General features: G+C 72.2%; 76 protein-coding genes (1 of these 76 running past the window's edge). 36 read left to right on the top strand and 40 right to left on the bottom strand.

Annotated elements, in window-relative coordinates:
* The 3 genes from K7C98_RS06500 to K7C98_RS06490 form a co-directional block, all read right to left on the bottom strand.
* Positions 1-81, bottom strand: partial view of a radical SAM/SPASM domain-containing protein gene (locus K7C98_RS06500; protein WP_224190682.1) — the 5' portion only. Its footprint begins 1,170 nt before the window's first position; 81 of the gene's 1,251 nt are visible here — the first part of the coding sequence; the start codon lies at positions 79-81; the stop codon falls past the left edge of the window.
* Positions 82-345: 264 nt separating this feature from the next.
* Positions 346-2,850 (bottom strand): SPFH domain-containing protein, encoded by a 2,505-nt coding sequence (locus K7C98_RS06495; protein ID WP_224190681.1) that lies wholly within the window; start codon positions 2,848-2,850, stop codon positions 346-348.
* Between the two features lie 102 nt (positions 2,851-2,952).
* On the bottom strand, positions 2,953-3,576 hold the full coding sequence (locus K7C98_RS06490; protein WP_224190680.1) for a hypothetical protein: 624 nt from the start codon (positions 3,574-3,576) through the stop codon (positions 2,953-2,955).
* Between the two features lie 55 nt (positions 3,577-3,631).
* On the opposite strand from K7C98_RS06490, the gene K7C98_RS06485 reads away from it, so the two are divergent.
* The 3 genes from K7C98_RS06485 to K7C98_RS06475 all read left to right on the top strand — a co-directional run bounded on the left by K7C98_RS06485 (position 3,632) and on the right by K7C98_RS06475 (position 8,827).
* Positions 3,632-4,657, top strand: coding sequence for a Glu/Leu/Phe/Val dehydrogenase dimerization domain-containing protein (locus K7C98_RS06485; RefSeq protein ID WP_224190679.1), 1,026 nt, complete (start codon positions 3,632-3,634; stop codon positions 4,655-4,657).
* 299 nt (positions 4,658-4,956) lie between these two features.
* A complete protein-coding gene (locus K7C98_RS06480) occupies positions 4,957-7,266 on the top strand; it encodes a hybrid sensor histidine kinase/response regulator (protein ID WP_224190678.1) in 2,310 nt (769 codons plus the stop codon).
* Positions 7,267-7,507: 241 nt separating this feature from the next.
* Entirely contained in the window at positions 7,508-8,827 is a 1,320-nt protein-coding gene (locus tag K7C98_RS06475) for an OmpA family protein (protein WP_224190677.1), read from the top strand.
* Between the two features lie 196 nt (positions 8,828-9,023).
* Here the strand turns inward: K7C98_RS06475 and K7C98_RS06470 are convergent, their stop codons facing one another.
* The 4 genes from K7C98_RS06470 to thrS all read right to left on the bottom strand — a co-directional run bounded on the left by K7C98_RS06470 (position 9,024) and on the right by thrS (position 14,546).
* Complete coding sequence (locus K7C98_RS06470) at positions 9,024-10,334, bottom strand: M16 family metallopeptidase (protein ID WP_224190676.1); 1,311 nt, start codon at positions 10,332-10,334, stop codon at positions 9,024-9,026.
* Positions 10,335-10,492: 158 nt separating this feature from the next.
* Positions 10,493-11,785 carry a M16 family metallopeptidase gene (locus tag K7C98_RS06465; RefSeq protein ID WP_224190675.1) on the bottom strand — a complete coding sequence of 431 codons (1,293 nt, stop codon included), beginning with the start codon at positions 11,783-11,785 and terminating at the stop codon, positions 10,493-10,495.
* Positions 11,786-11,858: 73 nt separating this feature from the next.
* Positions 11,859-12,929 (bottom strand): methyltransferase, encoded by a 1,071-nt coding sequence (locus K7C98_RS06460; protein ID WP_224190674.1) that lies wholly within the window; start codon positions 12,927-12,929, stop codon positions 11,859-11,861.
* A 396-nt stretch (positions 12,930-13,325) separates the two neighbouring features.
* Positions 13,326-14,546 carry a threonine--tRNA ligase gene (thrS, locus tag K7C98_RS06455; RefSeq protein ID WP_224190673.1) on the bottom strand — a complete coding sequence of 407 codons (1,221 nt, stop codon included), beginning with the start codon at positions 14,544-14,546 and terminating at the stop codon, positions 13,326-13,328.
* 467 nt (positions 14,547-15,013) lie between these two features.
* Here thrS and K7C98_RS06450 point away from each other — a divergent pair, with 467 nt between their 5' ends.
* Positions 15,014-16,351 carry an FAD-dependent oxidoreductase gene (locus K7C98_RS06450; protein WP_224190672.1) on the top strand — a complete coding sequence of 446 codons (1,338 nt, stop codon included), beginning with the start codon at positions 15,014-15,016 and terminating at the stop codon, positions 16,349-16,351.
* A 139-nt stretch (positions 16,352-16,490) separates the two neighbouring features.
* Here K7C98_RS06450 and K7C98_RS06445 read toward each other — a convergent pair whose 3' ends face one another.
* The 6 genes from K7C98_RS06445 to K7C98_RS06420 all read right to left on the bottom strand — a co-directional run bounded on the left by K7C98_RS06445 (position 16,491) and on the right by K7C98_RS06420 (position 25,744).
* On the bottom strand, positions 16,491-17,549 hold the full coding sequence (locus tag K7C98_RS06445) for a hypothetical protein (protein ID WP_224190671.1): 1,059 nt from the start codon (positions 17,547-17,549) through the stop codon (positions 16,491-16,493).
* A gap of 146 nt (positions 17,550-17,695) precedes the next feature.
* Positions 17,696-18,988, bottom strand: a complete 1,293-nt coding sequence (locus tag K7C98_RS06440; protein WP_224190670.1) for a chlorophyllase/cutinase-like alpha/beta fold protein — start codon at positions 18,986-18,988, stop codon at positions 17,696-17,698.
* Between the two features lie 9 nt (positions 18,989-18,997).
* Complete coding sequence (locus K7C98_RS06435) at positions 18,998-19,948, bottom strand: alpha/beta fold hydrolase (RefSeq protein ID WP_224190669.1); 951 nt, start codon at positions 19,946-19,948, stop codon at positions 18,998-19,000.
* A gap of 31 nt (positions 19,949-19,979) precedes the next feature.
* Positions 19,980-21,035 (bottom strand): glycine-rich protein, encoded by a 1,056-nt coding sequence (locus K7C98_RS06430; protein ID WP_224190668.1) that lies wholly within the window; start codon positions 21,033-21,035, stop codon positions 19,980-19,982.
* Between the two features lie 533 nt (positions 21,036-21,568).
* The gene (locus K7C98_RS06425; protein ID WP_224190667.1) at positions 21,569-22,417 is read right to left on the bottom strand and encodes a glycine-rich protein; all 849 of its coding nucleotides are present in this window, start codon (positions 22,415-22,417) and stop codon (positions 21,569-21,571) included.
* 501 nt (positions 22,418-22,918) lie between these two features.
* Entirely contained in the window at positions 22,919-25,744 is a 2,826-nt protein-coding gene (locus K7C98_RS06420) for a VWA domain-containing protein (protein WP_224190666.1), read from the bottom strand.
* 171 nt (positions 25,745-25,915) lie between these two features.
* Between K7C98_RS06420 and K7C98_RS06415 the strand changes: the two genes are divergently transcribed.
* From K7C98_RS06415 to K7C98_RS06400, 4 genes are all read left to right on the top strand, one after another.
* Positions 25,916-26,473: a hypothetical protein gene (locus K7C98_RS06415; RefSeq protein ID WP_224190665.1), complete on the top strand. Its 558-nt coding sequence runs from the start codon at positions 25,916-25,918 to the stop codon at positions 26,471-26,473.
* A gap of 22 nt (positions 26,474-26,495) precedes the next feature.
* On the top strand, positions 26,496-26,792 hold the full coding sequence (locus K7C98_RS06410; protein WP_224190664.1) for a tetratricopeptide repeat protein: 297 nt from the start codon (positions 26,496-26,498) through the stop codon (positions 26,790-26,792).
* Complete coding sequence (locus K7C98_RS06405; protein ID WP_224190663.1) at positions 26,789-27,709, top strand: hypothetical protein; 921 nt, start codon at positions 26,789-26,791, stop codon at positions 27,707-27,709. Before K7C98_RS06410 ends, K7C98_RS06405 begins: the two co-directional genes overlap by 4 nt.
* Positions 27,710-27,923: 214 nt before the next feature.
* Positions 27,924-28,283: a hypothetical protein gene (locus K7C98_RS06400; RefSeq protein WP_224190662.1), complete on the top strand. Its 360-nt coding sequence runs from the start codon at positions 27,924-27,926 to the stop codon at positions 28,281-28,283.
* Between the two features lie 99 nt (positions 28,284-28,382).
* Here the strand turns inward: K7C98_RS06400 and K7C98_RS06395 are convergent, their stop codons facing one another.
* The 10 genes from K7C98_RS06395 to K7C98_RS06350 all read right to left on the bottom strand — a co-directional run bounded on the left by K7C98_RS06395 (position 28,383) and on the right by K7C98_RS06350 (position 38,797).
* Positions 28,383-28,985 (bottom strand): DUF3261 domain-containing protein, encoded by a 603-nt coding sequence (locus K7C98_RS06395; protein ID WP_224190661.1) that lies wholly within the window; start codon positions 28,983-28,985, stop codon positions 28,383-28,385.
* 38 nt (positions 28,986-29,023) lie between these two features.
* Positions 29,024-31,381: an MMPL family transporter gene (locus K7C98_RS06390; protein WP_224190660.1), complete on the bottom strand. Its 2,358-nt coding sequence runs from the start codon at positions 31,379-31,381 to the stop codon at positions 29,024-29,026.
* Positions 31,382-31,484: 103 nt separating this feature from the next.
* Complete coding sequence (locus K7C98_RS06385) at positions 31,485-32,198, bottom strand: outer membrane lipoprotein carrier protein LolA (protein ID WP_224190659.1); 714 nt, start codon at positions 32,196-32,198, stop codon at positions 31,485-31,487.
* A 16-nt stretch (positions 32,199-32,214) separates the two neighbouring features.
* Complete coding sequence (locus K7C98_RS06380) at positions 32,215-32,619, bottom strand: acyl-CoA thioesterase (protein WP_224190658.1); 405 nt, start codon at positions 32,617-32,619, stop codon at positions 32,215-32,217.
* A complete protein-coding gene (locus K7C98_RS06375) occupies positions 32,616-34,145 on the bottom strand; it encodes an HAL/PAL/TAL family ammonia-lyase (RefSeq protein WP_224190657.1) in 1,530 nt (509 codons plus the stop codon). Before K7C98_RS06375 ends, K7C98_RS06380 begins: the two co-directional genes overlap by 4 nt.
* On the bottom strand, positions 34,142-35,167 hold the full coding sequence (locus tag K7C98_RS06370) for a hypothetical protein (protein WP_224190656.1): 1,026 nt from the start codon (positions 35,165-35,167) through the stop codon (positions 34,142-34,144). The genes K7C98_RS06375 and K7C98_RS06370 overlap by 4 nt, the downstream gene beginning before the upstream one ends.
* Before the next feature lie 24 nt (positions 35,168-35,191).
* Positions 35,192-36,016, bottom strand: a complete 825-nt coding sequence (locus K7C98_RS06365) for a glycosyltransferase family 2 protein (RefSeq protein WP_224190883.1) — start codon at positions 36,014-36,016, stop codon at positions 35,192-35,194.
* A 1-nt stretch (position 36,017) separates the two neighbouring features.
* On the bottom strand, positions 36,018-37,844 hold the full coding sequence (locus K7C98_RS06360; protein ID WP_224190655.1) for an AMP-binding protein: 1,827 nt from the start codon (positions 37,842-37,844) through the stop codon (positions 36,018-36,020).
* Positions 37,841-38,491 (bottom strand): hypothetical protein, encoded by a 651-nt coding sequence (locus K7C98_RS06355; RefSeq protein ID WP_224190654.1) that lies wholly within the window; start codon positions 38,489-38,491, stop codon positions 37,841-37,843. Before K7C98_RS06355 ends, K7C98_RS06360 begins: the two co-directional genes overlap by 4 nt.
* Before the next feature lie 15 nt (positions 38,492-38,506).
* A complete protein-coding gene (locus K7C98_RS06350; RefSeq protein WP_224190653.1) occupies positions 38,507-38,797 on the bottom strand; it encodes a phosphopantetheine-binding protein in 291 nt (96 codons plus the stop codon).
* Between the two features lie 173 nt (positions 38,798-38,970).
* Here K7C98_RS06350 and fabG point away from each other — a divergent pair, with 173 nt between their 5' ends.
* Positions 38,971-39,750, top strand: coding sequence for a 3-oxoacyl-ACP reductase FabG (gene fabG / locus K7C98_RS06345; protein ID WP_224190652.1), 780 nt, complete (start codon positions 38,971-38,973; stop codon positions 39,748-39,750).
* A gap of 180 nt (positions 39,751-39,930) precedes the next feature.
* Positions 39,931-41,700, top strand: coding sequence for a hypothetical protein (locus tag K7C98_RS06340; protein ID WP_224190651.1), 1,770 nt, complete (start codon positions 39,931-39,933; stop codon positions 41,698-41,700).
* A 569-nt stretch (positions 41,701-42,269) separates the two neighbouring features.
* Here K7C98_RS06340 and K7C98_RS06335 read toward each other — a convergent pair.
* Entirely contained in the window at positions 42,270-42,860 is a 591-nt protein-coding gene (locus K7C98_RS06335; protein ID WP_224190650.1) for a hypothetical protein, read from the bottom strand.
* A gap of 56 nt (positions 42,861-42,916) precedes the next feature.
* Here K7C98_RS06335 and K7C98_RS06330 point away from each other — a divergent pair, with 56 nt between their 5' ends.
* Complete coding sequence (locus K7C98_RS06330; protein WP_224190649.1) at positions 42,917-43,132, top strand: hypothetical protein; 216 nt, start codon at positions 42,917-42,919, stop codon at positions 43,130-43,132.
* 324 nt (positions 43,133-43,456) lie between these two features.
* Here the strand turns inward: K7C98_RS06330 and K7C98_RS06325 are convergent, their stop codons facing one another.
* Complete coding sequence (locus tag K7C98_RS06325) at positions 43,457-44,569, bottom strand: epoxide hydrolase family protein (protein ID WP_224190648.1); 1,113 nt, start codon at positions 44,567-44,569, stop codon at positions 43,457-43,459.
* A gap of 82 nt (positions 44,570-44,651) precedes the next feature.
* Here K7C98_RS06325 and K7C98_RS06320 point away from each other — a divergent pair, with 82 nt between their 5' ends.
* Complete coding sequence (locus tag K7C98_RS06320) at positions 44,652-45,578, top strand: LysR family transcriptional regulator (RefSeq protein ID WP_224190647.1); 927 nt, start codon at positions 44,652-44,654, stop codon at positions 45,576-45,578.
* A gap of 213 nt (positions 45,579-45,791) precedes the next feature.
* On the opposite strand, the gene K7C98_RS06315 is transcribed toward K7C98_RS06320, so the two are convergent.
* Positions 45,792-48,500 (bottom strand): M16 family metallopeptidase, encoded by a 2,709-nt coding sequence (locus tag K7C98_RS06315; RefSeq protein WP_224190646.1) that lies wholly within the window; start codon positions 48,498-48,500, stop codon positions 45,792-45,794.
* Positions 48,501-49,252: 752 nt separating this feature from the next.
* Here K7C98_RS06315 and K7C98_RS06310 point away from each other — a divergent pair.
* Positions 49,253-51,049 (top strand): hypothetical protein, encoded by a 1,797-nt coding sequence (locus K7C98_RS06310; RefSeq protein WP_224190645.1) that lies wholly within the window; start codon positions 49,253-49,255, stop codon positions 51,047-51,049.
* 193 nt (positions 51,050-51,242) lie between these two features.
* Here the strand turns inward: K7C98_RS06310 and K7C98_RS06305 are convergent, their stop codons facing one another.
* Positions 51,243-52,079: a hypothetical protein gene (locus tag K7C98_RS06305; RefSeq protein ID WP_224190644.1), complete on the bottom strand. Its 837-nt coding sequence runs from the start codon at positions 52,077-52,079 to the stop codon at positions 51,243-51,245.
* A gap of 14 nt (positions 52,080-52,093) precedes the next feature.
* Entirely contained in the window at positions 52,094-52,321 is a 228-nt protein-coding gene (locus K7C98_RS06300; protein WP_224190643.1) for a hypothetical protein, read from the bottom strand.
* A gap of 212 nt (positions 52,322-52,533) precedes the next feature.
* Here K7C98_RS06300 and K7C98_RS06295 point away from each other — a divergent pair, with 212 nt between their 5' ends.
* The 3 genes from K7C98_RS06295 to K7C98_RS06285 all read left to right on the top strand — a co-directional run bounded on the left by K7C98_RS06295 (position 52,534) and on the right by K7C98_RS06285 (position 72,962).
* The gene (locus K7C98_RS06295; RefSeq protein WP_224190642.1) at positions 52,534-54,483 is read left to right on the top strand and encodes a multicopper oxidase family protein; all 1,950 of its coding nucleotides are present in this window, start codon (positions 52,534-52,536) and stop codon (positions 54,481-54,483) included.
* A gap of 459 nt (positions 54,484-54,942) precedes the next feature.
* Positions 54,943-72,252, top strand: coding sequence for a non-ribosomal peptide synthase/polyketide synthase (locus K7C98_RS06290; protein ID WP_224190641.1), 17,310 nt, complete (start codon positions 54,943-54,945; stop codon positions 72,250-72,252).
* Positions 72,243-72,962, top strand: coding sequence for a DUF6875 domain-containing protein (locus tag K7C98_RS06285; RefSeq protein ID WP_224190640.1), 720 nt, complete (start codon positions 72,243-72,245; stop codon positions 72,960-72,962). The genes K7C98_RS06290 and K7C98_RS06285 overlap by 10 nt, the downstream gene beginning before the upstream one ends.
* A 35-nt stretch (positions 72,963-72,997) precedes the next feature.
* Here the strand turns inward: K7C98_RS06285 and K7C98_RS06280 are convergent, their stop codons facing one another.
* Together K7C98_RS06280 and K7C98_RS06275 are read right to left on the bottom strand one after the other, a co-directional pair.
* The gene (locus K7C98_RS06280) at positions 72,998-74,632 is read right to left on the bottom strand and encodes a cyclic peptide export ABC transporter (protein ID WP_224190639.1); all 1,635 of its coding nucleotides are present in this window, start codon (positions 74,630-74,632) and stop codon (positions 72,998-73,000) included.
* Between the two features lie 36 nt (positions 74,633-74,668).
* Positions 74,669-74,896 carry an MbtH family protein gene (locus K7C98_RS06275; protein ID WP_224190638.1) on the bottom strand — a complete coding sequence of 76 codons (228 nt, stop codon included), beginning with the start codon at positions 74,894-74,896 and terminating at the stop codon, positions 74,669-74,671.
* A gap of 520 nt (positions 74,897-75,416) precedes the next feature.
* On the opposite strand from K7C98_RS06275, the gene K7C98_RS06270 reads away from it, so the two are divergent.
* Genes K7C98_RS06270 through K7C98_RS06260 form a run of 3 tightly spaced genes read left to right on the top strand, consistent with a single transcriptional unit; the run spans position 75,417 to position 77,238 of the window.
* Complete coding sequence (locus tag K7C98_RS06270) at positions 75,417-76,022, top strand: YcjF family protein (RefSeq protein WP_224190637.1); 606 nt, start codon at positions 75,417-75,419, stop codon at positions 76,020-76,022.
* A 16-nt stretch (positions 76,023-76,038) separates the two neighbouring features.
* Entirely contained in the window at positions 76,039-76,227 is a 189-nt protein-coding gene (locus tag K7C98_RS06265; protein ID WP_224190636.1) for a hypothetical protein, read from the top strand.
* A gap of 6 nt (positions 76,228-76,233) precedes the next feature.
* On the top strand, positions 76,234-77,238 hold the full coding sequence (locus tag K7C98_RS06260) for a prohibitin family protein (protein ID WP_224190635.1): 1,005 nt from the start codon (positions 76,234-76,236) through the stop codon (positions 77,236-77,238).
* A 7-nt stretch (positions 77,239-77,245) separates the two neighbouring features.
* Here the strand turns inward: K7C98_RS06260 and K7C98_RS06255 are convergent, their stop codons facing one another.
* Positions 77,246-78,778 (bottom strand): substrate-binding domain-containing protein, encoded by a 1,533-nt coding sequence (locus K7C98_RS06255; protein WP_224190634.1) that lies wholly within the window; start codon positions 78,776-78,778, stop codon positions 77,246-77,248.
* Between the two features lie 869 nt (positions 78,779-79,647).
* On the opposite strand from K7C98_RS06255, the gene K7C98_RS06250 reads away from it, so the two are divergent.
* The 8 genes from K7C98_RS06250 to K7C98_RS06215 all read left to right on the top strand — a co-directional run bounded on the left by K7C98_RS06250 (position 79,648) and on the right by K7C98_RS06215 (position 88,787).
* Positions 79,648-79,941, top strand: a complete 294-nt coding sequence (locus K7C98_RS06250; protein ID WP_224190633.1) for a hypothetical protein — start codon at positions 79,648-79,650, stop codon at positions 79,939-79,941.
* Positions 79,942-80,007: 66 nt separating this feature from the next.
* Positions 80,008-81,963 carry a B12-binding domain-containing radical SAM protein gene (locus tag K7C98_RS06245; protein ID WP_224190632.1) on the top strand — a complete coding sequence of 652 codons (1,956 nt, stop codon included), beginning with the start codon at positions 80,008-80,010 and terminating at the stop codon, positions 81,961-81,963.
* The gene (locus K7C98_RS06240; protein ID WP_224190631.1) at positions 81,960-82,919 is read left to right on the top strand and encodes a multinuclear nonheme iron-dependent oxidase; all 960 of its coding nucleotides are present in this window, start codon (positions 81,960-81,962) and stop codon (positions 82,917-82,919) included. The genes K7C98_RS06245 and K7C98_RS06240 overlap by 4 nt, the downstream gene beginning before the upstream one ends.
* Positions 82,912-83,712 (top strand): hypothetical protein, encoded by an 801-nt coding sequence (locus K7C98_RS06235; protein WP_224190630.1) that lies wholly within the window; start codon positions 82,912-82,914, stop codon positions 83,710-83,712. The genes K7C98_RS06240 and K7C98_RS06235 overlap by 8 nt, the downstream gene beginning before the upstream one ends.
* Positions 83,709-84,947 (top strand): UPF0489 family protein, encoded by a 1,239-nt coding sequence (locus K7C98_RS06230; RefSeq protein WP_224190629.1) that lies wholly within the window; start codon positions 83,709-83,711, stop codon positions 84,945-84,947. Before K7C98_RS06235 ends, K7C98_RS06230 begins: the two co-directional genes overlap by 4 nt.
* Complete coding sequence (locus tag K7C98_RS06225; protein ID WP_224190628.1) at positions 84,944-87,073, top strand: aKG-HExxH-type peptide beta-hydroxylase; 2,130 nt, start codon at positions 84,944-84,946, stop codon at positions 87,071-87,073. The genes K7C98_RS06230 and K7C98_RS06225 overlap by 4 nt, the downstream gene beginning before the upstream one ends.
* A complete protein-coding gene (locus K7C98_RS06220) occupies positions 87,070-88,194 on the top strand; it encodes a metallopeptidase TldD-related protein (RefSeq protein ID WP_224190627.1) in 1,125 nt (374 codons plus the stop codon). The genes K7C98_RS06225 and K7C98_RS06220 overlap by 4 nt, the downstream gene beginning before the upstream one ends.
* Positions 88,195-88,226: 32 nt before the next feature.
* Complete coding sequence (locus tag K7C98_RS06215) at positions 88,227-88,787, top strand: GNAT family N-acetyltransferase (RefSeq protein WP_224190626.1); 561 nt, start codon at positions 88,227-88,229, stop codon at positions 88,785-88,787.
* A 121-nt stretch (positions 88,788-88,908) separates the two neighbouring features.
* Here the strand turns inward: K7C98_RS06215 and K7C98_RS06210 are convergent, their stop codons facing one another.
* Positions 88,909-90,045 (bottom strand): S41 family peptidase, encoded by a 1,137-nt coding sequence (locus K7C98_RS06210; RefSeq protein WP_224190625.1) that lies wholly within the window; start codon positions 90,043-90,045, stop codon positions 88,909-88,911.
* Between the two features lie 454 nt (positions 90,046-90,499).
* Between K7C98_RS06210 and K7C98_RS06205 the strand changes: the two genes are divergently transcribed.
* Positions 90,500-91,207, top strand: a complete 708-nt coding sequence (locus tag K7C98_RS06205) for a hypothetical protein (protein ID WP_224190624.1) — start codon at positions 90,500-90,502, stop codon at positions 91,205-91,207.
* Between the two features lie 30 nt (positions 91,208-91,237).
* Here the strand turns inward: K7C98_RS06205 and K7C98_RS06200 are convergent, their stop codons facing one another.
* Positions 91,238-91,507, bottom strand: coding sequence for a hypothetical protein (locus tag K7C98_RS06200; RefSeq protein WP_224190623.1), 270 nt, complete (start codon positions 91,505-91,507; stop codon positions 91,238-91,240).
* Between the two features lie 1,063 nt (positions 91,508-92,570).
* Positions 92,571-93,593, bottom strand: coding sequence for a hypothetical protein (locus K7C98_RS06195; RefSeq protein ID WP_224190622.1), 1,023 nt, complete (start codon positions 93,591-93,593; stop codon positions 92,571-92,573).
* Between the two features lie 122 nt (positions 93,594-93,715).
* On the opposite strand from K7C98_RS06195, the gene K7C98_RS06190 reads away from it, so the two are divergent.
* The gene (locus K7C98_RS06190) at positions 93,716-94,579 is read left to right on the top strand and encodes a hypothetical protein (protein WP_224190621.1); all 864 of its coding nucleotides are present in this window, start codon (positions 93,716-93,718) and stop codon (positions 94,577-94,579) included.
* Between the two features lie 60 nt (positions 94,580-94,639).
* On the top strand, positions 94,640-96,208 hold the full coding sequence (locus tag K7C98_RS06185) for a serine/threonine-protein kinase (RefSeq protein WP_224190620.1): 1,569 nt from the start codon (positions 94,640-94,642) through the stop codon (positions 96,206-96,208).
* Between the two features lie 69 nt (positions 96,209-96,277).
* Here the strand turns inward: K7C98_RS06185 and K7C98_RS06180 are convergent, their stop codons facing one another.
* The 3 genes from K7C98_RS06180 to K7C98_RS06170 form a co-directional block, all read right to left on the bottom strand.
* Positions 96,278-97,309, bottom strand: coding sequence for a serine/threonine-protein kinase (locus tag K7C98_RS06180; RefSeq protein WP_224190619.1), 1,032 nt, complete (start codon positions 97,307-97,309; stop codon positions 96,278-96,280).
* Positions 97,310-97,483: 174 nt separating this feature from the next.
* Positions 97,484-98,632: a hypothetical protein gene (locus K7C98_RS06175; protein ID WP_224190618.1), complete on the bottom strand. Its 1,149-nt coding sequence runs from the start codon at positions 98,630-98,632 to the stop codon at positions 97,484-97,486.
* Positions 98,633-99,017: 385 nt separating this feature from the next.
* Positions 99,018-100,742 carry a hypothetical protein gene (locus tag K7C98_RS06170; protein WP_224190617.1) on the bottom strand — a complete coding sequence of 575 codons (1,725 nt, stop codon included), beginning with the start codon at positions 100,740-100,742 and terminating at the stop codon, positions 99,018-99,020.
* Positions 100,743-100,745: 3 nt separating this feature from the next.
* On the opposite strand from K7C98_RS06170, the gene K7C98_RS06165 reads away from it, so the two are divergent.
* Positions 100,746-101,012: a hypothetical protein gene (locus K7C98_RS06165; protein WP_224190616.1), complete on the top strand. Its 267-nt coding sequence runs from the start codon at positions 100,746-100,748 to the stop codon at positions 101,010-101,012.
* 413 nt (positions 101,013-101,425) lie between these two features.
* Here the strand turns inward: K7C98_RS06165 and K7C98_RS06160 are convergent, their stop codons facing one another.
* Entirely contained in the window at positions 101,426-102,127 is a 702-nt protein-coding gene (locus tag K7C98_RS06160; protein ID WP_224190615.1) for a hypothetical protein, read from the bottom strand.
* Between the two features lie 597 nt (positions 102,128-102,724).
* Between K7C98_RS06160 and K7C98_RS06155 the strand changes: the two genes are divergently transcribed.
* On the top strand, positions 102,725-104,245 hold the full coding sequence (locus tag K7C98_RS06155; RefSeq protein ID WP_224190614.1) for a hypothetical protein: 1,521 nt from the start codon (positions 102,725-102,727) through the stop codon (positions 104,243-104,245).
* Between the two features lie 953 nt (positions 104,246-105,198).
* Positions 105,199-105,831: a hypothetical protein gene (locus K7C98_RS06150; protein ID WP_224190613.1), complete on the top strand. Its 633-nt coding sequence runs from the start codon at positions 105,199-105,201 to the stop codon at positions 105,829-105,831.
* Positions 105,832-106,345: 514 nt separating this feature from the next.
* On the opposite strand, the gene K7C98_RS06145 is transcribed toward K7C98_RS06150, so the two are convergent.
* Positions 106,346-106,615 (bottom strand): hypothetical protein, encoded by a 270-nt coding sequence (locus K7C98_RS06145; RefSeq protein ID WP_224190612.1) that lies wholly within the window; start codon positions 106,613-106,615, stop codon positions 106,346-106,348.
* 77 nt (positions 106,616-106,692) lie between these two features.
* Between K7C98_RS06145 and K7C98_RS06140 the strand changes: the two genes are divergently transcribed.
* Together K7C98_RS06140 and K7C98_RS06135 are read left to right on the top strand one after the other, a co-directional pair.
* Positions 106,693-107,826: a phosphatase PAP2 family protein gene (locus K7C98_RS06140; protein ID WP_224190611.1), complete on the top strand. Its 1,134-nt coding sequence runs from the start codon at positions 106,693-106,695 to the stop codon at positions 107,824-107,826.
* A 531-nt stretch (positions 107,827-108,357) separates the two neighbouring features.
* Complete coding sequence (locus K7C98_RS06135) at positions 108,358-110,031, top strand: protein kinase domain-containing protein (protein ID WP_224190610.1); 1,674 nt, start codon at positions 108,358-108,360, stop codon at positions 110,029-110,031.
* 904 nt (positions 110,032-110,935) lie between these two features.
* On the opposite strand, the gene K7C98_RS06130 is transcribed toward K7C98_RS06135, so the two are convergent.
* On the bottom strand, positions 110,936-111,793 hold the full coding sequence (locus tag K7C98_RS06130) for a DUF6602 domain-containing protein (RefSeq protein ID WP_346660268.1): 858 nt from the start codon (positions 111,791-111,793) through the stop codon (positions 110,936-110,938).
* A gap of 514 nt (positions 111,794-112,307) precedes the next feature.
* On the opposite strand from K7C98_RS06130, the gene K7C98_RS06125 reads away from it, so the two are divergent.
* Positions 112,308-115,343, top strand: a 3,036-nt coding sequence (locus K7C98_RS06125; protein ID WP_224190608.1) for a tetratricopeptide repeat protein, incomplete at its 3' end; no start/stop codon positions are given.

Below are 115,343 nucleotides of genomic sequence, written 5' to 3'. Positions count from 1 at the left end.
GCAGTGCTGGTCACACGCGAGGGTCAGCTCCCACACCGCCCAGCGCGGCCCCTTGGCCTCGCGTCGGGCAGGGTTCGTCATCCACCGGTTGTCGGGTGCGGGCAGCGAAGCCACGACAGGCAGACGACGACGCACATCACTCAAGCTCATGCGCGCAGCCTAACACGCCGATCCGGTCCGCGCCCGCACGCCCACCCCGGGGCGCGCGAACGCGAGGACGAAGCCTCACGACTTCGCTGTCCCGGTCCCGCCATCGGTGGCGGCGAGCCCCCACATCGCCGCCGGGCTCGCACTGTCACGATGGCCGGCGCGCCCGCGCCGACGCGGGCGCGCGCTGCCAGGGCCTCACGACTTCGCTGTCTCGGTCTTCGCCTCGCCGGCCGGCAGCAGGCGCGCCAGCGGAGTGCCGCGGAGCAGGCGGCCGAGCACCTCGGCCACGCTCTCCCCGCCGAGGATCGCCAGCGGCGCCATCGACTCCGCCATCTTCTCGGCCAGGGCCCGATCGCCGAACGCCTGCAGCGCGGCGATGAGGTCGGGCGAGACCGCCCGCGCCTTCTCGACCACCGCCGTGACCTCGGCCTGCAGCTCGCGCAGGCGCTGGTCGAGCTGCTGCTGCTGGATCGTCAGCTCGAGCTGGGCCGTGGCCTGGCGGCGGCCGAGGTCGGCCCCGTGGATCGCCCCCAGGCGCTCCTGCTCGGCCAGCAGCGCCTGCTGCTCGCGCTCGTGCAGGTCGAGCTTGGCCGCCAGCTCGGCCAGCTGATAGCGCTGCTGCTGCTCGCCCTCGCGGGTGCGCAGCGCGATCGCCTGCTGCAGCGTCGCCGACTTGGCCTCGGCGACCTGCTGCGTCACGCCCTCGGTCTGGCGCACCATCTCGAGCCGGCGCTGCTCCGCCGCCAGCGACAGCGTCTGCTGGACCGCGGCGTGCTGCGCCTGGACCAGCAGCTCGGCGATCGCCTCGTCGCCGATCGCGACCTCGAGGACCTCGACGTCGTACACGCGCATCCCGTTCTCCTCGAAGCGACGGCCGGGGCGCTTGCCGTCCTCGCCCGCCGTCCCGAGGATCACGTCGCGGAGGATCGCCACCGAGTCGGCGTAGAACTGCTCGATGCCGTGGCGCTTGACCGCCGCGCGGATCAGCGAGCGCAGGTGGTCGGTCAGGAACTTGACGTAATTCTCGACCTCGAACCACTTGTTCGGGTCGCCCTCGAAGTTGACGCGGTAGCTGAGCTGCAGCTGCACGCGCACGAGGTCGCGGGTCTCGACCTCGACCTGGTCGGACACCTTGTTGTTGAGCACCCGCAGGTACACCGTCTTGTACAGGTTCTGCTCGCTCTTCGGCGTGCCGGTCGACAGCTCGAGCACCTGCAGCGTCTCGTCGTACTCGAGCAGGTGCGTGTGCGGCCCGGCGACGACCTTGCGCTCGCCGGTCTTCGACACCACCAGCACCGCGTAGCCGGTCCACACGTCGATGGCGACCGCGCCGTCGTAGCGAGTGTCGAGCACGATCGTGCGCGGCCCCGTGAACGTCTGGCTGCGCGTGAAGTCGTCGCCGGCGAACTCCGACGACGGCGGCGGAGGCGGCGGCGCGGCCGGGCCGCCCGGGGCCGGCGCGGCCTTCGGCGCCGCCGAGGCCCGCGCCGACTGCACCGGCACCGACGCCACGGCCGCGAACTCGGCCGCGATCTGCGGCGCGTTCTGCTGGGCCAGGCGGCGGTTGTAGTCGTACGCCTCGCGGTTGCCGGGGAACCACAGCGACACGGTCTTCGGATCGAGGACGCGGCGGATGATCAGCTCCGTGCGCGGATCGGGGAGATAGATCGCCGGCCCGCGCTTGAGCGTGATCGTGCCCTTGTTGCGGTCGAGCACGTAGCGCGCCTCGCCGGCCGGGATCGCCACCGCGTAGTGGCGCTCCTGCTCGCCGTACTTGATGATCGCGTGCTCCGGCCGCGGCAGGTAGATCATCGTGTCCTTGCCGGTGATGAACAGCTCGTCGCCGACCTTGTAGCGGGCCCCGTTCTCCTCGTACGGCGCGATGACCTTGATGTAGAGGCCGGTGTTCTCGTTGAGCTCGAGCGCGCGGAACTTGCGGGCGCCGCGGATCGCCACGAAGGTCTCCGTCGGCTGCGGAAACACCACGTCGGGGCCCTGGATGTAGCGCTTGTTGCCGTTCTCGTCGAGCAGGATGCAGTACTCGAGCCGCTCGAGCGTGATCGCCTCGCGCACGTAGTTGCCCTCGACGTCGGGCACGACCTCGACGCCCGTCGGCGGGATGTAGAAAGCGACCTCGGTGCCGCGGATGATCAGCAGCGTGCCCATCGTCAGGTCGGGCGGCCGCTGCACCTTGGCCGCCGCCTCGGCCTCGTCGGGCGCCGCCTCGGGGCGCATGCGCAGGACCGCGTTCTTCCAGTTGGCCTTGGCGCCCTCCTCGTCGTACACGCGGACCAGCAGGTATTGATTGGAGCGCAGGTGGTGGCCCTGGATGACCCGGACCATCTGGCCGGGCCACAGCGCGAACGAGGCCGGCCCGGGGATGTTGACCTTGCGACCGGTGTCGAGCGACGGCAGGTTGTTGAGCGCGCCGGTCCGCGGGTGGCTCTTGTCGGTCGCCGGGTTCTTCAGGACCAGGTACCAGCCCTCGGGCGCGATCGACAGCGCCTGGATCGCGCCGTCGAGCTGGCGCCGCTCGAACCGCTTGCTGCCGGCGTCGAACACCACCGGCGCGTCGGTGTTGGCGAGGCTCGTCTTGTGCGGCCCGACGTAGACGTTGATGTTGCCCTTCGTCTCGTCCAGGATGAAGGCGAACTCGTTCGGTGCGAGGACAAGGTCTCGTTCACGGCCTCGGTCGTTCATGGGGCTCCTGTCGCGACGGCTGACGTCGCGGGCCCCGAGCATACGAGCCGACGCGCCGCGAAGGCAGCCCCGGGGCCGCGCGTCGCGATCGCGCAGGCGCGCTCACGCGCGCGCGACGAGCTCGAAGCCGAGGCGCACGCGCGCGACGTAGTCGTCCCAGAAGCCCCGCTCCTCGCGCGTGCCCGCGTCGGCGCGATCGAAGCGGGCGCGCCACTCGGCCACCCGCGCCGGCACGGGCCGCCACAGCCCGGCCTCGACCAGCTGGATGACGACGCCGAGCGCCGCGAAGTCGCCGGCGGCCTCGTACAGATCGACGTCGTCGGCGCGATCGAGGACCTTCGCCGCCCGCTCGCCGAGCGCGTCGATGCTCGCCTGCCCGCCGGGCAGGCGCACCAGCGCGTCGAACCGCGGGCCGTCGTTGTAGCCGCCGATCGCCGCCGACGCGGCCTCGCTGCGCGAGCGCTGCTGCAGCGCGCCCTCGAGATCGCGCGCCAGCGCCTCCAGCACCTCGCGCGCCGCGACCGGCAGCGCCTCGCCGTGCGCCAGCGCGGCCGCGACGTGGCCCGCCCCGCGCATCTGCAGGACCACCGGCTGCATCCACGCGACCAGGCCGACGCCCACCGCCAGCTCCGCCGGCGACGCATCGAGGGCCGGCAGGGTCACCAGCCCGGCCAGGAGGTCGAGCGCCGCGTCGTTGTCGTAGAGTCCGTGATCCCAGGTGCCCACGCGCGCGACGGTAGGCCGGCGCCCGCGCGCGCGCAAGCCGGGTAAAGTCGCGCCCATGTCCGCGACGATCCCCGAGCTCCTCGACCCCGCGGGCGCCGCCCGCTGCGTGCTGTGGCGCGACCCGCCCTCGGGCCTGAGCGCCGCGCTGGTGATCGATGACCTGTCCCTCGGGCCAGCTGCCGGCGGCGTGCGAACCGGGGCCTACCCCGACGCCGCGGCGATGATCGCCGAGGCCGCCGCGCTGGCGCGGGCGATGACCCGCAAGTGCGCGCTCGCGGGCCTCGACGCCGGCGGGGCCAAGGCCGTCGTCCTCGACCACCCCGGCCTCGACCGCCCGGCCGCGTTCCGCCGACTCGGCCGCTTCGTCGCCGAGCTCGGCGGGATCTTCCGCACCGCCGGCGACCTCGGCACCACCTCGGCCGACCTCGCGGCGATGGCCGAGACCTGTCCTTACGTTCATGCCGACGATCGCGGCCTGGCCGAGGCGGTCGCCCGCGGCATGGTCGCCTGCGTCCGCGCGGTCGCCCGCGCCCGCGGCCGCGGCCTCGGCGGCCTGCGGGTCGCCGTCCAGGGCTGCGGCGCGATCGGCTCGGCGGTCGCCCGCGCGCTCGCGGCCGAGGGCGCCTTCCTCCTGGTCGCCGACGTCGACCCGCGGCGCGCCCACGACCTGGCCGTTGCGACAGGTTCACACGTGCATGACCCCAAAGACATCTTGCTGGCGCCGGTCGACGTGCTGGCGCCGTGCGCCGTCGGCGGGGTGATCACGGCCGAGCTCGCGGCCGCGCTGCCGGCGTGGGCGGTGTGCGGCGCCGCCAACAACCTGCTCGCCGGGCCGGGGGTCGCCGAGGCGCTGCGCGCCCGCGGGATCCTGCACGTGCCGGACGTGGTCGCCTCGGCCGGGGCCGTGATCGAGGGCATCGGCCGCTCGGTCATGGGCCTCGCCGATCGCGGGCCGCTGATCGCCGCGCTCGGGGCCACCGCCGCCGAGCTGCTGGCCGAGAGCGCGGCCACCGGCGCCACCACCGAGGCCCTCGCCGACCGCCGCGCCGCCGCCCGGATCGCCGCGGCGCGGCAGCAGTGACGCTGTCTTCGAGGACATGCTTACTCGAACATGTCTCTCTAGACATGGATCGCCACGCCGGCCGGGTCGGACGTCCCCGCGCATCGGCTCCCGGCCCCGGTCCCTTGCTCGTCTGCTGCTGCCGACGCCGCGCTCCGGCGGCGGGCGCGGATGGACGGCCCCGGCCCGTCAGAAAGGGCCCGTCGCGCCCACGCGGTGTCGCGCCCGCCCCGCCGCGAACGGCGTCCCTCGCGTCGCCAGCCTCGTCACCGGCCGCGAGATGAGAATGCACGCGCGCCGTCCGCTATGCTGACGCGCATATGCCCGAGTCCGAGGGAGAGGCATGCACGGCGCAGGATTTCGCCGCGCTGCTCGACAGCCTGCCAGGCATGGTCTATCGCTGCCGGGCCGACCGCGCCTGGACGCTCGACTACGTCAGCGCCGGCGCGCTCGAGCTCACCGGTTATCGCCCCGATGAATTGCTGGCGAGCGAGCGGCGGGCCTACGCCGAGCTGATCGTGCCGATGGACCGCCGCGCGGTCGAGGCCGCGGTCGAGTCGGCGATCGCCGCCGGCCAGTCGTTCACGCTCGAGTACCGGATCCGCGACCGCGCCGGGCGCACCAAGCAGGTGTGGGAGCGCGGCCGCCTCATCCGCGGCCAAGGCACGAGCGCCGTGCTCGAGGGCTTCATCACCGACATCTCGCCGCTGCGACGCGCCGAGCACGACCTGCACGAGCGGCTCAAGGAGCTCGAGCTGCTCTACGAGGTCTCCTCGATCGCCGGCGACGAGTCCACGCTCGACGAGGCGCTGTGGCAGATCGCCGACCGGATCCCTCGCGGCTACAGCTACCCGCCCGAGGTCGCGGCGCGGATCCAGCTCGGCAACCGCCTCTACACCTCGCCGCGCTTCGCCTCCGACCGGTGCTGTCAGTCGGCCCCGATCAACGTCGAGGGCCGGGTCGCCGGCGTCGTCGAGGTGTGCCGGATCGTCGACAGCGACGTCCCGCGCGAGCGCTACTTCCAGCGCGAGGAGCAGGAGATGCTGCACGTGATCGCCGGCCGGATCGGCGCGCTCGCCGAGCGGGCCCGCATCGCCGACGCGCTGCGGTCCAGCGAGCGCCACGCCCGCGACCTCTACGAGCGCCTGCCGATCGCCACCGTGGTGTGGCAGCAGCGCGGCGACAGCTTCGTGCTCGTCGATCACAACCGCGCCGCCTTCACGCTCAGCGACGGCCGCGTGCCCGCGTGGATCGGTCGCAGCCTCGACCAGCTGCTGCCCGACCGCCCCGACCTCGCCGACGCGCTGCGCACCTGCGCCGGCAGCGAGGCGCCCAGCCGCCGCGAGATCGAGCTCGCCGGCGTCGGCGGTCTGCCCTCGATCTACGTCGTCTCGCTCGGCTTCGTCCCGCCCGACCTCGTGCTCGTCCACGTCCTCGACGTCACCCGCGAGCGGCACCTCGAGCGGCGCTTCCAGGAGGCGCAGAAGATGGAGGTCCTCGGGCGCATGGCCGCCGGCGTGGCCCACGACTTCAACAACCTCCTCACCGTGATCCTCAGTTACACCGGCATGCTCGAGCAGAGCGTCGCGGCCTCTCGGGCGAGCGGCAGCGAGGTCGCCGACCTCGCGGAGATCCGCAATGCCAGCGAGCGGGCCGCCGCGCTCACGCAGCAGCTCCTGAGCTTCGGCCGCCGCGACGTCGTCGCGCCCGAGATCATCGACATCAGCGCCAAGACCCGCGAGCTCCGCGGCATGCTCGTCCGCCTGCTCGGCGAGGATCGGCTGCTGACCTGCTCGCTGGCCGGCGCGCCGTGCCCGGTGCGGATGGGTCCCGGACAGCTCGATCAGGTCCTCGTCAACCTCGTGATCAACGCCCGCGACGCCACCCGCGCCGGCGGTCGCGTCGTGATCACCACCGCCCGGCTCGAGGCCGGCGACGACGACGGCGTGCACATCGACCTGCCGCCCGGTCCGCGCGTCGTGCTCACCGTGCGCGACGACGGCAGCGGCATGGACGAGGTCACGCGGGCCCGGATCTTCGAGCCGTTCTTCACCACCAAGCCGCCCGGGCTCGGCACCGGCATGGGCCTGTCCATCGTCTACGGCATCGTCCGCCAGGCCGGCGGCGCCATCGTCGTCGACAGTCACCTCGGGGGCGGCACCACCTTCCGGATCTACTTCCCGCGCGAGGAGGAGGTCGCCCCGCGGCGGCCCTCGGCCGCGCCCGCGCCGCAGCTGCGGCCGCCCGGCGGCGAGACCGTCCTGCTGGTCGAGGACAGCGAGCAGGTGCGGCGACTCGTGCTGCGCGTGCTCGCGGCGGCCGGCTATCACGTGCTGGCGGCCGCCGACGCGGCCGAGGCGCTGCTGCTGTGCGAGCGCAACGGCGGCGCCATCGATCTGCTCGTCACCGACCTCGTGATGCCGTGGACCACCGGCGCCAGCCTGGCGCACCGCATGTCCACGCGCTGCCCCGGCCTGCGCGTGCTGTTCATGAGCGGCTCGCCCGAGCGCGCCATGCAGGCCGCCGCCGAGCTCGACGCGACCGCCAGCTTCATCGCCAAGCCGTTCACCGGCGAGGCGCTCGTCGGCCTGGTCCGCCGGCTCCTCGACGGCGAGCCGGCGGCCTCGTGAGCGCGGCCCGGGTCACACGGGTGCGCAGCGGGCTCGAGCGCGAGACACAAGTCTTTTGAGACATGTCCTTCGGGCCATTGAGCCGGGGCGCCGGGGGCGGACCGGGGCAGGCCGCCGTCGCCTCGCCGTCGCCGGCGCACCGCGATCGCGGCGCGTCCGGCGGCGCCGCGCACGGCGGCGGGGCGTGGTTGTCGCGTCGCGCGACCTGATTACTCTTCTGCCCGACTCGAAAGGAACCATCATGACGTTCTCACTGACAGACACAGTTCGCGACGCGCTGACCTCCGGCGGCATCGTCAACGGCGCCGCGTCCGCCCTCGGGATCTCGAGCGGGTCGGCGTCGAAGGGTCTGGCGGCCGCGGGTTCGGCCTTGCTCGCCGGTCTGGCGAACAAGGCCAGGGATCCGCTGGCGCTCGGCGAGTTCTTCAACATGGTCCAGGACCCCGCGCTGAGCAGCTCGACCCTCGACGACCCCGCCCGGCTGCTCAGCGGCGCGGCCGAGGCGACCCGGGCGCGCGACCTCGGCAGTCGCGTGATGTCGAGCCTGTTCGGCGGCCGGACCGACGACGTCGTCGGCGGCCTCGCGCGTCACGCCGGCGTCGGCAACACCACCGCGGCGTCGCTGATGGGGCTGGCCGCGCCGCTGATGCTGCGAGCGATCGGCGGCCTCGTGCGCGGCGGCGGGTTGACGGTCGGCTCGCTCGGCCAGGCGCTGCTCGGCAACCAGAGCGAGATCATGAACGCCGTGCCGGCGACGATGGCCAACCTCATCGGTCGGGCCCAGATCTACGACGTCGCCCGCGAGGCGACCCCCTCGCTGCCGCACCTCTCGCACCCCGCCGTCGTCGAGCCCAAGCGGCCCGCCTGGTGGGCCATCCCCCTCGCCCTGCTGCCGCTGGCGCTGCTCGCCTGGTGGTTCATCGACAGCCGCCGCGTCGAGAAGCCCGTCGACACCGCGGTGACGCGCTACGAGACGCCCGCCAGCACCCGCACGCCGCCGGCCACCCCGCCGCCGGCCACCAAGCCCGCCCCGGCCACCACGCCCACGACCCCCGCGCCTGCGCCCGTGAGCAAGCCGATGCCCAAGGCCGAGCAGGAGGTCAAGGCGGTCCACGTCGCCGAGGTCAACCGCGAGCTGCGCTTCCGCGAGAACGGCGTCGAGGCCAAGCTGCTGGGGTTCTTGCGCAACAAGAGCGCCAGGTACGACGACAAGGAGTGGTTCGAGTTCGACCGCCTGGTGTTCGACACCAACGCGCAGACGCTGGCCTCCGGCTCGCACGAGCAGCTCGAGAACCTGGCCGAGATCCTCAAGGCCTACCCGAACGTGCACATCAAGATCGGCGGCTACACCGACAACACCGGCGACCCCGACGCCAACCTCAAGCTGTCGCAGGAGCGCGCCGACAACGTGAAGAAGGAGCTGGTGTCGCGCGGGATCGCCGGCGATCGCATCGAGACCGAGGGCTACGGCGAACAGCACCCGGTCGCCCCCAACACCACCGAGGAGGGTCGCGCGCAGAACCGCCGGATCGCCCTGCGCGTGCTCCCGCCGAAGTCGTGAGCGGCCGTCCACGGATCCTTCACAAACCCGCCCGGGCGCCGCGAGGTCGCGGCGCCCGACGCTTTGGGTCGTGAGCGCCCGCGTCACGCGGCGTGAACACGAACGGACACGTCACCGCCGGCGAGCCTGTCGGGCTCTCCTCGGGCCGCCTGTTCCCGCCCGGCCGCGTTCTCACATGTCCCTCCGGACATGTCCTTCAGGGCCCGTCATCCACGATCTTCAGCGGACCGAGGCCGAGCGGCTCGACCTGGGCGCGGATCGTCGCCGGATCGCCGACCAGCACGATCTGCAGCGCGGCGGGCTCGAACCACCTCGCCAGCGCGCGCTCGATGTCGTCGTCGCGCACCGCCCCGAGCCGGCGCAGCTCGGCCGCCAGGGCGTCGTCGGGCCGTCCCGACACGTGGAGCTGCGCCACCGCGGCGGCGACGTCGACCACGCGCTGGTGAGCCAGCATGCGCTCGACCTGGAACGCGCGGCCGAGCAGCCGCAGCACCTCGCCGGTCAGGAAGCGGCCCTGCACCGCCTTCAGCTGCGAGATCATCGCCCGCAGCGACGCGCCGGTGGCCGCCGCGTCGACCTGGGTCTCGATCGCCAGCAGGCCGCCGCCTCGCGCCGGCGTGTGCGTCACCGACACTCCGTACGTGGCGCCGCGCTCGCGCCGCAGCACCTCGCGCAGCGCCGAGCCGACCACCGCCGCGGCCAGCTCGAGCGCGAGGTCGTCGGCGCCGTCGACCGCGCGGCCGACGGCGATGGCCGTCTGCGCCAGCCCGGGCCGCGGCACCACCAGCACCTCGCCCCGGGCCTGCGCCGGCGCGGCCGGAGCCATCGATTGCGCCGCCGCGACGCCCCACCCGCCGAGGCCGGCGACGGCCCGCTCGAGCTCGGCCCGGGGCGGATCGCCGACGATCACCAGCGTAGGTTCCCCCTCGCGCAACAATTGGGCATGCAACCTTCGGACATGTTCGATCGACCAGCGCGACGTCGGGCGCGCCTCGCCGAGCGCGTCGAGCCCCGGCGCGACGCGGCGCACCAGCGCGTGCAGGCCCCGACGGGCCGGATCGCCGTCGCGGCGCTGGATCGCCGCCAGTCGCTCGTCCCGCAGCACCTCGACGTCGGCCGGCGTGAATTCCGGCCGGCGCACCGCCGCCGCGATCGTCGCCAGCGCGGGCGCCCACGCGGCCGCGTCGACCTCGGCCAACAGCAGCGCCCCGTCGCCGAGCCACGTCGCCGTGAGCGCTCCGCCGTACTCGCCGAGCGCGTCCTCGATCGCGCGATCGGGTCCGCGGGCCACCAGCTCGAGGGTGAAGCTCGCCAGCGACGGATCCATCGCACGAGGTGTCCGCAAAGCCAGCCCGATCGCCACCGTCGGGCCCGCGCGGCGCACCTGCAGCAGCCCCGCCCCGATCCGCTCGACCCGCGGCGCGACCACCGGCGGCGCCTCCGTGGGCAGCTCCGGCGGCGTGTACCGCCACGACTGATTGCTCGCGCACGCGACGACGAAGACCATCGCAATGACCCCCCCGAGGACGCCCGCGATCTTGGCCCTCCACGCGACCGCCCGGACGGACGCGGGGCTTGCCGGCTGACGTTCAGCCCCGGCTGTCCCGAAGGACATATTAAAATCGACGGGCGGCGCCTCGTCGATCCATGTCGACCGCGCCCCGCTCATCGCTCGCCCTCCGCCAGCACGGTCACGCGCGCTTCGGGTCGCAGCACCTCGCGCACGAGGCGGGCGACCGCCTCTTGCGTCACTGCCGACCATTCATCGCGATCGGTCGACCCCCCGAGCGGCTTGCCGGCCGCCGCCTCGCTCGCCAGCAGTTCGGCGCGGTCCTGCAGGTCCTGGCTCGCGCTGCGGTGCGCTCGCGCGAGCCGCAGGCGAGCGCGTCGCAGGGCAGGCTCGTCGAGCGCCCCCGCGGCCACGCCGGCCAGCACGCGATCGACCTCCGCGACGAGGCCCTCCGGCGTCGCGCCCACGCGGCCGATCACCCGCACGAAGAAGATCGACTGGTTCGGCAGGCTGCGCTGCGTCGCCGAGAATTCGGCCACCTGCGCCGGCGCCTCGGCGCGGGCCAGGCGGACGAAGCCGCCGCGCTCGAGCGCCTCGGCGAGCACGTCGGCGGCCGCGTCGCCGTCGCCGTCGAGCGCGGGCGACGGCCAGGCCATGAGCACCGCCGGGGCCGCGCCGATCGGCTGCTCGGCGGCCAGGCGTCGCTCCTGCGTCGGACTCACGCTCGGCACCGTGCGTGCGGCCGGCCGCGGCGTGCCCGGCAATCCGCCGAATTGGCGCTCGATCCACGTCGTCGTCTCGGCCGGCAGGTCGCCCACCAGCACCAGCGTCGCGTTGCCCGGCTGCACCCAGCGGCCGAGGAACGCGTCGACGTCGGCGATCGTCGCCGCCGCCAGATCGGCGGCGCTGCCGATCACCGCCCCGTGATACGGATGGCCCGCCGGGAACAGCGCCGACAACGCCTGGATCTCGAGCCGCGCGAACGGATCCTGCTCGGCCCGTTCGCGCCGCTCGTTGATCACGATCCGGCGCACCGCGTCGAGCGTGGCCGCGCCGTGCTGGCCGCGCACGAAGCCGAGGCGATCGGCCTCGATCCACAGCATCTGCTCGGTCGCCTGCGCCGGCGCCGTGTAGTAATACTCGGTCGCATAGAACCGGGTCTCCGCGTTGTTCGCGTGGGCCGAGAGCAGGTATTCGAGCGTCTCGCGCCGCTCGCGGGGCGCGTGCGTCGACCCTTCGTGGGCCATGTGTTCGACCATGTGGGCCAGCCCGCTACGCCCGCGCGGATCGTCGACGCTGCCGGCGTGGATCCGCAGGCGCACCGCGACCAGCGGGGCCCGGCGATCGTGGCGGAGGATCACCTCGATCCCGTTGTCGAGGTGGTAGTGCGCGTCCTCGCCCGGCGTCACGGCCGGCGCGGCGAGCAGCGCGAGCAAGGCGGCGATCATCGCCTACAACTTATCGGAGGCGGCCCTCGCGGGCTGCGGCCCGCGATCGGAACTCCCTGCCGTCCTTGCCCTCTCACATCGGCCGCGGGCGACAGACCAGCAGCGTGTGGCTGACCCCGAGGTCGTCGTACTCGCGCTCGACCTCGAGGCCGGCCGCGTGCAGGCACGCGAGGAACGTCGTCGAGCGGTACATCTGGCTGGTGCCGTTGGCGACCGCCGTGAAGTAGAGCGACGTCATCTGCAGGCAGAAGCTCGCGGCCGCGAAGCGCTGGCGGTCCCAGAACGCCTCGAGGATGTAGATCCTGCAATTGGGCCCGGTGGCCGCGACGCAGCGGCGCAGGATCGACACGATCTCGGCCTCGGAGAAGCAGTCGAGGAACTGGCTCATCCAGATCGCGTCGAATTCGGCCGGGATGAGCGTGCGCTCGTCGAGCAGGTCGGCCTCGAGGAAGCGGGCCCGCGCCAGCAGCCCCGCCTCGCGCAGGTTCTGCTCGGCGTTGCGCAGCTGGCCCGGCAGGTCCATCAGCGTCACCTCGACGTCCGGGTCGTGCTTCATGCAGGCGATCGCCCACTTGCCTGTGTTGCCGCCGATGTCGAGCAGGCGCCGCGGCTTGCCGGCGAACACCAGCGGCAGCGCGGCCCCGAATGCGCCGTCCGAATAATAGTGGTCGAAGCCGAACCACGACTTTCGCACCGACTCCGGCAATTGCGCGAGCCCCTCGTACACCGTGGACCACTCGCCGAACACCTTGAGCCCCTCGGGCTTGCCCGAGGCCACCGCCGCGTCGAGGGCCGCGATCCCGTGGTAGTTCACGTCGCGCGTGAAGTCGAAGTTGGCGCGGGTCATCGCGTCGTGTTGCACGTACACGCCGGTCTTGGTGATGCGATAGCGGCCCTCGACCTCGGCGACCAGCCCGATCCCGAGCCCCGCCTCGAGCACCACCCGCGTGCCGTAGATCGGCAGCCCGGCCGCGGCCGCCACCTCCTCGAGCGTCAGGCCGTCCTTGCTCTGCTCGATGGCGAGGAGGATCCCGCGGTCGCGCAGCACGCGGGCCGCCTGGAACACGAACGGAGCGAACGCGATCCACTGCGCGCGCTCCAGCGCTTCGAGCGCGCTGATGGGCTTGGGGGCTTGAGCGGTCATGCCGGAGGCCCGACTTTCGCTCACCGTGGCCCCGCCGACGAGTGGCAGAGCCCCTGGTCGGCAGAGAGCGTTTTCGCGCATCCTGGGGAGCCACAACCGCGGCTGCGGCCCCCCAGGACGCGCCTGCGCGCCCGTCCCCGTGGCCCGCAGGCGGGCCGGCCGCCCCGCCTTGCCTTGTGCGAGGCGGGCGATCTCCCTCGTGGCGATCACGGTCGCGAAGTTCCTGTGTCCGTGGGCCCCGGGGCGCACGAACTTGATCGCTACATCCTCGGCCGAAGCAACCACCCTCGCGGCGCCTCTCGATTCGCTCAATGCCCATAAGGACATGTCTATTTCGCCATGTCCCGAGGGACTCTCCTATCATTCTCATGGCGGTCCGAGCCGCCCGCCCGCACCTCACACCGGCGGCGCGCAGTCGCGGGCGATCTGCGCCACCGCCTCGGCGCGCGGCAGCACCTGCTGCTGTTCGCGGATCCGCAGCGCCAGCGCCTCGCCTGCGGCCTCGCGGGCGCCGATCACCGCGAGCATCGGCACCCCGTTCGCGTGGGCCTCGGCGACCCGGCGGGCCAGCGTCTCGCGGCGGTCGTCGAGCTCGACGCGGACCCCCGCGGCCCGCAATTCGGCGACCGCTGCCGCCGCCGCCGCGTGCTGCGCCGGGGCCACCGGCGCCACCACCACCTGCACGGGCGCCAGCCAGGCCGGCAGCGCCCCCGCGTGGTGCTCGAGCACGATCGCCAGGAAGCGCTCGACGCTGCCGTAGATCGCGCGGTGCAGCATCGCCGGGCGCCGGCGCTGGCCGGATTCGTCGACGTAATGCAGGTCGAACCGCGAGGGCAGGTTGAAGTCGAGCTGGATCGTCCCGCATTGCCACGAGCGGCCGAGGCGGTCGCGCAGCGAGAACTCGAGCTTCGGCCCGTAGAACGCGCCCTCGCCCGGCTGCACCGCGCAATCGAGGCCCGCGTCGCGGGCCGCCGCGGCGAGCAGCGCCTCGGCGCGGTCCCACGTCGCGTCGTCGCCGACCCGCTCGGGCGGGCGCGTCGACAGGCCCACCGCGAAATCGGCGAAGCCGAACGCCGCGTAGAACTGGCGGGCGCCGCGGCAGAATCGCACGATCTCGGGCCCGATCTGGTCCTCGGCGCAGAACACGTGGCCGTCGTCCTGCGTGAATTGTCGCAGGCGGAACAGCCCGTGCAGCGTCCCGCTCGGCTCGTCGCGGTGGCACAGGCCGAACTCGCACACGCGCAGCGGCAGGTCGCGGTACGACAGCGCGCTGCGCTGGGCGATCTGGATGTGGCCCGGGCACGAGACCGGCTTCAGCGCCGCGCCGCAGCCCTCGTCGGCCACTGCGAACATTCCGCGGCGGAAGTGCTCCCAGTGGCCGCTCTTCTCCCAGATCGGCTGTCGCAACAATTGCGGCGTGCGCACCTCGTGGTAGCCGTCGGCCGCGGCGCGGCGGCGGGCCGCGTCCTCGAGCGCGCGGACGAGGACCAGGCCTTTCGGGTGCCAGAACACCATCGCCGGGGCCTCTTCTTGCAGGTGGAACAGGCCGAGGCGCGGCCCGAGGGCGCGGTGGTCGTGGGCGTCGAGGACGGAATGGGGGTTGATGTCGTGACTCATGGCGGCGGACTCCTGGGGGCAAGGGCCGACCGGACGGAGCGACGCCACCGAGACGCGCGAAACCCCGCCGGCTCGGGCGGGGTTTCGCAGGGCGTGGACGACTCTCTCAGCGCACGCGCACGCGACCGACCCCACCCGGAAGGGTGGTCGTGGTGGTCGCGGTGGTGGCGCGCCGGAGCATCGAATTCGGGGATACACGCGGCCCTTCGAGCGGTCAAGGCGAATGCCCGTGCGGAAGCTCGTATACGTCGGTGTGGGCATTTCCCGATCGTCAATCCCGTCACCCCGGTCGCGCCGGGTCTGCCGTGATTGTGACGTCGGCCGCTCGCTCCGCCGCGGCCGCGGCGGCCGGCCACTCACCTGTCTCTTCAGACAGACGGAGCCTTCACCGCCCGCGCGGGCGATCGCGCGCCCGCACTCGGGGGCGCCCGCTTCCGGCCGTGGCCGCGCTGTCGTATCACTGCGCCATGCCCACATCAGGCTCCGCGCCGGCGGATCGGCGCGTGCTCGTGATCGGCGGCGGGATCGCCGGCCTCCTCGCCGCTCGCGTGCTCACGCGTCACTACGAGCGCGTCACCGTCCTCGACCGCGACCTCTTGCCGGGCGGACCGGAGCCGCGCGGCGGCGCCCCGCAGAGCCACCACGTCCACGTCTTGCTGACGCGCGGCTGGCAGATCCTGAGCGAGCAGTTCCCCGGCCTCGGCGACGCGCTCGCGGCCGCGGGGGCGCACGAGTACGACTGGCTGGCCGACGTCGAGTGGCACACCCCGTTCGGCGTCATGCCGCGCGGGCCCTCGCCGCTGCGCTCGCGCGCCTGCACCCGCGGCCTGCTCGAGTGGAACGTGCGCACGCGCCTCGTCGCCGACGAGCGCGTGCGCGTGCACGCGGGTTACGAGGTGACCGGCCTGCAGAACGCGGGCGACCGGATCGTCGGTGTGCAGGTCCACCGCCGCGCCGGCGTGCCCGAGCTCGCGGCCGACGACCTGCGCGCCGACCTCGTCGTCGACGCCAGCGGCCGCGCCTCCAGGGCCCCGACCTGGCTGGCCGCGCTCGGCTACCCCGAGCCCGCCGAGACCGTCATCGACGCCCAGCTCGGCTACGCCACCCGCCTCTACGAGCTGCGCGCGCGGCCCGACTGGAAGGTCCTCTACATCATGGGCAAGCCGGGCCAGAACCCGCGCGGCGGGGTCGTGTACGCCGTCGAGGGCGGGCGCCACATCGTCACGCTGGTCGGCTACGGCGGCGCCTTCCCGCCGACCGACGAGGCCGGATTTCTCGAATTCGCGGGCGGCCTGCGGACCCCGGCGCTGCGCGACGCGCTGGCCGGCGCCACCCCGTGCAGCGCCATCCACGGCTATCGCCGGACCGAGAACCGCCTGCGCCACTACGAGCGCCTGCGCCGCTGGCCCCACGGCTTCGTCGTGCTCGGCGACGCCGCCTGCGCCCTCAACCCCGTCTACGGCCAGGGCATGAGCGTCGCCGCCGTCGCCTCGACCCACCTCGACGCCGAGCTGCGCGCCCGCCCCGGCCAGGCGCCCGGCCTGCGCTTTCAGAGGCGCCTCGCCGCCGGCAACCAGGCCGCCTTCATGACCGCCGTCGGCGACGACCTGCGCTGGCCCGGGACCACCGGCAAACCGTCACCTGGCCTCAAGGTCATGCACCGCCTGGTCGACCGGATCTTCAGCGCCGCCACCCGCTCGCCCGACGTCCAGCTGCGCATGATGCAGGTGCTGCACCTGCTGCGCCCGAGCAGCGCCCTGTTCCACCCCAGCGTGCTGCGCCGCGCCCTGCTCGGCTCGCGCTGACCTGTCCTGGCGGACATGCTCCCGACATCATGTCATCGACGACATTCCCTTCCGGACATGTCCACAAGCGCACCCACGCGGCTCATGCCCGCAGCGACATCCCTCGTAGACATGTCCTATCAAACTTGTCGTGCCGCCCTCACGGCCGCACGTCGACCAGCCACGCCCAGCCGAGCGCGCCGGGGCGGATCGTCAGCGTCAGAGTCCCCGGCGCTTCCGACAATGTCCCCACGACCCTGTCCATCGGGACATGCAGCCGAGTTCGCGACTGCCCTGGCGCCGGCCCCTCGACCTCGATGACCACCCGGGTCTCGCCGCGGTCGACCACCCGCGCCGGCAGGCGGAGCGCCTCCTCCGCCCCGGCGTCGAGGGCCGCGTTGGCGTACAGCGCCAGCTTCATCCCGGCGAACGGCGTCGTCAGCAGGAACGCCGCCGCGCAGATCGACAGCCAGCGCAGCGAGTCTGGCGCGCCGCGCAGGACCAGCGCCAGCCCGCCGCACACCGCCAGCCACAGCAGCGCGCCGATCCCGATCCCCGCGAACACCGGCTGCCAGGCCAGCACCTGCGGCGGGCGCAGCACCACCGCCAGCGCGAGCGTCACCAGCCACGCGAACGCGATGGCGAAGATGTGGCCGACGGGGCGCCGGCGCACCAGCTCGGCGCGCGTCGGCATGTCCTTCGGGACAGCCATCGCCTCCGCCAGCGCCCGCAGCGACGCCAGCAGCTCCGGCGCGGCCGCGGGCGCCTCGAGCTGGGCCGCCGTCAGCTTCGCCGTCACCCTCCCCTCGCCGAGCTGCACCTCGCCGGCCGGTCCGCGCACCAGCGCCTGCGCGGCCGCTCGCGCCGCCGGGGCCGCCAGCACCTGGGCCACGAGCGCGTCGGGGGCCTCCGATTCGACGTAGACCGCCGCGTCGAACGCCGCGTCGCCGAGCTGCAGCTCGCGGTTGATCCCGAGCGCCTTGCCGCCGCGGTCGATCGCGTCCTCGGCCCGCAGCACGATCCGCGGCGTCTCGGCCGCGTCGGCCCGCGCGACCACGAACACCGCGCCGACGCACGCGCCCTCCACCAGCTCGGGATACACCTGCACTTCGGGACCTGTCCCGAAGCGCAGCATGAACGGCGCCAGCTCGCTGCGCCCGCCCGCCTCGACCGCCATCGTCTCGCCGCCGAGGGCCTCCGCCAGCCGCGCGAACTCCATGCCGCCAGTGTCGCCCGCGCGCGCCCGCCCGGCAAGCCGCCCTTGGCCCAGGGGAGGGCCCATACGGCCCGTGACGGGCGCGGCCGATCTCGCAGCCCCGGGGCGGCCCGCCCCCTTGCCGCCCCGCGCTTATTTCTGCGCCGCGCTCACAGCCGTGACTCGACCTCGACCACCTCCGACGGCGTCGCCGTCTGCAGGAACTCGAGCGCCGAGGCGTTGCCGCGCAGGTGGTGGTCGAAGAACGCCGCCGCGTAGGCCGCCACGATCGCCCGCGCCTGCACCGGCGCGAGGTAGACGAACTCGCTGCCGTCGGACTGGCGCACGCCCGGCCCGCAGCCGGGGTTGAACTCCTCGCGCAGGCCGCAGATGTCGGTCGGCCCCCAGTGGCCGGTGTCCGTCATGCGCACCAGGTAGGCCGGCGTCGCCGCGGCCTTGAAGTTCGACTCGATGAGGTTGTTGCCGATCTTCAGGATGCTGTTGTCCTCGATCGCCAGCACGAACAGCTGCGGCTCGACGATGTTCGCCAGCTTGGTCCCGTAGAAGATCGGGTTCTCGACCGGCGCGGCGATCGGCATGGCGGCCAGGATCCGCTCGTCCTCCTGCGCCAGCCGGCCCGCCGTGGCGGCGCCGAAGCTGTGGCCCATCGCGCCGATGCGGGTCGCGTCGATCGAGCCGCGGATGGCCTCGGGGACAGCCGAGTTGCCGGCGTCGAGCACCGCGTCGAGCACCGCGATCTGGTCGGCCACGCGGACCTGCAGGAAGTCCTCGCTGATGATGTCGGCCGGGCCCGGCTCGAACAGCGTGTTGCCGACGTGGTCGGGCGCGACGACCACGAAGCCGTGGCTGGCGAGGTGCTCGGCGATCGTGAACATCGAGTAGCGGGCGCAGTTGTGGCAGTGCGAGAACATCACCAGCGGGTACGGCCCGGTGCCCGCCGACGCGGCGTCGCGCGCCGAGCGGGTCTGCAGCCGCACCCCGGCCTGGCCCTGCTCCGACAGGTCGCCCAGCAGCTCGATCATCGCGTCGCGGTGTTCGCCCTCGGGCACGAACATCTCGATCGGGTGGCCCTGCTCGGCCGCGGCCGTGGCCGACGCGTCCGCCGGGTACCACGCCTCGACCAGCAGCGTGCGGTCGCCGGCGACCACCGAGAACGACGCGTTGCCGACCGGCGCCGCCCCGGGCGCGTCGTAGTCCTGCTCCGCGCCCATGCCCGTCCCCGTCCCGGTCGGCTCGAGGCTGTCGCTGCCCGTGCTGCCGCCCGACGGATCGCCGCTGGTCGTCGGCGCCGCCTCCGTGGTCCCGGGCGGCGGCTCGTCGGGAGGCGTGCCGGTCTCGGCCGTGCCGGTGCCGGGGCCCCCGGCGCTCAAGGTCGCGTCGGAGTCGGCGGCGGCGGTGCTGCAGGCGGCGAGGAGGAGGCTAAGCGAGGCGAAGCGGCGCATGCCGCCGTTTTACCCGACCTCGCGGCGCGCGGTGAGGCCCTCACAGAAGCGCTCGACCGCCGCGCCGATCGCCGCGTGGTGCTCGAACAGGCTGGTGTGCGTCCCGTCCTCCAGCCGAAGCAGGCGGCTGCCCGGGATCGCGCGGTGCAGCGGCAGGCCGACCCGGGGCGCCGGCGCGAACACGTCGCGGTCGCCGGCCACGATCAGCGTCGGCGCCGCGATCGTCGGCAGCAGGTCGGCGGCGTCGTGGCTCTGGGCCGCCAGCGCCATCGCCGCGAGCGTGCCCGGGTCGAGCTCGCGCACGAAGTGCTCGATGTACAGCTTCACGTCGGCCGGCGTGGCCGCGGGTCCGATCAGCCCCAGCAGCTGTCCCAGGCGACGACTCCCCGGCAGCCCGACCACGCCGCGGACCCCGCGGAACGCCAGGCGGAACCCGTGCGCCGGCAAGCGAGCGATGAGCCCGTGCAACAGCGGCCCGACCGCCCCGAGCGCCGTGTCGAACACGCGGCCGGCGGGTCCGAGCAGCAGCACCAGCCCGCGCGCCCGCGACGGCGCCGCGCGATAGACCTCGAGCGCGACCTGGCAGCCCATCGAGAACCCGACCACCACCGCGTCGGTCAGGCCCTCGGCGTCGAGGATCTGCAGCGCGTCGCCGGCCAGCGCCGGGATCTCGACGCCCTCGCGCGTGCGCGCCGGCTCGCTGCGACCGTGCCCCTTGAGGTCCCACGTGATCACCGTGAAGCGCCGGGCCCAGCGCGGCGCCAGGTGGGTCCAGAAGAACCGCGACGTCGTGATGCCGTTGCACAGCAGCAGCGCCGGCCCCTCACCCTCGCGATCGTGCGTTCGCGGGCGGGCATGGGCGCCGCCGAGGATGCCACGCTCGCGCGAAAAGGGAACCCGCCGGCCGCGACAGAGGGGGAAGGCCGGGCCGGCGGGTCGAGTGGATGTCTTTTCGGTCATGTGCGAACAAACACACGACCACGCGCCGCGATCACCAGCGGATCACCACCAATCCGTCGCCCGCGCGCACGCCTGGCAGCCCGCTGCCCTCGGGCTCGTCGCCGAGGTACGACGAGCCGCCGCCCCCGCCCGCCGCGTAGGCCGAGCCGCCGCCGAACCAGCCGCCCCCCCCGCCTGCCACGTGGTACAGGCCGACGCCGCCGCCGCTGCCGAACAGGCCCGGCTCGCCCGGCACCGAGCCCACGGCCCCGCCGTCGCTCTGCGTGCCGCCGCCTGCCGCCTGCCACTCGGGCAACAGCGCCACGCCGGCGCCGCCGATGAACACGCCGCCCGGACCGCCCTCGCCGTGATCGGGGCAGCCGCACTGTCCGCCCCCGCCGCCCCCCGCGACCACGAGCCGATCTGCGAGACCCGTCCCGCCGCGGCGCACGTCGCTGGCCCCGCCGCCGCCGCCCGCGAACTCGCCCCCGACGCCGCCGCCGTTGTAACCAGCCGCGCCCTCGAGCCCGCCGCGTCCGCCGACCACGATCCGCAACGCCTCACCCGGCTCGACCTCGAGCTCGGTGCGCACGTAAGCACCGCGGCCGCCGTCGTCCTGCTCCGGTCCGTCGCAGCAGCGCGAGCCGCCGCCCTGGGCGCCCCACGCCTCGATGGTGATCCGCGACACGCAGTCGGGCACCACGAACGTCTGCGGCGCGCCGGTGAACGCGAACTCGCGGGCGCGGCCGCCGGGCGTCACGCGCGTGCGCTCGACGCACTGACCGTCGCAGCGGATCTGCCCCCGCCAGCACGGCGCCGCGCAGTAGCCCGCCGCGCACGTGCCGGCGCAGACGCGGCCGCAGCCGCCGCAGTGGCGCGCGTCGAGCGTGATGTCGACGCACTCCGCACCGCACAGGTCGAGCGCGGCCGCCTCGCACGCGCGCACCAACGCCTTGTCCGGATCGGCGTCCCCGTCCGCCTCGGCGACCGCGAGCGCGCCCGGCACCGGCCGCGGGGGCTGCGTGTCCGAGACCTCGTCGCAGCCGCCGACGGTGATCGTGAACACCACCGACACCGTGCACCATCGGCCCTTGCGTACCATCTGCATCGCCCCCCCTGCGACCTGTAGGTCTGATGCGCAGCAGGCAGGCACGCAAACCCCGTTGTGTCCCGCATCACCAGCGCCGCGCCGCTCTCCATGAGGATGTCCCTTCGCACATGTCCAAAAGACATCCTCGCAAGACGGCGCCCCTCGCCGCCGCACGACGTTCGCCACGCGCCCCGCGTCCTCGCCGTCCCCGCAGCTGCACCGCGCCGGTGCACGTCACCTGTCTCCATCCGCGCCTCGCCGCCGTCCGCCCGCATCTCGACGCGTTCCCACCCTGAACCACGCCGCGCTCACTGGCAGATCTCGACGCACTCACGCGCGAACCAGGATCACGCCGCGCTCACTGGCAGATCTGCACCCCCATCGACGCGCTCACCCGCGGCTCCCCATCCACACCATCCGCCCGCCGCGAGCTCCAGCTCCGCCTCGCGCCGTCCGCCCCGCTCACCAGCTGATCACCACCACGCCATCGCCGTCGCGCGCGCCGCGATCTCCAGCTCCGCCTCGCGCCGTCCGCTCGCGGGTCGCCGCGCTCACCAGCTGATCACCACCACGCCATCGCCGTCGCGCGCGCCGACCTCGAGCTCCGCATCGTTGCCGGCGGGACCCACGTACGACGAACCACCGCCTCCGCCGGCGCCGAAGGCCCCGCCACCGCCGTACCAGCCGCCGCCGCCTCCGGCCACGTGGTAGCCGGCCGCCCCGCCGCCGAGCCCGAACACGCCGGACTGACCGGGCGCCGCGCCGCCCGCTCCACCCGCGTGCGGCTGTCCGCCGCCGCCTGCGCGCCAGTTCACGTCACCGACGATCCCGTCCTCGCCCGCCAGCCCCCCGCCGTGGCCGCCCGCTCCGTGATCCGGATAGCCGCACACGCCGCCGCCCCCGCCGCCGACCACCAGCGCGCGATCGACCAGGCTCGCGCCGTTCAGGCGCACGTCCGACGCTCCGCCGCCGCCGCCGCCCCACCTCCCGCCGCTGCCGCCGCCGTTCCAGCCGGGCGCGCCGTCGAGGCCTCCGCGGCCGCCGACGTGCACCAGCACGACATCGCCGGGGCTGACCGAAAGGTCAGCTCGCAATCGGCCCCCGTGTCCGCCGTCCTCCTGCACGTCGGGCAGGCCGTGCTCGTCGTCGGTGCCGCAGCGGCTCGGCCCGCCCTGCGCGCCCCACAGCTCGACCGCCAGCGTCGTCACGCACTCCGGCACCACGAACGTCTGCGGCGCGCCCGTGAAGCTGAACCACCGCGCGCCCGGCTCCACGCACTCCGAGGCCCGCTCCGGCGCCATCCCGTCGATCCCCTCGTACTCGGCCGCGTGGCAGCCGAGCAGCACCGCCAGCGCCGCGGCGGCGCGATCGTGTCGAATGTGAGAGGCGGCCCGCTGCATCGTACCCCTCCTCCAGGGATGCGCGGCGTCGTCCGCGGTGCAACCCCCCCCGTGCTGCCCGTCACGTCGGTCTGCCGCCGGCGACGAACCCTCCAGCGCCGAAGCGCCCGCCCCCGCGGCGGCGACGCCCGGCTTTCACCCTGCCCCCATGAACATGTCCTCCAGCACATGTTCTATAAAACATGTCCATGACGGCATGTCCCTTGTGACACTCTCCTTCGGCCTCATCTGCGGTCCGCGGCTCAGCCTGTCTTGCGCGGCGCGCCGGCCGAACACCCTCCGACCAGCTGTCCCTTGCGACATTCCACCTCGCCCAGCTCCGGGCCCTCTACTGCCCGCGCCTCACATGTCCCTTGCGACATGTTCCGTCGAGCCCGCCTCACCCGCCATGCCGGCCGCGCCTCACCTTGGCTCGCGCGGCGCGCCGGCCGAGTGTTTTATGACCACCTGTCCCTTGCGACATGTTCCGTCGAGCCCGGCTCACCCCATGCCGGCCGCGCCTCACCCGATCTCGCCGCGGCGCGCCCGGCCGAACGCCACGCGGCGCAGCAGCAGGTCGAGGATCAACAGCGGCAGCGCCAGCGCCCACAGCACCTCGGGCCAGACCGGGCGCTGGCGCGTCCCTTGCGGCGCGCCGGGGCTCGTCACCACCGCGTCGATCGGCCCCGCGTGCGTGCCTTCGGGCGAGAGCGTCGCCAGCCAGGCCGGATCGACGCCGAGTTGGTCGGGCGCCAGCTCGGCCGGGTACGGGACGCTCGCCTGGCCGGTCGCCTCGGCCACCAGCCGCGGCGGCGTCTGGCCGTCGTCGAACAGCTGCGCCTTGATCAGCCGCTGGCCCGCGCGCACCCCGATCACCGTCGCCTCGTAGCGGCCCGGCGCCGTCAGCTGGGTCGTCAGCGTCGTCGTATGTCCTTCGGAGCCGGGAGGAAGGGACGGGTCGATCACCTGCAGCTCGCCGCGCAGGTCGCTGACGAAGCCGGCGCTGGCGTCGAGGTCGACGACCGCGCGGAAGCTGCCCTCGTCGGCCCCGGGCGTGATCCGCAGCGACGCGCCACCGAGCGACGCGGCGCCCTGGCGCATCACGTCGCGGGCCACCTGCGACCAGAACTTGGGGAAGCCCTCCCAGGCGATCCAGCGGTGGGCCCAGCGCGGCTTGGCGTCGGACGCGAACGCGACCGTGCGGCCGAGCCCGCGGCGGCCGCGGACCAGCAGCGGGTCGCCGACGTGCGTGCGCAGCAGCAGCTCGGCCAGCGGCTTGGTCTTCAGCGGGATCACGCCGCCGAGCCCCGGCGCGCGCTCGAAGTCGATCCCGCGCAGCACCTGGGCGCTCTTGGCCACGCGCGCGAACAGGTCGCGCTCGACCACCGCGTTGCGGGTCACCTCGCGCGTCTCGCGGGAGAAGATCCGCGGCACGTCGGTGCCGTCCTGGCTGAAGTAGTAGCGGCCGCGCCCGCGCTCGGCGACGCGGGCGAGGAAGTCCTTGCCCGCGCCCGCGCCGACGCCGACGGCCGACACCGTGATGTCGGCGTCGCGCATGTCGGTGATCAGCGCCGACACCCCGGTCTCCGGCGACTGCCCGTCGGACAGCAGGATCACGTGCTTGACCAGCGCCTTGCTGCCCGCGAGCTGCATGTACGCCTCGCGCAGGGCCGGCAGCGCGTTCGTCCCGCCGCCGGCGCTGAGCCGGCGGATGTCGCCGGCGATCCGGATCCGGTTGGCGGCCGGCTGCAGGCGCACCAGCGTGACCGGGCGCGAGTCGAACGCGATCACCCCGATCTCGTCGCCCGGGTCGAGCGTCGAGGCCGTCGAGCGAGCTGCCTCTTTGACCAGGTCGAGGCGGTCCTCGCTCGACATCGACCCGCTCTTGTCGATCACCAGCACCAGCGCCAGCGTCGGCTGCTCGCGCTGGCGCTCGCCCTCGAAGCGGACCGGCAGCACGTCCTCGATCACGCTGCCACCCCAGCCGCCGACCCCGAACGCGCTCTCGCCCCCGATCATCACGAAGCCGCCGCCGTCCTGGACCCACTTCGCTATCGCCTGCTGCTGCGCCCCCGACACGTGGCGCGACGGCACGTCGGACAGGATCACCAGGTCGTATGGCTGAAGCCCCTCGGCCGCGCCCGGGATCGCCGACGCCGCCTCGGCGTCGACCTGCAGGTGGTCGGCCCGCAGCGCCCGCGCCAGCGCGCCCGACGGGTCGCCCTCGCCGACCAGCAGCACGCGCGGCCGCCCGCGGACCTCGCCGACGGCCGCCGCGCGGTCGTTGTCGAGGCTGCGGTTGTCGGCCGCCGCCAGCTCGGCCGCGTCGAGCCGGGCTGCGATCACGATCGGCCCCGGCGCGTTGGCGCGGACCGGCACCTTGATCTGCTGCGGCCCGCCGCGCAGCGCCACCTCGACGCTCGGCGACAGCGCGTTCGGCTGCCCGTCCTTGTCGACGAACACTTTGAGCGTGCGCGGCTCGGAGGCCCACACGTCGATCGCCGCGTCGAACGTCTGCCCGACCCGAAGCTCGCTTGGCAGGTGGACCCCGGCGACCAGCACGTCGCCGCGGGCCGCCGGCGCGGCGGTGCGGGTGTGCAGCGTGATCCCGCGCCGGCGCAGGCCCTCGGCCGCCGCGATCAGGTCGGTGCGCTCGGCCACGCTGGCGGCCCCGTCGCTGACCAGCACCACCCGGCCCTCGGTGTCGGGGTCGAGCAGCGCCTCGGCCAGCCGCAGCGCCCCGGCGTGATCGCTGGCCAGCCCGCCGCCTGGCTCTCGGGACAGCTGCACCTCTTCTGTCCCTTCGGACAGGGGCAGCGCGGCCGCCCGGCTCGCGTAGGTCACGAGGCGCAGGCGCGTGCGGTCGTCGCGGTCGCCAATCTCGCCGCGGACCAGGCGCACGACCTCGCGGGCGACCGCCGTGAACGCGGCCAGCTGCCCGTCGTCGACGCTGGCCGACACGTCGACCGCCACCACCACCGTCTTGCCGCGCCGCGGCGCCTGCAGGCTCGGGGCGGCCAGCGCCAGCGCCAGCGCCAGCAGCAGCAGCACGCGCGCGCCGAGCTGCAGCGCCACCTGCCAGGCCGGCAGGTCGACCAGCGAGCGGCGCGCGACCGCGACGAGGAACGGCAGCAGCGCGACCGGCATGAGCCACAGCACGCTCGGGCGCGCCAGCACCAGCGTGCGGTCGCCGGCCTCCGACAGCCTGGCCGCCAGCCACTCGGGCAGGGTGAACAAAAGGACAGGAACGTCGGGACCGAAGCGATGCAGCGCCGCCGCGGCGCCGAGGCCGAGGGCCAGCCACAGCAGGGCCCAGTTGCGAGCGCCGGAGGGTGCAGCGCGGGTCAAGGGCGCACCGGGGCGCGCGGGCCGGGGGAGGATCGCATCGGCGAGGTCCGCAACCATAGCGCCCCGGGCCGCCCGGCAAAAGCCGCCCTGCTGCGAGACGGCGTTCCCGGCGCGTCCGGGTTGCGCGGAAGCGGCAGGGCGGTTAGGGTGCCCGCCACCGAAGGAAGCGCTGTGAAGCCGATCGAGATCTGTCAACACCTGGGCCAAGGCCACATCGACGCGTACTACGACAAGCTCTCGGGCAAAGAGGTCCGCGAGGTGCTCAAGGCCGGCGGCTGCAGCGCCAACGTCCCCTCCACCGCGTACACCCAGGCCGCCCGCCGTCGCGCCTGGCGCACGCGCTTCGACGCCGAGCTGGGCCGCGGCAACGACAACCTCGCGCTCGCGCTCCTGCTCGAGTGGCTGATGCGCCACAACCGCCAGATGCTGATCGACTACCTCGACTTCCTCGGGGTCAAGCACACCATGGGCGAGACCGACGAGGACTTCTGTGTCACCAACACGCCCGAGAAGCTGCGCGAGGGCGTCGACGAGCTGCTGAAGAAGTACCCGCCCGCGCACGTGGCCACCTACCTGCTGCTGATCGGCCACCTGCAGGACACCCCGGTGTTCGACCAGACCCCCGAGGTCCTCAAGGCGCTCGGGGTCGAGGACGGCCCGGCCGCCGAGTACATCGAGAAGCACAAGCAGACCTACAAGCCGCGCATGCGCCAGCAGGCCGCCTCCTGAGGTCCGCGTGGATCGCCTGGCGATGCTCCGACAGTTCGTGGCCCAAAAGCCAGGTGAGGCGTTCCCGCGCTACGGCCTGGCGATGGAGCTCAAACGGCGCGGGCAGCTCGCCGAGGCGATCGCCGAATTCCGCGAGCTCATCGCCCGCAGCCCCGAGTACGTGCCCGCCTACCTGATGGCCGGCAACACCCTGGTCGAGGCGGGCGACCGCGACGGCGCCCTGCAGGTGCTCCACCAGGGCGAGCAGGCCGCGCGCGCGGCCGGTGACGCGCACGCGCTCGGCGAGCTCGAATCCGCCCGCGCCGCGCTGGAAGGTTGATCGCCACGCCCGGCCCCGCTCACGCCGCCGCGATCGACCTCGTGTTCGCCAGCCCGCGGCGCCTGCCCAAGCCGGCGAACCTGCGCGGCCGCGTGGTCGTGCTCGACGTCGCCTTCGCGGCCGAGGGCATCGGCAGCGGCTTCGAGAAGATCACCGGCAAGTTCCTCACCGGCCTCGGCGCTCGCCTGGCGCGGTGGGTCGACCACCACGATCACGAGCGCCACGCCCAGTTCCGCGGCGATCGGCGGTTCGTCCTCCACACCAAGGCCGAGCACGGCGCCTGCCCCGAGATCATCACTCCCGAGATGGTCGAAGAGACAGGTCCGGTCGACACCATCGTCGCCCACTTCGACCTCGACGGCCTGTACTCGGCCGCCAAGTGGCTGCTCGGCGGCGTCGAGCCCTACCCCGGCGCCGACGCCGACGCCCGCGCCGTCGACACCCGGATCGGCCAGCCCGGCCCGATCGGCGCGCTCGTCGACCGGGCCCTGCGCGCCCACTACGAGGACACCGTCCTCCTGATCAAGATCGTCCGCTGGCTGGTCGCCGGCATGCCGCGCGGCCCCGAGCAGGAGGCGATCGCCGCCGCCGCGGCCGACTTCGACGCCATGGCGGCCGAGGCCGCGGCGCTGGCCCGCGCCTACGTCGTCGAGGACGACGTCGCCCTCGTGCGCGTCCCCGCCAACCAGCGCCCGTTCGACAAGACCGAGCTGCTGCTGCTCGGCCAGGAGCGCGCCCGCGTGGCCGTGGTCGTCGACGGCCAGACCGTCAACATCGCCGCCGGCTTCGACAGCGGCCTCGACTTCGTGGCCCTGCTCGGCCTCGGCGGCGGCATGCCGACGCGCGTCAGCGTCCCGGCCTCGCGCCTCGCCGACACGCTCGACAAGATCCACGGCGCCCTGCGCGAGCGCCGTTGACCTGTCCTTCGGGACACTGTCTCTACGGACATATCCCGAGAGACATCTCTGTCTCCAGGCCGACCGCCCCGCGCCGACGGGCGCACGCGCGCCGCCGGCACGCGATCGCGCGCGATCGATAGCTCACTGGGTGTTGCAGGTCGGACACGCAAATAGGACTCTACCGGCCGCAGTCCGAGTGCCCACCCCCCGGGCCGCCCAGGAGAATCGCAACATGTTCCACCGTATTCGTCTCGCTCTGTTCGCCGCGCTGACCGCCGTGACCGTCCCCGCCATCTCCCACGCCGACTCGTCCGGGACCGTCGGCAACGTCGAAGCCGTCACCCTCCACGAGCCCGGCAGCGACAACTACGGCATGTTCAACGGCTCCGTCACCATCAAGGAGAAGACGGGCCAGAAGCGCGACTACAAGTGGGGCGGCTCGCTGTGCCCCGGCCGTGAGATCAGCGCCAACTCGATCAACCTGCTGTTCCAGGCCCTCCAGGCCCGCAAGGCGATCGAGGTCACCCCCAACTACAAGACCGGCAACGGCAACGAGCGCTGCCTGACCGGCTTCAAGATCCAGAACCGCTGACAGCCCGGCCCCGGCCGGTCGTTCGTCGTCCATCATCACCGCGACGAACGCCGGCTCGGCGGGCGATCGTGACGGCGCTCGACGACAGGCGCCGCGCGCTCACAGCGGCTGCCACTGCAGCGTCTCGACCGCGATCTGGTAGCCGAACCACCCGTTGTCGAGGCGCAGGCGCGCCGGCAACGCCCCGTCCTTCATCCCGCCCTCGTAGGTGATGACGATCGCGCCGGCCGGCTCGCCGTCCTTGCGCTCGAAGCGGCGCTCGAGCAGCGCCCCGCCCTGCCACACCTCGGTCACCCGCTCGTCGCCGACCTCGCCCGCGTGCGTCCCGTCGGCCAGCGGCGCCCCCGGCAGCCCGAGGAACTGCACGCGGTGGACGTCGAGCAGCATGAAGCGCGGCGGGAACGGCAGCTTGCCCTCGGGCGCGAACACCTCGACCTTCACCTCGGCGCCCTGCTGCCTGGCCACGAACGCCTTGGTCGCGAACGGCGTCAGCCCGACCAGCGTCAGCGCGTCGCCCTGCTTCTGCAGCACCACCTCGCCGCCGATCTCGCGCCCGCGCGCCGTGCCGCGCAGGCGCTGGCGGGCCATGAAGTCGGGCCCGCTCAGCGTCGTCGCCAGCGCCCCCGGGTAGTCGGCGTCGCGCAGCTCCCGCGGCGGCGCCGGCTCGGCCTGCTGCCCCTTGGAGCATGCCCCCAGGAGCATGGCCCCGACGACATGCCCGATCGACCATGCCCGAAGGTTCATCCGTGGTCCTTCCCCTCGCCCGCGCCCGCCAGCACCAGGGCGGACGGCGCCAGCACGAGGCTGAGCAGCACCCCGAGGCCGACCGTGTCGCCGATCGCCTGCAGCGCCGGGCTGGCCGACATCGCCAGCAGCCCGAACGCCAGCACCGTGGTCAGACAGGCCAGCAGCACGCTCAGCACCGTCGCGTCGAAGCCCCGCGGGTCGTGCCGGCTCTCGGCCAGGAACACGCCGTAGTCGACGCCCATGCAGAGCACCAGCAGCAGCGCGACCGCGTGGAGGATCCCGATCGTCGCCCCGCTCAGGGTCATCAGCGCCAGCGCCGTCGCGGCCGCCAGCACCGCCGGGGCGAACGCCGCCAGCGCCAGCTTGAGCCGGCGGTAGCGCAGCCACACCGTCGTGAACATCGCCAGCAGGCCGAACACCACCAGCTCGAGCGTGCGCGCGCGGTAGCGGGCGAACGCCGCCTGCAACATGCCCTGCTGGTCGAAGTAGCGCACGTCGGGCAGGTCGGCGAGGCGGGCCTGCAGCGCCGCGACGTCGCCGACCCCGCGCAGCAGCGTCACCAGCGCGACCTCGCCGCCCTCGATGTCGGCGCGGAACGTCCGCGCCGCCTCGGCCAGCGGCGTCGCGGCCAGGTCGGCCGGCCGCATCGGATCTGGCCCCTGGGACATGTCCGAAAAGAACTTGGCGAACGAGCCGGCGCGGAAGCCCTCGGCCACGAACGCCGCGTCGAGGCGGGCCGGCAGGCCCGGATCGGCCAAGGCCGCCGCGTTGTCGCGCTGCAGCCGCTCCGACCACACCAGCGCGTGCAGGCTGCGGAACGCCTCGACCTCGCCGGCGGCCTGGGCCGCGCGCAGGCGGACCGCGACCGCGTCGTTACCGGCCAGCGCCGCCTCCTCGTCGGCCCCGAACGCGACCACGAAGCGCCCGCCGTCCATCCGCGACACCCGCGCCCGCACCCGCTCGTCCTCCGCCACCATCTCCGGGTCGAGCGCCGTCAACCGGCGCACGTCGTCGGAGAACTCGATGCGCGGCAGCCCGACCACGCACAGCCCGAGCGCCGCCGCCGGCAGCACCGCGACCGCCGGCCGCCGCCGTCGCATCGCCGCCACCATCCGCGCCAGCCCGGCCGCCGCCCGGCGCTGGATCCACCCTGGCTTCGGGGACATGGGCAAAAGTTCAGGTAGCCAGTAGCGCGTCGCCAGGGCGGCCACCAGCACCCCGATCGAGGCGAACAGCGCCACCTCGCGCAGCCCGGGGAAGCTGGTCCACGCCAGCCCGGCGAAGCCCGCCACCGTCGTCAGCGCCCCGAGCGACAGGCCCGGCCAGATCCGCCGCGCGCTCTGCCGCGGGCCGCCGCGCGGCGGGTCGAGCATGTGGTGGTTGAACAGGTGCACCGAGTAGTCGATGCACACCCCGATCAGCGTCGCCCCGAACGCCAGCGTCAGCCCGTGGACCGACCCGAACAGCGCCAGGCAGGCCGCCAGCGCCGCCGTGACGCCCGCCACCAGCGGCGCCAGCGACAGCAGCACCAGCCGCGGCGAGCGGAACATCAGCAGGAACAGCGCGACGATGCCGATCAGCGAGACGGTCGAGATCCGGCCGATGTCCTCGCGCATGCTGGTCTCGGCGGCCAGCGCGAAGCGGGCCACGCCCGACTGCTCGAGCACCAGGCGCCCGCCCGACTGGGCGTCGATCTCGGCGAACGCCGCCTCGATCGCCGCCTGCAGCGGCGCCTGGTCGGCGGCGTCGAACGGCGAGCTGCGGGTCGCCAGCATCACCAGCGCGTGCTGGTCGTCGGCCACGAAGTGCCCGTCGCGCAGCCCGACCCCGCCGCCCTGGGCCGCCTCGAGCCGGCGCAGCTGGGCCGGATAGGCCAGCAGCGGGTCGGCCGGCGCGATCTGCTTGATCACCCCCGACGTCGGCAGGCCGAGCTGGCGCCGCAGCTCGCGCGCGGCGGCCCGCAGCCCGTCGTCGGACAACCTGTCCTGGAGGCCACCTGTCTCGTCGGCCAGGAGGAAGAACCGCCGCGGGTAGTACAGGTTGTGGATCGCCTCGGCGTGCAGCTCGCCCGGCCCGGTGCGCAGCCACGCCACCTCGGGGCGGGCCTGCAGCCGGTCGGCCAGCGCCTGCGCCCCGGCGATGGCGACGTCGGGCTCGCCGCGCTCGTCGCTGATCGACAGCACCAGCGTGCGCGTCAGCTCCGAGCCGGCCATCGCGCGCGACAGCGCCGCCAGCTTGGGGTCGGCGACGTCGGCCATGAACGCCGTGATGTCGGTGACCACCTGCAGGCGCAGCGCGCAGAACGCCGCCAACCCGGCCACCAGCGCCGCGCCGAGCCCTGCCCGCCACACGCTCGCCCTGTCTGATCGACCAGGTTCCATCAAGCAGGTCCCATCAAGCAGGTCCCATCAGCCAGGTCGTATCAGGCAGGTCCGTCCGCCGCGGGCCGCCGGGTCAGCGGCCCGCCGGCGGCGCGGCCGGCTTCGGCGGCAGGCTGAACAGCGTCGCCTGCTCCTCGGCGGAGAACTTGCGCTGCGGGTCGACGGCCGAGAACGTGGTGACCGCCTCGTCGCCGCCGATCTCGACCACGCGCATCGTCGCGATCACGACCCCCTCGCCGGCGATCTCGACCCGCTCGATCAGCTTGTCGAGCGGCGCCAGCTTCGGCTTCAGCTTCAGCGTCCAGCGCTGGCCCTCGGACTTGAGCTCCATCGCGTACATCGTCGCCAGCGCCTCGCCGTCGCCGGCGAAGATCTTGACGAACGAGTCGACGAACAGCCGCACCGCCGGGCTCTTGTCGAGCGAGATCTCCTCGCGCCCGGCGTCGTCGGCCATCCGCAGCGCCGAGCCGTCGATCACCACCACCGAGCGCGCCGGCCTGGCCGTGTGCCGGGCCAGGCGCGACTTCTTGCCGCCCGGCACGAAGTAGATCGTGCCCTCGTTGACCAGCGGCGCCGCCAGCAGGGCCATCCGCTTCTCCTCGCGGAACGCCGCCTGCAGCCCGCTCATCCCGGCGAACCGGCCGAGCAGCTGCTCGAGCGTCAGCGCGGCCGGCGCCGGCGCGGCGGCCACCGGCAGCGGGTCGGCCGCGGCCGCCTGGTCGATCGAACCGGTCATGACGACCATGACCGCGAGGACATGTCCGAACAGACCTGGCCGCAGGGACAAATTGGACCTGAGCTGGCTACACCAGGTACTTGAGCAGCGCATCGGGCGTCTCCGGCAAGAGGCGACCTTCATGGTCGGTCGTGACGAGGATCGTCTGCCCGCGGGCCGAGCAGCGGTCGTCCTTGAGGTTGCGGATCCGGTAGGCGATGACCAGCCGCGGCGTCACCGACACGAACCACGCGTCCACGCGGGCGCGGTCGGCGTAGCGCAGCGGGTAGGTGTAGCGGCAGTGGCTGTCGACCAGCAGCTGGGCGTAGCCCGCGCGGCGGATGTCCGCGATGTCGAGCCCGCGCGAGCGCATCAGCGCGGTCCGACCGATCTCCATGTACTTATAGTAGTGCCCGTGCCAGACGATATTGAGGATGTCGACGTCGTGGAACGGGACCTCGAACTCGACCGAGACCTCGTGCAGGCGGCTCACGGCAGCGCTCCGATCGGCAGCGCGCCGGCGCGGAGCAGCCCCAGCACCGCGGCGATGTCGTGGTCCTGGCGGCGGTCGGCGTCGACCATCGGCACCGCGGCGCGGACCGCCGCGTGGAGCGTCCGCGCGCGCGCGTGGACGTTGTGACCCGCGCGCAGGTCGACCGCCTGGCACATCGTGAGCAGCCCGATCGCGGCGACCGTCTCGGTCAGCTCGACGATCCGCAGGCAGTCGCGCGCCGCGATCGTGCCCATGCTCACCTTGTCCTGGTTGTGGCATTCGGTGGAGCGGCTGAAGACGCTGGCCGGCATCGTCAGCTTCAACGCCTCGGCCGCCAGCGCCGACGCCGAGATCTGCATCGCCTTGAAGCCGTGGTGGGCCGCCCGATCGGGGCCCGTGCGCCCGACCAGGTTGGCCGGGAGGCCCGCATTCGTGTCGGGGTTGCACACCAGCGCGATCTGGCGATCGACCAGGTCGGCCAGGTTGGCCACCGCCGTCTTCAGGGCGTCGAGCGCGAAGCAGGCGTGGCCGCCGTAGAAGTTGCCGCCGTGCAGCACCTCGCCGGTGTCCGGGTCGACCAGCGGGTTGTCGTTGGCGCCGACGATCTCGATCTCGAGCCACTGCTGCACCCAGGGTAGCGCGTCGAGCAGGACCCCGATCACGTGCGGCGCGCAGCGGATCGAGTAGCGGTCCTGGATGCGCGCGGGGGCGGCCGGCCGCGGGTACTCGATATCCTCGCGGATCCACTGCGCGCAGGCCCGCTGACCCGGGTGCGGCTTGGCGGCGAAGATGCGGTCGTCGAAGTGAGCGGGGTTGCCGCCCAGGACGTCGCTGCCCATCGCCGTCAGCGCCGCGCACAGGCGCGCCAGCCGCCGCGCGCGGGCGAACGCCAGGCAACCGAGCCCGACCATGACGCTGGTCCCGTTCATCAGCGCCAGGCTCTCCTTGGGCTGCAGCGTCAGCGGCGGGATGCCGGCCGCGCGCAGCGCCTCGGCTGCGGGGACCACCTGTCCCTTGAACCAGACCTCGCGCTCGCCGACCAGCGCCGCGACCACGTACGACAGCGGCGTCAGGTCGCCGCTGGCCCCGACCGAGCCCTCGGCCGGGATCCGCGGCAACAGGCGGTGCCGGAGCAGGTCGCACAGCCGCTCGAGCACCTCGACGCGCACGCCCGACCAGCCGCGCGCCAGCGCCACCAGGCGCACCGCCACCACCGCCGCCGCCTCGACCTCGTCGAGGATCCGCCCGGTGCCGCAGCCGTGAAAGCGCATCAGGTTGACCGGCATCGCCGCCACGTGCTCGGCCGGCACCGCCGTCTCGCACGAGTCGCCGAACCCGGTCGTCACCCCGTACACCACCTCGCCCGACGCCAGCCGGCGCGCCAGGTGATCGGCGCCGCGGGCCAGCAGCGCCCGGTACTCCGGCGCGTCGTCGAGCGCCGGAAAAGCTGTCCCTTCGGCCAGCTCGACGACGTCCCCGAGGCCGAGCCCTTGCGGGCCGACGAGCAGCACCCGCGCGCTACTCACTCCGCCCTCCAGAACTCGTAGAAGTTGAACCAGTTGAGCGGCGCGAGGCGGCAGTAGTGCTCGAGGCGTTCGGCGTAGCGCTGGACATGGGCGGCGGTGGCGGCCTCGCGGCGGCCCCGGGGCAGTTCTAATTGTTCGGCGAAGGGCTCGCAATAAAGATCGTAGCGGTCGGGCCCGTGATAAAGACCGAAAGTCAAGTAAATCGGGCACTTTAGCAGCGCCGCGAGGGTATAGGGCCCGGTCGGGAAGCGCGCCGGGGCGCCGAGGAATTCGGCCGTGCAGGTCTTGTCGTTGACCCCGACCCGGTCGCCGAGCACCGCCACCAGCTCCCCGCGCTCGATCGCCTCCTTCGCCGTCAGGATGTAGCTCGTGTCGCGCGGGTCGATCGGGATCACCCGCACGTCGAAGTCGGCCTGCACCGTGCGCAGGAAGTCGTTGATCATCTTCGCGTTCTGCCAGTACGCGAGGATGTGGATCGGGATCCGCTTGTCGACGCTGCTGGCCCGCATCGCCTCGAACGAGCCGAGGTGCGCCCCGAGCAGCAGCGCCCCCTTCCCCTCGGCCTGCAGCGCCCGCAGGTGCTCGATGCCGGTGTGGGTGATGCGGAACCGCCCGGTCTCGCCGCGGACCAGGAACACGCGGTCGAGCGCGCAGCGGGCGAACGTGTAGATGTGGCGCCAGCCGGCCCAGAACCCGTGCGGCTGGCCGATCCGCCGCAGGTAGTCCTGCGAGGCCCGCCGCGCCTTGCCGGCGAACAGCGCGTAGTAGAACGTGATCACCGCCAGCAGCACCCCGGCGCCGCGGCGGCCGAACACCCGGCAGAACAGCAGCGTCGCCCGGATCCCCAGCACCGTCCCGCGCTCGGGCCGGGTCATCCACGCCCGGTCGCCCTCGTCGGACCTGACCGCCGGGACAGCCGACGCCGCGCTGCCGGACCGCTCGCCCGCGCCCCCGGTCGCCGCGCCGCTCGCCTCGGGCCTGACCGCCGGGACATGTCCCTCCGAACCTGCCTCTTCCGCCATGGCCGATCGAACCTGTCCTCTCGCTCAGCGCCCAGCCGGCAGCGCCGGCCGCCGCAGGCGCCGCCACAGCTTGATCCACGGCCGCACCATCACCCGCTGGAACGACAGCCGGGTGTGCAGCCACGAGATCTTGAGGTTGTCGCCGAACACGCGGAAGTGCGACACCCCGCCCTCGTCGCGGCCGATGTAGCGGACCTTCGTCGGCAGGTTGATCACCGGCACCCCGGCCCACACCAGGCGCACCGCCACCTCGATGTCGAAGTCCATGCGGTCGCCGGTGCGTCCGAGCGCCAGCGCGGGGTCCAGCGGGTAGACCCGGAAGCCGCACATCGGATCGGTGATGACCCCGCGGCCGGCCTCGAAGTCGGTCCAGAACAGCGTGATCTTGCGGGCGACCAGCCGCCCCTTCGGCGCCGACGCGTCGTACACCGGCGCCCCGAGGATCAGCGCGTCCGGCCGCTCGCGCGCGGTCGCCAGGAATTTCGGGATGTCCCCGAGGTCATGTTGCCCGTCGGCGTCGACCTGCAGCGCGTGGGTGTAGCCGAGCTCGCGCGCGAACTGGAACCCGGTCTTGACCGCCGCCCCCTTGCCGCCGTTTTGCGCCCGCCGGCGCACGTGCGCCAGCCCCTCGGCCCCCAGGGCCGCGACCGCCTGCCGCCCCGCCTCGCCGCTGCCGTCGTCGATCACGACCACGTCGGGCAGGTGCGCCTTGACCCGCAGCACCACGTCGCGCACCGTCCGCGGGTTGTCGTAGGTCGGGATCAGCGCGCACGGCCGGAACGGACCTGTCCCGCCGGACATCTCACCTGCCCCTCCGGACACCTCGTTCTCACCTGTCCCTGCGGACATCTCAGTCACCGCGCGCCTCGTACTCGAGCGCCCCGGCGGTGACCACCTCGCCCGCGCGGGCCAGCGAGAAGCGGACGCTCGTCCCCCGCACCTCGAGCCGCAGCACCAGCGCGTCGCCCGGCGCGATCGGCCGGGTGAACTTCAGCCGCGCCGCCTGCCGCAGCCGCCCCAGCTCGGGCCGCAGCGCCGCCACCTGCGGCACCACCAGGGCCGTCAGCTGCGCCACGCCGGGCAGCACCGGCGCGCCGTCGAAGTGCCCGCGGAAGAACGCCAGGTCGACCGGCACCCCGACCTCGACCTCGTGCACCGCCGCGTCGCCCGCCTCGCGCCGCACGTGCCCACGGACCTCGAACCCGATCACAGCCGCGCCCGCCGAGTCCCCCGCAGCCCCGCTCGCGTCCGCGGCCGCGACCGATCCGCCGCGCTCCGCCTCGGCCGGCTCCTCCGCCGTCAGCCCGAGCAGCGCGTGCAGGCGCCGCTTCGTCAGCTTGCCGTTGGGCTCGCGCGGCAGCGCCGGCACCACCTTGATCCGCCGCGGCACCACCACCGGGTCGAACCACGGGAGCAGCCCCCGCCGCAGCTCGGCCACCAGCTCGCCGGCGTCGCGCCCCGAATCGCGGGCCACCACCGCGGCCATCAATTCGTGCCCGCGGGCGCCCGGCGTCTCGGTCGCCACCACCGCCGCGTCGGCCACGGCCGGCAGCGCCAGCAGCCGCTGCTCGACCTCCGCCACGGCCACTCGCTTGCCGGCGACCTTCACCACCCCGTCGAGCCGCCCGCGCAGGTGAAACCCGCCGCGCGCGTCGAGCAGGGCCCGGTCCTCGCACGGGTACGGCGACGGCGCGTCGGGGGCCAGGAACGGCGAGCGCAGCAGCAGCCGCCCCTCGGCCGCGACCTCGACCGCGACCCCCGGCAGCGGCGTCCAGGCTGGCTCCGGGGACATGTCCCCCAAGACTTGTTCGTGCCGCCGCCAGCCGATCCCGCCGGTCTCCGACGAGCCGTACACCTCGGTCACCGCCAGCCCGAGCTGGGCCAGCAGCTCGTCCGCGGTCGCCCGCGGCAGCGGCGCGCCCGACGAGAACACCCGCCGCAGCGGCGGCAGGTCGCCGCGCTGCAGCACCGTCAGCCCGCGCAGGTGCGCCGGCGTGCTGACCAGCACCGTCGCCCCGACCTCGCGCGCCGCCCTCGCCACCGTCTCGGCGTGCAGCGGCGTCTCGCGGGCGAACGCCGCCCCCGCGGCCAGCGGCGCCAGCACCCCGAACAGCAGCCCGTAGAGGTGGTACGGCGGCACCGTCGCCAGCGCCACCTCGCCGGCCGCCAGCGCGAACGTGGCCGCCAGCGCCTGCGCCTCGCCGAGCAATTGCCCGGCCGTCTTGGCGCACGGCTGGTGGTCGCCGGTGCTGCCCGAGGTGTACACGACCGCCAGCCGCCGGTCCGCCGGTAGCGCTTCGGGCCATGTCGGATCGGCCATGACCCCGAGAGCATGTCCCGAGAGCCACTCGCGGACGTCCTGGGCGTCGGCCAGGTCGGAGTCGTGGATCAGCGCCACCACGTCGGGCCGCCCCGCCAGCTCGCGCACCGCCGCCGGCTGGGCGTTCGGCGGCAGCGCGACCGCGTGGCCGCGCAGCCACGCGCCCAGGGCCGTGACCGCCAGGTGATAGCGGTCGCCGCAGACCACCAGCACCTCGCTGCCGGGCCGCGCCGGCGGCAGGCGCTCGGCGACGAGGCTCGCGTCGCGCATCAGCTCGCCCGCGCTGCGCGGGCCGGCCTCGCCGACGGCGACGCGCGCCGCGGGATCGGTGTAGACGAGCGGGACGAAGGACCTCATGCGCGGAGCAGACGGCGGAGCAGGCGGTCGGGCAACGCGTCGCCGAACCGGCGGAAGGTCGCCTTGCGGACGACGTACTCGACGGTGAACATTACCCCGATCAGCAGGTACGCCAAAAGTCCGGTGTACAGCGTCCACCAGGACACCGGGGCCCACAGCGCGAGCGCGGCGCTGGCGGCCGCGTTGGCGACGAAGAACCCGCACCAGACCACCGTGACCTTGCGACAGTACGCCGGCCCGCCGGGCGGCAGCTCGGGCTCCTGCAGCCGCGCGAACCGCTCGACCAGCGACGCCGGCCCGCGCAGGCTCGCCGCGAAGTTGGCCAAAAGCCCCAGGTTGACCAGCACCGGCAGGGCCATGAACAGCCGCTGCTCGCCCGACAGCGCCGCCGCCGCGAACAGCCCGAGGAGCGACAGCGGCACCCGCAGCACCGGCCACAGGTCCTCGCGCCGGGCCTCGCGCAGGCGCAGCACGAGCCCCGGCAGCAGCGCGCAGGCGAGCACCAGCGCCAGCGTGCGCGGGCTCCAGCGCGTCATGCCGAGGTACACCACCAGCGGGTAGCCGCCGACCAGCAGCGAACGCAGCACCGCCGGGAGCCACCTCGGGACCCCCGCGGCCCGCTGCGGCTTGCCGTCAGGGTCCGCCATCACGGCCGCCGGTTCTCAGCTCGCCGCCGCGGCCGCCCGCTGCTCGGCGACGAAGCGGGCCAGGTTGGTCACGCTGGCGAAGATGTGCCGGTTCTGCGCGTCGTCGGCCTTGGTCTTGACCCCGTACTTCTTGCCGATCGCCATCGCCAGCTCGAGCACGTCGATCGAGTCGAGGCCCAGCCCCTCGACCAGCAGCGGCGCCTCGGGGTCGATGTCCTCGGGGGTCATGTCCTGCAGCATCAGGGCCTCGATGATGAGCTCCTTGATCTCGCGGACCAGCGCGTCGGGCGGGGCGGCATCTGTCATGGGGTCGGCGCATCCTACGGGGATCGCCCGGGAGCCGACAAGCCTCGCCCTTCCCCCTCCGTGGACACCCGAGCGGAGCGTGCTTTGCCCCACCGACACGGCGCAAGCTCACATCTTCGGGCTGGCTCTTGGTGCAGGCGGCTCCGAGCGCCTCTCGGTACCCTCGCCGCCCCATGACAAGCACCAATTCACCGCGGATCGCCATCGTCACCGGCGGCGGCAACGGCATCGGCCGCGCCACCGCTCGCATGCTCGCCGACGCCGGCTACGCCGTCGCCGTGTGGGACCTGGCCGAACAGGCAGCCGAGGAGGTCGTGTCCGCGATCACCGCCGCCGGCGGCGTCGCCATCGCCCGCAAGGTCGACGTCAGCAAGCCCGAGGACTGCGCCGCCGCGGCCGCCGCCGTGGTCGAGCGGTTCGGCCGCATCGACGTCCTCATCAACAACGCCGGGGTCGTCCGCGACGGCCAGCTGGTCAAGGTCAAGGACGGACAGGTGGTCGGCCAGATGAGCGCCGAGCAGTTCCAGTTCGTCCTCGATGTCTGCCTCAAGGGCGTGTTCAACTGCACCCAGGCGGTCGTCCCGACCATGATCGCCCAGAAGTACGGCCGCATCGTCAGCACCAGCTCGGTCGTCGCCCTCTACGGCAACTTCGGCCAGACCAACTACGTCGCCGCCAAGGCCGGCGTGATCGGCATGACGCGCGTATGGGCGCGCGAGCTCGGCCGCTACGGCATCACCGCCAACGTCGTCGCCCCGGGTTTCGTCGCCACGTCGATGGTGGAGAGCATCCCGGAGAAGGTCCTGAAGTCGATGATCGAGCACACCCCGGTCGGCCGCGCGGGTCAGCCCGACGACATCGCTCGCGCCTACCTCTTCCTCGCCGACGAGAAGTCGAGCTTCATCACCGGCGCCACTTTGAGCGTCGACGGCGGCTCGGTCCTCGGCACCTGAGCCGCGGCACGCGGTTCAGGTCCGATTGCGAGGGCGGCGAACGGCGTCCTCGCGGCGCGCGCGGCGCTGAACAGCCTCCGCCGGGGCAGGCCCTCACCCTGCCCGCGCGGACCTCGGGCCGCGCGCGGCATTTTGCCCCTTCGTTGCAGCAGCAGCGCGAAAAGACTAGCGTAACGGGCGATGCACGACGGGCTACCCAAGTTTCTCGCGGACAGCGGCTATCGCCACGCGATGTATACCCATCAGTGGACCGAGGTGCTGATCTGGCGCGACGCGGAGCGCTGGCTCGGCCGCGGACCCGACCGCGACAGCGCCCTCGAAGACGCGCTGACGCAGATGTTCCCCTCGGCGGCGGCGCGTCAGCTCTTCGATCGCTTCCGCGACGGCCTCCAGGAGCCAGCGCGCCCGCCCGCGGCGCCGGTCCCGCCCTCCGTATCCACCGAACCTATCTCCGCCCCGCCTGCTGCCGCCTCGCCCGAGCCCGAGCAGCCGCGCAGCCCGATCGTCGGCCGAATTCAGCTGCCCACCTATCCTGCGGCGGCGGTCGCCGAGGCGCGCGAGACGCTGGAAGAGATCCTCAAGGACATCCAGGACATGCGCCCCGACTTCGCGCTCATGTCCCCGCGCTACCAAAAGGTCTACATGCTGGCCTGGATCTCGCGCGCGCGCAGCTTCGACGAGCAGTTCCAGGGCGAGCACAAGATCACCGTGCTGGTGCGGCGCATCGCCCACGAGCTGACCAACCTGAGCAAGACCTTGTGGCCGGGTTCGGTGCAGGCGCTGCAGATGAACGCCGTGCCCGCGTGCGTGGTCACCGAGCTCGGGCTCAAGACCCTGCACGCGCCGAAGACCTGGGCCGAGGCCCACGAGTTCGTGCAGAACCACAAGGATCGGGCGCTGACCAGCGAGGTCCCGGTCGACGATTACGGCTGGGCCGATCGCGCGCGCAAGACCCCGCCGGGCCCGCCGCGCACGCTCTTGCGTGAGGCCCAGCGGGCCATCGAGGCCATCGCCGGCAACGTCACCGACCCGCCGCCGCGCCACCTCACCACGCCGCCCGAGGAGCTGCCCAACGAGCAGCTCGACGCGCTGCTCAAGCACGCCCAGGCGCTGCGCGAGATCCGTCGCTTCATCGCCGCCGAGGACCCCGAGACCTGGGGCGCCGTCATGGGTCGCCTGCGCTGGCTCGCGGGGCGCCTCGGCGAGCGTCTGCCGCTGCTCCGCCGCTGGCTCGACCCCGAGTTCATCCCCCCGCCGGAGCGGGCCCGCACCGGTCCCTCCGCCGATCAGGTGCGCCAGCAACAGGCGGCCGTGCGGGCCGAACGCGACGCGCTGGCGGCCGCCGACAGCTTCGACGACGAGGCCCTGCTCGCCTTCTTGCAGCGGGCCTTCGACGCCCACAACACGCCCGAGGTCGCCTCGCTGGTCCAGCCGATCCGGCCGCGCATCGACGCCCTGCGGCCCGACCTGTTCGAGGATCGCCGCCTGCGTCGCCGCCTCACCGGCCTGCACGACGTGCTCAAGCGCGGCGAGCTCGGCGTGCTGCCGTCCGAAGGCGACGGCGACCTCGAGGAGGAGACCGACGACGTCGACGATCCGGGCGCGCACCTCGTCGCCCAGGTCCGGCCCAAGGTCGAGGGCAAGCGGGTCCTGTTCGTCAGCAACCGCGAGGACCCCGATCTCAAGTCCAAGCTCGAGGAGTCGCTCGGCCTCGACATCACCTGGTGCGACGGCAACGCCCGCAAGGTCCAGGCCCAGTGCGAGAGCATCTCGCGCCACAGCTACGACTACGTGCTCATCGCCACCGGCTTCCAGGCCCACAACATCGACGGGATCCTGGCCCGCGCCGCCCGGGCCAGCGCCATTCCTTACGTCCGCGTGTTCAAGGGCCGCCCGCTCGCCGTCGCCCGCGCCCTCGCGCGCAGCCTCGGCGTCGCCTCGGCCGCCTGATCCGACACGGTGCAGATCCGTGTGGCCCGCGCCACACCGCGACGCGCCGCGCTTGAACCCCGGTCAACAGCGCGGACCCGCTCCGCGCTCCGCCCAGTTACTGAATGTCGTTCGAGACCGCGACGGCGATCGACGCGAGATCCCGCGCCCGCGGACACTCGACCGGAGCTGGCGCGAACGACATGTCCATGCGGACACATGTCCACGGGCAGCTCCGCCCCCTCGGGTCCGTCGTTCGCAAATGTCCCTTGAGACATGTCCACTCGAACATGCACAAACGCCTCCACGGACCCGCCCTGCGGGGGGCCGTGTCCTACGAGCGTCGCCCCCGGCCCCCCGCAGGCCGCGACCTCACGGCCCCGCCCCGACCGACCCGCGTCGACGCCGGCGAGTCGGCGTCGAGCACCGAGAGCGCGCTTCCCATCGGGTCGCTGTCGCTCAGGGCGACGGCGCGCTCGGCGAGCCGCGGAGCGAACGTGTCCTTTCGGGCATGTCGTCGCTCGCGGCTGGCGCCGACGACATGTCCTTTCAGCCATCCGAATCCGGGCCGGGCAGGCCCCCGTTCGCGCTCACTCGACCGCGATCGTCAGCTCGAACGGCGCGTCCTTGCGCAGCCCCGCGATCGTCCAGCGGTCGAGCCGGCGCAGCTTGACGAACAGCCCCAACACCTCGTCGGCGCCGCCGAGCGCCTCACCGTCGATGGTCTGGATCAGATCGCCGTTCTTGAAGCCGGCGAGCTCCAGCGGCGTGCCCGGCCGGACGGAGTACAGCTTGTACCCCACGACCTTCCCCTCTCGCGTCGACGGGATCACGCGAGCGAGCCGGGCCAGCACCGCCGGCGCCTCCATCAGCGCCTCGAACTCGGCGCGCTTCACCACGCAAACCCCGGCGTCGCACGTCGGCGTCAGCGCCGGCGCGTCCGGCCCGCTCGCCGGCAGCGCCGGCAAATTCGGCGCGCTCGGCCGTCGGCACTCCTGCAGCGCGAGCTGCTGCTGCACCAGATCGGCCTGCAGCGCCTCGATCTGCGCCCGGTGCTCCGCGAGCAGCGCCGACATCGCCTCCAGCTCGGCCTGCAGCGCCGCCCGCTCGCGCCCGGCCGGGTCGCACCCCAGCAACATCAGCCCCACGAACGACCACGCGCCTGTCCGTCGCCTCGTCATCCCGGGCGACTGAAGCACGACCGCCCCGCCGGCGACAAGCGCGCTACAGTCCGCGCGTGACCCTCCCCGCCGAGCCCCGCGAGCCGCTGCTGCTGGCCCTGCGCCGCACGGATCCCGCCGCCTTCCGCCGCGAGGTCCGGGCCGTCCTGACGGCCCAGGCCAGCGTGAGCGCCGGCGCGCGCGCCCTCGGCCTGCGCGAGGCCACCCTGCGGGACCTGCTCGCGGCCGACCCGGAGCTCGGCCGCGGCCTCGATCTCGACGACTGGCCCTGAGGACATGCCCTCAAGGACAACCCGCCTCGCGCGCCGGGGCATGACTGGACCGCTCCACTCGAGCGGCTCCGGTAGCTGTCGCTATTCCGACGAGACTGCCATGAAGCGCCCGAGCGAGGGCCGCCTCGCTCGCGCCGCCGCGTCGTTCCTGCTGCCCCGACGAGCGAATCGCCGCCGGTCGGCGAGGAGCGCCGGTTCGCACGCGCGTGAACCCGAGGACATACGCTCATGGACATGTCTCCGCGGCCGCGCGCCCGTCGCCGCGCGCTCATGGCCGGGAGGACATGCCCTCACGAACATGCCCTCAAGTCCAGCCATCGCCCGTCACGCCACGAGCCCCGCCGCGAACGCGCGGATGTCCGCCGCCAGCAGCTCGGGCGCCTCCAGGCCGGGGAAGTGGCCGCCGCGCGGCATCTCCGTCCAACGCGCGAGCTCGAACCACCGCTCGCCCCACGCGCGCGGGGCCGGCAGGATGTCGCCGGGGAAGATCGCCACCGCCACGGGCGGCCCGCGCCGGGGCGGCGGGGCCATCGCGCCCGCGTCGGCGAATGTCTCGCGGTACAGCCGCTGCGACGACGCGATCGTCTCGGTCACCCAGTAGATCGTCAAGATCGTGCACAGCGCGTCGAGCGACGGCGGCCGCTCGCTCCACGCCGCGAATTTCTCGCCGATCCACGCCGCCAGGCCGGCCGGCGAGTCGTTGAGGCCGGCCGCGATCGTGTGCGGCCGGGTCGCGTGGAGCGCCGCGTAGGCGCCCTCGCGCTGCTGCCACTGCGGCCCGCGCTCGAGGTACGCCGCCTCCGCGGGCGTCGGCGCCGGCGGCCGCGGATAGCCCCAGAACACGTTGACCATGTGGATGCCGAGCACGCGCTCGGGGTGGTCGGCCCGCAGTCGCTCGACCACGCCCGCGCCCATGTCGCTGCCGTGGGCGAAGAACCGCGGGTAGCCGAGCTCGGCCATCAGCTCGGCCCACAGCGCCGCGATCCGGGTGATGTTCATGCCGCTCCGGCTCGGCCTGTCCGAAAAGCCGTATCCGGGCAGCGACGGGATCACCACGTCGAACCCGACCCCGTCGACCGGCTCGGTCAGCAGCGGCACCAGCGGCAGCAGCTCGGTGAAGCAGCTCGGCCAGCCGTTGGTGAGCACGAGCGGCAGCCGCCGAGGCGCCCGTCCGCGCGCGTGCACGAAGTGCAGCCCGATCCCGCCGATCTGCGCGCGGAACGCCGGGAACGCGTTGATCGCCGCCTCGGCGGCGCGCCAGTCGAAGCGCTGCCAGTGGGCCACCAGGGCCCGCAGCGCCGCCGGCTCGACGCCCCAGTCGGGCCCGGCGTCGGCGAGCGCGTCGGTGAAGCGGGTCTGGGCCAGGCGGCGCCGCAGGTCGGTGAGCGCGGCCTCGGGCACCGCGACGGTGAAGGGCTGGACGTCGATGGTCTGCATGTTCGGTCTCCGCCCGCGAACCTGCCGGTCCGGCCATCCGTTTGGAATTGCATAAAAGTGGGGAACGTCTATTCATCCTTGAATGTCTCTCGCTCCGCCGGACTGGTCGCTGTACCGGGCGTTCGCCGCGGTCCTGCGCGAGGGTTCGCTGTCGGCGGCCGCGCGTCGGCTCGGACTCAGCCAGCCCACGCTCGGCCGTCACGTCGCCGCGCTCGAGGCGGCGCTCGGGCTGCCCCTGTTCACCCGCTCGCGCGGCGGGCTCGCGCCCACGCCCGCCGCCGAGGCGCTGCGCCCCGAGGTCGAGGCCCTGGTCGCCGCCACCGACTCGCTGCTGCGCAAGGCCTCGGGCCCGCTGGCCGAGAACGTCGGCGCCGTGCGGATCACCGCCAGCGAGATCGTCGCCGCCGAGGTCTTACCGCCGGTCCTCGCCGCCCTCCAGGCCGAGCACCCCGGCATCGTCGTCGAGCTGGTGGTGTCGAACCGGATCGCCGACCTCGTGCGGCGCGACGCCGACATCGCCGTGCGGACGGTTCGCCCGAGCCAGGGCGCGCTGCTGGCCAAACGCGTCGGCGCCTTCGAGCTCGGCCTGTTCGCCGCGCCCGGCTACCTCGCGCGCCGGCCGGCCCCGACCACTCCCGCGGCCCTGGCCCGGCACGCCCTGGTCGGCTTCGACGTGCCCGCCCCGTACACCGGCACCCTGCGCCTCGGCGGCCGGCCGCTCACGCGCGACGCCTTCAGCTTCCGCACCGACGACGACGTCGCCCAGTTCGCGGCGATCCGGGCCGGGTGCGGGATCGGTGCCTGCCACGTCTCGCTGGCCCGCCGCGCCGGGCTTGTGCGCGTGCTCGCCGGCGAGTTCGCGCCGAAGGTCGAGATGTGGCTCGCCATGCACGAAGATCTCAAGGCCTCACGGCGCTGCCGGACCGTCTTCGACGCGCTGTGGGCCGGCCTCGGCGCGCACGTCGGGCGCGGCTCCGCCCGGGCCACCGCGCGGCGCGCTCGCAGCTAGCCCCGAAGACATGCCTCTTAAAACATGTCCTTTTCATCACGTCCCCTGCGATGGCGACCGTGGGGCCGCGCCTCCGAGCGCGCGAGGTGAACAAGACATGTCTCCGCAGACATGTCTTCCTGTACACATAGAAGAGCACATGCCCGAAAGAGCATATCCTTTCGGACACACGCACTCTCGCCCACGCGAAGCGCCGCGCGCCGGCGCCCGCGCTCACTTGCGCCGCTTCGCCCGCACCACGCAGCGCGCCGCGACCTGCGGGCGGAACAGCGTGCGGGCCAGCGCCCACACCCCCTCCGGCGTGACCGCCCGGACCCGCTGCGGGTAGGCGAACGCGCGCGCCCGCGGCAGCCCGTACACCTCCGACAGCGCCAGCAGCGACGCCATCCGGCTGCGGCGCTGCTGCCCGAGCTCGAACTGGCCGACCAGCCACGCCTGCGCGCGCGCCACCTCGGCCGGCGACGGCGGCTCTCGCACCGCGCGCTCGACCTCCGCCGCGATCGCGGCCAGCGCCTTCGGCAGCTTGTCCTGGCTGGTCGACGCGTGGATCGCCACGTGACCGGCGTCGACGCCCTCGACGCTCGACATCGACACCTCGTACACCAGCCCCTGGACCTCGCGCAGCGCCGTGAACAGCCGCCCCGTCTGGCCGCCGAGCACCGCGCTGAGCACGTCGAGCGTCGGCTCGCGCTCGTCGCCGACGGCGATCCCCGGCCAGCCGAGGGCGATGTGGGCCTGCTCGCGGTCCTGGAAGATCTCGCGCTCGCGCGGCCCTCGCGGCGCCTGCACCGGCTTCGCCTTGCCTGGCCTTTCGGACATCCTGTCCCAGAGGCCAGCCTCGCGCAGCGCCGCCTCGACCTGGGCCGCCGCCGCCGCGACGTCGACGTCGCCGGCCAGCGCCAGCACCGCCTGGCCGATCGGGTAGTCGCGCCGCCACAGCGCCTTCAACTTGGCCGGCGTCAGCGCGCGCAGCCCCTCGGGAGTGCCGCGGACCGGGCGGCTGAACGGGTGCTCGCCGTACAGGAGCTTGTGCAGCCCGCGGGACGCCACCTGGCCCGGGTCGTCGACCTCCGCCGCCAGATCCTGCAGGGCCACGCGCCGCTCCTCCTCGAGCTCGTCGGCCGCGAACGTCGGCGTGATCGTGCAGTCGAGCGCGTGCCCGAGCACCGCCGGGAAGTGGCGCGCCAGGCACTCGAAGTGCAGCCCGAGGCTGTTGCGGCCGGCGAACCCGTCGAGCCCCGCCGCCATGCCGTCGATCGCCCGGCTCAGCGCCTCGCCGTCCATGCGCGCGTTGCCGCGGGTGAGCAGGGCCGCGGCCACCGAGTTCGAGCCGGCCAGCGCCGCCGGCTCGCGCCGCTGTCCCCCGGGCCAGATCAGCCAGCCCGCCGCCACCGGCACCGCCCGCTCGACCCGCGCCAGCAGCCGCAGCCCGTTCGGCAGCGTCAGCGTGTCGATCCCGTCGGGCGCGCGCTTCGGCGCCGGACCGTCGCGCCGCGGCCCCTCCGCCGGCTTCAGCGCCGCGTCGACCGCGGACTTGACCGACCTGGCCTTGGCGACATCCACCTCGGCGCGCGGCAGCTCGAGGCTGACGCACGCGCGCGCCGGGTCGAGCCAGCGGGCGCAGGCCGAGCGGACCGCCTCCGGCGTCAGCGCGGCCAGGGCCGCGTAGTACTCGCGCTCGCGCGCCAGGTCGCCGAAGATCGTCGCGCACGCCCCGAGCGCGTGCGCCTGCCCCTGCACCGTCTCGCGCCGGTACACCAGGTCGCTCTCGAGGATCGCCTTGGCCCGCGCCAGCTCCTCGGGCGACACCGGCGCCGCCGCCAGCCGCCGCACCTGGGCCAGCACCGCCGTCACCGCCGCGGCCGCCTGGGCCGCGGTCGTGCGCGCCGACACCAGCACCGACCCGCCGAGCCGCAGCGTGTCGCAGTGGGCCTGGATGTCCGAAACGACCTGTTCTTTGCGCCGTGTCTCGGCGACCAGGCGCGACGACTCGCCGTTGCCGAGCACCACCGCCGCCGCGTCGATCGCCGCCGCGTCGGCCGCCCCGGCCGCGGGCGCCGGCCAGGCCAGCAGCACATAGGCCTCCTGGACCTCGGCGCGCTTCACCGTCACCCCGGGCCGCGGCGCCGGCTCGCCCGTCGGCCGCCGGGCCGGCGCGGCCGGCAGCGCCCCGACGGTCGCCCGCGCCACCTTGCGCAGCGCCGCCACGTCGACCGCGCCGACGGCCACCAGCGTCAGCCGCTCGCCCGCGTAGGCCCGGCGGTGATACGCCCGCAGCCGCGCCGCCGTGTGGCCGGCGACCTCGGCCTCGAGCCCGAGCACCGGCCGCGCGTACGCGTGCCCCCCGTACACCCGCCCGAGCGCCGCCTGCGTCACCCGCTGGCCCGGGTCGTCGTCGTACTGCTTGATCTCCTCGATCACCACCTCGCGCTCCTGCGCCAGCGTGGTCGGGTCGAGCGTCGGGTGCAGCGTCGCCGCGGCGATCAGCGCCGCCGCCTCGGCCGCCCGCGCCGCCGGGGCCGTCACGTGCACCACCGTCTCGTCGTGGCTGGTGAACGCGTTGATGTCGCCGCCGAGCGCCTCGATCGCCCCCGCGAGGTCGAGCGCCGGCTCGGTCCGCCGCACCCCGGCCTTCGCCAGGCGCGCGCGGATGCTCTTCGGGCCATGTCCCAGAGCACATGGCTTGAAGAGCATGTGCTCGAGCAGGTGGGCGCACCCGTGCTCGTCCGGGCGCTCGGCCGCGGTCCCCGAGCCCACCCATAGCTGGATCGCCGCCGGTCCGGCGCCGACCGGGCGGGCCGGCAAGATCAGCAGGCGGGCGCCGTTGGCCAGCCGCTCGTCGACGAGCGACGCGAATTCGGAGGCGGCGCCCGGAAGGTCGAGGCCGCGGGGCGAGGGAGGCGAGACGGGCAGATCGGGCACGGTGTTGCTCGCCGCCCGCCTGTCGCGCGCGGCGCCCCCTCATACCCCGAGTCGCCGCCGCGCGCATCCTCGCCCGCGACCCGCGCCGCCCCGCCGAGGTCCGGGCGATCGCCCGCCGTCCGCGGCTCGTCGACCCGGGACCGGCCTCGCCGGGGCCGCGGACCGCCGTCTCCCGCGTCCTCCAGGCCCTTCCGCGCCTCCGCCGGCCAGCCCGCGCCGCGTCCGCGCGGCACGGCTCCGCACGACCTGCCAGCGCCCGGTCTCACCGCGACGCGCTCGCCTCGGCCGGCACGGCCGACCTCCCGACTCACCGTGACGCGCTCGCCTCGGCCCCTCGCGCCCGCCACCCGCACGCGTCACCTCCGCGAACGCGCTCGCCTCGGCCCCTCGCGCCCGCCACCCGCACGCGTCACCTCCGCGAACGCGCTCGCCTCGGCCCCTCGCGCCCGCCACCCGCACGCGTCACCTCCGCGCCCCGGTCTCCCCGCCACGCGCTCGTCTCGGCTCCTCGCGCCCGCCACCCGCACGCGTCACCTCCGCGTCCCGGGTCTCCCCGCCACGCGCTCGCCTCGGCCCCATGTTGCGGCCGCGACCTGTCACTCGCGTCACCTTCTGCGCCGCTGCGACTCGCGACCGCGCCGGCGGTCGCTCGCCTCACCTCGCGCGCCCGCCATCGCGGGCCTCGCCGGCCTGCGCGCCCGCGCCCGCGCCACGTCCGGCCCGGGGCCGATTTTCTGAGGTATCGTCCCGACGTGCTCTCCCCGACTCTCGCGTTGCGCTGCCCGCATTGCCAGCACGCGCTCGGGCTCGCCGACATCCGCGGTGCCGCCACCTGCCCGGCCTGCGGTCAGGATCACGGTCTGCCGGCGGCCGTCGCCGACGCGCTCGCCCTGTACGAGCGGGCCATCCAGCAGGCCGTCAGCGATCTGGTCCGCAGCGCACCTGTCCCAACAGTCAGCCCGGAGCCGGACCCCGAGCCCGCCGACCTCGCGCCGCCTCAGCCCCGCGCCTACGCGCCCAGCCAGCCCGGGCCCTCGGCCAGACTGCTCGGCGCGCCGGTCCATCCCACCACCCTGCTGGCGATCGGCCCCGCCCCCGCGCCGCCCGTCCCCGGCCCCGCGGGACCTGCCCCCAAGGACAGCTACGAGCCGATGCCGGGCGAGACCATGCGCGCCCCGCTGCCCGCCAGGCCCGGCCCCGCCACCCTGTCGGGCCAGCTCGCCGCCCGGCCGCCGGTCCCCGGGCACAAGCCCGGCTCGCTCGCGGCCGAGCTGGCTGCCGGCCTCGTCGCCGAGGGCCTCGCCGCCGAGCCGGCCCCGGCCGGCGTGTTCGCCCACCTCTCGCCGCCCGACGGCTCACCTGTCCTTGCAGACAGCCCCTCATCGCCTGTCCCCGCGGCCAGCCTCGATCGACCTGTCCGTGCGGACATCCCACATGTCCCTGCAGACAGGCTCTCCGACGTCCCCCTCGCGCCGGCCTTCGACCCGGCGGCCCTGTCCGGCCCGCTGCCGGCCCCGCACTCACCTGTCCTTTCGACCAGCCCCGTCGGCGCCGGCGACACCATCCCCGGCGCCGGCCCCTCGAACTCCTCGCTGCTGGCGATCCTCTACAACCGCGCCGGCGCCAGCCAGAGCACCCCCTCGTCGGCGGCAGGCCTGGCCGCCCCGCCCGGCGGGCTGGCCGAGGCGCCGCTGCTGGTCGCCGCCGTGCGCGAGCCGGCCGACGGTCCACCTGTCCGAACGACCAGCGAGCTCGTCGCCGCCGTCCGCTCCTTCCTCCCCGATCGGCCCGACGCCGCCGGGCCCGAGCCCGAGGGCCGGATCCCCGCCACCGCCCTCGCCGTGGCCCGCCGGGCCCTCCTGGCCCGCCACGCCGACGAGCGGCGCCAGCAGCAGGTCCGCGACGGCGGCTCCGGCCTCCTGCTCACCGCCGTCGTCTGCGTCGTCCTCGTCGTGTTCGGCCTGTGGTACGTCGCCGCCCCGATCGCCTTGCTCGCCGTCCTCCTCCGCCTGCGCCGGGAGGAGCGCGGCGAGCGGTTCGGCGCCGAGGTCCAGCGCCTCGGCGAGGCCCTCGGCGGCCAGCGCCTGCCCAGCTACGACGCCATCGTCGCGTGGTTCGACGGCCTGTGGCCCGCCCCCGTCAGCCCCGAGGCGATGTGGACCAGCCACCTGCACGGAGCCGTCCGCTGCCACGTCCACGGCTACGCCGCCCTGGTCGACGTCCACCTGAACGAAAAGACAGCCGGCGGCGTCCTCTACCCGCCGCGGATCACCGCCTACCTGGCTGCCGTCTGGCCCGGCCGCGTGCCCACCCTGCGCCCGTCCGCCACCGACCTCTCGCCGGAGGCCCAGGCCCGCCTCACGCGCCTGCGCCGGGCCGGCTACACCGTCGTCGCCGACGGCCACGGCGGCCTCATCATGCGCGCCAGCGAGTCGATCGCCCAGGCCGCGCGGGCCGACATCACCCGCCTGCCCGCGCTGCAGGTCCCGATCGGCGAGCTCGCCGACCTCGCCCGCGATCTCGGCGCCGAACCGGTCGTCGCCCCGTAGTCGCCGCGACGCCGCACCATTCCGAGCAGCCCTCGCCTGTGCTCCGCCACGCCGGCCGCGCTGCGCGTCGGTCCCATCGTGGCCCGAGATCCGCACGACCGCTGGCCGAACGCCCCTATCATCGGCGTTCTGCGAGAGGAGCAGCGACCCCTCCTGACCCCTCCCGAGCCCGCTCGGGGACTGGCATCGGGCCTCACGTCCCGGGCTTGCGCGCGGTGATGAAGACCTCGGTGATGTCCGCGCCGTGGTCGACCTCGGCGCCCGTCACGGCGGTCTTCCGCGTGGTCACGCAGACCAGCACGTCCACCGCGCCCGGGGGGAAGGGGTCGGTGTCGAGGACGCGCAGGGTGCCTCGCCGCTCCGGGTCGCGCAGCCACTCGGCGTAGTACTCGCCGACGTCGCCGGACAGGACGGCCAGCCACGACTGCAGCCTCTCGAGCCGGTCCGCCTGGGCGATCCACAGCGGTCCGCCGGACGCGAGCTGCAGGAGGGCGTACCCCGACGCGCTTGGTTCGGCGATCACGGCCGCGAGCGGGGCCTGGACCTCGCGCACGCGCAGGCCCATGGCTGCGCTGGCGCGGCGCAGGGCGTCGGCTCCGCACAGCCGCGGGGCGGCCCACGCCTCGGTGTCGCCGGCCCCGAGGAACACCAGCTCCGCGGGGCGCAGCCCTGCCCGCGCGAGCAGGGCGCGGACCTGCGGGAGCTCGCGGGCGAAGTGGTCCGGGAACGCGAGTGTCGCGTCGCCGAAGGCGTTGGTGGCCCGCGCTTCGAGCGCCCGCAGCGAGGTCGCGAGCGCGGGCTCGTCGGGGCGCACCGTGACGAGGGTGAAGACCTCGTTGGGGAGCCAGCGGTAGCTGGCGAAGGCGGCCGGCGGATCGGCGCACAGGTCGATCGCGGTGCCGGGCCGCGGCGACGCGCGCTCTGGGGGGCTCGGAGCCGCCACGACGGTCGCGGGCGCGGGGCGACAGGCGGTGACGAGCACGAGGGCGCTCCGGGCGAAGGTCCATGGCGAGCTCCGGCGGCGCGACATCGGGTCCCGACAGGCTAGAGAGGCCGCAAGGCGCAGGCAAGCGCGGGGTGATCGCGGTCCGTGGCCGCAGGAGAGCTAGATGTCCTTCGGGACAGCTGGTGCTCGGGGCCGTGGCCGCCGGGGTCGAGGCACGAACCCACGACCTCGAGACCGGCCATCGCCGCCTCGAGCGGCTCGCCGAACACCTCGGCGAAGATCGGCGCGAACTCGGCGAATTCGGCGGTGCGCCAGGTCGAGCGCATGAACTCGACCAACAGCGCGAGGTCGTGGCGCTCGATCAGGGAGCCCAGAAGCGCGAAAACGGTCGGCGCAAGGGCGCGAAAAAAGTTCGAAGTTTTTTGGATCGCAACGGGGTGGTCCTGGCTCTTCACCCTCGAGCCCCGCAATCACCGGTCGTCCTCCGACGAAACCTGAACCGGGCGGGCCCATCCACCCCGAGGCTCGAGAGCCCGCCATGACCTTTCAGAGAAAACCTTCGACTGGCAACAACCCGTCCCATGTCGCGCTGACGCTCGATCGACGCGGCTTCCTCAGGGTGGGCGCCACGCTCGGCGCCGGCATCTTGCTGCCCGATCTCACAGGCTGCAGCTCGGTCGATGACGACAATCCGCAGCCGGTCGAGAACGCCGAGCTCTTCACGCCCGCCAGCGTCCGCTCCCGGGACGGCGTCCTCGATATCGAGCTGACCATCACCGAGACCGAGGTGACGGTCGGCCAGTATACGTTCATGACCCGCGCGTACACGGGTCTCAAGGTCAATCACGGGGAGTCGAGCCTCGGCGATACGACGACGTATACGGGGACGGTCCCGGGCCCGAGCATCGAGCTCCGCCCGGGTGATCAGCTCAAGCTGAAGCTCATCAACGGCCTTCCGGACGACAGCAGCGCCGTGGACCCCCCCGACTGCGCCATGGGCGGGGGCAGCGGCGGGCACGGCGGCGGCGGGCACGGCGCGGGCACCCACAACAACACGACCAACCTCCACACGCACGGCCTGCACGTCGATCCCGGGCCGCCCGGAGACGACGTCTTCCTGGCGATCGGTCCTGGTCAAAGCTACGACTTCGTCTTCGATATCCCGCGAGACATCGAGATGCCGGACGGGACGAAGGCCAATCATCCCGCCGGAACCTACTGGTATCACCCGCACATGCACGGATCGACGGCGATCCAGGTGGCGGGCGGCATGGTCGGGGCGATCATCATTCGCGACGAAGAGCGAGACGACCTCGACAAGCTGTTCTCTACCGAGCCCGGTCCGGGGCAGGGCAAGGAGCAACTCCTCGTCGTCGGCGAGTTCATGATCCAGACCGAGGATTCATGCGACGGGAAGACCCGCCTCGCTACGTATGGGGAGATGGGCCACTCCGGTCCCCTCCCTCCTGGCGTCGAGGATTTCTTCCACATCAACGGCCAGCTGAATCCGATCCTTCGCATGCGCCCGGGCGAGGTGCAGCGTCTTCGTGTGCTGCACACGGGCTTTCGTGCCCCGCTGGACGTCGCCTTCCTCCGCGTGCCGGACGATCAGGTGGACACCGCGACGTCGTTGCCGAAGCCCGGCTATGATCCATTTGGCTATTCTTGCGCCTCGTCGAACGGCCCACCCATGCTCGACCGGGACGCGCTGCGAGCGAAGTCGGCCACGTACTACCAGGTCGCGACGGACGGGATCACGTACGGCGCCCCCCTGAAGATGCCGCTCGCCGACCCCGTCTCCGAGGTCGAGTACGTCATCCCGCCGGGGGGCCGCGTGGACATGCTCGTCCAATTCGAGGCGGGCACCTACCAGATGGTGGCGCTCGGCTACCTCGACTTCGTCTGCTGGGCGCCGCAGGTCCTCGCCACCGTGGTCGTCTCGGGGAAGCCGGACACGAGCCTCCAGATCCCGCAGGTGCTCACGCCGCCGGCGCTTTACCCGTCGTTCGACGACATGTCGAAGCCTGGTAACGCGGTCACGAACACACGTCAGGTCGAATTCGCGGTGACCCAGGACGCCGACGGAGCGCACTTCCTCATCGACGGCAGGACGTTCTGCGAGGGCCGCGTCGATCAGTGCATCCTCCTCGACGCCGTGGAGGAATGGACAATCATCAACAAATTCACCGATACGGCGGGAGAGTCGATTCATCCCTTCCACATCCATGTCAACTCGTTCCTCGTGACGTCCATCAACGGGAAGAGTCCGGCATACCCTGTCTGGCGCGACACGTGTCTCATACCCACGAGCGGCACGAACGCCGACGGCACCCTCACGTTCCTGTCGCGCTTCCTGCATTTCCAGGGGCAGTACGTGCTGCACTGCCACATCCTGGAGCACGAGGATGAAGGCATGATGCAGCTCGTCGAGGTGCAGCAGGCGGCCTGCCCGGCGCCGCCGGTGGACGCCGCTTGCGAGAGCGAATGAGCCCCCTTCCATCCACGGAGAACGACGCCCCCGAACCTCTCCGAAACGATCCGCCATGAGCTTCGGCGCCCTCGACCACTGCGTCGAATACCCGTGGTGATCCGTGGATCGCAGACGGCCGTGCTGGCGCTCGCCGACGCACGCGAGCATGCGTGCCATCGCGCTCCACACCGGCCAGGCGGGCGCCTATTGGGCGCCCGGCGGGCGCCCGCCCACCGCTCGATGACGCGAGCTCCACGGCTCGTTCGATTTCCCCGATCAATCCGCCATTTCTGATGATGTCTTTTCTCTCTTCGGAGACGAGCCGAATGTGAACACGGCCTTCCTCGATGACGGCAAGCTCCGGACCGTTGCAGGGCGTCAGCGAGGGCGACACAGCATGGTGCATCCCATGCTCGGCACGACGCTCGGTATGGCCTGCGCGCGGATGGATGCCCGGGGAATCGATCAGGACTTCGCATGAGCATGCACGACGAGAGCTGGAACGTTCGGGGGATCGAGCCGAGGTCGGAGCAGAATGTCGCGGCGCAGCAGGACGACGCCGGGGACGTGCTCCGCTGGGCCGCCGTGGCCGACCCGAACAGCCCGATCGAGCACCTGCCGCAGCTCACCTCGGACGAGCTGCGTCAGCTGGCGGCGTGGAACGACACCGGGGTGGCGTATCCCCCGGCGAGGTGCGTCCACGAGCTGTTCGCGGACCAGGCCGCGCGGACACCGGACGCCGTGGCGCTGGTGTTCGGCGAAGAGCGGCTGACGTACCGCGAGCTCGACGAGCGCTCGAACCAGCTGGCCCATCACCTCCGCGGGCTGGGCGTGGGGCCGGAGGTGCTGGTCGGGCTGTGCGTCGAGCGGTCCCTCGAGATGCTCGTCGGGCTGCTGGCGATCCTGAAGGCGGGCGGGGCCTACGTGCCGCTCGACCCGAGCTATCCGCGCGAACGGCTGGCCTTCATGCTGGAGGACGCGCGACCCGCCGTGCTGCTCACGCAGTCGCGCCTGCGTGACAGCCTCCCGGCGCACGAGGTGGTGGTCGTGCAGCTCGATGCGCCCACCTGGCAGCACCAGCCGCGTACGTCCCCTGTCGTCCACGTCGGGCCGGATCACGCCATCTACGTCATCTACACGTCGGGCTCGACAGGCCGGCCCAAGGGCGTCCTCAACACCCATCGCGGACTCTACAACCGCCTCCGCTGGATGCAGCGGGCCTACGGCTTGAACGCGAGCGACGCCGTCTTGCAGAAGACGCCGCTGTCGTTCGACGTCTCGGGCTGGGAGCTGTGGTGGCCTCTGCTCGAGGGCGCCCGCATGGTGATCGCCGCGCCCGAGGGGCACAAGGATCCCCGCTACCTCGCGGCCCTCATCGCGGCCACCGGCGTCACCGTGGCGCACTTCGTACCGTCCATGCTCGGCGTGTTCCTGGCGGCGACCGAGCCCCGGGAGCGCGCGTCGCTCCGCCACGTCTTCGCCAGCGGCGAGGCGTTGCCCGGGCACTTGCGCGAGGCCTGGTATGCGGGCTGCCGCGGCGAGCTCCACAACCTCTACGGCCCGACCGAAGCCGCCATCGACGTGACGAGCCACGCCTGCCGGCCCGACGAGACAGGGCCGGTGCCCATCGGGCGCCCGATCGACAACACGCGCACTTACGTGCTCGACGCTGCGTTTCGCCCTGTCCCCGTCGGAGTCGCAGGCGAGCTGTATCTGGCGGGCGTGCAGCTCGCACGCGGCTACCTCAGCCGCCCCGGGCTGACCGCGGAGCGATTCGTGCCCGATCCGTTCGCGCTCGAGGCCGGCGCACGCATGTATCGCACCGGCGACCTCGCGCGCTTCCGCGACGACGGCGCCCTCGAGTTCCTCGGCCGCATCGACCACCAGGTCAAGATCCGCGGCTTCCGCATCGAGCTCGGCGAGATCGAGGCCGCACTCGCGGCTCACCCGTCGGTGCGCGGCTGCGTGGTCGTGGCTCGCGAGGATGCTACCGGCGACAAGCGGCTCGTGGCTTACGTGGTCGGCGACGACGCCACGGCGAACGCGCTGCGGGACTGGCTCGGCAAGAGGGTGCCGGAGTACATGGTCCCCTCTGCGTTCGTCTGCCTCGACGCGCTGCCGCTGAACCCCAACGGCAAGGTCGATCGCAAGGCCCTGCCCTCCCCCGACACGACCCGCGGCGCGGCAGCGACCTACGTGGCCCCGCGGACCGACGTCGAGCGCGCCCTCGTCGCCATCTGGGAAGAGCTGCTCGAGGTCCGCCCCATCGGCGTCAGCGACAATTTCTTCCTGCTGGGTGGTCACTCGCTCCTCGCTTTCCGTGTCGTATCGGCTGTCCAGACGCGACTCGGGGGTGCGCCGAGCCTGGCGACGCTGCTTCGCAACCCGACGATCGAGGCGCTGGCTGCTCTCTGGGACACGAGAGCGGAGCGGCCGCAGATCGGCCTCTCGCCGCGAGCGGACGGCGAGGCGCCGTTCGAGGGCGTGTCGGGCACCGAGCGGCGGATCTGGTTCCTGGAGAAGTTGTCGCCCGAGGCGAGGTCGTACCAGATCCCGCACGTGTTCGAGGTCGCGTCCGCGCTGTGTGCTCCGGCGCTCGAGGAGAGCGTGCGCGCGCTGGCATTGCGCCACCAGATCCTCCGCACGACCTATCCGGAGGTGGACGGAACGCCGAAGCGGGAGGTGTCCGACGACGTGCGGATCCCGATCCGCGTGGAGGACGTCTCGTCGCTGCCCGCAGCGGAGCGCGGTGCGGCGTTGCAGACGATGCTCGCCGCGGAGGTGAAGGACCGCTTCGACCTGGAGCGTGGGCCGCTGACCCGTGTCCTGGCCGTCAAGACGGCTGCGGACCGGCACGTCGTCGTCGTGCATCAGCACCACATCATCACGGACGAGTGGTCCTGGGGGCTGCTGCTCGCGGAGCTCTCGTCCCTGTACGAAGCGTCGCGCCGCGGGGAGACGCTCGCTCTGCCTGCCCTCGCCTGTCAGTACTCGGACTATGCGCGCGCAGAGGGGACGGCGCTCGCGGGCGACGGGCTCGCGGCATCTCGGGCCTACTGGAAGGAGGCCCTCTCCGACGTACCGCGGCTCGACCTCTCGATCGTCGCTCCCGCTTCGGGAGCGGTCTCGGGGCTCGAAGGACAGGTCTCGCTCCGGCTACCGCCGGAGACGAGCCGCCAGCTGCAGGCGCTCGCGCACGAACATGCCGCGACCCCTTTCATGGCCTGGTATGCCGCCCTCACGGCGGTGCTGTCGCGCTACAGCGGCCAGCAGGACTTCGGGCTCGGCGCGGTGGTGGCAAATCGCCAGCTCGTCGGGACCGAGGCGATGCTGGGGTTCTTCACGAACACGGTGGTGCTGCGGACCGACCTCTCGGGCGATCCGACGTTCGGCGAGCTGCTCGCGCGGGCGCGGCGGACTGCCCTCGATGCTTATGAGCATCAGGCGCTGCCGTTCGACGTCGTCGTGCAGGATCAGGGGCTGTCGCGGCAGGCCGGCGAGAATCCGCTGTTCGACGTGACCTTCTTCGAGGTGACGCCGCCCGCGGCAGCGGCCGGCTGGTCACCGCGGCTCGGCGCGGTGCCGCAAGGCGTGATGACCGCCAAGAACGCGCTGGCCGTGACCGTGCAGCACACGGTCGAGGGGACCGTCGTGGAGGTCCTGTACGACACGACGCGCGTGTCGCGAACCGCAGCGGCGCGGCTGTGCGGGCACCTGAAGACTCTGGTGACCGACGCGGCGGCGCACCCGGACAGGCGGGTGTCGCAGCTGGAGCTGCTCACCGACGAGGAGACCGAGAAGCTCGCGGCGTGGAACGACACGCCGCCGATCGATCCTGCCGCCCGGTGCATTCACGAGCTGATCGCCGAGCAGGCGGTCAGGGCACCGCAGGCCGTCGCGCTCGAGCAGGACGGGCTGTCGCTGAGCTACGGCGAATTCGAGGCGCAAGCCAACCGGCTCGCGCACCACCTGCGCTCGCTCGGCGTCGGGCCCGAGGTGCGCGTGGCCCTCTGTGTCGAGCGGTCCTTCGACATGGTGGTGGGTCTGGTTGCGATCTTGAAGGCGGGCGGCGCGTTCGTGCCGCTCGACCCGTCGTATCCGCCGGACAGGCTCTCGCTGCTGCTGGCCGAGGCCGAGGCGCCGGTGCTGCTGACGCACGCGGACATCGAGGGTCGGCTCTCGGCCCCGGGCGTGACGGTGGTGCGGCTCGACGTCGATGCAGCGCAGTGGGCTTCACGACCCATCACCCCGCCCGCGAGCGGCGTGACCCTCGAGCACGCGAACTACGTCGTGTTCACCTCGGGCTCGACCGGCAAGCCCAAGCCCGTGATCAACGAGCATCGCGGGCTCGCCGCCCGCGTCGCCTTCCAGCGCCGGCACATCGTCGTCCATCCCGGCGATCGCATCCTCTTCAGCGCCGCCATCGCCTTCGACGGCGCCATCGTCGACTGGGTGATCTCGCTGTGCAACGGCGCCACCTGCGTTCTGCCCAGCAACGCCTACGACGCCGTCGAGGGCATCGCCGAGTGCCTCGAACACCGCGCCATCACCTTCTCCTTCATCCCGCCCGCGATGTTGCGCGTGCTCCGCTGCCGCGCGCCCGCCCTGCGCCACATCACCCTCGCCGGCGACAGCACGCCGCCCGCGCTCGTCGCTCAATGGGCCGAGGGCCGCCAGGTCCTCAATTCCTACGGCCCCACCGAGTTCAGCATCTTCGCCGCGCAGGCCTGGTTCGATCCCTCGCGCCCGGAGAGGTTCTCCATCGGCCGGCCCGTCCACGGCGTTCGCCTCTACCTGCTCGACGCCGCGAAGCGGCAGGTCCCGCTCGGCATGCCCGGTGAGATCCACCTCGCGGGCGTCGGCCTGGCCCGCGGCTATCTGAATCGCCCTGCCATGACGGCCGAGCGGTTCGTGCCCGATCCGTTCTCGAACGAGCCCGGCGCCCGCATGTATTGCACCGGCGACCTCGCCCGCTGGAACGAGGACGGTGAGCTCGAGTTCCTCGGGCGCGTCGATCATCAGGTCAAGATCCGCGGCTTCCGTGTCGAGCTCGGCGAGGTCGAGGCCGCCCTCTCGTCCCACGCCGCGGTGGCGTCCTGCGTCGTCGTCGCGCGACAGGATACCCCCGGGAACAGCCGCCTCGTCGCCTACGTGGTGGCGAAGGACAGCGCGCTCGCGGTGGGCTCGCTCCGCGAGCACCTGCGAAACAACCTGCCCGATTACATGCTCCCGTCGGCGTTCGTCTTCCTGGACGCGCTGCCGCTCTCCGCCAACGGCAAGGTCGATCGCAAGGCCCTGCCTGCTCCAAAAGACACCCGGCAGGCCGGGGAGACGGCCCACGTCGCGCCGCGCACGGAAGCGGAGCGAGCGCTCGCGGAGGTGTGGTCGGAGGTGCTGCGCGCCCCGTCCGTCGGGATCCACGACAACTTCTTCTCGCTGGGCGGAGATTCGATCCTGGCGATCCAGGTGGTGGGTCGGGCCAAGCGAGCCGGCTTGCACGTGACGGTGCGCGACATGTTCATGCACCAGACGGTCGCGGAGCTGGTGCAGGTGGCGCGCAGATCGAGCGCAGCCGTGGCCGAACAGGCGGTGACCGGCGCGGCCTCGCTGACGCCGAGCCAGCAGTGGTTCCTGGGCAAGACCCCCGAAGAGGCGCACCACTTCAATCAGGCCTGCATGTGGACGCCGTCGCCCGGGCTGTCGCCCGGGATCGTGACCGAGGCGCTGAAGGTCGTATTGCGGCAGCACGACGCGCTGCGGTTGCGGTATCACCACGCGGAGTCCGGGTGGGTGCAGAGCCACGCGGAAGAGGTCGCGCTGCCGCTCGAGCGCGTGGACCTCTCGGCGGTGCCGCCGCGCGCGCGCAGGGCGGCCGTGGAGGCGTCGGCGGACGCTCTGCAGAGCGGCCTGTCGCTGTCCGCGGGCCCCGTGGCCCGCGCGGCGTGGCTGGATCTGGGCGAGGAGGGCACGCGGCTGCTGCTCGTCGTGCATCACCTCGTGGTCGACGGCGTGTCGTGGCGGATCTTGCACGAGGACCTCGAGCGCGCCTGCGAGGCCCTGCTGACCGGACGGACGCCGGAGCTCGCGGCCAAGACGACCTCGTTCCGGCAGTGGTCGGAGCGGCTCCACGCATTCGTCGCGGCCCGCGGCCTGTCCCAGGAGCTCGGCTTCTGGCGAGCTCAGTGTGCGCGGGGCATCACGCCGCTGCCGCTGGACCACGAGGCGGCGCTCGGCACGGTCGGAGACGGTCGCACGGTGGACGTGGAGCTGTCCGAGGCCGAGACCCGGGCCCTCCTGCACGACGTGAGCGCGGCCTACCGCACCGAGATCAATGATGTCTTGCTCTCGGCGCTCGCAGCGGCGCTGAGCGCGTTCTGCAAGACGGACACGGTGTGCGTCACCCTCGAGGGACATGGACGCGAAGCGCCGCTCGAGGACGTCGATGTGTCCCGCACGGTCGGGTGGTTCACGTCGATGTTTCCGGTGTGGCTGACGGTCCCGGAGGCCGACGATCCTGCGGCGCTGCTGAAGGGGGTCAAGGAACAGCTGCGGGCGGTGCCGAACCGGGGCTTCGGATACGGCTGGCTGCGGTACGCGCACGCGGACGAGGCGGTGCGCGCCGCGCTCTCGGTGGATCCGCCGGTGGTGTTCAATTACCTCGGGCAGTTCGACATGGAGGCGCAAGGTCGGGGGATGCTCGGACCGGCGGCGGAGTCGACGGGGAGTACCACGAGCTCGCGGATGGAGCTGTGGCACGCGCTGGCGGTGAACGGCGGCGTGTGGCAAGGACGGCTGCGGTTCGCATGGACGTACAGCTCGGCGACCCACGACCGCGCGACGGTGGAGCGGCTCGCAGCGCGGTTCGTCGCCGCGCTGCGGCGACTCATCGCTCACTGCGCGGCGAACGAGGCGTTTGGCTACACGCCCTCGGACTTCCCGCTCGCGCGGCTCGGGCAGCAGGCCCTGGACGGGCTGTTCGAGACCACGCGCGACGTCGAGAGCGTCTACCCGCTCTCACCGCTGCAGGCGGGGCTGTTGTTCCACGCCCTGAACGAGCCGGAGTCGCCGACCTACACCGTCCAGCTCGCGCTGCAACTGGGAGGCGACGTGGACGCCGCGGCGCTCGAGTGCGCGTGGAAGACGGTGCTCGCGCGCCATGCGGTGTATCGGACGTCTTTCGTGTGGCAGGGCGTCCCGGAGCCGCTGCAGGTGGTGCGGAAGAGCGTCGCCTTCGCGATGCCGACGTACGACTGGTCGTCGCTGGACGCGGTCGAGGCGGAGACGCGGTGGGAGGCCCTGCGGCGCGAGGAACGGGCGGCCGGCTTCGATTTCGGGCGGGCCCCGCTGGCGCGGGTCGTGCTCGTGCGCATGCCCGGGGGCCGGACGTGGATGCTGAAGACGACGCATCACATCCTGGCCGACGGCTGGTCGATGCCGGTGGTGCTCGGAGAGCTGCAGGCCGCCTATGCTGCGCACCACGGCGGGCGGCCGCTCGCGCTGCCGGAGCCGGTGGCCTACGAGCGGTACATCGCCTGGCTAGCGACGCGAGACCACACGGCCTCGTCGGCGTTCTTCGCCGAGTACCTGGCCGGCGTCGAGGAACCGACGCGGCTGCCGTTCCCGCCGCCCGCGGAGGCGACGCGGGAGCACGCGCAGCGTGACACCTCGCTGACCGCGGCCGAGACCGAGGTGGTCACGGCCTTCGCCCGGCGGCGCGGGCTGACCTTGAACACGGTGGTGCAAGGAGCGCTCGCGCAGCTGCTCGGCCGTATCACGGGGCGGACGGATGTCGTCTTCGGCATGACGACGGCAGGTCGCAGCGCGCCGATCCGCGGCATCGAGCGGATGGTGGGCCTGTTCATCAACACGCTGCCGCTGCGGGCCCGGTGGTCCGGTTCGGAGGGCGTGGTCGAATGGCTGCAGCGGCTGCAAGCCGAGCAGGTCGAGCTGCGCGTCCACGAGGCGACCCCGCTGTACGAGGTGCAGCGCGCGAGCGCGGTGGGTGGCGGTCGCGCGCTGTTCGACACGCTCCTCATCTTCGAGAACTACCCGGTGGACGAAGCGGCGCAGCAGGCCGAGGTCCTGCCGATCGAGGATTTCTCGGCGTTCGAGCAGACGAGCTACCCGCTCGCCATCACGGTGGCTGCCGGGACGACCCTCGACCTGCGCTGGATGTGGGCACCCGCAGCGCTTCGCGGCGAAGACATCGAGCGGCTCTGGGGACACCTGCGGACCGTGCTCCTCGACATGGTCGCGCATCCGGACAGACGCCTGGCGGAGCTCGGCCTCCTGACGGAGGCGGAGCACGCGAAGCTGGCGGCGTGGAACGACACCGCGGTGGCGTATCCCCCGGCGAGGTGCGTCCACGAGCTGTTCGCGGACCAGGCCGCGCGGACACCGGACGCCGTGGCGCTGGTGTTCGGCGAAGAGCGGCTGACGTACCGCGAGCTCGACGAGCGCTCGAACCAGCTGGCCCATCACCTCCGCGGGCTGGGCGTGGGGCCGGAGGTGCTGGTCGGGCTGTGCGTCGAGCGGTCCCTCGAGATGCTCGTCGGGCTGCTGGCGATCCTGAAGGCGGGCGGGGCCTACGTGCCGCTCGACCCGAGCTATCCGCGCGAACGGCTGGCCTTCATGCTGGAGGACGCGCGACCCGCCGTGCTGCTCACGCAGTCGCGCCTGCGTGACAGCCTCCCGGCGCACGAGGTGGTGGTCGTGCAGCTCGATGCGCCCACCTGGCAGCACCAGCCGCGCACGTCCCCTGTCGTCCACGTCGGGCCGGATCACGCGATCTACGTCATCTACACGTCGGGCTCGACAGGCCGGCCCAAGGGCGTCCTCAACACCCATCGCGGGCTCTACAACCGCCTCCGCTGGATGCAGCGGGCCTACGGCTTGAACGCGAGCGACGCCGTCTTGCAGAAGACGCCGCTGTCGTTCGACGTCTCGGGCTGGGAGCTGTGGTGGCCTCTGCTCGAGGGCGCCCGCATGGTGATCGCCGCGCCCGAGGGGCACAAGGATCCCCGCTACCTCGCGGCCCTCATCGCGGCCACCGGCGTCACCGTGGCGCACTTCGTACCGTCCATGCTCGGCGTGTTCCTGGCGGCGACCGAGCCCCGGGAGCGCGCGTCGCTCCGCCACGTCTTCGCCAGCGGCGAGGCGTTGCCCGGGCACTTGCGCGAGGCCTGGTATGCGGCCAGCCGCGGCGAGCTCCACAACCTCTACGGCCCGACCGAAGCCGCCATCGACGTGACGAGCCACGCCTGCCGGCCCGACGAGACAGGGCCGGTGCCCATCGGGCGCCCGATCGACAACACGCGCACCTACGTGCTCGACGCTGCATTTCGCCCTGTCCCCGTCGGAGTCGCAGGCGAGCTGTATCTGTCGGGCGTGCAGCTCGCACGCGGCTATCTGAGCCGCCCCGGGCTGACCGCGGAGCGATTCGTCCCCGATCCGTTCGCACTCGAGGCCGGCGCACGCATGTATCGCACCGGCGACCTCGCGCGCTTCCGCGGCGACGGTGCGCTCGAGTTCCTCGGCCGCATCGACCACCAGGTCAAGATCCGCGGCTTCCGCATCGAGCTCGGCGAGATCGAGGCCGCACTCGCGGCCCACCCGTCGGTGCGCGACTGCGTCGTCGTGGCTCGCGAGGATGCTACCGGCGACAAGCGGCTCGTGGCTTACGTGGTCGGCGACGACGCCACGGCGAGCGCGCTGCGGGAGTGGCTCGGCGCGAGGGTGCCGGAGTACATGGTCCCCTCTGCGTTCGTCTGCCTCGACGCGCTGCCGCTGAACCCCAACGGCAAGGTCGATCGCAAGGTCCTGCCCTCCCCCGACACGACCCGCGGCGCGGCAGAGACCTACGTGGCCCCGCGGACCGACGTCGAGCGCGCCCTCGTGGCCATCTGGGAAGAGCTGCTCGACGTCCGCCCCATCGGCGTAGACGACGACTTCTTCGCGCTCGGCGGCCACTCGCTCCTGGCGGTGCGCGTCGTATCGGCGGTGAAGGCGAGGCTCGGGCTCGGGCTGACTCTGGCCACATTGCTGCAGCGACCGACGGTCGCGGCCCTGGCGGCGTTGCTCGACGGGATAGCGACGCGACCGACGCCCGGGGCCGCGCTCTCACCCTCCCCGCGCGGCGTGGCCGAGCCCGCGTACGCCGGCCTCTCGGGGACCGAGCGGCGGATCTGGTTCGTCGACAAGCTCGCGCCCGAGGCGCGGTCGTACCAGGTCCCGCACGTGTTCGTCGTCCGCGGCGCGCTCTCGGAGCCGGCGCTGCGCCAGAGCGTGAAGCGGCTCGCGGAGCGGCAGGAGATCCTGCGCACCACCTATCCCGAGGTCGACGGCGTGCCGACGCGAATGGTGGCGGACAGCGTGTCGATCCCGCTGCGCCTGGAGGACGTCTCGGCGCTGTCCGAAGCGGCGCGAGAATTGGCGTTGCGCGCCCACCTGGAGGCCGAAATCGCGGTCCCCTTCGATCTCGCGACCGGACCGCTGACGCGCGTGCTGGTCGTGAGCCTGGAGGCCGAGCGCCATGTCGTGCTCGTCCTCCAGCACCACATCATCACCGACGAGTGGTCCAGCGGCGTGCTGCTCTCCGAGCTCTCGCGGCTGTACGAGGCGTGCTGCCGCGGCGAGACGGCAGCGTTGCCGGCGCTCTCCTACCAGTTCGCCGACCATGCCCGGGCGGAGCAGGAAGCCCTCACGACCGGCGGCTTCGCGGCGTCGCGGGCCCACTGGAAGGACAGGCTGGCAGGCGTCCCGCGGCTGGAGCTGCCCATCGTTCGCACCACCCCCGGGCGCGGCCCCGAGGCGAGCGTCGCGCTCGGCGTCCCGCTGGCGGCGAGCCGCGGGTTGCAAGCGCTCGCGCGCGACCACGGATGCACGCCCTTCATGGCCTGGTATGCCGCCCTCGCGGCGGTGCTGTCGCGCTACAGCGGCCAGTCGGACTTCGGGCTCGGCGCGGTGATTGCGAACCGCGAGGCGCCGGGCACGGCCGACCTGCTGGGGTTCTTCACGAACACGGTGGTGCTGCGGACCGACCTCTCGGGCGACCCGACGTTCGGCGAGCTGCTCGCGCGGGCGCGGCGGACTGCCCTCGATGCCTACGAGCACCAGGCGCTGCCGTTCGACGTCGTCGTGCAGGATCAGGGGCTGGCGCGGCAGGCCGGCGAGAATCCGCTGTTCGACGTGACCTTCTTCGAGGTGACGCCGCCGGCGAGCGACGCCGCGGTCGGCTGGTCGCCGCTCCTCGGCGGTGTGCCCCAGGGCCTGGCGACCGCCAAGAACGCGCTGGCCGTGTCCGTGCAGCACACGGCCGAGGGGACCGTCGTCGAGGTCCTGTACGACACGACGCGCGTGTCGCGAACGGCGGCCGAGCGGTTGTGCGGGCACCTGCGGACTCTGGTGACCGACGCGGCGGCGCACCCGGACAGGCGGGTGTCGCAGCTGGAGCTGCTGACCGACGAGGAGACCGAGAAGCTCGCGGCGTGGAACGACACGCCGCCGATCGATCCTGCCGCCCGCTGCATTCACGAGCTTATCGCCGAGCAGGCGGTCAGGGCACCGCAGGCCGTCGCGCTCGAGCAGGACGGGCGGCAGTTGAGCTACGGCGAATTCGAGGCGCAGGCCAACCGGCTCGCGCACCACCTGCGCTCGCTCGGCGTCGGGCCCGAGGTGCGCGTGGCCCTCTGTGTCGAGCGGTCCTTCGACATGGTGGTGGGTCTGGTTGCGAGCTTGAAGGCGGGCGGCGCGTTCGTGCCGCTCGACCCGTCGTATCCGCCGGACAGGCTCTCGCTGCTGCTGGCCGAGGCCGAGGCGCCGGTGCTGCTGACGCACGCGGACGTCCGGCTCTCGGCCCCGGGCGTGACGGTGGTGCGGCTCGACGTCGATGCAGCGCAGTGGGCTTCACAACCCATCACCCCGCCCGCGAGCGGCGTGACCCGCGAGCACGCGAACTACGTCGTGTTCACCTCGGGCTCGACCGGCAAGCCCAAGCCCGTGATCAACGAGCATCGCGGGCTCGCCGCCCGCGTCGCCTTCCAGCGCCGGCACATCGTCGTCCATCCCGGCGATCGCATCCTCTTCAGCGCCGCCATCGCCTTCGACGGCGCCATCGTCGACTGGATGCTCTCGCTGTGCAACGGCGCCACCTGCGTGTTGCCCAGCAACGCCTACGACGCCGTCGAGGGCATCGCCGAGTGCCTCGAACACCGCGCCATCACCTTCTCCTTCATCCCGCCCGCGATGTTGCGCGTGCTCCGCTGCCGCGCGCCCGCCCTGCGCCACATCACCCTCGCCGGCGACCGCACGCCGCCCGCGCTCGTCGCTCAATGGGCCGAGGGCCGCCAGGTCCTCAATTCCTACGGCCCCACCGAGTGCAGCATCTTCGCCGCGCAGGCCTGGTTCGATCCCTCGCGCCCGCAGAGGTTCTCGATCGGCCGGCCCGTGCACGGCGTTCGCCTCTACCTGCTCGACGCCGCGAAGCGGCAGGTCCCGATCGGCATGCCCGGTGAGATCCACCTCGCCGGCGTCGGCCTGGCCCGCGGCTATCTCCGTCGCCCCGCCATGACGGCCGAGCGGTTCGTGCCCGATCCGTTCTCGAACGAGCCCGGCGCCCGCATGTATTGCACCGGCGACCTCGCCCGCTGGAACGAGGACGGTGAGCTCGAGTTCCTCGGGCGCGTCGATCATCAGGTCAAGATCCGCGGCTTCCGTGTCGAGCTCGGCGAGGTCGAGGCCGCCCTCTCGTCACACGCCGCGGTGGCGTCCTGCGTCGTCGTCGCGCGACAGGATACCCCCGGGAACAGCCGCCTCGTCGCCTACGTGGTGGCGAAGGACAGCGCGCTCGCGGCGGCCGTGCTGCGCGAGCACCTGCGAAGCGACCTGCCCGACCACATGCTCCCGTCGGCGTTCGTCTTCCTCGACGCGCTGCCGCTCTCCGCCAACGGCAAGGTCGATCGCAAGGCTTTGCCCTCCCCCGAGGCGACCCGCGGCGCGGACGAGACATTCACGGCGCCGCGGACCGAGGTCGAGCGCGCCCTCGTGGCGATCTGGGAAGAGCTGCTCGACGTGCGGCCCATCGGCATCGACGACGACTTCTTCGCGCTCGGCGGCCACTCGCTCCTGGCGGTGCGTGTCGCGTCTGCGGTGAAGACGAGGCTCGGGCTCGGGCTGACTCTCGCCACATTGCTGCAGCGGCCGACGATCGCGGCCCTGGCGGCGTTGCTCGTCGGGATCGAGACGCGACCGGGCCCCGCGCTCGCTCCCTCCCCGCGCGGCGCGGCCGAGCCGGCGTACGCCGGCCTCTCCGGGACCGAGCGGCGGATCTGGTTCGTCGACAAGCTCGCGCCCGAGGCGCGGTCGTACCAGGTCCCGCACGTGTTCGTCGTCCGCGGCGCGCTCTCGGAGCCGGCGCTGCGCGAGAGCGTGAAGCAGCTCGCGGAGCGGCAGGAGATCCTGCGCACCACCTATCCCGAGGTCGACGGCGTGCTGACGCGAACGGTGGCGGACGGCGCTTCGATCCCGATGCGCGTGGAGGACGTCTCGACGCTGTCCGAGGCGGTGCGGGAAGCCGCCTTGCGCGCCCACCTTGAGGCCGAAATCGCGGCCCGCTTCGATCTCGCGACCGGACCGCTGACGCGCGTGCTGGTCGTGAGCCTGGAGGCCGAGCGCCATGTCGTGCTCGTCCTCCAGCACCACATCATCACCGACGAGTGGTCGAGCGGCGTGCTGCTCTCCGAGCTCTCGCGGCTGTACGAGGCGTGCTGTCGCGGCGAAGCGGCAGCGTTGCCGGCGCTCTCCTACCAGTTCGCCGACCACGCCCGCGCCGAGCAGGAGGCGCTCACGACCGGCGGCTTCGCGGCGTCGCGGGCCTACTGGAAGGACAAGCTCGCGAGCGTGCCCCGGCTGGAGCTCCCCATCGTTCGCGCCGCTCCGGCGCGCGGCCCCGGCGTCGAAGCGAGCGTCGCGCTGCGCGTCTCGCTGGAGGCGAGCCGCGGGCTGCAGGCGCTCGCGCGAGCCCACGGCTGCACGCCCTTCATGGCCTGGTATGCCGCCCTCACGGCGGTGCTGTCCCGCTACAGCGGCCAGACGGACTTCGGGATCGGCGCCGTGGTGGCGAACCGCGAGGTGCCGGGCACGGCCGACCTGCTGGGATTCTTCACGAACACGGTGGTGCTGCGGACCGACCTCTCGGGCGATCCGACCTTCGCCGAGCTGCTCGCGCGGGCGCGGCGGACGGCGCTGGAGACCTACGAGCACCAGGCGCTGCCGTTCGACGTCGTCGTGCAGGATCAGGGGCTGTCGCGGCAGGCCGGCGAGAACCCGCTGTTCGACGTGACCTTCTTCGAGGTGACGCCGCCGACGACCCCCGCCGCGGCCGGCTGGTCACCGCTCCTCGACGCGGTGCCCACCGGCGTGGTGACCGCGAAGCAGGCGCTGGCGCTCGGGGTGCTGCATGACGCGGACGGGACCGAGGTCTCCCTGACCTACGATACGACCCGGGTGGACGCCGGCGCGGTGGAGCGGCTCGGCAGGCACCTGCAGGTGTTGGTGCAGGACGGGGTGCTCCACCCGGACAGGCGCCTGTCGCAGCTCGACCTCCTGACGGAGGCGGAGCAGGCGGAGCTCGCGGCGTGGAACGACACGGCGGCGACCTGTCCCGCAGAGAGGTGCATCCACGAGCTGTTCGAGGAGCAGGCCAGGCGGACGCCGGCTGCGGTGGCGCTGGTGTTCGGCGAACAGCAGCTGACCTACCGGGAGCTCGACGAGCGCTCGAACCGGCTGGCCCATCACCTGCGCGGCCTGGGCGTCGGCCCGGAGGTGCTGGTGGCGCTGTGCGTCGAGCGTTCGCTGGAGATGGTCGTGGGGCTGCTGGGGATCCTGAAGGCGGGCGGGGCCTACGTGCCGCTCGACCCGAGCTATCCGCGAGAGCGGCTGGCATTCATGCTGACGGACGCGCGGCCCGCCGTGCTGCTCACGCAGGCGCGCCTGCGTGACAGCCTTCCGCCGCACGAGGTCGTGACCGTGCACCTCGACGCGGGCACGCCCGTGTGGCAGCAGCCGCGCACGTCCCCCGCAGTCGCCGTGGGGCCGGACCACACGAGCTACGTGCTGTACACGTCGGGCTCGACGGGGCGGCCCAAGGGCGTCCAGATCCTGCACGCGGCGCTGACGAACCTGCTGCACTCCTTCGCCGAGCAGACGGGGATCGGGCCCCGGGACGCGATGCTGGCCGTGACCTCGATGTCGTTCGACATCGCCGGGCTGGAGCTGTTCATGCCTCTGATCCGGGGGGCCTCGATCCACCTGGCGTCTCGCGACGACGCGAGCAACGGCGAAGCGCTGGTGCGCGCCCTCGATCGCGCGACGATGATGCAGGCGACGCCGGCGACGTGGCGCATGGTGCTGGACGCCGGCTGGGACGGTGAGAGGCCCCTGCAGGTGCTGTGCGGCGGGGAAGCGATGACGCCGGATCTGGCGGTCGAACTGGCGCGCAGGGCGTCCTCGGTGTGGAACGCGTATGGGCCGACCGAGACGACGATCTGGTCCGCGCTGTCTCGCGTCGACTCCGGACGGAGTGCCGTCCGGCTCGGTCGAGGGATCGCCAATACGCAGCTCCACGTGGTCGACAAACACCTGAGGCAGACGCCGGTGGGTGTCCCGGGCGAGCTGTACATCGGGGGTGCCGGGCTCGCGCGCGGCTATCTGGGCCGGCCCGAACTGACGGCGGAGCGCTTCGTGCCGGACCCGTTCTCCGCCGCGCCCGGGGCGCGGATGTACCGCACGGGCGACCTCGTCCGCTGGGACGCGAACGGAGAGCTCGAGTTTCTCGGGCGCATCGATCACCAGGTCAAGATCCGCGGCTTCCGCATCGAGCTCGGGGAGATCGAGGCGGTGCTGTCGTCGCACCCGTCCGTGCGCGCGTGCGCCGTGGTCATGTGGGAACCTGCGTCCGGTGACAGGCGCCTGGTCGCGTACGTGGTGCTCGGCGAGAGCGGATGCACCGACGATGCATTGCGCGAGCACCTCGGGGCCGCGCTGCCGACGTACATGATCCCCTCCCTGTTCGCGCGGCTCACGGCGCTGCCGCTGAGCCCCAGCGGCAAGGTGGACCGCAAGGCGCTGCCGCCGCCCGACGCGACGCGCGACGCGGCCGAGACGTCCTGCGTGGCGCCGCGGACCGAGGTCGAGCGCGTGCTCGCCGAGCTGTGGTCGGCGGTGCTGCAGCGCTCGCCGCTCGGGATCCACGACAACTTCTTCTCGCTCGGAGGGGACTCGATCCTGGCGATCCAGGTGATCGGTCGCGCGAAGCGAGCCGGCCTCCACCTCACGGCGCGCGACATGTTCACGCATCAGACGGTGGCCCAGCTCGCGCTGGTGGTGCGGAGAGACAGCGCCGTGCTGGCGGAGCAGGAAGCCGTCGTCGGGACGGTGCCGCTGACGCCGATCCAGCACTGGTTCTTGGATGGCGACCCCGTGGACGCCCATCACTACTGCCCGGCGATGCGCTGGACGCCCCCGTCCGCGCTCTCGCCCGAGATCGCCGCAGAGGCGCTGCGGATCGTCGCAAAGCAGCATGACGCGGTGCGGTTGCGGTATCGTCGCGCCGCGTCCGGGTGGGTTCAGGAGCACGAGGCGGGCGCGACCGTCGTGCTCGAGCGGGTGGATCTGTCGGCGTTGGATCGCTCGGCCCGCGACGCCGCGGCGGCCGAGGCGGTGGCGCGGCTGCAACGCGGCATGGATCTGTCCCGCGGCCCGATCTGCCGCGCTGCGTGGCTGGATCTGGGCGAAGCGGGCGCGCAGCTGGTCCTCGTCATGCACCACCTCGTCACCGACGGCGTGTCGTGGCGAATCGTGTGCGAGGACCTGCAACACACCTGCGATGCGCTGCTCGCCGGGCGGACGCCGGAGCTCGGACCCAAGACGACGTCGCTCCGCCAGTGGTCCGAGCGACTCCACGCGTTCATCGCCGGCGGCGGCCTGTCGCAGGAGCTCGGGTACTGGCAGGCGCAGTGCGCTCGTCGCGTGACTCCGATCGTGCGAGATCGCTACGGCGCGCCGGGGACCTTCGGCGATAGCCGCACCGTGGAGGCGGAGCTCTCGCCGGCGGACACCAGCGCGCTCCTCCGCGCCGTCGGCTCGGCGCATGGGACGGAGATCGACGCGGTCCTGCTGTCGGCCCTCGCATCCGCGCTGAGCGCCGCCTCCGGGACAGACACGGTCTGCGTGGCGCTGCAGCACCACGGTCGCGAGCCTGTCGTGGCAGACGTGGACGTGTCCCGCACCCTGGGATGGTTCTCGTCGCTGATCCCGCTGTGGCTGAGCGTGCCGCCGGGCTGCGACCCTGGCGTGCTGCTGAACGACGTGAAAGAGCAGCTGCGGTCCGTGCCCGGCCGGGGCCTCGGATACGGCTGGTTGCGGTATGCGCATCCGGACGCGAATGTACGCGCGTCGCTGTCCGTACCGATGCCGGTGGTGTTCAACTACCTCGGGCAGTACGAGGCAGGCTCGCCCTGGACATTCGACGGGACGGCGCATACGAGCATCAGCCCGAACATGGCGCTGTATCACGAGCTCGTGGTGAGCTGCATCGTGGTGGACGGGCGACTGCGGCTCGGCTGGAGCTTCAGCCGCGCTGTCCATGAGACCTCGACGATCGAGCGGATGGCAGGAGCGTTCCTCGCGTCGCTGCGGCGCCTCATCGCCTGCTGCTCCTCCATGGACGCATTCGGGGGCGCGCCCTCGGGCTCCTCGGGCGGGCGGAGGGAGGACACGTCTTGGAACTGACAGATCCATCGCAAGCCCGGCTGTTATGCGCCGAGCAGCTCGACGAGCAGAGCGCCGGTCTCCCGGCAGCTGCTCGCGCGCAGCTGCTGGAGGTGCTGACGTGGCTCAGGACGTTCATCTCCAGGCCGAACCCGATCATCGGTCGCAAGGGGTCCGTGTGTCCCTTTGTCGAGCCCGGCCTGAACCGCTTCCGATCGATCCGCTTTCATGTGTACGAGGGCGAGCTCCGCCCCGCCGCCGTGGAGTCGGTGATGCGCGCGCTGGTGGCACGCTTCCCCGCGGAGCTCCCCACCACCGGGATGGGCCGCGAGTTCCGCGCCATCCTGACCCTATTCCCCGGGTTGCCGAACGACGCGGGGCCGCGGTTCATCGACCCGGTGCAACAGGCGCTGAAGCCCGAGATCACCGCCCGGGGTCTGATGATCGGCCAATTCTATCCCGGCTGCCGCGAGCCCGGCTTGCACAACCCCGACTACCGCCCGCTCGAAGCACCGCACCCGATGCTGGTGATTCGGCCGATGCAGCTCACCGATCTGATGTTCCTGTTCTCCCGCCCGGAGTACCTGTCGGCCTACGTCCGGAGGTTCGGCATCACCGCCCGCGACGAGCTCACGGCGCGCATCGCCGCCGCGGGCGTCCCGCAACTACCGGTGAACTGGGAGGCGGTCCTGGACGCGGCGTTTCCACCGAGCCATGCGGTTCTACGATGAGCACGGCGCGCCCGACATCGATCGCCCTGACCAGGTCAATGACCGGCGCTCTCGGCCGAGCGCTGGACGGCGCGGATCTGTCCCTGCTCCATCGTGATGACACGATCCGCGCAGGAGAAATAGCGGTCGTCGTGGCTGACCGCGAGGACGGTCTTTCCGCGGGCCCGGAGCGTGGGGAGCAGCTCGGTGTAGAAGTACTTGCGGAACTCGGGGTCCTGGTCGGCGGCCCACTCGTCGAAGACGTAGATCGGGCGGTCCTCGAGCAGCGCGACGATCATCGCCAGGCGCTTGCGCTGACCGGTCGACAGCTCGCGCTTGGTGAAGCCGCCCTCGGCGAACGACGTCTGGCTGCGAAGGTGCATCTGCGCGAGCAGCCGGTGCACCTCGCTGGCATCGACGTCGGCGAGGCCGTAGAGGCGCGAGAACAGGTGGAAGTCGGAGTAGATCGTCGTGAACAGCTCGCGGTAGGCGGCGGCGTTGCGCGGGTCGACGGCGATGCCGTCGACCAGCAGGCGCCCGCCGCTCGGCGCATACAGGCCGGTGAGCGTCTTGACCAGGGTCGTCTTGCCGCTGCCGTTGCCGCCGACGATGAACAGCACCTCGCCGGCATTCACGGTGAGGTCGATCGGGCCGATGTGGAAGCCTTGCTCGGTGCCCCCGGCGTGGCCGTATTGAAGGCCGCGCAGCTCGATCGACGAGAAGCGCCCGCCCCAGGGGTCCTCGCCGGGTTCGGAGCTCTCGAGGCCGGCCGCGTCGAGCTTGGCCTCGAGCGCCGCGATCTCGGCCAGCGCCTGGTTGGAGCGAGTGAACGCGGCCACCCCGTTGATGATGCCGCTGAGCGGACCCCAGATGAACATCGTGCCGGCGACGAGGGTGCCGGTCATCGCCGTGTCCGTGGGGACGTACTGGGGGAGCACGAACACGACGGTGCCGAGCAGCGCGAACAGGCTGCAATTGGCGAAGATCCAGTTGTCGTCGAAGATCCGGCCGGACAGGACCGTCGCCCGACGCATCCGCTCGGAGTGAGCGACGATGCCGGCGCGCACCTCGGTGCCGCGACGACGGCTGTACTTGACCTCCTTGAAGCCCCGCAACAGATCCGTCAGAGAGTCGAAGAAGCGCAGGCGTGTCTCCGCCTTCTCCTGGAAGTAGCCGTCGAGCTCGCGGACCCTGGCGCGGTAGATGCTCACGCTGATCGCGGTCAGCAGCGCGAGCAACACGAACGCGGTCGGCGACACGTACGCGAGGTAGAGGCAGGCGAACACGGAGATGCTGGCCGACTGCAGCACGTGGGCCATGTGCCCTGCCCATCCGGAGATCACGGCCGCGTTCTCCGTGAGGCGGTCGAAGATCTCGGCGGAGCCGATGCGTTCGATGCTGGCCAGATCGGCGCGCTCGACCTTGTCGACGATCCGAGTCTTCATGCGGTGCAGCGCCGACTCGACGATGGCCACACAGCGGTGGTACGTCGCGCGCCCCGCGACGGCGTACAGGACGACGCCCAGCGCGAACATCGCGAAGATGCGGAATTCGGTCGGGTCGGACGAAGCGCTCGCTGCATTGACCAGCGCGAGCACCAACACGTTGGCGACGCCGGCGAGGGTTGCCGCGGTCAGCACCGCGCGTCGCTCCCTCCCTGCCTCGTCGAGGAACAGTTCGACGATAGTCATGGATCGATTTCGTCGTACACCGCTGGCCGGGCGGGCTCAGCCGGTCGGGTCTTCCGCGGCCTTTGCCATGGCGAGCCGCAAGGACAGCGGCCGCATGTCGGTCCACACTTCATCGATGTGGGCGAGGCACTCTCGCTTGGTGCCATTCTTGCCCGCCTTGCGCCACCCGGCCGGCAGTTCCCGGTCGGCGGGCCAAATCGAGTACTGCTCCTCGTGGTTGATAACCACCTCGTAACGGGTGTCATCCGTCTCTTCATCGCGCATGGAATTGTTCCTGATCGGTCGGGATCCAGGTGTGGAGAACGGCAGGACGCTCGCACGTCGGCCGGTCGTCGTCAACACCCGGTGCGCGACGCGTGGCGAACAACGACGGTGAACAGGACCGTCGAGACAAAGCGCGGTACGTGTATCGACTCACCGTGGATGACCGAGGTCTCGAGCGCACATCCCCGGGCATTGCCTACGGGCCGCGCGGATCTGCGCGACCCGTCGAACAGGCTCGCGTACCCGTGCAGGGAGCCGCTCGTGGCCTCGATTCCGCACACCGACGTGAGCCGTTCGAGGGGCCCGCCAGCCACGCTCGGACTCGTGTCACAGGGGGCCCCGGCGAACCATACGAGGGCCTCATCAGGTGCCATGCGAAGGCGCTCTCCTCGGGTGGACCCGGGAGGCCTCGCAGCGCAATTGATCGACGAATCGTCACGCCAGGCGAACGCGCCGGGCGTGAGGGTTCATGCGCGCCAAAACGGGGCCGGAGCGGGCTCCTGGGCCCGAATCGCGCGCCATGCGCGATACGGAAAACGATGCAGCGACCTTGACATTGGGACTCAAACGCAGTGAGGTACTGTCCATGGTGAGCGAGACGACGCAAGCGAAAGAAATGGCCACTGATCCGGAGACGCGGCTGATGCAGGCGGACGCGATCATTCATCGTAACGTGCTGTGGGCGCTCGGCGCGGGGGCGGTACCGATCCCGGTCGCCGACGTGCTCGCCGTCAGCGCCGTGCAGGTCAAGCTGCTCAAGGAGCTGTCCGCGCTCTACGGCATCGCGTTCCGCGAGGATCTCGTCAAGAAGCTCGTCGGCACGCTGCTCGTCGGGATCGGCGGCGTCGGCGTCGGCGCGGCGCTCGGGATGAGCCTCGCCAAGCTGATTCCTGTGGTCGGCCAGGCGCTGGGGATCATCAGCGTGCCGGTCGCGTCCGGCGCCTTCACTCACGCCATTGGCCGCGTCTTCGTCATGCACTTCGAGTCCGGCGGCACCTTCCTCGACTTCGATCCGCACCGGATGCGCGAGCACTTCAGGCGCGAATTCGAGGGCGCGAAGGAGAAGGTCGCCGAGCTGCGCAATCGACCCGGCGCGCCGAACGTGTCGCCCCAGGGGCCGGCGTAGTCCGAAGGAGCGGGCGATGGAATTGACCCTGCTCTTCGTCTATGCGCTGCCGGTCGTGACCCTGTTGGCGCTCGGGTTGCTCGGCACGACGCGGCGCCTCGGCTTCTGGCTGACGGTGCTGCTGTCGATCGTGCTGACGCCGATCGGCGGATTCATCGCCGCTCAGCTCTCGGGCCCACGCAAGGCCGACCGTCGAGCAGGCTGACCGCTCATGGCGAACACCGGGGAGACGAGGAAGGTCGACGACCGGTCGCCCTTGCGCGAGTGGAGCGAGAAGACGCTCGGCCGGGTCGAATACCTCACCTACACCGCGCTGGTCGTGGTGCTGATGTTGCTCGGCTTCCTGTGGCCGCGGATGTTCATCACCATCCCGACCGGAAGTCAGGGTGTGATGTACCGCTATTTCGCCGGAGGCACGGTGACGGACAGGGTGTGGGGCGAAGGGCTGCACATCATCCCACCGTGGGACCACCTGACGCTGTACGAGGTGCGCCTGCAGCAGAAGACGTTGAACTTCGACGTCCTCAGCGACGAGGGGCTCAACCTGCAGGTCGCCGTCTCGGTGAAGTTCCGGCCGGACAGCGACATGCTCGGGCATCTCCACCGCGACATCGGCCCCGATTACTTCGATCGGGTGATCGAGCCGGACATCCAGGCCCACGTCCGGCGGGCTTTCGGGGATCGAGCCGCCTACGAGATCTACTCGAGCGCCAACGACCTGATGCTCGAACTGCGCCGGATCGCCACGCTCGGGCGCGACGAACCCGGCGACGGCGAGAAGGAGAAGCCGTACGTGCAGATCCAGGAGCTCGAGCTGGTCGACCTCGAGCTGCCGGAGGTCGTCCTCGCCGCGATCGCCGAGCGGTACCGCCAGGAACAGCTGATGCTCGAGTATCGCCACAAGCTCGAGCGCGAGGAGGCGGAGGCCCAGCGCAAGCGGACCGAGGCGAGCGGCATCCGCGACTACAACACGATCATCGGCGACCTCTCCCCCGACGTGCTGCGCTGGCGCGACCTCGAAGCGACGTCGGAGCTCGCCAAGTCGTCCAACTCCAAGGTGCTCGTCCTCGGCGGAGCGACCGGCTCGGGCTCCTCGCTGCTGTTCAACGTCGGTGGTGACTCGACGCCGGCCTCCGCGGCGCCGGCCTCCGCGGCGCCGGCCTCCGCGGCGCCGGCCTCCGAGTCGCCGGCCTCCGAGTCGACCGCTGCGCCTTGAGCTCGGCTCAATTCCGGCCGGTCGCGTCTCGCCACAGCTCGAGGAGCCTGCGCAGCACCGACCCGTCCGGCCGCGGCGGCTCCTCGATGGTCGGCTCGAGCTCGATGCCGAAGCGACGCAGGTCGAGGAAGGGGTTCCTCTCGAGGTCGAAGGCGCTGAGCGGGCGCTCGAGTCGCCCCGGGCGCAGGCCGTGCGTGATCGCGCTCTGCTGGACCTCCTGGCGATCGAGGTACTCCAGCCAGCGCCGCGCGGCGTCGAGTTCAAGGGCGCGCCCCTCGTCGTCGGGCCACATCAGCACCGCGGGGTGCTCGGCGACGAGGGTCGTCGACGGGTAGTACACCCGGACCTCTCCGAGCTCGTCGGCGCTGAGTCGCGCGAGGATCGGGAAGACGAGGCTCTCGTAGGTGACGACGCCGTCATAGCTCGTCGGGCCGAGGTCGAAGAAATGGTCGGTCAGCAGGGCCGCGGAGCCGAACCAGACGTCACGCCCCGCGTGGCAGCGCCGCAGCCACCGCTGCAGGACCTCGCCCTCGCGCTCGAGCGCGAGCGCGATGTCGCCGGCGGTGTCGGCGAGGAGGTGCTGCCGGGCCATCAGCAGGAGCGTCGCAAGGCCGCCGGCGGAGTTGGGCGCGGGGAACCCGAGCTTGACGCGGCCCCAGGAGCCCAGCTCTTCGGGCGTCGGAATCAGCGGAGCGGCGGGCGTCGGCGGGACCGCAGGGGCGGAGCGCGCTTTTTTCGTCACGAGCCGCGGGTCGGGCTGCGGCGGCGGCGGGTTCCGCTGTTGGTACCAGTCGAGCCAGTTGCCCGGGAGCATGTCCTTCTCCAGCACACCGTCGAGCGCGGGTGCGCGAGGAATTGTCGGACAGAGCGCGTCGACCCAGAACCCCACCCCATCGCCGTCGGCCTCGCGGATCGCTCGCAGCGCCCGGAACTGCTTCTCGTGGAGCAGGACGACGAGCGGCGAGCGGACGAGGGGGCGCCGCTCGTCGATCCGGAACAGCGACTCGGCCGACTGCTCGCGCCACCGGATGTCCAGATAGCGCAGAGACAGCTCCTCGGCCGGCGCCCACAGCGTCGGTCGCAGTTCACCGCGGAGAATGGCGCTGGCAGCCTCGAAGTCATCGCGCGCGGTCAGCCGGAGCTGGACGTTCGGGCACTGCTCCATGAAGGCGTCGGCGGCCTGCGCGAGCCAGGGCCCCTGGTCGGTGCTGTGGACGACCTCGACGAGGTGTGGCCGCCCACGCGGGCCAGGCGGGCCGCACGCGGGCGCTGCGTCGCCGGGCTCGCCCCGTATTTCGACGAACTCGGCGACCGGTGGGACGGCGTCGACCAGGTTGCCGCCGAAAGCCATGAACGCCGCGATGACGCCGACCACGGCCCACAAGGCGGCGAGGAACAGCGCATTGCCGACGATCGAGCTCCATCCCCGGGGGCGCACCTCATCCTCGGGCCGGGCCGGGGCGCGGCGGCCGAGCCTGAACAGCGCGATCACGAGGAGAGAGAGCGCGAGGGCGAGGCCGATGCGAATCGCGACCTCCATCACGCACATCTCGAGACGCGACGACCTGCGCGCGCTTGGGCATCCGTGGACATTGCGAGGGCATCCTCGCACACGGGCTTCAGGGCGTCAAACGTGACGTAGACCGCCCTCGGTCGCATTCACGCCGAACGCGCTCGCCGGCTGCCCGTCGACTGGTACTCCTGCAAGAACTGGAAGTCGGCACGTGATCTGCCGGAGGACGTCGAGGGGACCGCCGCGAGGCTCGTCCCCGCCAACGTCTGCCGTGCCGTCGTCGACAGAGAGCCGGACGTGATCGGGCCGCACACCTGCGCGGGGCCGACGCGTGCGCGTGCGAGCGCCGGCCGTCGAGCAATGCCGGGAGCGCGCTCAAGAGCGGGATGCCGTACGCCCTCTGTCACGATGCGATGCCGACGAGCGACTCTGCGAAGACCCGCGTCGCATTGTCGGCAACATTCATCCAGTCCAAGGGACCGTACGTGCAGCTCGACGGCGTCCGCGTGGCACCGAAGCGCGCCCGCGCCTCGGTGCAGTCGACCCCAATCGGGGGCGAGGGCCCCGGCCTGCACGCCCCGCTCGCGGTCGCGTCAGGGGCCGCACCGCTCCGCGCCTCGCCGCGCAATGATGCATCTCGCGCGAATCGACGGCCGCTGGCGAGTGCTCGCAATCGTCACGGCGAGCATTCGCTCGGAAACAACACACTGCGCAGCGCAATGCGTGGTCGACAGACACCAACGAATCACCGCCGTCTCCTGCCCGCGCGCGCGGTCATGGGTCTTGAGGGGCTCCATACACCGTGCTAGCTTTCCCGCGCTGTCGTGAATAGGTGCGACAGGCGAACGCCCGCGCGTCGCAGGCGAATTGGAGGATCTATGGCATACGAATCAAGCATGCAGGATGTGAATCAGCTGGCGGAGCTCGAGCAGCTCGACGTGATCGAATCGAACGAGCTGAAGGTCGGCAACGCCTTCCACGCGTTCCGCTTCGCCGTCGCGCAGCCGCTCGACGAGCTCGACGAGCGGACCTTCAACGTCCTCAAGGAGGCGTCGACGCTCCTGGCCAAGCAACACGGCATCGACGAGAAGACCGCGCAGCAGCGGATCCTCGACGAGGCGGCGGAGAGCAACCCGATCGAGCAGGTCTCCCGCCACGTCATCGCCCACGCGAAGCTGTTCACCAAGTGAGCGACCGGACCGGCGGGCCCGCGCCGTGCATTGCATGGCGTCGGGCCCGCCGGTCGCCCCACCGACATGCCAGCCTCCGTCGACATACGCGCGAGTGTCCGCCCGCCCGAGGTGCTCTTGCTGTTCCCCCCGGCCACCGAGGCGCGGCTGTTCCCGTACCTCAGCCTGCCGGTCCTGACCGCGTACCTGCGGCGCGAAGGCGTCGCGGTGCGACCGCGCGACCTCAACATCGAGCTGTGCCACGCCCTGCTCGCGCCCGCGACGCTGCGCGCCTACCTCGGGCCGGAGCTCGCCGCCGAGGCGGAGCCGCAGCCGCTCGAGCGGGCCTATCGCTCGGCGATGGCGCGCTACCTGCTGTCGATCTGCGACTCGCTGCGCGCCCGCGTGTTCGACAAGGCCGCGGCGGCGATCGACAGCCGTTCGGCGCTGCGACTCGCCGGCCAGGCGATCGACTTGTTGCTCGAGCGTTCGGCCCTGAAGTTCTCGTCGACCTCGCTGTCGCAGCTCGCGGCCCGGCTCACCGCCGCCGACGAGCCGGACGCGGACGACCTCGCCGCGCGCGCCCTCGCGGCGCTGCTGGACGACGCGCTCGCGCGATCGAGTCCGGCGGTCGTCGGCATCTCGGTGGCGTTCTACAGCCAGATCGGGCCGGCGCTGTGGTTGGCGCGGCGGATCCGGGCGCGCTGCCCCGACGCCGTCATCGTGCTCGGCGGCCCGCAGATCATGCTGCGTCACGACGCGCTGGCCCGCGTCCCGGCGATCGCCGGGGTCGTCGACGCGCTGGCGACCGGCGCCGGCGAGGCCACCCTCGTCGCGCTCGCGCGCGCGGCCGCGGGCGCCGCCGCGTGGAGCGACGTGCCCTCCGTGGTGTGGCTCGACCGCCGCGCGCCCTCGCGGGACGATCCGCCGCCGCCGATCGCCGCCCTGCCCCCGCCCGACTTCACCGATCTGCCGTGGCAGCGCTACGTCATGGACGCGGTCCAGCTCCCGCTCGTCACCGGCATCGGCTGCTTCTGGGGCCGCTGCGCCTTTTGTTCGTACGGCGCCCGCTCGCGCCGCGTCGGCTATCAGCAGAAGTCGCCGCGCCAGATCGCCGACGAATGCGAGCACCTGGTCCGCACCTACGACGTCCGCCGCATCAACTTCGTCGACGAGATGACCAACTTGCCGGTCGTGCGTCGGGCCATGCGCCTGCTCCGTCGCCGCGGCGTCGCCATCGAGTTCAGCGTCCGCTGCCGCTTCGAGCGCCAGCTCCGCGACCTCGAGGTCTGCCGTGAGCTGCGCGCCCTCGGCTGCGTCCAGATGGCGGTCGGCTACGAGACCAATTCGCAGCGCCTCCTCGATCGGCTGGACAAAGGCGTCGACGCCGCCGACTACCAGCCGATCGTCGACAACCTGCACGCCGTCGGCATCGAGCTGCGGCTGTCGGTCATGGGCGGGATCCTCGACGAGACCGCCGAGGAGGTCGCCGCCTCCGAGGCGTTCCTCGCCGCCAACGCCGGCAAGATCGCCATCGACGTCATGCAGATGCTCACCTGCGAGCCCGGCACCCCGCTCGCCGAGCGCCCCGAGGAATTCGGCGTCGTCATCCCCGACCGCGAGCGCTGGCAGGGCAACGAATTGCTCAGCTACGGCCTCGGTCGCGTCGGCCTGCGCTTCGAGGCGCGCGGCGCCCCGCCCTTCGAGGCGATGCAGCGGCGCTTCCTCGCCATTCATCACAACGTCCATCCCCACAAGAACGACGACGTCCCGCCCGAGCGCCGCGGGCCGCCGCCGCCCGCGGAGCCCGTGTACGCGGTCCAGCTGCACCCCTGGGTCCGGGTCGTGCGCGCCACCTGGCGTGACGGCGCGGCCGCGCCGTTCCTCGCCAACTTGCTGTGGCAGACGATCTATCGCTTGCCGCCCGCCGTCCGGCACGACGGCGAGCTGCTGCGGGCCGACGGCGACGAGGCCGCCCGCGTGCTCGCGCGACTGCTCGCGACCGGGGCGGGCACGCCGGTGCGGGCCCGGAGGTCCGCATGACGCGACGACCGACCACGCCGCGGCTCGGCCTCGGAGTCGGCATGGACCTGCCGTGGGGCGAGCGGATCGGCTTCACCCGCGATCCCGAGCGCGGCGACACCATCACCCCGCGGGTCGCCAACTTCCTCGCGCGCCACCAGGAGCGCTTCCATTACCTCGTGTTCGCGTTCCAGCCGGGCAACCGCAACCGCCTGCGCGCCGGCGACTACTTCGCCGCCTACGACGCCCTGTTCGCCGCGGCGCCGCGCATCGAACACCGCGCGCTGCACCACACCCTGCTCAACATGGCGACCCTCGATCCGATCGAGTTCGACGCGGTGGCCGCGTTCACCAACGCGCTCGTCGAGCGCTACGGCTTCGCATGGATCGTCGAGGACCTCGGGCTGTGGTCGATCGCCGGCAAGTCGCTGCCGTACCCGCTGCCGCCGTTCTTGACCGCCGAGGGGCTGGCCGCCTGCATCCGCAACGTCCGCGGCTGGCAGTCGCGCCTGGCCGCGCCGGTGTGCGTCGAGTTCCCCGGCTTCACCGAGGGCGCCACGATCACGATCGGGGCGATGGACGCCTTCGAGTTCTTCCGCGTCGTCGCCGAGGAGACCGGCTCGCCGGTCACGCTCGACGTCGGCCACCTCCTCAGCTACCAGTGGTCGCAGGGCCGCGTGGGTCCGCGCCGCTTCGAGGCGATCGATCGCCTGCCGCTCCTCGCCTGTCACGAGATTCACCTGTCCGGCTGCCAGATCTCCGGCGGCAAGTTCCGCGACCTTCACCACGGCGTCCTGCTCGACGAGCAGCTCGAGCTGCTCGCCTACCTGCTGCCGCGCTGCCCTCACCTGCGCGCGATCACCTACGAAGATCCGCGCTACTTCGAGGACGGCGAGCTGGTGCCCAAGTCGGTCGCCAACTTCGAGCGGCTCGCGGCCATGGCCGCCGCCTGGCTCGGCGAGGAGGCCCATGCCTGAGACCTTACAGACCGCGCTCTACCGCCTGCTCCACGATCGCCGCGCGCGCGACCGGTTCCTCGCCGGCCGCCTCGAACATCTCGGGCTCGAGCCCTCGGCGCAGGCCCACCTGCGCACCATCGATCCGGACGAGCTTGTCGCCATCGGCGGCGCGATCGGGCGCGACCTGTTGCGCGGCAACGTCGAGTACGACGGCGGCCTGCGCAGCACCTTCCCCGATCTGTTCGCGCAGCTGGAGCGCGCCGGTCACGGCGCGGCCGCGCTGGTCGAGCGCTTCGTCGCCTCGCCGCAGTACGCCGACAGCCGGCAGGTGCCGTACGGCCCGCGCGGGATCTCGGTCGAGGAGGCCTTCTTCGAGTTCCTGCGCGGTGACGACGCGCTGCGGGCCGCCGGACCGCACGCCGTCGATCTGCTGACCCACGAGTTCCTGAGCGGACTCCTCTCGATCCTCGTGCTCAACCGGGACCCGAGCTTCGTCGTGCGCACCGCGTTGATCCGGCACAACGGCGCCGCCCACTACGCGGTGCAGCGCTATCCGCTCGAGTTCGTCCGCACCTTGACGCAGCGCCCGGTCGCCCCGGATCCGTCCGGCGCGGCGCTGTTCCTCTACGCCGCCACGCCCGCGCGCTTCGTCCGCGGCCCCGCCACGCCGATCATCGCGGCGCTGCTGGAACACGGGCGGGCGCGGCCGGACGCCGTAATCGCCGCGCTCGCGGGCCAGGGTGTGGTGGTCACCGTCGAGAGGCTCGCCGCGCTCGGCGAGGGCCTCGCGCGTCTGGGGGTGATCGCGTGACGCGGGGTCTCGTCCGCGCCTTCGAGGAGCACGGCGAGGTGCTCGCGCACTGGCATCGCCAGGGCTGGTCGCGCGAGTGCGTGGTCGTCCTCGATCATCACCTCGACCTCAAGCGGATCGCCGCCGACCAGCTCGCGCGCGTCCGCGACGGCGCCCGCGGCGGCGGTCTCGACCCGCTTCACCGCGATCTCCCGTTCCGCGACGACGACCGGTTCGCCTACGGCCTCGACAGCTTCCTCTACGCCGCCGCCGACCTCGGGCTGATCGAGCGCGTGGTGTGGGTCCTGCCCGAGCCGCGGCCGCGGAGCGCCGCCCAGCTCGCGGAGGTGCTGTGGTCGGCGCTGTCGCTGCTGCCCGACCACGGGCACGAGGTGCTCGCCAGCTTCGTCGCCGACGACGTCGCCGCCCGCGCGCGCGTCGGCGGGCTGCGCGTCGAGGCGACCACGCTGCGCAGGTTGTCGCGGCTCGGGTTGCGCGGCGCCCGGCTCGACGTCGACCTCGACTTCTTTCACGACGGCGGCCCCGACCTGACCCATGAGCCAGCCGCCGTCGCCGCCGAGCTGGCCGCCGCCGGCCTGCTCGACGAGCCGCCGGCGATGACCCATTCGATCGCCAGCGGCTTCATGCCCGAGCGCCTGCGGCCGCTCGGCGCCCGGCTGGCCGCGGCGATGGGCTTCGCCTTCGCCCCCTCGACCCCGCGCTCGCAGCAGGCCGCGCGCAGCCTCGCCGTCGTCGCCCGCACGACGCCGGCCTCGCACGCCGAGCTCGCCGAGCTCACCGCGAGCGAGCTGGACCCCCTGGGCGGCCCCGGCACGGCCCTGCGCGCCGTGCTGTGCGCCCGCGCCGACCGGCTCGAGGAGGCCTCGGAGGCCCACGCCGAGGCGCGCAGGCTGGGCGACCGCGCGACCTGGCCGGCCTACGAGCTCGGCCTGCGCCACCTCGCGCGGCGCGAGCCGAGCGCGGCGGCCGAGTGGTTCGCGCGCGCCGAGGGCGACCTCGTCGACACCATGCAGGCCCACAGCCTCTCCCTGCGCGCGCTCGCCGAGTGCCGGCGCGGCGACTTCGCGGCCGGCCTGGCCGCCGCGCTGCGCTGCCTCGAGCGGATCCCGATGCGAGCCGAGCCGTACCAGCTCGCCAGCATCGCCGCGGCCCGCCTCGGCCGCGCCCACGAGCTCGACGAGGTCCGCGCGCGGCTCGAGCGGTTGCAGGCGACACGAAAGGACGCAGGACTGTGAGCACCTGGCTGCCCGACGATTTCTTCGCCACCCACTGGCGCCGCCGCCCGCTGCTCATCCGCGGCGGCGCCTCGCGCCTGCTCACGCCCGGCGTCACGGAGGACGAGCTCGACGACGCCATCGCGCGGCTGTCCCGGCTCGACCCCGACCGCGTCAAGCGCTCGGGCGACGACGTCGTGTTCGCCCAGCGCATCGACGCCGTGGTGCCGCGGCTGCGGGCGCTCGCCCAGCGGCTCGTGCCCCTGTTCGGCAGCGCCTGCGTCGGCTTCGACGGCTCGAAGATGCGGGACGGGCACAGCATCGGCAGTCACTACGATTACAGCGACAACTTCATCCTCCAGCAGTCCGGCGCCAAGCTGTGGCGATTGCACCCGCCCGACATCATCCCGCGCGATCAGCAGCGCCTGCGCATGCTCAAGCACCCGGAGCTCGGCCCGGTGCCCATGCCCGCGGGCGCGATCGAGTACACGCTCGAGCCGGGCGATCTGCTGTACATCCCGATCTTCTGGCCGCACTGGGGGCTGTCGCGCGGCCCGTCGACGAGCGTCTCGCTGCTCGTCGACGCCGAGTCGGCGCACGGCGAGATCGTGCCCACGCTCGCGGCCCTGCTCTCGGAGGACGAGCGCTTCTGGGCGCCGCTGCCCGCCGTCCCCGTCGATCTCGCGTCCGCCGAGGCCGCGCTGCCGGATGCGCTCGCCCGGGTCCTGTCCGACCTCGGCGAGGCGCTGCGCGACCCCGAGGTCGCGCGCGCGCTGGCGCGGCGGTGGTGGCAGGCGCGGGTCACCCGCTTGCGGCAGGCCGCCGGCGTCGCCCCCCCGCGCCACGCCTCGTCGGCCGACGCGCTGCCGATCGACATGGCCCGCGTGCGGACGCTGCTGCAGGCCCCGCTGCCGCCGCTCGACCCGACCCGGCTCGCGCACCCCGAGCCCGACGGCGCCGCCCATCGCTTGCTGCGCGACTACGCCTGGCGCCCGTACCTCAAGCGCCTGCTCGTCCTCTGCGGCCGCGCGCACGCCAAGCTGCACGACGAGGCCCACCGGCGCTCGCTGGCCACATTGATCGCCGGCGTGCAGCGGCTCGCCCCCGACGTCCTGCGCGACCTCCTGCTGCGGCCCGAGCTCACCTCATGGATCTGGCGCATGGCCGAGGCGCTCGAGTTCGCCTTCCCGCCGCAGCTCGAGCTGCTCGTGCGTCACCTCGGCGTCGCCCTGCTGCCGGCGTTGTTCGTCCACGACGCGCTCCCCGCGGACGAGCCCGTCTTGCTCGCCCCCACGGACTCGACCGAGATCCACCTGCTCTCACTGGCATGCGCGCTGCGGACCCGCGAGCCGCTGCCCGAGGTCGTCACCGCCGTCGCCGCCGGCGACGAGCTCCGCCTCGGCGAGGCGCTGGCGATCCCTCGCGCCGCGCTGCGTGAACCTGCCCGCGGCGACGGCTGGGAGGTCGTGCCGCTGCCGAGGGCGCCCGGCTCCCGCGTGCTCCTGCTGCGGACCAGCCGCTGGTACACCGAGTTCTTCCCGGCGCGCGAGGACGTCGAGGGCCGCGTCAGCCCGCTGTTCCTCGACATCGACGACGCCGCGCTCGCGGCCTGGCGAGCCGCGATGACCGAGGGCCTGCAGCGCGTCGGCGACCACTGGCCCGCCGCCCGCGCCGAGCTCGAGGACAGCGTCGCCCTCCTGCTGCCCGTACGCTCGCGCGGCCTGCAACCGCACAACGCCAGCGTCGCCGGCTTTCGCGGCCTCATCACCGCCAGCGCCCGTCCCGACTACATGACCGCGCAGACGCTCGTCCACGAGGCCGCGCACAACAAGCTCAGCTCACTCCTCGACGTCTACCCGCTCCTCACCAACCCCGACCACGAGCTCCACCCGTCGCCCTTCGTCGCCATCCCGCGGCCGCTGACGGCGCTCGTGCACGGCGTGTACTCGTTCCTCCACGACATTCAGCTGACCCGCCGCATGCTCGCGGCCGGCGTCCCCGCGCTCGCCGAGGCGCCGATGGATCGCTACCTGCGAAAGATCGAGGACCGGGTCGCCGCCGCGATGTCCACCCTGCGGCAGCACGCCCGCCTCACGCCCGCCGGAGAGGCCCTGCTCGCCGGCGTCGAACGGGCGCTCACGACATGACCGACGTCCGCCTCCACCGCAGCGTGCTCCTGGCCCGCGGCGCCGCGCCGCGGTGGTTCGGCGCGACGCACGAGCACCCCGGGCTGCTCGCCTGGTCCGAGCTCGCCGCTGCCGCCGAGGCGCTGCAGCTCGCGCTCGCCGCCACGCTCGGCCCCGAGGTCGTCACGCACGAGCTCTCGCTCGAGTCGCGCGCGCGGCTCCGCGGCGACGCATGCGTCGCGCACACCGCCCTCGTGATCCGGCTCGTCGTCGCCGGTTCGCGCTCGCGGATCCCCGTCGTCTGGCACACCTGCGTCCCCGAGGCCGCCACCGACGCGCTGGCCCGCCAGCTCCACGCCGCGCTCGCAAGCGACGCGATCACCGGCGAGGTGCGGGCCGCCGTCGACGGCGTCCCGCTCGCCGAGGTCACGCGCTGCCCCGTGGTCCTCGACCCGTGGCTCGCGTCCACGCTGGTGCACGAGTGCATCGGCCACAGCTCCGAGGCCGACAACTACGCCGCGTACATGGCCCCCGCGGGGATCCAGCTCGGGCACCGCTGGACCGAGCTGCCGCTCCACGTGGTCGACGATCCGCGCCTCGCCGGTCGCGTCGGCGGCTATGACGTCGACGACGAGGGCGTCCCGGCGCGCGCCACCTCGCTCGTGCGCGACGGCGTCTGGTGCGGCCTGCTGCACAGCCGCGCCAGCGCCCGGCAGCTCGGCGTCGACAGCTCGGGTCACGCGCGGCGGGTCGGCGACGCGCCCGCCATCCCGCGCATGGCGGTGACCTACGTCGAGCCCGGCGGGCGGTCGCCGGCGGCCCTGCTCGCGGACCAGGCCGACGCCATCTATTGCCGCGGCGTGATCGGCGGCGGCTCGGCCGGCCGCGAGTTCGTCCTCCGCCCCGCGTATGGCCTGCGGATCCGCGACGGCCGGCCGACCGGCGAGGTCCTGCGCCGCTTCGACCTCGTCGGTGACAAGCTCGCCACGCTCGCCCGGCTCGCCGGCATCGCCGACGACCTCACCTTCTTCGACTCCGCGCTCGGCTGCGACAAGGACGGCCAGAACAACCTGCCCGTCAGCCAGGGCGCCCCGCACCTGGCCCTGAGCGCCGCCACCCTGCGCCCGATCGCCCGCCCTTGACAGCCTCGCCCGACCACGCCTCCATGTCCGTCATGTCCTTCGCGCCAGTCACCGTCCAGCTCACCGACGGTCGTCGCTGCACCCTCCGGGCCGCCGCCGAGGGCGACGACGCGGGCCTGTACGCGCTCGAGCAGGCCATCGTGGACGCCCGCGACGGCGTCGTGAAGTACCCCGACGAGCTGCCGCCCGACCTCGCCGCGTACGCCGAGAAGCGCGCCAATTCCGGCGCCGCTTTCGCCCTCGTCGCCGCCCAGGACGACGGCGAATTGCTGGGCGAGGCGTCGCTGGTGCGCCTGCCGTTCCGCATGCTCCGCCACGTCGCCGTCCTCGGCATGGGCGTCCACCCGCGCGCGCAGGGCCGCGGCCTCGGGCGCGCGCTGCTCACCCATCTCCTCGCCTGGGCCCGCGACCACCGCGACCCCGACGGCGGCCGCGTCCTCCGCGTCGAGCTCTACACCCGCGCCGACAACCACCGCGCCCTCGCCCTGTACCACGCGCTCGGCTTCCGCCTCGAGGGCACCCGCCGCGCGTTCGTCCTCCGCGACGACGGCGCGCTCGTCGACGACCACATGATGGCCCTGCTCTTCGCCTGAGCGACACCCCACCTCTCGTCATCGACGGCGTTTCATTCCCCGCCGCGGACCCTCGCACCAGCTCGGGCTCGTCCTTCACGCGCGTCGTTCCCTGGCGGGGCGGCCTACCGAAGACGCCCCCTCAATTCGCCTGCAGCTCGCGCAGCCGCGCCTCGAGCGTCTCCTTCGCCTGCGGGTCCGTCGCCTTCGCCACCTGCCTCTCGAGCAGCTTGACCTGGGCCACGCGCAGCGCGTCGTCGGCCGGCACCGCGACGTCGGGCTTCACGCCGACGCCCTCCCAGTTCGTCTTCGAGATCGGGTTGATCGCGCGTCCGGTCGGCACGAACGCCGCGAAGTGGTCGCCGAGGCGGACCATGTCGCCGGGGTTGGCCCCGCCCCACGTCACCTCGCCGACGATCGTCGCGCGCTTGAGGTTCTGCAGGTTGTAGGCGAACTCCTCCGCCGCCGACCCGGTGTTCTTGCTGGTGAGCACGTAGATCTCGCGGTCGACATACGCCTTGCCCGGCACCGGCGCCGTCCAGAACTGGCGCGTCGCGTCGGCTGGCCGGAAGTACAGGTCGTTGAGGTGCACCGGCTCGTCGAAGAAGTAGCTGCAGAGGTACGCCACCACCTCGGGCGCCCCGCCGCCGTTGCGACGGAGGTCGATGATGAGCCCGTCGGTCTCCGCCACGAAGTCCATCGCAGCGCTCGCCGCCGTGAAGCCGCGCCCCGGGAACTCGAACGACCGCACCTCGACGTAGCCGAGGTTGCCCGGCAGCCGCTCGACCCGCTCGAACCCGCCGTTCACCTGGTTGGCGAACGCCTCGTAGCGCGCCAGATCCTCGGCCGACGGCGGCCCGGGCTGCCGCTGCGGCGGCAGCGTCTCCTTGCTGAACCGCACGTGGAAGTGGGCGTCGAACAGCACCTCGTTGATATGGGCGGTCAGCGCCGTCGCCAGCGCGTGGCCCGTGGTGATGCCATTGTATTCGCCGCGCTTCTTGCGGGCCCGGAGCGCGCGCGCCACCTCGGTCGCCTTCTTCGGGAACACGTACTTCTCGGTCAGCTCGCGCGCGATCGCCTCGATCGCCTGGTCGCGCTCGGCCGCCGTGATCGGCCCGTCCGGCCCCTTCGGCGGCCGCGGCGGCGGAACGGCGCGCGCAGGTCCGCTGGCCTCGGCGGGCGCCACTGCGGCCGGCTTGGCGGCCGCGACCGGCGCGCAGCCGAACGCGTCGAGGGTGGATATCGTCAGCCAACCGATCAGGCACCTGTCCAGTCGCATCACCATCGTCTCCGAATCGGAGGATCCCCGCGCGGGCCCTGTCCTGTCATTCCTGTCTCTGCACGCTGCGGCGAAACCCCAGCTCACTCCGACCGCCCGGGCACGGCTTCGGTTTCTTTCTCCGCGTCGCCCTGCCTCACCCGGCCGGGCGCGAACCCTGCTCGCGGCTTCGCCGGCTGTTTCGCCGCCACCGCGCGCCCGGGTCGCGGCTCCGATCCCGGCACCACCAGGCTCCTGAGCGACAGGTCGCGTCCCGATCGACCGCCTGCCTGAGAAGCTCGGCGCCCCCGCGTGGATGATCGACACCCTCCGCGGAAGAGGTCACCGCTTCCGGCGTGAGTTGTCCTGAAGCCGTGGGACCCTGCTCGGACGCGTGGTCAGGCGGTGAGAGCGCAAAGCCCAACTGTCACGCATCTGCCCCGAGGGAGACACCCCGGGCTGGTATCATTGACATATGTCGTCGCAAGTCGGAGAGGAGCGTTCGCCAGCCGGTACGGTCGAGCTTCCCGTGTTCGTGGCGCGCCGGGTCCTCGCCGTCACGAGTATCGCCTTCAGCCTCGCGGGCCTGGCCGTCGAGCTGCTGCGGCATCTCGGAGGGCACGAAGGTCCGGCGATCTCCCTGTGGTCGCTCAGCTACGAGGGCAACATGCCGTCGTGGTACGCGAGCGTCCTGCCGCTCCTGTGCTCCGGGCTCCTGACCTGGGTCGCCGCCGGCGAGGCTAGCGACCGCTTCTTCTGGCGCCTGCTCGCGCTCGGCTTCCTGCTCATCTCGATCGACGAGGCGGTCGGCTTCCACGAGCGGCTCAGCGGCCAGTTCGACGTCGGCGGCGTCCTCTACTTCGACTGGGTCATCCCCGCCGGCTTCCTGGTGACGGTGCTCGGCCTCGCCTTCCTGGGCTTCCTGCGGCGCCTGTCCCCCGAGACGGCCCGGCGATTCGTCCTCGCGGGCGCGATCTACGTCACCGGCGCGGTGCTGTTCGAGCTGCCGCTCGGCTGGTGGACCGAGCGCTACGGCGACGACAGCTTCGGCTACGCGCTGATCGACTGGTGCGAGGAGACGCTCGAGTTCGTCGGCCTGACGGTCTTCGCCTCGGCGCTCCTCGCCCGCCTCGAGGGCCGGCGGCTCATGCTCACACCTCCGGTCGCCGCACCGACCCGATGAAGCCGTCCGCGACGCCTCCGCAGCCCGGCGTCAAAACGCGTACGAGAAGCTCCTCGACCCCGTGTAGGTCGTCGGCACTTTCACCTTGGTGAGCAGATATGTTTCGATGCAGCCGGCGGCCGCCTGGCGAGCGCTGTCTTCGCTGAAGTTCGCCTCGGCGTGCGCGACCCGGGTCCCCTCGATCGTGATCCGCAGGACGACGAGCGCGTTGGCGAGCCCGCGCGGATTTTTGCATTGTTTGGCGATCGCGTCGCGATGCGGGCGGAACAGGTGCTCGGGCTCGGTCGGCGGATCCGGCATGGCCGGCGGCGGCCCTTGCTCGCTCGCGGGACTCGACTCCGACGAGCCCTTGTCGGCGGGCGCCTTCTCGGAGGTCTTTTGCGCCGCGGGCTCCGCCTCACCGCGTGATTGTTTCTGCCGATCGGCCTCCCGAGTCTCCGCCGATTCGGACTTCGCTGCGGAAGTGTTCGCTGATTCGGACTTCTCCGATCCAGATTGCCCGGACTCGGATTTCTCGGACCCGGATTGCTCGGACCCGGATTGCCCCGACCCGGACTTCTCGGACCCGGACTTCTCGGAATCGGATTGCCCCGACCCGGACTTCTCGGACTCGGATTGCCCCGACCCGGACTTCTCGGACCCGGACCTCTCAGACCCCGGCTCTGCGGCTTCCGGCTCTCCCGCGCCGGGCTCTCCAGCTCGCGGCTCTCCCGCGCCGGGCTCTCCCGCCCTGGACGGAGACGAATCGGCCGGAGGCGTATCGTTCGGCGATGACGAATCAGCGCTCTCCGGGGCCGCGGATGCTGCCGCCGGCGGCTCCGCTCGTTCGTCCCCGTCCGGACTCGCCATGCGAACGCCGAAAGCGACCACACCCAGTCCGAGCAGCGCGAGGACAGCGATGAGCCCAGGCGACCGTCGCTTACCCGGCGGTGGCGGTGCTGGAACGCGCGGCGCGGGAGGTGGTCCGGGCGGCGCCGACGGCTCTTCGCTGAGGAGCTCGCTCCACTTGTCCGGAGGCGGGGGCGTCGGAGGACCCGCCTGTGCCATCATGATGAGCGGGGAGAGTGGCGTGGCCCCTGCGCCGCGGTCGCGCGCCCCACCGAGGCCCGCGGTGATGATGCGATGGCGATCTTCGAGGAGCACCCCCGGCGCGAGTCCGCTCAGCATGCACAGAGCGTCGCAGAGCCCGCGCCGCCGCGCAAGGGCGGGGGCGACGCGGTCTAGCGAACGATGCCATGATTTCGTCAGCCCGAGTCGCGGAGACTGGTGGATCGGCGTCGCGCAATCATCGATCTCTCCGGGGGAGAACTGCGAGGGGCAGCCGACGAGGACCCGTTCGCGTCCTGAGCGCGACGGTCGCTGATCACACCTCGCGGCGCCGCACCGACCAGATGAAGCCGTCGTACCAGAAGTGCATCAGCGATACGACGAGCGTCACGCTCAGCGCGATGCGTTGCTCGCTCGAGTCGACCAGCTCGGCCCACACCCCGAAGGCCCCGGCGGCCAGCACCACCGCCGCCAGGGCGGCCGGGCCGCCCCAGGAGACGCGCGCCAGGCCCAGGCGCTCGCGCAGGTTCCCGCGCTCGCTCCACCACACCAGGCCGAAGTACTGCCAGGCGTGGAAGAAGTTCATGATGAAGAACGCCTCGCCGAAGCTGTTGAAGCCCCAGGTGTAGATCGAGCAGGCGCCGGTGAAGACCAGCAGCGCGGCCTTCTGCGCGGACACGCGATAGCCGCGGCGATACAGCCGCGCGTACGCGAGCCCGTAGAAGAGCAGGTAGAGCGCACCGCCGACCAGCAGCACGGGCGCCCACGTGGCCTGGTGCGCCTCGGCGAAGAGCGGGATCTCGCGCACCGACGAGGCCCCGACGTGCTCGAACGCCGCGAATGGCTCGAGGTGCGCGAGCAGCGTCGCGCCGGCGAGGATCGGGCCGACGTACAGCAGCAGGTTGAGGCCGAGGTCGAGGCGGCGGCCGGCGTCGGGCGCGTTGCCGCGGCGCGCGTCGTAGATCCGCCCGAGCCCGAATGTCTGCAGGCTCGAATGCACGACGTCCCACCAGACCGTCACCACGATGGCGGTCGCCAGCAACCAGTCGGAGGCGCACAGCAGGAACAGCAGCACGAGCGGCACGGCGATGAAGCGCCGCGGGTGACGGGCGAAGATCTGCCGGTTCAGGTGGCTGCGCACGAACACGAGGCCGAGGTGCGCGAAGATGAAGCTGCCGATGAAGAAGCTGGTCGCCGTGCCGTGCTTGCCCCACAGCTCGATCTCTTCGTCGGCGAGCGGCGTGCCGGAGATGGCGATCCCGAGGCCCAGAGCCAGCAGCGGCGCGCCGATGAACATCACGGCGTCGTAGAACGGCCCGGCGATGTACGGCCCGCGCACGGCGTCAGTGTACCCGCGGAGGGCTCGCGCTTGCTACCGGCAGTGGGCGGGCATGCGCAAGCCGCGTCGCTTGGAAAAACGGCGAGCAGACCGCTCCAAGCGCCGTGAAGCACATCCGCGCCATGAGGCTCCTTCCTGCTGCGCTCCTCGCGGCCGCTCTCGGCTGCGGCGACCAGCACCTCGACGTCTCGACCGACACCGCAGGTCACACCGCGGGCGACACGGCCGATGTCCCGGCAGGCAGCACCGTCGTCGTCGCGGTCGTCAACCCGGTGGTCAACAGCCCGCACAACACCGGTGTGCCAGGCGAGCTCGGCGATGTGCGCGACGGAGTCGATGTCGATCCGGAGCCCGGCGGCGCCGCCGTTACAGTGGACGGACTCGCGGTCGCCGACGTGCCGGTCGCGTCGATCGACCTCCACGTCGGCCCGGCGACGCTCGGCCTCGACGTCGACGCCGCGGGTGATGTGTACGACGCGCCCATCGCGTTCGACGGCGGCGCCACCGCGTACTTCGCCAACACGCCGATCCGCTACGCCGTCGGCGAGGGCGGCGGCGCGATCTTCTTCGACCCGGTCACGGGGCTGTCGGAGATCGCCACCACGCTCGAGGAGGACAACGTCGTCGTCGTGCTCGGGCCGGGCGTGTACGTCGGCGATCTCGTGATCAAGGGCACCGATGTGGTCGTCTTCGGCGAGGGCTGGGGCGACTACGAGGTCGTCATCGACGGCTCGGTGTCGGCCGAAGGCAACGGCGTGCGGATGCGCGGCGTCACCATCACCGGCGACCTCGCCGCCAAGGGCAACAACTTCGGGATCAGCTTCTCGCGCGTGTTCGGGGCCACGAGCATCACCGGGCAGGCGGGGGCGTACCTGCGCAACATCTTCTGCGGGCCGACGACGGTGCCGTCCAGCAACGCGACATTGCTCGACAATTACGGCGTGCCGCCGATCGAGGCGCCGCCGCCGGGTCAGTGCGAGCTTTAGGACAAGCGACGAACGCTGCGGCGTACTCGATCGCCGCTCGGGGTATAGTCTCGCGGCCCGATGCCGACGACCCCCCCGAATTTGCCGGCGTCCGCGGCCGACGGTCCGGCGGCGCGCTGGATCGGCCGCGTGATCGACGGTCGTTACCGGGTCGTCGAGCTGCTCGGTGAGGGTGGCATGGGCGCGGTGTTCGTCGCCGAGCACCTGAAGCTGCGCAAGCAGGTCGCGCTCAAGACCATCCGCGCCGAGTTCGCCGCGAACAGCCAGGCCGAGGCTCGCTTCACCCGTGAGGCGCTGGCGACCGCCCAGCTCGACCACCCCCACGTCGCCAGCGCGATCGACTACGGGCACCTGCCCGAGGGCGGCGCGTACCTGGTGATCCAGCTCGTCCGGGGCACGAGCCTGAGCAAGCGTCTCGCGCAGGGACCGCTCTCGTGGCCGCAGGTGTGCCAGCTCGGCAGCCAGGTCGCGGACGCCCTGGCGGCCGCGCACGCGCTCGGGATCGTTCACCGCGACCTCAAGCCCGACAACATCTTGCTCGAGCAACGCGGCGACGGATCGCTGCACGCGCGGGTGGTCGACTTCGGGATCGCCCGGGTCTCCGGCGAGCTCGGCGGAGGCGTCGCCGACGCCGCGCAACCGCTCACGCGCATGGGCGCGGTCATCGGGACGCCGGGGTACATGGCGCCTGAGCAGGCAGTCGGCGGTCAGGTCGATCACCGCGTCGACCTCTACGCCCTCGGCGTGGTCCTGTGGGAGTGCTGCACAGGCCAACAACTGTGGCAGGGCGACTCGGTGACAGAGGTGTTCTCGCGGCAGCTCACGCGCAGCGCACCGAGCCTGCGCGGCGATGTCCCCGACGGGCTCGCAGAGCTGCTCGAGCGGCTGCTCGCGCGCTCGACCGCGGAGCGCCTGGCGTCGGCAGCGACCGCCCGCGACGAGCTGCGGCGACTCGCGTTCGACGGCGAACGAGCCGCCGCCCCGCCTCTCCATCCCGCGGCCACGTCCCTGCCCGCGGGCGTAAAGCCGACTCCCGGCGACGTCACGCTCCCGGACGTCCGGCCGGGCGGAACAGCAGCCAGCACAGGCGCCGACTCGCGGAGCTCCGCGAACCGGCGAGCGTCGCCTGGCCGGTGGTTCGTGGGAGCCTCTGCGCTCGTCCTGCTCGGGTTCGTCGCGTGGTCCGCCAGCCGAGGCGACGCGGCACCCGAGGAGTCCGAGAGCGCCGAGACGTCTGCTCCTCGCGGTCGGGCCACGATCGACGAGCTCGTCGCCGAAGCGCCCGCCGCGTACGCCGACGACGTCAGGATGTTGCTCGGCAGCACCTATCCCGAAGCGCGCCGGCTGGCCAGCGCGGCGATCGCCGGCGCGCCGGCGAAGGCCGCGATCCCCGAGTATCTCCGCGACCTCGCCGAGCTCGAGCGCGCCAGCAAGTGTGCCGCGAAGAAGGATGCGCTCGCGCGGATCGAAGCAGCCGGCGATGTTCGAGCGCTCTCCGCCCTCAAGATCATCGCCCGTACGCCGAAGGACTCCTGTCGCAAGTGGGTCGTCCGCTACGACTGTCTCGAGTGCCTCCGCGACGATCTCGCGCGAGCGATCGCTCGCTTCGAGGCAGAGACCTCCGGATGATCGAGACGCGGCTGCAACACCCCCAGGAGGTGCGGCGTCACTTTCGTGGCGTCTTGCCGACCCTTCCCACTACTGCCGCACCGCCCAGAGCACGATGACGAGCAGGGCCAGGCCGGCGAACACCGCGAGGAAGCCGACCAAACCTCGGTTCGACGGAGGCGGCGTGGGCGTGGGCGCGGGCGTGGGCGTGGGCGCCACGACTGCCTGCGTCGGACGATGAGCCAAGGCCCGCAGGGCGTCTCGGACCTCGCGAGCGGTCTGCGGGCGGTCGCGAGCTTCGCGCGCGAGCAACTTGAGGAGCAGGCGATCGAGTTCGGGCGGCAGATCTGGAATCTCGGCGGCCAGCGACGGCGGTGGCTGCGAGAGCTGACGGAGCAGGATGTCCGACAGCTCGCCGCCGTCCCACAGCTCCCGGCCCGCGAGGCCCTCCCAGAGGATGACGCCCAGCGCGTACAGGTCCGTGCGCTCGTCGGTCGGTTCGCCCGCGCCCTGCTCGGGCGCCATGTAACCGGGCGTGCCCATCACCGTGCCGAGGCGCGTCAATGGGGTCGCGCCTGGCCCTTCGGCCAGGCGGGCCAGCCCGAAGTCGAGGACCTTGACCACCGACGTGTCCTCGCGCCGTTCGAGGAGGATGTTGTCGGGCTTCAGATCGCGGTGGATGATACCCGCGCCGTGAGCCGCCACGAGCGCGTCGGCGATCTGAAACCCGATCTCGCACGCCCTCCGCCAGGGCAGTTTCCCGGCGGCAATCGTTTGGGTCAGCGTCGGTCCGCGGACCAACTGCGTGACGAGGTATGCCCCACCGGTCGGTAGACGGCCGAAGTCGATCGCGCGGGTCACGTTCGGGTGATCGATCTTCGCCGTCGCCATCGCCTCGCGGCGGAACCTCTCGGAGATCTCAGCGTTCCCCGTGTACTCGGCGTGGATCATCTTGACCGCCACGAGCGTGTGGAGGCTGATCTGCTCCGCCGTGAACACGGCCCCCATGCCGCCCTCGCCGAGGAGCTCCCGGAGGCGATAACGACCGTCGAGCGTGTACCCGATCCATGCGGTCGGCGGTGCGTCAGCGGGGGGAGTGGACGGGGATGCTGCGTTGTTCACGAGGACACCGTGCCGGTTGCATGCCGCAGGCGAGTGGTCGCGCGACCTTCGAGAATCAGCTCGCGGGGGGGTCGCCGGCCGACGAGGACAGTGTCACGGCTCGAAGGCGCAGCGGTCAATCCTCGCCGCGCGCGCGGCCCCACCGCGACGCGCGGGCCAGGGCAGGCCTCCCGATCAACCGGGGATCGGGGTCGGGGTTGGGATCTCAAGCGTCCCGCTGCAGACCTCTGCCTTGCCGTCGACGTACGCCTGGTTGATCTTCGCCGCGCAATCGCTGAGCTCGGAGGCGGAGAGCGCCGCAGGGCAACCGCCGAGCGCGGCGTTGGCGGCCACGAGCACCTCGCCGACGCTCATGCCGGCGCAGGGGCTTTCGGGGTCGGCGATCACGAGATCGGCCAGCGGGACCGGCGTGTCGACCTGCTTGAAGTCGTCGAACGCATCGAACGCGACGCTCAGGCTGAGCGCGACGACCTGGCCGAAGAGCACGGTGCCGACGGTCGGATCGGCGTCGGAGCCGTCGTAGGCCACGGCCTCCCCGGGCAGGAGCGCCCGCGGCGCGCCCTCGGCCGGCAACGCCCGCTCGACCGCGGCGCTGCTGAGAAGCGTCGCGTGCAGGTCGCCGCAGCCGACGGCGAGCCCGTCCGGGAACGCTGCGTCGAAGTGCGCGTCGCGGTAGCAGCCAGCGTTGTCGCCGTCGCAGATGCTGCCCCATCCCCCCTGGGTCTGCGTGCGATAGCCGCACGGATCGTCGCCGTCGCCGCCCCCGCCGTCCTCGTCACACGTCGATGGCACGTACTCGAAGTACATGCCCCAGTTGCCGCCGGGGAAGTCGTGTCCCTGACCCCAGGCGGTCTCTCCGCCGACGATCTCGCCCTCGATCTCCTGCGCGACCGCGGCGTGCGTGGCGATGTACAGGGGGTCGCCCGGCTCCGCGCCGATGTCGGCGAGCAGCACACAGAACACGTCGTGCTGCGTCCACAGATCTTCGTGATGGAGCGGGAACTGCCCGGGGATCGGGTTTCCGTTCATCTGCGGGATGCCCACGGGATCGGTGGCGATGGCGAGGTGGGTCTCCGTCATGTACCAGTCGCCTTCGGTGGTGAACGCGACGCAGACCGTGGTCTCGTCGTTGTAGACGGTGACCTCGCCGACGTCGATGTTCTGTCCGGCGATGAGCTCGACCGAGGCCTCGCCGCACGCTTCGGCGGAGTCCAGCAGGGCGACCTCGGTGAGCGTGCGTGTGTCCTTGGAGCGCGCCAGATCGCATGCGAAGCCCAGCAGCGTGAGCGCGACAAAACCGAACTTCCAACCGTGATGTGCCATTGTCATGCTTCCTTTGAACCGCCCGTCGTGCCGCGGCGAATGCTCGAGCCCTCGCGACGGTGTTCATCGCCCTTAGGCCGCGGAACAACAGGTTCCTCCAAGGTCGCCGACATTTTTTTTCAGCCCTGTCTGACGGTGTGCGTTGTATGTGGTCGCGACGATGCTCATGTCATTCTCGCAGCCGGGAATCCGTCCCTCGATCGTCCTCGTCGTTGAGCTCGGTCGGGGCTTACCGCAAGCGAGCAGGACGGTGAGCGCGGAGAGCGAGAGCCGCTGAGCCCGCTGGGTCGAGCGCGTGTTGCACGAGGCATCGCTGTGCGAGGCGTGAAGGCGGGTACAGGCCAGCGACTCCGGCGCCCGCGAGCAGCGCCCGAGAAGCTGGCCTTCAGGTCATGCCTTGAGTGTCCGTCCGTGCCGGCACGCCGAGCTCGCGTTCGCCGGCCGCGAGCAGGATCTCCACCTCGCGGAGACCTTCCGCGTGCTTCGGCAGCGCTGCGAAGCGCGACGACAGGGCGGTGAGCGCCTGGCGGTTGGAGATCAGCCCGCGTGGGGACCCCTTGTCGCGGTTGAACACCACGGAGTCGCGGAGCATCGCGACCGCCTCGTCGTTGCGGCCGCACCAGGCGAGCACCTCCGACAACAGCTCCGTCGTCTGCGCCAGGCCGGTCAGGTCGCCGATCCGCGTCTGCGTCTCGAACGCCGCCTCGAGCCGTTGCCTCGCCTCCTCGATCCGGCAGCGCTTCAGTTCGAGTCGACCCATCGTCTCCCACACGCGCGCGAGCTCGCGGGGATCCTCGAGCTCGCCATAGGCGCGCTCTGCTGCGAGCGCGTGTTCGAGGCCGATCGCGTAGCCCTCTTCCTCGCGCCCCAGGCGCATCCGGGCATGGAGCGGTAGCTTGGCGAACAGGTGCTCCGTCTCCGCGAGCTCGCGCAGCGCCACGTGGTCGTCCTGGCCCCGCGCGTCGAAGATCGCACGAGACGCGCGCAGCAGTTGCAGCGCGCTCGCGGCATCGCCCATCCGGACGCGCACGGCGGCTTGATCGTTGAACAGGCACGCCGCCCCGATCGTGTCGTTCGCGGTCTGCAACTTTCGGCTCGCCTCCTCGATCTCCGCCAGCGCCCGCGCGAGGGCATGCGAGTCGCCCAGCTCGAAATACACGCCTGCCAGGGCCTGCGCCAGATCGACCGCGAGGTCGACCGGCGCATCCGGCCCGAGCTCTGCGCGCGCCGCCTCGAGCGAAACCAGCGCCTGGGCCAGTGTGAACCCGTGTTCGTAGCCCGCCGCCTGCCACTGCAGCCGCCCGCGCTCGAGCAGCGCCCGCGCCCTGAGTCGCTGCCGGGACGCGCCGATGGGCAGCGTCGCCAGCAACTCGAGCACGTCGTTCACGTGCTGCGCCGCCACCTGCGGCGCCCCCATCTCCGCGGCCGTGCGCGCTGCCTCGCACAGGTGCGCCGCGGCTGCCTCGGCGTCGCCGGCGAGGCGCATGTGCTCGGCGGCCCGCACCTTGTCGACCAGCGGGTCATCGAGCTCGGTCGCCCCGGTCCTGGGGGACGAGCTCCACTCGGCCGGCTCCGGCAAGTCGACGTCCGGCGCGAGGAGCAACGTCCTCGGACGCACCGGCGCTCCCGCGCCTCGGGCCGGCGCTGCCACCACGGTCCGGCGCTGAACCACTGCTTTGGAAGGCGCGTGCGGAGCCGCGGCGCTCGAGCCCGAAGGCTGGATGTCCCTCGGGACAGGCGATCCGCTCTCGTCGTGCTCGGACGGGCTGATCTCCGGGGTTTGCGGGCTGGCGGCGGAAGCGGAGGCGGCCTGCGCGGCGCTCGACGCGTCATCGGCCAGATCACTGACCTCGTCGGACATGTCGATGATCTCCGCCACGCGAGCATCGCCGATGCTCTCCCGTCGGATCGTCGCGATCCTGGCCGCGTTCGGCGGAGGCGGGGGCGGTGCCGCCACCTTCGCCACGCGCCCGCCGAGCAGTCGCCCGAGCTGGCGGTGCCACGCTTGCGCGAGCGACGGCATGATCGACGCGGACAGCGCCGAGAGGGCGGAGGCCGGCAACGAGAACCGTCCCTCGCCGCGATCCTCGATCGGGACGCCGAGATCCACGGCGTGTTGGAGCTGCTCGAGCACCTCGAGCGGCTCGAGCGCCAGCAGATCGGCGAGGATCTTGAGCTCGAAGCCCGGGCCGATCAACGCCCCGGCTCGCAGCACGCGGAGCGTTTTGGCGGGCAACGCGTTCCACTCGATCCGCTGCGCCTCACCGACGCGCGGCTGCTCGCCGCGGATCACGGCCTCGGCGTCGCGCCCGCGCACGGCCGCGAGCAAGTCGGCCGCCGCCTCCTTCGGCTCGCTGTGAAACACCAGCAGCAGCGGTAGTCGCACCCATTCCGCCCGCTGCACGATCTGCGTCAGCGCCGCCAGAGTCGCCTTGTCGGCGTGTTCCACCGCGTCGAAGACCACCACCCAGCGCGCGCCCTTCTGTTGGGCGAGCTGATTCCACAGCTCGACGACGACCACCTCGGTGGCGCGCTCGGGCGTCTCACCGAAGAGCGTCCGCGCCCGCAGCTTGCTCCGCTCCGGCCTCGGCCGCGTCTCGCCGAGGATCGCCTCGGTCAACCGCCGCGCCTCGAGGAGCGGTCGCAGCGCAGCGGGAGCGACCTCGCAGCTGACGCGGATCAGTTGGAGGTCCGGAGGCGGATCGGGCGGGCGACCGAGCGCCGCCGCGATCTTCTTCTCGCGAACCCGCTCCCACAGTCCGTTCGAGGTTCGAGACGGATCGGCGTGGCCCATCACCAGTGCCACTTGCCCTTGCCCTTGCCCTTCCACTTGCCCTTGTGCTTGTGCTTGTGCTTGTGGATATGCACGGTCGGGACATCGATGACGATGACGCCGACGTAGGCCGGACGGACCGCGAACAGCCAGCCGTAGAACGCCGGACCGCCGGTGACCACGATCGTGTCGTTCTGGACGACGATCGGGACGTTGTAGTCATACACGATCGTGTCGTGGCCGACGACGCAGGGCGCGTAGGTCGCCTTGACGACGAGGGTGTTCGTCGTCTTGTCGGGCGCGAAGTCGATGAAGGCGACGATCAGGGTGTTGTCCTTCTCCTTCTTCGACGAGGGGATCACGTGCAGCTCGAACACGATCTCGTCGTTCGGCTTCTTGACCTCGACGATCTGGAGCTTGTCGAGCTTGCCGTCGCCGTCGATGTCGATGCTGTGCAGCTTCTCCTTCGGGTTGTTGAGCTGCTTCTCGAGCGCCTCCGCGTCCTTGACCTTGCCCTTCTTGATCAAGTAGTTGACCGTCTCGAGGTCGAGCACCTCGGGCTTGAGCTGGACGTCGACGTCGGCCTGGACCTTGACGGCCGCCATCGCCGCGGGCTCCTCAGGGACGGGCTGGTCCTTGGACTGCGCCGCGATGACCGCGTCGCATGCGAGCGAGGAGGTGGTGGCGGCGACGATCAGTGCGCACAGGAAGGCTCTTCTCATGGGGGGGGACCTTTGCGGGACAGGACCTTCGACAGGCCCTGCGACGGTCATTCTAACCGAGAGTGGCGACCTCATGTGCGGTGGCGATGGCGCGCCGGCGCGCGACGCGGGCATGCACGTCGGGCCGGAGCACATGTAGGATCGCCGCATGTGAATCCGACCTCGGCGACGCCCATGAGTGTGACGAGCTGATCGTCTGCGGCCCCCGACGCGTTGCACGTCGCGTCGCTGCACCGCGCCCTCGCCCGGGGGGTCGCGTTCGCGGTGTATGCTCGGGCGCCTTCGCATGAGCCAGAACTTCCACAACCTCCACGTCCATGCGCCGACGGAGCGGCAGCGCGAGCGGGTCGTCCGGGCCGTCCTCGCGTACGCGAAGAAGGCGGGGTACGAACGGATCACGCGAACTCGCGGTGCCGATCGCGTGATCCGCCTCGGCGGCAAGTCGCCCTGGCTCACGATCGAGGACGACGGCCACGAGGCCGCGGCGATCGCCCAGGCGGTGTCGAAGGCGACGAAGCTGCCCGTCCTCGAGGCGTACTGCGAAGCGAGCGCGATCGTCCGGCTCGGCCTCCATGCGGACGGGAAGCCGGCGGGCGTGTGGGCCCGCGGGGGCGAGCGCAGGCCGGCGAAGAAGCACGTCGAGCCGCTGCTCGTGAAGGGCACGCCAACGAGCTCGCCAGGGCGTTCGCCGACGGGCTCATCCAGATCTTCCCCGAGACGGCGCTCGCCGTCGCCGCGGAGCGGTTCGGCCTGTCCGTCGAGCACATGTTCGGGGAGCGTGCGCTGCGCGGCACCACGATCGCGCTGCGCCGAAAGCAGGCCGCATGGACGCCGCGTGACCAGACCGGCGACCCCGCGTTCCACGTCGACTGGGGCAGCAACCGCAGCTGGGGATCGCGGCACCTCGTATTCGAGGGCGAGGTCTGCAAGCAATTCCTGGAGGTCCGCAGCGTCGGCGGCCCCGGGCGCGGCCTGACGATCCGGCTCTCGGGCAGTGGGATCGCGGAGGGCTTCGTCGAGCTGCTCTCGTGCAAGAGCGACAGGCTCGAGCTCGTACCCGAGGGGCCGCACGCCTGGGGCGACGCGAAGATCGCGATCCCGCCGGGGTTCGTCGAGGAGCCCGACACGTTCTCGATGGGCCGGAGAGAAGCCGAGCGGGCACGCGTGCTCGCCGACAAGCGCATGTGGCCCCTCCATCTCGAGTACCGCACGCTCAAGGAAGGCGAGTGCGAGCTCGTCGCGGAGATCGCGAGCGATGGCTCGCATACGTCCGGCAGCCTCGAGCTCGTGGTGATATGGAAGCCGTGGCGACCGAGCCTCACGCACAGCAGTATCGGCAACTACGCCCTCTTCGCCATGCATCACCGCGAGCACGTGAGCGCGCACATCACCCTGCGTGGCTCGCTCGCGTGGGCGTGGGCGTGGGCGAGCCGGCACGTCGAGGCGTGGCGCACCGCGCACGGCGACGGGAGCCTCCGCATCGAGCGTGACCATGAGGTCGTCTTTCACGAGCGCGAGGAGGCGGGCGCCCCTCCCCTCGACCGTGTCACTGAATTCATGCCCGGCCCCAAGTCGCCGTTTCAGGTCGCTGGCTCGACCTACCTGTTCGGCACTTTCGGCTACCCGCCGCGATCGATGGACGCACGGGATCAGCTCGTCGTCCAGCTCGTGCTCGCCGCGTACGACCGGACGGCGGATCACGTCGCGGACATCGCCCGACTCGAGGCGATCTGCGACGAGGCGATCCGCTCCGGCGCCGCCTACTCCGCGCTCCTCGAGCTGCATCAATACCGCCCGGACGACACGACGCGCTGGGAGAGCATCACGCTCGGCGGGAACGATGAGCCGCTCAAGATCGCGGCCTGGCACGAGACGCACATCCGCGGGATCGACCGCCGGATCTGGATGTCGACCAGCCACGCCGCGCGGCTCGATCGCGCTAGGCTGCCCGACCACATCACGATGACCGAGCTCGGCGGCGGCCTCCGCCTGCAGATGCCCGACGAGCGCAGGCGTGGCGAGCTCGAGCCGCTCATCGCGGCCCTCGGCGCGCTCGTCCCGTCCGCGCCCGAGCTCGATCGATGGGCCGCCGAGCGAGCCTCCGAGCCGCAGTCCTGAATACGGTCGGACGTCTCGGCATGCCCGACGACCGCGCCTCGCCCTGCGGCGCGCGTCATTCCGCGATCAGGACGTCCTGTCCTTCTCTGATTTGTCCAGCTCCTCGTCGATCGGTATCCGTCCGGCGTGACCGCGGCCGCGATCGGGGTCAGTCAGCGGAGCGTGATCGACGAGCGAGACGCCACGGCGGACGTCGGCAGCCAGGCGCTGCCGAGCGTCCTCCTGCTGCAGGGTTGCTGCCGACGGTCGGCGCCGCCGATTGCACGGGCGAGCCGAGCTCGTGCCGCGAGCGGGCGGGCTCGCCACTGCCGGCCCGCGTCCGCCGGCGCGGCGCCCCCCGAGGCGCTCCTCGGACGCGCGCGACGCCCCTGCCCCGATCGATCGATCGGCGCGTCGAACGGCGCGCCGCTCGACGCATTCCGTCGTCCGCGGCGCTGCCGACGGCGCCGCGGCGAATCATCAATGTCGCAGCGTCCGCGACTTGTGAGGAGAAATAGCACATTGTATATAATCATAGGAGCTCTCCCGGCCGCCGACTCGAAAAGTGCGCGGAGCCCTCCGCGAGCCGCCGCGACCGCGCCGCTTCATCAATCATCATAGTACTTTCCTCGAATCGACGGACGGCCTCGAAATTGCCCTGCCCGGGTCGCAGGGCTATGAACAATGTGCGAGCGCGGCGGACGACGGCGACATCTGCTCACGAGCGCCGCAAAACCGCCGCAGACGGCGCCGCCGCCGGGTTCCTGCCCGATCGAGGCGAACCCGCGGATTCCCCGAGATGCGCCGGGGCACGCCGGCCCCTACGCCAAATCGAGGCCCCCACGAGTATGCGATACGCCACAACTCGGCATTGCCCACGGTCTGAACGGGCTGAATAGTCCTACACGGCGCGACGGAGGGAATCATCCCACGCCGCCACCGAGAGAAGCAGGAAGAGAAGAAAGGTACTCCCCATGTTGCGTAATATCCTGATCGTTTGCCCCGCCCTGGTCATCGCGTCGCTCGCGGCCAGCCCGACGATGGCGCGTCCGCTCACCGCCGAGTCGGAGCAGATGAACGGCCCCGGCCAGTGGGAGCCGGTCGGCAAGAACCCGGAGCAGGGCATCGACCTGGGCGGCGCCACCGCCCTCGACGCGTGCGTCCAGACCCAGATCTTCGTCGGCACCGGCACCGACGACCGCGCCTACGACTGCGGCGCGCTGACCGGCCCGGTCTGCCTGGCCCAGTGCGCCGGCGAGCTCGAGGACCGCGCGGCGACCTGCCGCAGCCAGTGTGAGGACGGCGGCGCGCTGTTCTGCGCGCCCAGCGAGCTCACGACCCGCCTGGGCGGCTTCGGCCCCTGGCCCGGCCTCGGCCCCTGGCACGGCTTCGGCCCGTGGGACCGCCCCGGCATCGACCGCCCGCACTTCAACCCCATCGACCGCCCCAACTTCAATCCCATCGACCGCCCCAACTTCCAGCCCATCGACCGCCCCGACTTCCAGCCCATCGACATCGATCGTCCCGACCTGGAGCCCGTCGCCCTCGAGGAGGTCGTGTACATCGACACGTCGACCTGCCTGCAGCTCGACGTGCAGGACGTGTGACCCCCTGCGGGTCCGCCGTCCGAACGCGGCCGGGTTTGGCCTGGCGAGCTCTCGTCTCGCCCACCGCCAGCACAGGCGCGAGTGCCGGGTGCAGGCCGCACGTGCAAGCTCATCCTATCGAGCGCACCGTCGCAGGTCTGGATCTTGGGAACGGCACTCCGCGCCACCCGGTCGCGCGTCACGGCCCCCGCCTCGTCACGCTCACGCCGCGACGCGCCCGCTGCTTCAGCGCCTGCGCGTCGTGGTCTCGTCATTCATCATTCCCGCGCTCGAGGGCCCTGAGACGCGGTCGCTGCTTCGGCGCCCGCGGCTCATGGTCTCGTCATTCCCCGCAAGTCAGCCATGAGACGCGGTCGCTGCTTCGGCGCCCGCGTCTCATCGTCTCGTCATTCCCCGCAACTCGGCCCTGAGACACGGTCGCTGCTTCGGCGCCCGCGGATCATGGTCTCGTCATTCCCCGCAACTCGGCCCTGAGACGCGGTCGCGACTTCGGCGCCCGCGGCTCATGGCCTCGTCATTTCCCGCAACTCGGCCCTGAGACGCGGTCGCTGCTTCGGCGCCCGAGCCCCCGCGCAACGGCGAGACGCCGCGTCTCGGCCCCCGACTTCGCCGCGGTCGCCCGGAAGTAAAGGTCGCCGGACGGATCGCTGTTGAGCGGGATGGCCTTCTTCCCCGGATCGAAGCCGCGCACGTCGTACTGCCCGCGCCCGCTCGGCCCCTCGCCGTCGGCGTCCTCCTCGTCGTCCTCGATCGTCTCCGCCAGCTCGCGGAGCAGCTGCCGCATGCGCGCCAAGACTGGGCAGGGTACGGCAGCGCCCCGTTCCCGTGCATGTGAAGAGCAGGCATACTCGCCGCACCCGGATGTCGCGCCGTCTGCTCTCCGCCCTGCTCGTCGCCCTCCTCGCGCCGCCCGTCGCCGCGCATCCCCTCGTCCCCGGCCGCGTCGCGCTCTCCCTCGCGCCCGACGCCTCCGCCCCGCCCGCCCTGGCGCCGCTCGACGCCTGGGCGCCCTCGGTCGGTCCCTCCGGACATGCTCCTCAAGACAGGCCACCCACAGACGCCTCGCCCGCGTCCACACATGTCCCCGAGGACATCTCGCACAATTCCACCCCGTCGCCCGCGGCGCACCCGCCCGGGACCTCCCCGCAACAGCCCGCCCCGCCCTCGGGACATACCCCCGAGGACATCTCCGCCGCACCATCCGCTCCCGCGCCGCCCGCTCTCCCGCCGCACCTCATGCGGATCCGGCCCGCGATCGACGTCCCCGTCATCGGCCTCGGCCTCGCCCTGTGGCTCGGCAGCGACCTGGCCGCCAGGGACTCGAGCTGGGCCGGCTGCGCCGCCTGCGATCGTTCGCGGATCAACGGCCTCGACCGCCGCGTCCTCGGCAACGACAACCCGGCGGCCGCCCACGCCTCCGACGCCCTGCTCTACACCGCCATCGCCGCCCCGCTGGTCGCCGACCTCGCCGACGCCCTCGTCACCGGCCGGCGCGCCCCCGGCTCCTACCGCCGGGCAGCAGGCGGCTGGGCCCGCGACGTCGTCGTCCTGTTCCAGGTCCTCGCCGTCAACGTCGGCCTCACCAACCTCGTCAAGTACGCCGTCCGCCGCCCGCGCCCCTACAGCTACGACCAGGACAACTCGCTCGGCGACATCCGCGACGAGGAGGCGCGCCTGTCCTTTTATTCAGGTCACGCCTCCACCGCCTTCGCCATGATGACCGCCTGGGCCACCATCTTCACCCTGCGTCACTCGCGGGCGCGCGCCGCCGTACCGGTGTGGCTGGCGGCGATCGGCATCGCCGCCACCACCGCGCTCCTCCGCGTCGAGGCCGGCAAGCACTTCTGGACCGATGTGATCGCCGGCTCGATCGCCGGCACCTCGATCGGCGTCCTCGTGCCCACCCTCCACCGCAGCGACCTCGGCAAGCGCCTGTCGTTCGCCCTGCGCCCGAGCCCTCGCGGCGCCCTGTTCAACCTCACCGGCCGCTTCTGAAACGACGGCCCCTGCTGGGGCAGCAACCCCGCCGAGCAGCTCGCCCCCGGGCTCGCGCGCGACGGGCAGACCCCGAACCGTGGGGCACCCGGCCGCTCCGCGTCCCCCTGTCATGATCCCGCATTCGTCGCTCTCGAGGCGATGAATCACGCGAGCGGCAGGGGTAGTTCCAGTTGTGCATCACGAGCGCAAAGCATCGGGTCAGAGTGTCGACATTCGCGTCGCCGCCCTCCCCTCCAGCCGACCGACCGCGCCTGACAAAGCACATTGTCCCCTCGGCGCCTCACGGTTTCGCCGGGGCATCGACCCGTCTCGCAGGCGCAGACCTTTCTTGACCGCCCCGGAGGCGATTTGAAGCGCCGGGGCCGACGTGTTCCGCAGGCCCGATCCGCTCGTCCGGGCCAGATCCCGAAAATTAGGTCGCCCTTCGCGGCACGCCGGACATCGCCTCCACCCGCCTTGCCGGGCTCCGCCGCGAGGATTCGCTGTCCCACCAGGTTGCGCGCGCGATCTCGGTTACACTCGCGACCGATGCCGCGCACCGGCGTACTCCGCGAACTCCTCGTGTCGCTGTTCGACCCCGCCGAGCTCCGGTGCTTCCTCGGCGAATGTCCGGAGGGTGCGGCGCTGCGGGCCGGCTTGCCTGGAGAGAGCGCCAGCCTGATGATGCTCGCCGACGCAGCGGTGAAGCTGCTCGAGCGCCACGGCCTCCTCGACGACGCGTTCTTCGCCCGTTTGCTCGCGGAGCGGCCGCATCGGCGGGACGACATCACCCGAGTCCGGTCGCAATGGCTCGCCCCTCGTGCTCTCGAACCAGGCGTGACTCTCGGAGACGGCGCATACCGTCTCGCCGAGCGGCTGGGCAGCGGCGGGTTCGCCAGTGTATGGCGGGCGCTCGACCTCGCCAGTCACGAGTACGTCGCGCTCAAGATCTTGCATGAGCACCACGGATCCGACGACGAGCGCCGGCGCCGCTTCCTCCGCGGTGCGGCGATCCTCTCGCGTTTGCGGCACCCCGGGCTGGTCCAGATCCGCGCCAGCGGCGGCATCGACGGCGGCCGTCTGTTCTTCGCCATGGAATACCTCCCCGGCGAGACCTTCGAAGCCCTGGTCCTGCAGCGACGCGCGCCGATGGCCACACGGCTCGATCTGCTCGCTCAGGTCGGCGAAGCCCTCGATTACGTGCACAACGAAGGGATCGTCCACCGCGACGTCAAGCCGAGCAACATCCTCATCACGAGGAATGGACGCGCCAAGCTCACGGACTTCGACCTGGTGACCGGCCCCGACTTCGCCACCCTGACGACCGGCACGCTCGGCGGTTCTCTCGTCTACGCCGCGCCGGAGTTGCTTCGGCGCGGCGCCGAGCCCACCCCGGCGACCGACGTCTACGGCCTGGCGATGACCACCGTCTTCGCGCTGTCGCACGCCGAGCTCACGCCGCACGACCTGCTCGCCAATCTCGATGGATTCCTCGCTGGGCTGACGTGCTCACCGTTTCTCCGCCACGTCCTGCGTCGCGCGCTCGTGCCCGAGCCCAGGCAGCGGATCCAGCGCGTGGGCGAGCTGATCGCGGCCTTGCGCGAAGGACTGGTGCTGCCGGTCGTCGAGCCGACGCCGCCGCCACCCCGTCCCCGTGGCGCCGTTCCCCCGCCGAGGAGTGAGACCCAGGGCCCCTCGGCCGGCGCGACGAAAGTTCCTCTGCAACCTTCGCCCGAGCCCCAGGCGACGACGGAACCGGAACAAGAATGGGCGGCTGGCAAGCCGCTTTTCGCCGCGTCCTGGTGGTGGGTCCTGATCCCCGTGGGGATCGTGGCCCTCGCGCTGCTTGTCATCGTCGCCCCGGGCGCACGGCCGCCACCGGTGCCCGTCTCGATCTCGATCGGGACCCTCCTCGTCGAGAAGGGCCTCGCGGTACCTGCAGTGCGCGAGACCCTCGATGGTCGATTGCCCGCGGTCCGCGAGTGCCAGGAGCGGGTGCATCCGCGCCCCTTCCCGGAGGCCGTGTATATTCCCTTCCATCTCGTGGTTCGTCCGGATGGCGCTGTCGGCTTCGCCAGCGTCAAGTACGGCCCTGTCGCGGAGAAGGACCTCGCGGACTGCATCATCGAGGCTGCGAAACGCTGGACGTTTCCCCGGCCCTCCCCGTCGAACTTCGTCGGTGTGACCGTCGCGTACGAATTTTCGTCCCCCCGCCGTCCCTGAAACCAGGCCAGGCTCGACGCATCGCCCCGGCACTCCTCACAATCACGGTTCCGTCGTCGGGACCATCATTCGCCGCGAACACGACCTCGCGTCCGCGAATGGCGAACCGATCGAACTGGTCCCCGGCGGCGCCGTGGTGAGGCTCGAGCCGAAACCCGTCTCCTGACCGCTGCCACCGTCGCAGGCGGTGGCGATCAAGGCGACGGCGGCGAGGGTGACGGAGCGCGCCACGACGCGCAGAATAGCGCAGTCTGTCTGGGGCCGGAAACAGTCGACAGAGGGGACACTGAGCGGCCAGGCCCCTGCTTGGGGGCTAGGAACCGCTTTCCGGTCAGGCGAATCCTCGTGGGGTTGGTGGGATGCGGGCTCGTGCCCGCAGGCGGACGACATGACGCGCGCTTGGACCGCGCCTGCAGGTCGACGAGATCATCCTTGCGGGTGAGCCGCTGCGCCTCGAGTTCACCCTGCGCAGCAAAGGGACCGAGACGATCGCCGTCCAGGACCCGATGGCGCCGCAGCCGCTCGAGTCGCTGCTGCAGCTGATGGTCGCCCCGGTCGTCCCGCCGCCTGGTCGAGCGCCGCGTGCGACGACCGCCAATCACGCCGACCTCGCTCAGCCGGCTCGATCTTCCTCGCGGAAGCGACGTCCAGCCAGGACAGTATCTCGAGCTCGCGTCGGGTGAGGAAGCACGCTTCAGCGTTGGCTTGCTCGATGTACCTCTCATTAGGGGAATATCAAGCGGTGTTGCTACTCAACACCGGCGTCCGTCCGGGCTCGTCCAAACAGCATTTCCCCGGCATATTGGCTTTAAAGCCGCCTCGTTTATCCATTGTTCATCGATAGCCATCTTATCTTGCACGAGCAGTCGTCCGTTGGCGAACGCCTCCTCGCAGGGGAGGCGGCCTACTCATCATCGAAGAAATACCTGCGACCTGGGTTGGGTCGAGTGAGGCGGAAGGAGACTCGCTCAACCGGCTGTGAGTGCAGCGAAGGAATTTGGTAACTTGCCAAGTCGAGTGGTGTTTCCACAAACACCGAACGTGCAACAAGTCCACGCAGAAGAGCGTCGGTGAAGAAAAGGAGGGCATCTGCGCCAAGATCGAAGCGAAGCAATTCCCCCTGACCACCCCCCAGCCCTTCGCGCTCCTCCCATTCCTTGAGAACTACAATGCCGGCCTCAAGGAAGAGTAAAACGTCGGGCCAGCAATCATCAGCATGATCCATAGTCTCTGCCTTGACATCCTTCAGCTCGAACCTTTGCCCTCCGAAGAATACGAAACCGGCAGTGCCGATACGATGTTGAACAGCCAGAGCTCCCGTCGGAGCCGGTCCTCCTGCGAGGTAGGCAATATCCAGCTGCATTCGCTGCAGAGCATCGTCAATATTTATCCGCGGAGCAGTCACAATATCCCTGAGAGCTTTTGTTTTCACCAAAATGTCGTCCAATTCTTCGACACTCCAGCGAGACTTAACTTCGATGGATGCGCGGACGGACTCGGCGAAGAAGATCGTCGAGCCTCGAAGTTGGAGCCTCGGGTAATTCAGAGCGTCCCAAAGGATGACGTCGGCTTCCCGACTTCGATGCACAACCCCGTGTACCTGACCATGCCCCACTTCAAAACGGCGAGGAAGGACTTCGCACAGGAAACGATCCACGACCAATTCTCGGTGGACCCCACGTAGTCCCCCGTGATCAGTCACTGGGAGTTTCGCGGCAGCAAGGAGCTCCTGCGTCTTCGCACGGAAGTATTCTTCAATCATATTTTGTGTCTGAGACATGGGTATTCAACCGCTGGGAGCTTTGCGGTGGGTCTTCTGGCTGTGGCGCTCGGTTTGGCAGCATCATCCGCCACCGCGAAAGACCCGTGATCACAAGTGGCCCCGGATGAACGCGTCCCGCTCTCCTTCCCAGCGGGGAGTCGAGCGGTACGGGAGGATGAGCTTCTTGTGCATAGTATCCCGGAGGTTGTTCAGGTGCCCACGCGACTGAGCAGTCAACTCCCTCTGAGGCCATTCCCCCCCACCCCAGTTTTCCCCCTACGGTCGGGGCGCGATCTCGCCCACGGTCACCTGTCCGCCTGCGCACCCACACGCGTGAGCGGGCGTGGTACCTTGGGCGGCCCCGCTCGCGGCACCACGCCCCATGCCTGAAACTGCCGTCGCGCCCAAGCGCCAGCCCTCGCCTCACGATCTGCCTTGCCCGTTGCCGCCTGTGGTTCCTGGAGAGCCGCCGGAGCTGGCTGCGTTTCGAGCCAAGCCGAGCGACGACGCATTCTTGCGTCTGCGCCGGGCCTTCCGCGAGGCCGAGAATTGGAGCGGGCTCGCCACCTTGCTCGTCGTGCACGCCGCGGCGATCAGCGGCCCGGCGAAGGTCGGCGAGCTGTGCGTGCAGGCGTACGAGCTATGGTACGACCGGGTCAAGGACAAGCCGCAGGCCGCCTACGCGCTCGTGCGGGCGCTGCAGGCCGAGCCGCACAATCATCGCGCCTTCGAGCTGTTGCGCAAGGTCTACCAGGAGATCGGCGCGCTGGACGAGCTCGCCACGCTCCTCAAGTTCCGCCTCGATCATCTGCGGCGGAACGATCGAGGGGCCGTGCCGGCCGCGCTGGTCGAGCTCGGCAAGGTCGACGAGCAGCGCTGTCAGGTCGACGAGGCGATCGCTTGCTATCGGGCTGCGCTCGAGATCAACCACAACGAGCGAGACGCGGCCGAGCAGCTGATCCGGCTGCACCTTCAGGCGGGGGCCTGGCTGCGGGTCATCGATCTGATCAACGCCGAGCTCGCGCGGACCGACGCCGTCCGCGAGCGCGAGCGGTTCGCCGGGCTCCACCTGCGGCTCGCGCGGATCGAGGCCGAGCAGCTCGAGAACATCCCCTCGGCCGCGCTTCACCTGCAGGCCGCGCTCAAGGCCAACCCTGACGACGTCGCCGCCTTGCGGGCGTTCGGCGCGCTCTACCTCGGCAGCGGCAAGGCCAGCGACGAGGGCCTGCAGAAGGCCGCCGACGTGTTCTTTCGCGCAGCCAAGCTCGCGCGCAGCCAGGGCGACGACAAGATCGCCTACAACCTCCTGCGTCGGGCCATGAGCCTGCGCCCCGATCACCACGAGGCCGGCAACGCGCTGGCCGAGCTGTTGATGGCGCAGGAGAAGTGGATGGAGCTCGACGACCTCTACGGCGCCTGGATCGGCTACGTCACCGAGGCCGACAGCTACGGCCTGTGGCTGTCGCGCGGCGAGCTGCTCGAGACTCGCCTCGCCCGCCGCGAGGAGGCGCGCGCCTGCTACGAGCAGGCCTCGCGGCTCGAGCGGCCCGGCGGCGACGCCTGGCTGCGGCTCGAGGCCTTGCTCGTCGAGCTCGGCGACAACCACGCCCTCGTCGGCCTGTACGAGCGCTGGTCGGAGCAGGACCCCAACAGCCTGTCGACCGACAAGCTGCTGTGGGCCGCCCGCGTCGCCCGCGAGGACCTCGGCGACGAGGAGCGGGCCGCGGTCGCCTTCTACCGCGTGCTCGAGCGCGAGCCCTTCAACCACGAGGCGTTCGAGGGCTACAAGGAGCACTGGCGGCGCAAGAACAACTGGTCGCACCTCGCCGGCCTCATCCTCTACCAGGTCGACCAGGCGCTGCAGATGGGCGGCGGCCCCGACAGCCCGCTCGCGCGCAGCGAGTTCGCCGAGCACTTCGTCGAGCTGGCCGAGATCTACGAGCGTCGCCTCGGCGACCTCGCCGGCGCCCTCGACGCGTGGAACCGGCTCGCGCTGGCCTACCCCAACGACTGGCGCCCGCGCGACCAGATCGCCCGCATCGACAAGCGCGCGCGCATGCTCGACGCCAACCTCGCCACCCTCGAGGCCGAGCTGCAGCGCACCGTCGATCCGCAGCGGCGCTTCGAGGTGCTGCGCCGGCTGTCGCAGGCCCACCGCGAGCGCATGACCGACCCGCAGCGCACCATCGTCCTCCTGCAGGAGATGCTCGCGCTGGCGCCCGGCCACGAGGGGGCCCTGCGGGCGCTCGCGGAGATGTACGAACGGACAGGTGCTTACGACCAGGTCATCGACCTGCTGCGGCGCCAGCACGACGTCACCCGCAGCATCTCGCAGCGGGTGGTCCTGCTGCGGCGCATGGCCGAGCTGTGGCAGCACGAGCTGCACAGCCCGCGCGAGGCGCTGTGGGCCTGCGAGCAGATCCTCGGCTACAGCCCGTCCGACCTCGACGCCGTCCACCGCATGCAGGGTCTGTCGTCCGAGCTCGGCGACGCCGGCGGCGAGTACGAGGCCCTCTCGCGCGAGCTGCAGCTCGTCGGCGAGCCGGCCCAGCGCACCCGCATCATCCGCCGCATGGCCGACGTCGCCGACCGCAAGCTGCAAGATCCGCAGCGCTCGGCCCAGGCGTGGACGCAGCTGCAAGCCGCCGATCCGCACAACCTCGAGGTCACCGACAAGCTGATCGCCGCCTACGAGGCGCTCGGCAACCGCGAGGAGCTGGCCAACCTGCTCGGCAAGGCCGCCAGCTCGGCGCGCACGCCGGCGATCCGCCAGCTCGACTATCTCATGCGCCTGGGCCACGTCGCCGAGGCCTCGCTCGGCGACGCCGACCTGGCCTGCTCGGCCTTCGAGCGCGCGCTGCGGATCCACCGCGACCACCGCGGCGCCACCGAGGCGTTGACCCGCCTCTACCGCAACCTCGGCAGCTGGCACGGCCTCGCCGCCTCGCTCGGCACTTTGCAGGAGATGGCCGACAGCGACGAGGAGGCGCTCGGCATCGGCTGGGAGCGCGCCGAGGTCCTGGCCGACCGCCTCGACAACCCGGCGGCCGCCATCCGCGTGCTCGAGCAGCTCGCCTCGACCTCCGCCGTCGGCCACCGCGACGTCGCCCTCAAGCTGCTCGAGCTGTACGAGCGCGCCGGCCAGTACGACCGCCTGATCCGCCAGGCCGAGGTGCTCCTGCTGTCCGCGCTCGAGACCGACGAGCGGCGCGAGCTGTTCTCGCTGATCGCCCGCAACTACGTCGTCAACCTCAACCAGCCGCAGAAGGCCATCGCCGCGTTCCAGCGGTTCATGCGCGAGGAGCCCGACGACAGCGAGGGCCTCAAGATCCTCGGCGAGCTGCAGACCATGGCCGGCGATCACCAGGCCACCCTCGACACGCTCGGCAAGCGGCTCGAGAGCCTCACCGACGCCGCCCAGCAGGTCGTCACCCTCGAGCAGATGGCCGAGGTGTGCGAGTACGGGCTCGGCCACGCCAAGCGGGCGCTCGCGCTGCTCGGGCGGGCTCTCGGCATCGCCCCCGGCAGCCGCGACCTCAAGCAGAAGATC

Source organism: Nannocystis pusilla, from assembly GCF_020073745.1.
Lineage (GTDB): Bacteria > Myxococcota_A > Polyangia > Nannocystales > Nannocystaceae > Nannocystis > Nannocystis radixulma.
Note: the sequence above shows the minus strand (reverse complement) of the source record. Positions and strands in the feature narration are given on the sequence as shown.

What these genes read in the sequence shown, in the direction of transcription:
- K7C98_RS06495 (WP_224190681.1), bottom strand. Translation starts at nt 2,850, where the DNA reads ATGAACGACCGAGGCCGTGAACGAGACCTTGTCCTCGCACCGAACGAG.
- K7C98_RS06485 (WP_224190679.1), top strand. Translation starts at nt 3,632, where the DNA reads ATGTCCGCGACGATCCCCGAGCTCCTCGACCCCGCGGGCGCCGCCCGC.
- K7C98_RS06480 (WP_224190678.1), top strand. Translation starts at nt 4,957, where the DNA reads ATGCCCGAGTCCGAGGGAGAGGCATGCACGGCGCAGGATTTCGCCGCG.
- K7C98_RS06475 (WP_224190677.1), top strand. Translation starts at nt 7,508, where the DNA reads ATGACGTTCTCACTGACAGACACAGTTCGCGACGCGCTGACCTCCGGC.
- K7C98_RS06470 (WP_224190676.1), bottom strand. Translation starts at nt 10,334, where the DNA reads ATGGTCTTCGTCGTCGCGTGCGCGAGCAATCAGTCGTGGCGGTACACG.
- K7C98_RS06465 (WP_224190675.1), bottom strand. Translation starts at nt 11,785, where the DNA reads ATGATCGCCGCCTTGCTCGCGCTGCTCGCCGCGCCGGCCGTGACGCCG.
- K7C98_RS06460 (WP_224190674.1), bottom strand. Translation starts at nt 12,929, where the DNA reads ATGACCGCTCAAGCCCCCAAGCCCATCAGCGCGCTCGAAGCGCTGGAG.
- thrS (WP_224190673.1), bottom strand. Translation starts at nt 14,546, where the DNA reads ATGAGTCACGACATCAACCCCCATTCCGTCCTCGACGCCCACGACCAC.
- K7C98_RS06450 (WP_224190672.1), top strand. Translation starts at nt 15,014, where the DNA reads ATGCCCACATCAGGCTCCGCGCCGGCGGATCGGCGCGTGCTCGTGATC.
- K7C98_RS06445 (WP_224190671.1), bottom strand. Translation starts at nt 17,549, where the DNA reads ATGGAGTTCGCGCGGCTGGCGGAGGCCCTCGGCGGCGAGACGATGGCG.
- K7C98_RS06440 (WP_224190670.1), bottom strand. Translation starts at nt 18,988, where the DNA reads ATGCGCCGCTTCGCCTCGCTTAGCCTCCTCCTCGCCGCCTGCAGCACC.
- K7C98_RS06435 (WP_224190669.1), bottom strand. Translation starts at nt 19,948, where the DNA reads ATGACCGAAAAGACATCCACTCGACCCGCCGGCCCGGCCTTCCCCCTC.
- K7C98_RS06430 (WP_224190668.1), bottom strand. Translation starts at nt 21,035, where the DNA reads ATGCAGATGGTACGCAAGGGCCGATGGTGCACGGTGTCGGTGGTGTTC.
- K7C98_RS06425 (WP_224190667.1), bottom strand. Translation starts at nt 22,417, where the DNA reads ATGCAGCGGGCCGCCTCTCACATTCGACACGATCGCGCCGCCGCGGCG.
- K7C98_RS06410 (WP_224190664.1), top strand. Translation starts at nt 26,496, where the DNA reads ATGCTCCGACAGTTCGTGGCCCAAAAGCCAGGTGAGGCGTTCCCGCGC.
- K7C98_RS06400 (WP_224190662.1), top strand. Translation starts at nt 27,924, where the DNA reads ATGTTCCACCGTATTCGTCTCGCTCTGTTCGCCGCGCTGACCGCCGTG.
- K7C98_RS06395 (WP_224190661.1), bottom strand. Translation starts at nt 28,985, where the DNA reads ATGCTCCTGGGGGCATGCTCCAAGGGGCAGCAGGCCGAGCCGGCGCCG.
- K7C98_RS06370 (WP_224190656.1), bottom strand. Translation starts at nt 35,167, where the DNA reads ATGGCGGAAGAGGCAGGTTCGGAGGGACATGTCCCGGCGGTCAGGCCC.
- K7C98_RS06365 (WP_224190883.1), bottom strand. Translation starts at nt 36,016, where the DNA reads ATGTCCGCAGGGACAGGTGAGAACGAGGTGTCCGGAGGGGCAGGTGAG.
- K7C98_RS06360 (WP_224190655.1), bottom strand. Translation starts at nt 37,844, where the DNA reads ATGAGGTCCTTCGTCCCGCTCGTCTACACCGATCCCGCGGCGCGCGTC.
- K7C98_RS06355 (WP_224190654.1), bottom strand. Translation starts at nt 38,491, where the DNA reads ATGGCGGACCCTGACGGCAAGCCGCAGCGGGCCGCGGGGGTCCCGAGG.
- K7C98_RS06350 (WP_224190653.1), bottom strand. Translation starts at nt 38,797, where the DNA reads ATGACAGATGCCGCCCCGCCCGACGCGCTGGTCCGCGAGATCAAGGAG.
- fabG (WP_224190652.1), top strand. Translation starts at nt 38,971, where the DNA reads ATGACAAGCACCAATTCACCGCGGATCGCCATCGTCACCGGCGGCGGC.
- K7C98_RS06340 (WP_224190651.1), top strand. Translation starts at nt 39,931, where the DNA reads ATGCACGACGGGCTACCCAAGTTTCTCGCGGACAGCGGCTATCGCCAC.
- K7C98_RS06335 (WP_224190650.1), bottom strand. Translation starts at nt 42,860, where the DNA reads ATGACGAGGCGACGGACAGGCGCGTGGTCGTTCGTGGGGCTGATGTTG.
- K7C98_RS06325 (WP_224190648.1), bottom strand. Translation starts at nt 44,569, where the DNA reads ATGCAGACCATCGACGTCCAGCCCTTCACCGTCGCGGTGCCCGAGGCC.
- K7C98_RS06320 (WP_224190647.1), top strand. Translation starts at nt 44,652, where the DNA reads ATGTCTCTCGCTCCGCCGGACTGGTCGCTGTACCGGGCGTTCGCCGCG.
- K7C98_RS06305 (WP_224190644.1), bottom strand. Translation starts at nt 52,079, where the DNA reads ATGTCGCGCCGCCGGAGCTCGCCATGGACCTTCGCCCGGAGCGCCCTC.
- K7C98_RS06300 (WP_224190643.1), bottom strand. Translation starts at nt 52,321, where the DNA reads ATGCGCTCGACCTGGCGCACCGCCGAATTCGCCGAGTTCGCGCCGATC.
- K7C98_RS06295 (WP_224190642.1), top strand. Translation starts at nt 52,534, where the DNA reads ATGACCTTTCAGAGAAAACCTTCGACTGGCAACAACCCGTCCCATGTC.
- K7C98_RS06290 (WP_224190641.1), top strand. Translation starts at nt 54,943, where the DNA reads ATGAGCATGCACGACGAGAGCTGGAACGTTCGGGGGATCGAGCCGAGG.
- K7C98_RS06280 (WP_224190639.1), bottom strand. Translation starts at nt 74,632, where the DNA reads ATGACTATCGTCGAACTGTTCCTCGACGAGGCAGGGAGGGAGCGACGC.
- K7C98_RS06275 (WP_224190638.1), bottom strand. Translation starts at nt 74,896, where the DNA reads ATGCGCGATGAAGAGACGGATGACACCCGTTACGAGGTGGTTATCAAC.
- K7C98_RS06270 (WP_224190637.1), top strand. Translation starts at nt 75,417, where the DNA reads ATGCGCGATACGGAAAACGATGCAGCGACCTTGACATTGGGACTCAAA.
- K7C98_RS06265 (WP_224190636.1), top strand. Translation starts at nt 76,039, where the DNA reads ATGGAATTGACCCTGCTCTTCGTCTATGCGCTGCCGGTCGTGACCCTG.
- K7C98_RS06260 (WP_224190635.1), top strand. Translation starts at nt 76,234, where the DNA reads ATGGCGAACACCGGGGAGACGAGGAAGGTCGACGACCGGTCGCCCTTG.
- K7C98_RS06255 (WP_224190634.1), bottom strand. Translation starts at nt 78,778, where the DNA reads ATGGAGGTCGCGATTCGCATCGGCCTCGCCCTCGCGCTCTCTCTCCTC.
- K7C98_RS06250 (WP_224190633.1), top strand. Translation starts at nt 79,648, where the DNA reads ATGCAGGATGTGAATCAGCTGGCGGAGCTCGAGCAGCTCGACGTGATC.
- K7C98_RS06245 (WP_224190632.1), top strand. Translation starts at nt 80,008, where the DNA reads ATGCCAGCCTCCGTCGACATACGCGCGAGTGTCCGCCCGCCCGAGGTG.
- K7C98_RS06240 (WP_224190631.1), top strand. Translation starts at nt 81,960, where the DNA reads ATGACGCGACGACCGACCACGCCGCGGCTCGGCCTCGGAGTCGGCATG.
- K7C98_RS06235 (WP_224190630.1), top strand. Translation starts at nt 82,912, where the DNA reads ATGCCTGAGACCTTACAGACCGCGCTCTACCGCCTGCTCCACGATCGC.
- K7C98_RS06220 (WP_224190627.1), top strand. Translation starts at nt 87,070, where the DNA reads ATGACCGACGTCCGCCTCCACCGCAGCGTGCTCCTGGCCCGCGGCGCC.
- K7C98_RS06215 (WP_224190626.1), top strand. Translation starts at nt 88,227, where the DNA reads ATGTCCTTCGCGCCAGTCACCGTCCAGCTCACCGACGGTCGTCGCTGC.
- K7C98_RS06210 (WP_224190625.1), bottom strand. Translation starts at nt 90,045, where the DNA reads ATGCGACTGGACAGGTGCCTGATCGGTTGGCTGACGATATCCACCCTC.
- K7C98_RS06205 (WP_224190624.1), top strand. Translation starts at nt 90,500, where the DNA reads ATGTCGTCGCAAGTCGGAGAGGAGCGTTCGCCAGCCGGTACGGTCGAG.
- K7C98_RS06200 (WP_224190623.1), bottom strand. Translation starts at nt 91,507, where the DNA reads ATGCCGGATCCGCCGACCGAGCCCGAGCACCTGTTCCGCCCGCATCGC.
- K7C98_RS06190 (WP_224190621.1), top strand. Translation starts at nt 93,716, where the DNA reads ATGAGGCTCCTTCCTGCTGCGCTCCTCGCGGCCGCTCTCGGCTGCGGC.
- K7C98_RS06185 (WP_224190620.1), top strand. Translation starts at nt 94,640, where the DNA reads ATGCCGACGACCCCCCCGAATTTGCCGGCGTCCGCGGCCGACGGTCCG.
- K7C98_RS06175 (WP_224190618.1), bottom strand. Translation starts at nt 98,632, where the DNA reads ATGGCACATCACGGTTGGAAGTTCGGTTTTGTCGCGCTCACGCTGCTG.
- K7C98_RS06160 (WP_224190615.1), bottom strand. Translation starts at nt 102,127, where the DNA reads ATGAGAAGAGCCTTCCTGTGCGCACTGATCGTCGCCGCCACCACCTCC.
- K7C98_RS06150 (WP_224190613.1), top strand. Translation starts at nt 105,199, where the DNA reads ATGTTGCGTAATATCCTGATCGTTTGCCCCGCCCTGGTCATCGCGTCG.
- K7C98_RS06145 (WP_224190612.1), bottom strand. Translation starts at nt 106,615, where the DNA reads ATGCGGCAGCTGCTCCGCGAGCTGGCGGAGACGATCGAGGACGACGAG.
- K7C98_RS06140 (WP_224190611.1), top strand. Translation starts at nt 106,693, where the DNA reads ATGTCGCGCCGTCTGCTCTCCGCCCTGCTCGTCGCCCTCCTCGCGCCG.
- K7C98_RS06135 (WP_224190610.1), top strand. Translation starts at nt 108,358, where the DNA reads ATGCCGCGCACCGGCGTACTCCGCGAACTCCTCGTGTCGCTGTTCGAC.
- K7C98_RS06130 (WP_346660268.1), bottom strand. Translation starts at nt 111,793, where the DNA reads ATGATTGAAGAATACTTCCGTGCGAAGACGCAGGAGCTCCTTGCTGCC.